The organism is Nesterenkonia sp. K-15-9-6, assembly GCF_052656005.1.
In genome coordinates this window covers 1-108,920 of sequence record NZ_JBQYEY010000013.1, presented here as the reverse complement: position 1 = coordinate 108,920, position 108,920 = coordinate 1, and the positions used below count along the sequence as shown (strand labels likewise).

Below are 108,920 nucleotides of genomic sequence, written 5' to 3'. Positions count from 1 at the left end.
AGGAAGGCCTCTGGACCCGCAAAGGCTGGGCCGGAAGGGGATGACACGCCCGGGCCATACACACATTCTGGCCAATAACCCGAGGTCCTGGTCGGCGCGTGGGTCGTCATGGCTTCGACGCTACGCGGCCGGCATCGGCGCCGTCATCATCCTCAGGACGGACCCTGAAGACAGCTGCCGTGACGACAGAAGTGGCCCCACGTGCACCTGCCAGAGCCCACCTACCCTTGCTACCTTCCGGTCCTGGGGGAGTTCAGCAGGATGACACCACACGTGGGGCCGGGGACCATCGTAGCCCGGAGATCGCCGCCGGCGCCAACCGGGCGCGGCCCTCTGCCGGGCCCTCAGGACATGGATCCGGACTCGATGTGCATTCTGCCCGGATTGTCCGCTATCATGGAGCCTGCCCTCGCGACGCCAGGTGTTCGCACCTGCGGATCGAGCGGTGAAGGAGGATTCGCCTAGCGGCCTATGGCGCACGCTTGGAACGCGTGTTGGGTTCACACCCTCAGGGGTTCAAATCCCCTATCCTCCGCCCTGATGAGAAGGCCCCCGGTCACAGACCGGGGGCCTTCCTACGTCTTCCGAGCGACCCCTTCGGGGCACATCGCCCCAGGCCACCTCGTCACACGCCGACGCCGGCGTCGTGAGGTGCGTTACGCTCATCGAGTCCACACGGGTGCCCCTGCAGGGGCTGAGATCAGGCGATGCACGCCTGGACCGTCGAACCTGACCGGGTCATGCCGGCGTAGGAAGTGAGGGCTCATCATGAGCGATTTCTCTGTGCACACCGCCCCTTCGGCGAACACCACCGCCTCCCCCACGGAGGAGGCTCACCCCGCCCACGAGCGGGCCAGCATCACCGACGGCTCCGGCCTTGAGGTCCCCGTCACCCGGATCCACCTGCACGACTCGCCGGACGGCTCCGCCAATGAGCCGTTCGAGGCCTACCGGACGGCGGGCCCCGGCGGCGACCCGCTGGACGGGCTGCCGCCGTTCCGCGAACCGTGGATCCTCTCCCGGCAGGACTCCGCGGAGTACACCGGCCGGGGGCGTCACCTCGACGACGACGGCCGCTCGGCGGTGCGTCGCGGGGCGGCCAGCGACGAGTGGCGCGGCAGACGTCCCGTGCCGCGCCGCGCCCTTCCGGGGAGGAAGGTCACCCAGATGCACTACGCGCGGCGGGGCGTCATCACCGAGGAGATGCGCTACGCGGCCCTGCGGGAAGGCTGTGACGCGGAGAAGGTGCGCGCCGAGGTGGCGGCCGGGCGGGCCATCATTCCGAACAACATCAACCACCCGGAGTCCGAGCCGATGGTCATCGGACGGGAGTTTCTGGTGAAGATCAACGCCAACATCGGCAATTCGGCGGTCACCAGCTCCATCGCCGAGGAGGTGGACAAGCTGCGGTGGGCCACCCGGTGGGGTGCGGACACCGTCATGGACCTCTCCACCGGAGATGACATCCACACCACCCGAGAATGGATCCTGCGCAACGCCCCGGTGCCCATCGGTACGGTCCCGATCTACCAGGCCTTGGAGAAGGTCGACGGCGACGCCTCGGCCCTCACGTGGGAGGTCTTCCGGGACACCGTGATCGAGCAGTGCGAACAGGGGGTGGACTACATGACCGTCCACGCCGGAGTGCTGCTGCGCCATGTGCCGCTGACCGCCGAGCGCGTCACCGGCATCGTCTCCCGCGGCGGGTCCATCATGGCCGGCTGGTGCCTGGCCCACCACCAGGAGAACTTCCTCTACACGCACTACGACGAGCTGTGCGAGATCTTCGCCGCCTACGACGTCGCGTTCTCCCTGGGCGACGGGCTGCGTCCCGGCTCCATCGCGGACGCCAACGACGAGGCCCAGTTCGCGGAGCTCGACACGCTCGCGGAGCTGACCCGACGGGCCTGGGAGCACGACGTGCAGGTCATGGTGGAGGGCCCGGGCCACATCCCCCTGCACCTGGTGCGAGAGAACGTGGAGCGTCAGCAGGAGCTCTGCCACGGAGCACCGTTCTACACGCTGGGGCCGCTGGTCACCGACATCGCCCCGGGCTATGACCACATCACCAGCGCGATCGGGGCCACCGAGATCGCCCGCTACGGCACCGCCATGCTGTGCTACGTCACCCCGAAGGAGCATCTGGGGCTGCCGAACCGCGAGGACGTCCGGGCCGGGGTGATCACCTACAAGATCGCCGCCCACGCCGCGGACCTGGCCAAAGGACATCCGGCGGCCCAGGCGCGGGACGACGCGCTGTCCAAGGCCCGCTTCGAGTTCCGGTGGAAGGACCAGTTCGCCCTGGCATTGGACCCGGAGACCGCCCAGGCGTTCCACGACGAGACCCTGCCGGCCGAGCCTGCGAAGACCGCCCACTTCTGCTCCATGTGCGGACCGAAGTTCTGCTCCATGCGGATCTCCCAGGACATCCGCGACGAGTTCGGCTCAGCGGAGGACCAGCGCAGGATCGTGGAGCAGGGCATGGCCGCCAAGAGCCGGGAGTTCGCCGCCGCCGGGGGCAGCGTCTACCTGCAGCCGGAGATCCCGGTGGGGCCGCCCGGAGCAGCCGCGGAGTCCTGAGCCGCGCCCCGCTCGACGAGGGCGGGAGCCGCCTCAGCCGTCCGTGACCACGGCCAGGCTGAACCCGTCCCAGCTCTTGGCCCCGACCGTCTGCACGGCGGTGGCCTCCAGGCGAGGGTGCTGACCCTGCAGCGTGAGGAAGCGGCGGATGCCCTGGACGTCCGGGTCCTCGGACTCGGCGTCCAGGACCGCGCCGCCGCGGACCACGTTGTCCCCGATGATGACGCTCCCGGTCCGCACCATCTCCATCACCAGCTCCAGGTAGCGGGGGTTGCCGGCCTTGTCGGCGTCGAGGAAGACCAGGTCGAACGGCGGACGGGCCCCTGAGGCGACCTCGTCCACCAGGCTCAGCAGCGTGTCCTCGGCGGGGCCCACGCGGATGTCCACCGTCTCCCCCACGCCGGCGCCGTCCAGGTTGGCCCGAGCGACGTCGGCGTGGTGGGGCTCCACCTCACAGGTGACCAGGCGCCCCTCGGCGGGCAGGGCTCGGGCCATCCAGAGGGTGGAGAACCCGGCCAGGGTGCCGACCTCCAGCACGTGACGGGCCCCGGAGATGCGCACCATCAGTTCCAGGTGCTTGCCCTGCGCGGCAGAGACCTCGATCGCAGGCAGCCCGCCCTCCTCGGCCCGACGCTGCACCTCGGCGAACTCGGGTCCGGGGCGCGCCACCGTCTGCTCCACGTAGGCGTCGACGGCGGCGGCCGCCGGGGCGCCGACGTCGGGACCGGAGCGAGCCAGTGAGGACGACGGCGTCGGGATCTCAGCCGGGGTGCCGTCAGGAGCGGTGGGGTGCGCATCGGAGGTGTCCATGGTCGTCACCCTAGGTCCCCGTCAGGACGGAGGGAAGGGCACGGATGCCGCCGCCGTCCCCCGCGGTCGAGCCCCGGCACGCACCGTCGACCAGCACGTTCAGGGAACTTCCAGGATCTGGACGGGACGGACCGGTACACTTCCTGCAGTCCTCCCTCCCCGAACCAGGAACCTGCACACACCTATGTCCACACCCAGCAGCCCGATCACGGCGCAGTCCCCCGCGAGCAGCCGCATGCAGTGGATGGACCTGCTCCGCGGCATGGCGGTGATCCTGGTGGTGATCCTCCACGCGGCGTCCATCCCGACGTCGACGGGCTCCGGCATCCGCGAATGGATCCTCACCAACCGGTACCTGGAGCCGTTCCGGATGCCGCTGCTGATGTTCCTGTCCGGCATGCTGCTGCCGCGCTCGCTGGCCAAGCCGCTGCCCCAGTACCTGTGGGGCAAGTATGCGGCCATCGTCTGGCCTGCGGCCGTGTGGATGGTGCTCTACGGGGTGTTCGTCTACCGCAACGGGCCCTTCGAGCTGTCCTACTGGATCACCGGCGACTATCTGTGGTTCCTGCTGGCCCTGATCATCTGCTACACGCTGGCCGCCCTGCTGCAGAAGCTCCCCTTCCTGCTGGTCTCGGCGGCGATGATGGCCGCCGTCGTGCTGGTGGAGGTCCCGTCGGGGCTGCCCCACAAGACCTTGTACTACGGGGCGTTCTTCTTCCTCGGCGCCTGGGCCTGCCGGTACATGGACCGGTGGCTGCGGGCCCCCTGGATGCTGGTGGTGGCCATGGCCGTCGTCGCCGCGGTCTTCTCCCATCTGGGCCGGGAGGACCTGGCGCTGCGGATGGGCACCTGGCAGGCCGCCGGGATCTCGCTGCTGGGCCTGGGCGTGATCCTCTGGCTGGCTCCGCGGCTCCCACGCGGCATGATCTCGGCGTTCTTCGAATGGGCGGGCCGCAGCTCGATCGTGGTCTATGTGGCGCACTTCCCGATCCTGGTGGTCATCCACCGGGTGCTCGCCCGCATGGAGGTCGCTCCGATCTGGCACGTCGGCATCACCACGGTGCTGGGCCTGGCGCTCACGCTGCTGATGGTGTGGCTGCGGCCCTGGACCACGTGGCTCTACGTCTACCCGCGGCAGAAACAGGTGGCGACGAGGCTCAAGGAGCGCGCAGCACGTCAGAAGTCCGCCCCGGCGGCCACTCCGACGCCTGGGGCGACGCCCGACGTCGGCCGCTGAAGCCCTGACCCCGGGCCGCCCGGGGCGGTCCTCCCGGTGTGCCGGCGCCGCCGTGAACGCGCTGGCCGCCTGACCGGCCGAATGCATGTGTCCCACCCAGACGGTAAGGTTCTTCACTGTGAGCACAGCCCTGTACCGCCGGTATCGCCCCGACACGTTCGCCGATGTGATCGGCCAGGAGCACGTCACCGCACCCCTGGTCACGGCACTGGGCAAGGACGCCGTCTCACACGCCTATCTCTTCTCCGGGCCGCGCGGCTGCGGCAAGACCACCTCAGCCCGGATCCTGGCCCGCTGCCTGAACTGTGCGGAGGGCCCCACCGGCACCCCGTGCGGACACTGCGAGTCCTGCCGGGACCTGGCCACCGGCGGTCCGGGATCGCTGGACGTGATCGAGATCGACGCCGCCTCCCACGGCGGTGTCGACGACGCCCGCGATCTGCGGGAGCGGGCCACCTTCGCCCCGGTGCGGGACCGCTACAAGATCTTCATCATCGATGAGGCTCACATGGTCACAGCGGCCGGCTTCAACGCGCTGCTGAAGATCGTGGAGGAGCCGCCGGAGCACATCAAGTTCATCTTCGCCACGACGGAGCCGGACAAGGTCATCGGGACCATCCGCTCCCGCACCCACCACTACCCGTTCCGGCTGGTGCCGCCGGAGCCGCTGCTGGACTATCTGCAGCGGCTCTGCGAGCAGGAGCGGGTGCCGGTGGCGCACGGCGTGCTGCCCCTGGTGATCCGCGCCGGCGGCGGCTCGGTCCGTGACACCCTCTCCGTGCTGGACCAGCTGATCGCCGGATCCACCGAGGCAGGGCTGGACTATGACCGGGCCGTAGCCCTACTGGGCTTCACCCACAGCGCGCTGCTTGACGACGTCGTCGACGCGGTGGCGGGCCTGGACGGCTCCACCGCGTTCTCCGTGGTCGACCGCGTGGTGCAGTCGGGTCAGGACCCTCGACGCTTCGTCGAGGACCTGCTGGAGCGGCTGCGGGATCTGATCATCGTGAAGTCGGTGCCGGACTCGCCCGGGTCGATCCTGCGCGGCGTCCCGGACGACCAGATCCGCCGCATGCAGGCCCAGGCGGGCAAGGTCGGCTCCGCGGAGCTCTCGCGAGCGGCGGACATCACCGCCCAGGCGCTGACCGACATGGTGGGGGCGACCTCACCGCGGCTGCACCTGGAGCTGCTGATGGCCCGGCTGCTGCTGCCGCATGCTGATCAGGGAACCTCCAGCCTGGCCGCGCGGCTCGAGCGTCTGGAGCGGCGCGTGGACTTCGTCTCCGGCTCCGGAACGACCCCTCCCGCCGAGGACCCCACCCAGACCGCGGCCCAGCCGACATCCGCAGCTCCACCTGCCTCTGAGACGGTTCCCGCGCCGACGTCGGCGCCGCCTTCCGGGCAGGCTCCTGCGCCGGCGCCGTCGTCCGTCTCTGAGGCCCCCGCGCAGGCTCCGGCGGCCGAGCCCCTCGCGGCCTCGAACCCTGCTGCCGCCGCTGCACCCGCGGCGGCCTCCGCACCCGCAGCCGACGACGACGGCTGGGCCACCCCCGGCGTCCCGCGCCCAGGAGCTGAGTCCTCCCGCTTCGCGGAGGCGCCGGCAGCGCAGACGATCAGGCCCGAGGGTCCCACCGAGGAGGCTGCCGCTCCGGCAGGCGTGCCCTCGGGTGCTCCCGGAGCCACACCGTCCGCTGAGCCCGCACCCACCGAGGCGGAACCCACCGAGGCGGAACCCACCGAGGCGGGACCCACCGCGCCGGTACCCACCGCGCCCGGTCCTGCCGACTCGGCACCGCCTCACGCGCCGGCCGACCCTGCCGCACCGCAGGGCGCGGCCCCCAGCGGGTCCCGGGCGGAGATGATGCGCCGAGCCTGGCCGGAGATCGTCCAACAGCTGGCCTCCCAGTCGCGACTGCTGTGGATGCTGGTCAAGGACAACGCCTCGGTGGCCGGCTTCGACGGTCAGACCCTCACGATCGCGTTCACCAACGACGGCGCCCGCTCCACCTTCGCGAACCGACGCGGTGACCAGGCCCTCAACGCCGCCATCCAGCAGGTCCTGGGCCTGCAGGTCAGCTTCGACCTCATCACTGGAGGTGCTCCCCCGGCAGCTGGTCAGTCCCCAAAAGGTCCTAGCCGGCCGACGCCGGCACCCTCAGCGCAGCCGGACCCCGCGCCTGCTGGGTCGGACGGCTCGAGCCTGCCTCGTGAGCAGCACCCGCCACAGCCCGGCACCTGGAGCTCCCATGCGCAGACCACGCCGCCGGCGGCAGAAGCCCCCGCACGCCCGGCGCCCGTCGAGGCGGGCCCCGCAAGCCCCACCGGGCACGAATCGGACGGTGCCCCGGCCTGGATGGCCGAGGAGACGCCGGAGCCCTACGACGCCGATCCCGAACCGCCTCAGGCCCCGCCCTCGCCCCACCCGGCGTGGAACGGTCAGCCCAGCGGCGACCCGGCCGGCTCCGCCCTGTCTGCCGACTCCCCCTCGGAGGCCGGTGCGGCCACCGACCCCGTGGAGCTGACCGACCCCACCTATGGGCCCACCACCGCTCGGGTGCCCAGCGTCGAGACAGCGGGAATGGACGCATCCGACTTCGACGTGTCCCGCGCCCAGACTCCCGCTCCGGACCCTCTTCCTGATCCCACTCCGCAGCCCGGGCCACAGTCCGAGCAGTCCCCTGATCCGACCTCCACGGAGGAGTCCGCGACGAAGCCTCGGGTGCCAGTGTTCGCCCGGCCGTCCAGCTCCCGGCCCGGCTCCTCTCGGGCCCCGGCACCCGGTGCTCCCGCCGCGGAGGCGGTGGGCCCAGCCTCGGCGGCCCCGCGCGCGGAACGCAACGGCGCGCCGTCGGGAACCTCACCCGGAGCGTCCGGCCGGATCGCAGCCATCAAGGAGCGGATGGCCAAACGGGCGGCCGGGGCCGAGCCCCCGGGCTGGGACGACGCTCCTCCGCCGCCCGACCCCCTGTACGACCAGGGCCCTCCCCCAGGTGCGGCCCCCGGAGCGGGAGCCGGCCCCCGCAGCGAGGCTGGGCCCGGAGCCGCTCCGGCCCCGGAGATCGAGGACATCCCCAGCGACGACGACATCACCGTGGAGGAGTCCACGGTGTTCGGCCGCAAGGCGATCGAACGCATCCTCGACGGCACCCTGCTCGAGGAGCGTCGGCTGGGCGAGGGCCCCCAGTAGACTGACGCTCATCCGGCCATCTGCGCGTTCCGCCGTCATCGTGCCGCCCGTCCCGTCCCCGTTGAGAAAGGCGCGTCCTGACCGTGTATGAGGGTGCAGTCCAAGACCTGATCGACGAGCTCGGCAGGCTCCCCGGCATCGGGCCCAAGTCAGCCCAGCGCGTGGCCTTCCACATCCTGGAGGCCGACACCGAGGACATGCGTCGGCTCGCGGAGGCGATCGTCTCCGTGAAGGAGAAGGTGAAGTTCTGCCAGATCTGCTTCAACGTCTCCGAGCAGGAGACCTGCCGCATCTGCCAGGACGATCGACGGGACCGCTCCATCATCTGTGTGGTGGAGGAGTCCAAGGACGTCATGGCCATCGAACGGACCCGTTCCTTCCGCGGGCTCTACCATGTGCTCGGCGGCTCCATCAATCCGATCGCCGGCATCGGGCCGGAGCAGCTGCACATCCGCGAGCTGCTGAACCGTCTCTCCGACGACACGGTCCAGGAGGTCATCGTGGCCACGGATCCGAACTTGGAGGGCGAGGCCACTGCCACCTATCTGGTGCGCATGCTGGGCTCACTGGGCATCTCCCTCACCCGGCTGGCCTCGGGCCTGCCGGTCGGGGGCGACCTCGAGTACGCCGACGAGGTCACCCTCGGACGTGCCTTCGAGGGACGCCGCAGCCTCTCCTGACCCCGCCCTGGCGCCCTTGCGGCGAGAACGTTATCCAAGCGTGATGTTTCATTCCGACGAAGACATCACACCTGCTTTCCAGAGGCCATAGGGTCCTGCGCACACCCCCGCCGTCGCGGGAGTCCGTCGACCTGGCACCCATATCGTGATTCTTTTCCTCGGGGCATTCCCCGGGGGCTGGACGGGCGTCACAACTAATCAATCCGGGCAGAAAACAGTTTCCAAATCCTTTAGATGTCACTAGCGTGAGAACGAGTGCGCAGCGCGTGCTCACTCGCATCGACGACGGACACCACAGGATGAGGTACTCACGCATGGCCACCACAACTTCCCTGGCAGTGAAGGCCGGCGCGCTCAGCGCCGCCGCGCTGCTCGCCCTGACCGCCTGCGGCAACGGCGATGACACCGACGACACCACCGGTGACGGCAACGGCGAGGCCGCCGGCGAGGCGCTGACCATCGCGCTGTTCGGCGAAGAGCCCTACTCGTGGATCGATGAGGCGACCGGCGAGCCCACCGGCGCCACCATCGCCGTGGCGGAGGAGATCTTCGGCGAGCGCATGGGCTATGACATCACCATCGAGGAGGAGCCCGAGTGGGGCAACCTCATCCCGGGCCTGAGCGCCGGACACTGGGACGTGGTCTCCGCGGGCATGTCCATCAACGCGGAGCGCTGCGCCGAGGCGGCCTTCGGTGAGCCGGAGCTGGTCTACACCACCGCCCTGCTGGTGGAGGAGGGCAACCCGCACGACGTCCACAACTTCGAGGACCTGGCCGACGCCGACCTTGACGTCATCGCGCTGAGCGGCGCCGTGGAGTCCGGCTACATGGATGAGGTCGGCGTCGATCACGACACCGTGGACTCCGCCGATGACGGCATCGACTTCGTCCAGGGCGGCCGCGCCGACGTCTTCGCCCTGACGGCCATCTCCCTGGAGACCATGGCGGGCGACCAGGACGGCGTGGAGGTCACCGACTCCTTCGCCCACGAGCTCTCCGTGGGCGCCCACGCCTTCCGTCCCGACGACGAGGAGCTGCTCGAGGAGTTCAACGAGCACCTGAGCGACCTCAAGGAGTCCGGCGAGTACCTCGACCTGGTGAGCGAGTTCGGCTTCACCGAGGATGAGATGCCCCCGAGCGACCTGACCGCCCAGCAGCTCTGCGACGAAGACCCTGCCGAGCTGACCGAGCAGTACCTCGAGGACTGAGCCGCTCCGTCCGCTGATCTCTGCGGCCGGTTCCACCCGGAACCGGCCGCAGAGTGTGTCACCGCAGAGCTCTGAGAGGGGCCGATGAACTTCTGGGAAGACTGGCCAGGCTATTTCGAGGTCGTGGTCAACTGGTCCGACCGCCTGCTGGCGGGCCTGTGGACCACGGTGCAGCTGGCGCTCTACGGTGGGCTGCTGGCGTTCGCCGTCGCCGTCGTGCTGGGCCTGGCGGCCGGCAGCCCGAACCTCTGGCTGCGGATCCCTGCGCGGGTGATCATCGAGTTCTTCCGCGGCATCTCCCTGGTGGTCCTGCTGTTCCTGCTGCTGTACGTGCTGCCGCAGATCTGGATGCGCAACCCGGACCTGCCGTTCGAAGGACTGATCCGCAACACGTTCCTGCTGGGCGTGCTCGCCCTGGGCATCAACTACGGCGCCTATGGAGCCGAGGCCGTCCGGGCGTCCCTGACCACCGTGCCCAAGGGCCAGTGGGAGGCGACGACGGCCCTGTCGATGTCCTGGTCGCACAAGATGCGCCGCATCATCTTCCCCCAGGCGTGGGCGCTGATGCTCCCCTCACTGGCGAACCTGTGGATCCACCTGCTCAAGGGCAGCGCGATCGCCTACATCATCCCCTTCGTCAACGATTTCACTGCCGAGCTGAACAACCTGCGTCGTCCCACAGACATCTGGTTCTCCCATGCGTTCATCGGCCTGGTGGTCTATTTCATCCTGGCCCTGATCCTCACTCTGTTCATGCAGGCTCTCGAGGCACGCGCCAAGCACAAGCTCGGCCGCGGCCCCTCCTTGAAGGAGATCCTCTCTCCCAAGCCGCCCACGACAGTCCCGGAGTCCGTGGGCGCAGGTGCTGAGCCCACCGCCGAGAAGTCCGCTGCAGGAGGTGCCCGATGATCCAGCATGTGCTGCGCGCCGCCGACATCGAGGACCCCACTCTGGTCGACGAGGAGGAGGTCCGGGAGAGCCCGTTCTGGGATTGGGAGTTCGCCTTCCACGCCCTGCCGGACATGCTCATGGCCTTCCTGAAGGTCACCCTGGTGGTGACGGTGGTCGGCACCCTCATCGCCGCGGTGCTGGGCCTGGTGATCGCCATTCTGATGCGGGTGCTGCCGCGCCCCCTGGCCTGGGTCGTGAAGTGGATGGCCAACTTCATCCGGATGACCCCGCTGGTGGTCCAGCTGATCTTCATGTTCTGGACCTTCATGTGGCTGGACGGGATGACCATCGGCATCATCGTCTTCGGCGTCCACTACGCCACCTACATGTCGGAGGTGTACCGGGCGGGGATCGAATCCGTCCCCAAGGGTCAGTGGGAGGCGACGACGGCGCTGTCGATGTCCGCGGCACGGACCTGGCGGCGCGTGGTCATCCCTCAGGCGCTGCGCTCCACCGTGCCCTCCCTGGGCAACTATGCGATCTCCATGTTCAAGGACACCCCGTTCCTGATCGTCATCTCGGTGGCGGAGATGGTGACCGTCGCCGGGCAGATCGGCGCCCCCACGTTCCGCTACACCGAGGTCTTCGTGCTGGCAGGCCTGATCTTCCTGGCCGCCAGCTACCCCACTGCCCTTCTGATCAGTCGATTGGAGAAGCGTCTTGCCTACGCCCACTGACCCCTCCCCCGCCGGGGCCACGACGGTCTCCGAGGCCACCACACCGGTCATCGAGTTCCGTGATGTGGAGAAGCGCTTCGGCTCCAATGTGGTGCTCAAGGACCTGAACTTCACGGTCGAGCGCGGGGAGCGGGTGACCCTGATCGGCCCGTCCGGCTCCGGGAAGACCACCATCCTGCGCCTGGTGATGACTCTGGAGGAGCTCACCGACGGCTACATCTTCATCGACGGCGAGCCGCTCACCCATGAGCAGCGCGCGGGACGCCGGGTGCCGGTGTCCAAGAAGCGGCAGAAGCAGCTGCGCACCCGCATCGGCATGGTGTTCCAGCAGTTCAACCTGTTCCCCAACATGACGGTGCTGGAGAACATCATCGAGGCACCCATCCACGTGCTGGGCCGCCCCAAGGCGGAGGCGATCGCCAAGGCCCACGACCTGCTGGAGCAGGTGGGGCTCTCCGACAAGGCCGACGCCCATCCGACGTCACTCTCCGGGGGCCAGCAGCAGCGGGTGGCGATCGCCCGCGCCCTGGCCATGGACCCGGAGATCCTCCTGCTGGACGAGGTCACCTCCGCCCTCGACCCGGAGGTCGTCGGCGAGGTGCTCAACATCCTGCGCCGGGTCGCCGAAACCACCAATGTGACCATGCTGATCGTCACGCACGAGATGGGCTTCGCCCGGGACGTGTCGCACAAGGTCATGATGTTCGACGGCGGACACGTGGTGGAGTCCGGCCCGCCGGAGAAGATCTTCACCGACCCGGATCACGAGCGCACCCAGGCCTTCCTGGGCGCCGTGCTGGGCGACAACTGAATCACACGCAAGCTTCTGTCCGGTCTCGTTCCGGGCCTTCGGGCCCGAGGCAGACACTGGTGGCAGACGCTGTCGGACCCCCTGGTCCGGCAGATACGCCATCCACAGTGTGAGACCGGGCACTGAGCTGTGCCCCGTCGCGGAGCACGCTCATAGAATTGTCCGAAGTCCGCGATGAAACCCTGCACGGGAGTGAGACAACAACCCCATGAGCTTGATCGTCCAGAAATACGGCGGGTCATCCGTGGCCGATGCCGAGAGCATCAAACGCGTGGCCCGGAAGATCGTCGAGACCAAACGCGCCGGCCACCAGGTCGTCGTCGTGGTCTCCGCGATGGGTGACACCACCGACGAGCTGCTCGACCTGGCGGCCGACATCACCGAGGCGCCGCCCTCGCGGGAGATGGACATTCTGCTGTCCTCCGGCGAACGCATGTCCATGGCCCTGCTGGCCATGGCCATCCACCAGCTGGGCGAGTCCGCCCAGTCATTCACCGGCTCCCAGGCCGGGATGATCACCGACGCGATCCACGGCAAGGCCCGCATCATCGAGGTCAACCCGCAGCGCGTCCAGGAGTCCCTCGACGCCGGCCATGTCGGCATCGTCGCGGGCTTCCAGGGCATGAGCCGGGAGTCGAAGGACATCACCACGATGGGCCGCGGCGGCTCGGACACCACGGCCGTGGCCCTGGCCGCCGCACTGAAGGCGGACGTCTGCGAGATCTACACCGACGTCGACGGCGTGTTCACCGCCGACCCGCGCGTGGTCAAGACCGCCCGGAAGATCGATCAGATCTCCAGCGAGGACATGTTGGAGATGGCCGCCGCCGGCTCCAAGGTGCTGCACCTGCGCAGCGTGGAGTATGCCCGCCGCTTCGGCGTGAAGCTGCACGTGCGGTCCTCATTCAGCCAGCTCGAAGGAACCTGGGTCATCCCCGACCCCTCTGACGCCATCGCCCTCCAGGAAGGTGAACCCTTGGAACAGCCCATCATCTCCGGTGTCGCCCATGACAGCTCTGAGGCCAAGTTGACCATCACCGGGGTGCCCGACGTCCCCGGCAAGGCCGCTGAGATCTTCAACCTGATCGCCGAGGCCGGCACCAACATCGACATGATCGTCCAGAACGTCTCCGACGAGACCAAGACGACGAACATCTCCTTCACCCTGCCCGCCGCGGACGGGCAGAAGTCCACCGAGACCCTCACCGCGCACCAGGAGTCCATCGGCTTCGAGCAGCTGGACTACGTGCCGCAGGTCGGCAAGGTCTCCCTGATCGGCGGGGGCATGCGCCACCACCCGGGCGTCTCGGCGAAGTTCTTCACCGCGCTGCGCGACGCCGGCATCAACATCGGACTCATCTCCACCTCCGAGATCCGCGTCTCGGTGATCACCGACATCGAGGACCTCGACAAGGCCGTGCAGGCGATCCACACCGCCTTCGGCCTCGACGCCGAGGAGGAGGCCACGGTCTACGCCGGCACCGGCCGCTGAGACCTCGTTCCCTCGACTCATCCGTCGGCTCCGCGGTGTGGGCCCTTTTCAGCGCTGACAGCGCGTCATAAGGGCCCACACCGCGGAGCCGACGTCGTGCTGGGCGCGGGGGGGGGCGCAGGGTCAGGCCAGTGCCTGCGCGACCTGTTCCCGGCTGAGCTCCCGGTCCGAGTAGATCAGCCGCACGGCCTCGGGGGCCGGATTCCCGGCGTCAGGACCACGGTGCCTCAAGAGCAGGCCAACCTTCTCCGCCACTCGGGCAGAGGCGCGATTGTGCTCCAGGAGGTAGGCGATCACGGGAAGATCTGAGCGCGCCGCTCGGGCCGCCGAGGTCCCGGCGCGGGCCACCCGGGTGGCATAGCCTCGCCCCTGCGCCTCAGCGGCGAACCGGTACCCGAGATTCCAGCAGAATCCGCCGCGGACAGCGCAGCCGCCGTGGCCGAGCATGGCTCCTGACTGAGGGTCACGGACAATCCACGGCCCCAGCCCGTGCTCCTGCCACGAGCGCCGCCAGACACGGATCAGCTCGGCGGTCTGGGACTCGTCGGTGTGGCGGGCGTTCGGAAAGTGCGTCCAGACCCGGGGGTCGGAATAGATGGCGTGGAGCTCGATCAGGTCATCCAGGTCCGGAGGTGCCAGCATCAGGTCAGTGGCAGCAGTCTCGCCTGGAGCCGCCGGCGGAGGTTCAGTGCACATACGGGCACCTTATGATGAGGCCCATCCGTCGACGCGGAACTGAGCCCAGTGCGGCTTGTCGGCCCCCCGGCGTTCCTGCCCTCGGAAACACTCAGGCGGCAGGTGCTCCCCTGCTCGGGGCGCTCCTGCCGCCTGGGCGTTCGGTGCGAGATACAGAGCCGATTCTAGCCGAGGATCCAGCCGGACGTCAGCATCTGCACGGCTTCGGCCCGGTGTCTGGACACCGCCCGAACGCCCGGCCGTGGGCCGCGCCCCCAGGTGCTCAGCGGGACCGGGTATTCTGACACGCGCCCATGAGCACTTCATCCGCCTCCGCCCACGTCTGCGCCACCACGTCCGGGGCTCCCCGCCCGGAGGGTCTTCGCCCCCTGCCTGCTGAGGACCATCACGCACGGGCCCAGGAGCACCAGCGACGTGTCGCCGAGTACACGCAGGGCTTCCTCCAGCGGCGGCATGCCGGACAGAAGCACCCCGTGGAGGACTTCCTGTTCACGTACTACTCCCACTCTCCCGGGCAGCTCTCCCGCTGGCATCCGGGGGCCGGCACGGTGTTGGAAGGCGCTGGCGGCTCCGAGCAGGCGGGGTGGAAGTTCTACACCACCGTCGACGACGGCACCGCGGCCGGCGGGGCGACGGTCGACGTCGTGCGGTTCCGCCACGCACGGGAGTCCATGATCGGCTTCGCCCGCCGGCTGCTGAGCGCGACGGCGGCACGGCCCGCCCAACTGGGCTGCTTCGGTCTGCACGAGTGGGCGATGGTCTACCGGTCGGTGCAGCACGGGCAGCGTCATGATCAGGTGCCGCTGCGCCTGGGGTCCGACGGCACCGATGAGGTGGTGGAGTCCCTGAACATCCGGTGCACCCACTTCGACGCCTTCCGGTTCTACACCCCGTCGGCCCGTCCCCTGAACGCACTGACCCCCACCCGGGAGACCCAGGTGGAGCTGGAGCAGCCGGGCTGCCTGCACGCCAACATGGACCTCTACAAATGGGCGTACAAGCTCATCCCCGCGGTCAGCAGCGATCTGCTGCTGGACTGCTTCGACCTCGCCTGGAGGATCCGTGAGCTGGACATGCGTGCCTCCCCCTATGACCTCGCTGCCTGGGGCTATCAGCCCGTGCGCATCGAGACCCCGCAGGGACGTGCCGACTACGCCCGGGCGCAGAAGGGCTTCGCCGAGGAGGCCCAGGTCCTGCGCGGCCGGATCCTGGGAGCCCTGGACGAGGTGGACGCCCTGGCTGACGCGCGGGCCTGACGCCCTGACTGACGCGCCGCCGTCGCGGGATCCCTGCACGCCGCGGTGAGCCGAACGTCTCAGCACAGAGGAGGAATACCGGGCCGCCACCCAGCGCTGAAGCGCATCAGGTGCACCCGTTCGGAAAGGACCACCGATGCCAGACTCCCGCGCTGTCACCAGCACTCAGATCCAGCTGATCCGCCGCCCCTCCGGCCGCCCGACCCCTGAGGACTTCCGCACGGTCCGCCTCGAGCTGCCGCCGCTGGCCGAGGGCCAGGTGCGGGTGGCCAACGAATTCATCTCCGTGGACCCCTACATGCGCGGCCGGATGAACGACGTGAAGAGCTACGTCCCGCCCTTCGCCCTGAACGAGACCATGACCGGCGGCGCCGTCGGACGCGTGGTGGCCTCCCGATCGGAGTCCCTGCCCGTGGGCACCGCCGTGCTGCATCAGCTGGGGTGGCGCGACATCACCCAGGACGACGCCGAAGCGTTCCGCCCCGTGCAGGAGATCCCGGGGGCGCCGCTGTCCCTCCACGTGGGGATTCTTGGCATGACAGGGTTGACTGCCTATGTGGGACTGACCGCCATCGCCGAGCTGCGCGAGGGGGACACAGTGTTCATCTCCGGCGCGGCAGGAGCCGTGGGCACTGCAGCCGGGCAGATCGCCCGCCTGCTCGGCGCCTCCCGAGTGATCGGCTCCGCCGGCTCTGAGGAGAAGGTGGCGCTGCTGCAGGACAAGTACGGCTATGACGCCGCGTTCGACTACAAGGACGCCCCGGTTCGCGAGCAGCTCCCCCGGCACGCGCCCGACGGGGTGGACGTCTTCTTCGACAACGTCGGCGGCGACCACCTGCAGGCCGCTCTCGATGTGATGAACGACGGCGGCCGCCTGGCCCTGTGCGGGGCGATCTCCCGCTACAACGCCGAGCGACCCGCCCCGGGGCCGGACAACCTGGCGAACATGATCACCCGGGGCCTGCGCATGCAGGGCTTCACCCTGGGCGGCCACCTCCACCACGCCTCCGCGTTCCAGGAGCGGATGGCCGAATGGTTCCCCGCCGGTGAGATCGCCTACGACGAGACGGTCGTCGACGGCATCGAGAACGCGGTGGACGCGTTCCTGGGCATGATGGACGGCGCCAACATCGGCAAGATGGTGGTGCGCACCGCCTGACGGCGGACCAGAGGACCCCCGACGAGATTCGGCCCCGGGACGCGGATCCCGGGGCCGAACGGCGTCCTGCCGTGGGCGGAGCTTGCAGGCATCCGGCTCAGGCGTCGGCGAAGACCCGCTCACACTCCTGGGCCAGCAGGGCACGCATCTGCTCGGCGGTGTGCCGCCCGGCGAAGATCTCGGTGCCGTTCTCGAAGGCCCGGCCCGCGGCGAGCGGACCGGCGTCGACGGCGTCATAGCCGAGGCTGTCGATGAACCCGGCCACCAGCTCCTTGGCGTCGGCGTCGTCCGAGGCCATGCCCAGGGCTCGGCGGTTCGGCGCCCCCGCCGGGTGGGAGTCGACCTCCAGGTCGCCGTAGCCGATGTGGTTCAGTGTCTTGACCAGGCGCACGTCGCCGAAGAACTCGGCGATGACCTCCGAGGTGGAGCGGCTGCCGTCGAACTCGTCCATCAGCCCGTCCACCGGCGCCCAGTAGTTCATGGTGTCGATGACCACGTGGTCCTGCAGCACGGAGGTGTCGATGCTGCGGTACTTGTGCAGCGGCACCGCCACGATGAGCAGATCGGACCCGCGCAGCTGCTGGCGGTCCACAGCGACTGCGCCGGGCACGATGACCTCGGTGAGCAGCCGGATGTCCTCGGCGGGCCGGCCGGTGGCGATCTTCACCGTGTGGCCGGCGCGCACGGCCTGGCGCGAGACGGCGGTGCCCACACGGCCGGCGCCGAGGACTCCGATGGTCAGCGGCTGAGCGGTCATCTGCTGCTCCTGGGGGTCGAGAAGGATCGGGGTGGAAAGTACTTCCGATTTGAAAGAACGGCGCGGCGAGGGGATTTGTTCCCACCGAGCACCGGTCCCGAGATCCGGGACCCGCCCCGACGACACGTCAGACTGCCGACTGCTCCGCCAGCCATTGCTCGAACGTCGTACTCGCGACGACGTCGGGCGCGGCCGGGATGAGGCTGCCGTCGCCGAGCGATGTCAGGCCCACCGGCAGGCGCATGACTCGGCCCACCTGCTGGGCGCGCAGATTGTACTGGGCCGCGGCCCGCGCCATGTCCATCTCCTCGGGGCCACAGACCTCCAGGGTCGACTCCGGCGCTCTGCTCAGCGCCTGGTCTGCCACCACATCGGCGGCCTCGGCGGCGGCCAGGGGACGGGTGACCACGGCCGGAACCACGGCGAGCGGACCCAGCCGGATCTGGTCGAGGAAAGTGGACAGCAGCTCGAACCACTGGGTCGTGCGCACGATCGAGACTCGGCGGGCCGACGACGGCGCACTTCGATAGACCTGCTCCTGGATGGACTTGGCCTGGTAGTAGCCCAGCCAGCGGTTCACCCGCGGCTCCCAGCAGTTCACGATGGACACGCACACGATCCGCGGGAGCTCGCCGCGCCGACTAGTCTCGTCACCCAGCGCGGCGACCACGTTCTCCGCCGCGGTCCGGAAGAACCGCACCGCCGGACCGGAGGTCAGAGACGGCCGATTCAGACAGTCGACGACGACGTCCACGCCGGCCAGTGCCGTCCGCAGCGCCGAGACGTCCAGCACGTCGACCCCGTGCGCCCGACTGATCGGCACGACCTCCTGGTCAGCCTCCTCCAGCCGGGACCGCACCAGGCTCCCCATGACTCCCCCGGCCCCCAGGACGGCGATCCGCTGTGACACTCCGGGCTCCTCCGATTGAGAATGGTGCTCCTCCCACTCTGACGCATCCCTCCTTGTCACAGCGAGCTTCCCCGGCCTGCTCAGCTCACCGCACAGGGGACGCCGTCGAGTTCCACCGCGTGGGGAGCCTGCACCTCTCCGACGGCGAGGAACCCGATCCTGGTGCTGGTCCGCCCCTTTCCGGGATGGCTGCGCGGATCCTCCAGGGCGCGCGCACCTGGCTCAGCGTTCACGCGCACCGTGCCGCCCTCGTGGAGAAGCTCGCCGCCCTGGTGCCGGCGGACCTCCATGTCCCCTGCCACATCCCAGGTGAGCTCCCAGTCGGCCACATCACCGATCCCGAGGTTCTCCAGATCCACGTGGACCGTGGACTGCTGCCCGCCGCCGCGGATGCTGAACTCCACCTGGCAGGCCGCCGCCGGGGCGCTCCACTCAGGCGTTCCGACCCCCATGTCAGCCGCCCAGGAGGCATACCAGGCCAGGGCCGCGTTCCAGTTGATGGTGGTCTCATTGGTGGACCAGGACTCGATGTGGTCGATGTAGCAGGCCTGAGGTGCGCAGCCCGGCAGATGCTCCTGCGCGACAGGGTCCTGGATGCCGGAGTTCGGCCCGCCGGCGAGCTTGCCGTCCGGGAAGGGCGGCAGCCGGTCCGACGAGGCGTACCACCGGCTGTGCATGTTCTGCGAGTAGTGCGTGCCGTAGCCGGTCACATAGGAGGTGTTGATCGCATTGCGGCCCAGGATGTAGTCGATCGACTCCAAGGCGCCGTCGGCGTAGGCCTGGTCTCCGGTGAGGTCGTAGGCGGTGGCGATGATCACCGTGTTGTTGATGACCTGATGGGTGGACCCCCAGTCGTAGTCGCCGGGGTTGTAGGCGTGGCCGAACGGCTCGCCCTGCTGGGTGGCCAGAAAGGAGTCCGCCCCCTCGAGCACTGAGTCGATGACCTCGGCGCGGCCGGGCAGGTGGTTGGGCACGGTGGCCAGGTCCAGCCGGCCTGCTGCGGCGGTGAAGCCCCAGTCGAAGCTGGTGGCGCCCCAGATCTCGCCGTGCTCCCCACCGACGTGGTACGGCGAGTCCAGCACCGCATCGGCGTAGACGTCGTCGCCGGTGGTGAGGAACAGCTGGGCGGCGGCCCAGTAGAACTCGTCGCCCAGCTCGTCGTCGTCATAGGGACCCCCGCCGGGGTTGGGGTCGAGCTCATTGGTGTTCGGAGCCAGGATCTCCGGGTGCTCCCCGGCGGCCCGCCAGGCACGCTCCGCGGCGGCCACGAGGTCGGCGGCGAAGTCGGCGTCGTACTCCTCGTAGAGCCGGGCCCCTTGGGCGGCCGCAGCGGCGAGGTTGAGGGTGGCGGCGGTGGACGGGCGGTGCACGTAGCGCGGCATGGGGTCCTCATGCGGCAAAGTGTCCAGGCCCGTCCAGGCGATGTCGTGGAGCTTGTGGTGGACCAGTCCGCCGGCGTCGAGGTCCTCGCCGTCGATGGTCATCCGCACCCCGTCCTCCACCTGCATGGAGAGCATCCACTCGAGGTTCCAGCGGACCTCGTCGAGGATGCCCGGCACACCGTTGTCCCGCTCAGGGATCACCAGGGTGGAGTCACCCAGCGCACCCTGGTCCACGACGCCGGCATGCAGGCTGCGCTCATAGGCGGACAGCAGCTGGTAGACGGAGATCCCAGAGTTGACCACGTATTTGCCCTGGTCACCGGCGTCGTACCACCCGCCGGAGGCATCGATCATGTAGTCCTCGGGGCAGCGCCACCCCTCGGGCCCATAGTGGTCGTCTGCGCCGAGCTGCGCCTCCCCCTGGTCGTCCACCGCGCCCTCGGGCGGGAGACAGGGCACGGCCACGTCGCCCTGATTGACGTCCTCGCCGCCGAACTCTGAGACATGCCCGGCCGGCCGCTCGTAGTCGGTCTTCAGCAGCTCCCCGTCCACCTCGATGGGCGTGATCTCCTGGCCGGAGCGCTGGGTGTAGTAGATGCCCAGCGAATCCCTACGCAGGCCCTGATACAGATCCTCGGCGATCGTGAAGGGATAGGAGGCCTCGCCGTCCACCTCCAGACGCAGGCCCTCGCCGACGACGTCGACCTCGGTGAAGTCCACGGTGTGCACGTCGAGGCCAGCTGACGGATCATGCCCGCGAGGGGCGCTCTCGCCCTGTGCCAGCACTGCCCCGTCCGCATCGAGGAGCCGCCAGGACAGCGGCTCCTCGGCATCGCTGACCACGGTGGCGTTCTTGGGCCCGTCCGGCAGGTACCCCAGCTGGTTGACCCGCACCAGCGGGCCGGTGTCATGGACGCCGTCATCGCCGATGACCCCCGGCTCCACCGCGTCGACGGACGAAGCGAGAGCCTCCACCGCTTCCGACCCCGGTGGGGAGCCCGCCCCCTGCGCCGGAGCTGCGCCCGTCAGACCGGTGAGCACCAGCCCGAGGGCGGCAGATCCCGCCGTCAGGCCGCGCAGCCGCGGACTGACCTTCTGCAGTGGACGCGCCGCCGGCGTCCGGGGCGTCCCTTCGATGACGTCTGAGGGGGGGATGATGAGTCGCGAGTGACACAGTGACTCCTTTGTGAGAGCGCTTTCACGATGGACTGTCACCGAGCCTAACGCCCTGTGTGACTCATGTCACCCCTTGTGAGGGCCCGTCGGTCGGTCACGCACCGACGCGCACTGGGTCGTGCGCCACAAGGTCCGTCGGCCCACGCGGGCGCCGTCGTCGCACGGCCTGCGGCCTCGCCGCCAGCCGGTAGACTGGGGCGGCAAGCTCGCGGAGCGCCTGGATCTCCGCCGTCGCCAGCACGACGGCGGCACCGGGCGTGAGACGGCACCTGACCACTGCACCCCGGCGGGGCCCAGTGCTGTCCGCGGGCACGTTCACCCGCACACAAGCACAGGAGACCCCATGCCGCGCATCGTCGTCGAGGTCATGCCCAAGCCTGAGATCCTCGACCCGCAGGGCAAGGCCATCGCCTCAGCCCTCCCCCACCTCGGCTTCCAGGACTTCTCCGCAGTCCGCCAGGGGAAGCGCTTCGAGCTGTCCGTGGACGGCGAGGTCACCGACGAGGCCCTCGCCCAGGCCCGCAAGGCCGCCGAGGAGATGCTCTCCAACCCCGTCATCGAGGACGTCGTGGACGTGCGGGTGGAGGACGCCTGACCATGACGGAGACCCCCCTGATCGGCGAGTACAGCTCCTCGCCCGACGGCACCGCGCTGGACGGCGCCCGCATCGGCGTCGTCACCTTCCCCGGCACCCTGGATGACCGCGACGCCGCCCGCGCAGTCCGCCTCGGCGGCGGCACGGCCGTGCCGCTGTGGCACGCCGACGACACGCTGTCCGACGTGGACGCCGTCGTCATCCCCGGCGGATTCTCCTACGGCGACTATCTGCGCGCCGGGGCGATCTCCCGCTTCGCCCCGCTGATGAGCCGCATCACCGAGGCCGCCACAGCCGACTCCGGCTCCCCGCTGCCGGTGCTGGGCATCTGCAACGGGTTCCAGATCCTCACCGAGGCGCACCTGCTGCCGGGCTCGATGATCAAGAACGACCACCTGAAGTTCCGCTGCGCCGACCAGGTGCTGCGCGTGGAGAACACCTCCACCGCGTGGACGAGCCAGTTCACGCAGGACGAGCTCATCACCGTCCCGCTGAAGAACCAGGACGGCCAGTACGTGGCCGACGAGGACACTCTGACCCGGCTCGAGGGCGAAGGCCTGGTGGCCTTCCGCTACGTGGGCTCCAACCCGAACGGCTCGCGGCACGACATCGCCGGCGTCACCAACGCCCGCGGCAACGTGGTCGGCCTCATGCCGCACCCCGAGCACGCGGTGGAGGCCGGATACGGCTCCGACGACTCCACCGGCATGCGCAACGGCACGGACGGCCTGACCGTGTTCACCTCGATCATCTCGTCCCTCGCCGGCTCCCACTCAGAAGGAGGCGCCCTGTGAGCACCGAGTCCACCACTCGCACCGCCCAGGACCAGTCGCAGGACCCGTCCAACGACCAGTCCGGGCACACCCCCGCGTCCGCGTTCAACATCGACACGGTCGAACACGCCGCCGCCACCCCGGAGACCGAGCTCCCCTGGGCCGAACTGGGCCTGAAGGAGGACGAGTACTCCCGCATCCGCGAGATCCTCGGGCGGCGCCCGACGGCGGCGGAGCTGGCCATGTATTCGGTCATGTGGTCCGAGCACTGCTCCTACAAGTCCTCGAAGGTCCACCTGCGCCAGTTCGGCGACAAGGTCACCGAGGAGATGACGAAGGACCTGATGGTCGGCATCGGGGAGAACGCCGGGGTGACGAACCTCGGCGACGGCTGGGCCGTGACCTTCAAGATCGAGTCGCACAACCACCCCTCCTATGTGGAGCCCTACCAGGGTGCGGCCACCGGGATCGGCGGCATCGTCCGCGACATCATCTCCATGGGCGCCCGCCCGGTGGCGGTGATGGACCCGCTGCGCTTCGGCGACATCGACCACCCGGACACCAAGCGCGTGCTGCCGGGCGTGGTCTCCGGCATCGGCGGCTACGGGAACTCCCTGGGCCTGCCCAACATCGGCGGAGAGGTCGTCTTCGACTCCGTGTACCAGCAGAACCCGCTGGTCAACGCCCTGGCCGTGGGCGTGATGCGCCATGAGGACATCCGCCTGGCCAACGCCTCCGGCGTGGGCAACAAGGTGGTGCTCTTCGGCGCACGCACCGGCGGCGACGGGATCGGCGGCGCCTCCGTGCTGGCCTCGGAGTCCTTCGACGACACCAAGCCCTCCAAGCGGCCCGCCGTGCAGGTCGGCGACCCGTTCTCGGAGAAGGTGCTCATCGAGTGCTGCCTGGAGCTGTTCCACGCCGAGCTCGTGGAAGGCATCCAGGACCTGGGGGCGGCGGGGATCTCCTGCGCCACCAGCGAGCTGGCCTCCAACGGTGAGGGCGGCATGCATGTGGAGCTGACCGACGTGCTGCTGCGCGACCCGTCCCTGACCCCGGGCGAGATCCTGATGTCCGAGTCCCAGGAACGCATGATGGCCGTGGTCACCCCGGCCAACGCCGAGGCCTTCGAGAAGGTCATGGCCAAGTGGGGCGTGGAGTACTCCTGGCTGGGCGAGGTCACCGACACCGGTCGGCTGATCATCGAGTGGGACGGCGAGACCATCGTCGACGTCGACCCGCGCACCGTGGCCCACGACGGCCCCGTCTACGAGCGCCCGTACCACCGCCCCTCCTGGCAGGACGAGCTGCAGGCCGACACCTTCCGCGCCTCCGCGCAGGGGGCGGACCTGCCCTCCTCCGGGGAGCAGCTGCGCGAGGCCGTGGTTGAGCTGATGACCAGCCCCAACATGGCCGACACCTCCTGGATCACGGACCAGTACGACCGTTTCGTGGGCGGCAACACCGCCCTCTCCCAGCCGGACGACGCCGGAGTGATCCGTGTGGACGAGACCACCGGCCTCGGCGTCGGGCTCTCCACCGACTGCAACGCCCGGTACGCCTACCTGGACCCCTACACCGGCGCACAGCTGTCCCTGGCGGAGGCCTACCGCAACGTGGCCACCTCGGGTGCGGTGCCGCAGGCCGTCTCGGACTGCCTGAACTTCGGGTCCCCGGAGGACCCGGAGATCATGTGGCAGTTCGCAGAGGCCGTGCGCGGCCTGGCTGACGGCTGCCAGGAGCTGGGCATCCCGGTCACCGGCGGCAACGTCTCCCTGTACAACCAGACGGCGGGCCGGGCCATCCACCCGACCCCCGTGGTGGGTGTGATGGGCCGCTTCGACGACGTCTCCCGCCGCACCCCCTCGGGCTTCGAGCGCTGGGCCGATGGTCAGGCGATCTACCTGCTGGGCGTGAACCGTGATGAGCTGGACGGCTCGGAGTTCGCCCGGATCCGGGGTCACCTGGGCGGTGTGCCCCCGCAGGTGGACCTGACCGCGGAGAAGACCCTGGCCGAGATCCTCATCAACGCCTCCCGAGACGGCATGATCGACGCCGCCCACGACCTCTCCGAGGGCGGTCTGGCGGCCGGACTGGCCGAGATGAGCCTGCGCTTCGGCGTCGGCGCCCGAGTGGCCGTGGACGGAATCTGCGAGCGCGACGGCGTAGACGCCTTCACCGCGCTGTTCAGCGAGTCCCAGGCTCGCGCCGTCGTCGCCCTGCCCCGCTCCGAGGAGGTGCGGTTCACGGACATGACCACGGCCCGTGGATTCGCCGCCCTGCGGATCGGCGTGGTCGACGCCCAGTCCGGCACCCTCGAGGTGGCCGGGCCGTTCGACGGCGGTTCCTTCACCCTCGGACTGGACGAGCTGCGCGAGGCCTGGAGCGCGGTGATCCCCAGCCGCTTCGGCTCGGAGATCTGAGCCTCACACCCCTGCATCGAGTGGCCGCGAATCCCGGCTTCTCCCCTCCCGACACGGCGTGTCACCGGGGAGATGCCGGGATTCGCGGCCACTCGTGTCAGCTCTGCGGGACGATCATCAGCGGTCCTTCCGCGTGGTGCATGATCGCCAAGGACGTGGACCCCAGGAGCATGCCGGTGAATCCACCATGCCCTCGGGTGCCGACGACCGTCAGCGGCGCCGACCGCGTCTCGTCCACCATGACTGCGGCCGCGGCGCCGTCGCGGACTTCGGTCTCCACAGTCACATCGGGGAACGCTGCCCTCACGGCGGCAGCATGCTCGGCCACCGTCTGGGTGAGCTGCTCGCGTGCGGCGCGCCGCTGCTCCTCGAGCGAGACCCAGGCCTCGACGTCCGGGGACACCGGCGCCAGCGCACTGATCAGCCGCACCGGGCAGCGGAGGGCTTGCGCCCAGCGAGCGGCCTCCTCGGCGGCCGCCCGGCTGTGCCCGGACTCGTCCACGCCGACGGCGAGGGCGGCTCCACCTGAGAAGTCCCGCGTGCCATCAGCATCCGGAGGGACGATGATCACCGGACAGTGGGAGCGCGAGGGCAGGCTGGCCGATGTGGATCCCAGCAGCATGCCGGTGAACCCTCCTCGTCCTCGCGTGCCGACGACGATGGCCGAGGCGTTGCTGGAGAGCTCTGCCAGGGCCTGGGGCGCAGGGCCACGCTTCACCATCCCGCGGGCGTCTGCGCGGTCCGCCGCCGCCTCGGCCAGTGCCTGGCGCAGCATGTTCTCGCCTTCATCCTGAATCCCGGCCTCATCGATGACGGGTTGCCCGTAGGAGGCCGCTTGGACTGCGTAGTTGGAGATCGGGTAGGCGAACACCGCAGTGAGGGGCAGTCCTGCGGATGCGGCCAGACTGGCTGCCGTGTGCAGCGCCGCCCTGGCATGCTCGGAGCCGTCGACTCCGACGACGATCCCGTGACGGGTCCCGATGGTGTCCTGTGACGTGGTCTCTGCTCGGTTCTCGGTCATCTCCCACTCCTCTGGTCCGGCGAAGCGGCGACCCACCCCACTGAGCCGAGCATAGGCGCGCGGAGGGCTGTCGCCCAGAGTTGCTGGGTCGCGACCGTTCACAGGTGAGCAGGTTCAGGCCGAGCAGTACCCAGGACGAGCGGATCAGAACTCCTCGTACTCCGCCGGGTCCTGCCCGGCGAGGCGGCCGTCCGGCTTCGCCAACGAGGCGATCCGGGCCATCTGCTCCTCGCTGAGCTCGATGTCGTAGACGTCCAGGTTCTCCCGCTGGCGGGCCGGGTCGGCGGACTTCGGCAGCGGGATGGTGCCCCGCATCAGGTGCCAGCGCAGGATCACCTGCACCGGGCTGCGGCCGAGCTCCTGGGCGATCTCGGTGACCACCGGCTCCTCCTGCAGCTGCGAGTTCCTCCCCACCGGGCTCCAAGCCTCGACGGCGATGCCACGTTCCGTGTTGGCGGCGATCTGGTCGTCTTGCGGGAACCACGGGTGGATCTCGATCTGGTTCACGCTCGGGGTCACCCCGGTCTCCCGATGGAGCCGGTCCAGGTGCTCGGGCAGGAAGTTGCTGACCCCGATGGAACGCAGCAGCCCGCGTTCCCGCAGATCGATCAGCGCCTGCCAGGCTTCCACGTAGACGTCCTGCTTCGGGTTCGGCCAGTGGATGAGGTAGAGGTCGAAGTGGTCGAGGCCGGCCCGGTACAGGGACTCCTCCACCGCCTGCACGGCCTTGTCATAGCGGTGGTACCGGCCCGGGAGCTTGGAGGTCACGCGCAGCTCGTCCCGGTCGATGCCGGAGGCAGTGATCCCAGCCCCCACGGCGCCTTCGTTCTCATAGTTGTAGGCGGTGTCCACAAGCCGGTATCCGGACCGGACGGCGGCGGCGATCGACTCGGCCCCGGCCGAGCCGCGCAGATTGTAGGTCCCGAAACCGAGTTCCGGGAGCGTGGTGCCGTCGCTGAGGGTACGGGCGGGGATGTCGATCTGGTCGGTCATGGTCTCAGACTCCTCCTGACGGGCGGGGATGCAGTGTCGGCGCGAGGGCCGCCGTGCCCATCCTGCCACCCGCTCCCCTGCGGCTGTCACGCCGTCGTGACCGACTCTGCCACCTGGCCTGGAGGCGACGTCGCATCGTGTCATCTCCGTCCGCGGCGACCTGTCATGGTGCACACTGCTAGGTGTTGAACAGTGTTCAAATCGCACCGTCAGGAGACCCTCCCCATGTCCACACTGCAGCAGAGCACCCCGCCCGGATCCCCGACGTCCGGATCCCCGACACCCGGAACCCCGACGCCCGGATCCTCGACCTCGGTGGCCCGGCCGACGACCTCCTCGGTGGCCACCGCCCGCGCGCTGGCCCAGATCGCGGTCTTCGCCGGGCTGATCGCCGCCCTGGGACTGCCCGGGGCGATCCCCGTGATGGGCATGGCGGTCCCGGTCACCGCGCAGACGCTGGGCGTGATGCTCGCCGGGACGGTGCTCGGCCCGTGGCGCGGCGCCGCTGCAGTGCTCGCCTTCGAGGCCCTGGTGGCGCTGGGCCTGCCGCTGTTGGCCGGTGGTCGCGGCGGTCTGGGCGTGTTCTTCGGGCCCAGCGCCGGCTACCTGGCGGGCATGGTGGTCGGCGCCGCCGTCATCGGGCTGATCGTCCACGGGGTGCGGCGCACGGGCCCGGTCCGCCCCACCTGGCTGCGCACGGCGCTGGGCTGCCTGATCGGCGGCATTCCCGTGATCTACACCTTCGGCATTCCTGTGCAGGCCTGGGTGACCGGCCTGGGCCTGGGCGAGACCGCCCTGCTCGCCACGGCGTTCCTGCCCGGGGATCTGCTGAAGGTGATCCTGGCCGTGCTGGTGACCATGACGCTGCGTCGGACCTACCCCCAGGTGTTCGCCCGATGAGCCAGGCAGGCGCGTCTCCCACGCTGCGTCCCCTGCGCGGGAGCGACCACCGGCGTGTGCTGGCTGATGCGCTGGCCGCCCGGGCGGCCGGGGAGGTGCCGCTGGTCGGCGACGAACGCTGGTCCCCGGAGCACTGGGAGACCCTGCTCCGCTCCGTGCAGCGCAGTCCCCTGCCGGCGGGGGCCGCGTGGGCCTCGTTCACCTCCGGCAGCACCGGCCGGCCCCGCGCCATCCTGCGCAGCGCCCGCTCCTGGGAGGTCTCCTTCGCAACGGTGGACGCCACCCTGGGCATCCAGGACGACGACGCCGTGCTCGTCCCCGTCCATCCCGTCTCCTCCATGGCCACCTACGCCGTCGCCCATGCGCATCACCGCGGGCTCCGCTGGTCGACGCCGGCAGGCGCCCGTCTGCGTTCGGCCGACCTGGACGGCCCCACGGTCCTTCACGGCACCCCGGTGCATCTGCAGGAGACGGTCGAGCTGCTGGAGTCCGGTGGGCCGACCACGCTGCGCGCGGCCTTCATCGGTGGTGCTCGGCTCGGCCTCGGCCTCGCGGCCCGGGCCCGCGCCCTGGGGCTGCAGGTGGTCACGTACTTCGGTGCCGCGGAGCTCTCCCTGGTGGCCGTGGACGCCGGAGACGGCCTGCGTCCGGTCCCCGAGGTGGAGGTGGACGTCCGCTCCGGGACCCTGTGGGTGCGCAGCGAGCAGACCGCCCTGGCGGTGCTCGGCGAGGGCGGCTCCTTCCGACGCGACGGCTCTTGGGCCACCGTCGGTGACCGTGCCTTCGTGACCTCCGAGGGGATCCTGACCCTGCAGGGCCGGGTTGACGACGCCATCCTCACCGGCGGCGCCACGGTGGTCCCTGCCGACGTCGAGGCCTGGCTGGAGAGCCTGCCTGCGGTGCGGGCGGCCCTGGTGCTGGGCGAACCGCATCCCCGTCTCGGCCACCTGGTCACCGCCTGCGTGGAGCCCACGCAGGAGGCGGCCCTCGACGCCCGCGTCCTGACCGAGGCCGCGCGGTCCGGGCTGAGCCCGGCCCAGCGGCCCCGGAAGTGGCGGCTGGTGGCCGAGCTTCCGCGCACCCCCAGCGGGAAGGTCCGCCGACTCGGGGCGGACGAGGCGTTCACCCTGTCTCTGGCCGCTGCGCCGGCCATCACGGAGGCCGCGCGGTGAGCGGGGCGACTGGCACAGGTGCTACGGGGTCTGGAGCTGCGGAGGTCGCTGTGGTCTCCGGCCTGCGCACCCCGGTCACAGGCCGCTCCCGGGCCCTGTCCTCCGTGCCGGCGCATCAGGTGGCGGGCAGGGTGGTGGCCGCCGTCGCGGAGTCCGCGGACCGTGCCCCGCAGGCGGTGGTGCTGGGCAACTGCACCGGACCCGGCGGCAACCTCGGCCGGGTGGCGGCACTGGACGCAGGGTTCGGGGAGAGCTGCGTGGGCTGGGGTGTGGACGCCCAATGCGGCTCTGGCCTGGTGGCGGTCATTCAGGCCGCCGACCACGTGCGACGCACCGGAGCTCCCGCAGCCGCCGGCGGGGTGGAGAGCCCCTCCACCGCTCCGGTGCGCATGGTCGACGGTGCTCCCATCCGGCAGGCGCGCTTCGCCCCGGAGGGCTTCGCCGATCCGGACATGACCGCGGCCGCCGATGACCTCGCCGCCGCCTGCGACATCTCGCGGGCGCGACAGGAGGCCTTCGCCCTGCGGAGCCATCGGCTGGCTCTGCAGCACGAGACTCTGCTCCGCCGTGAGCGGATGCCCGGGACGGCGCCCTGGGGGTCGGTGGTCGACGACGGCCCGCGCAGCCTCTCCCCCGGCATGCTGGCCCGCTTCCGCCCGCTGGTGGACTCACCGAGCGCGACGGTCACCCCCGCGACGGCGGCGCGCATCGCCGACGGCGCGGCAGCCGTGATGCTCGTGCCCGCGGATCAGGCATCGGGGCCGCATCTGGTCATCCAAGGCCAGGCGCTGGTCGGTGGGGATCCGGCGCTGCCGGGCCTGGCGGCCGCGCCGGCGGTACGTGCCGTGCTGGCGCAGGCGGGCGCCGTCGTCGCCGATCTCGCCGCGCTGGAGGTGGTGGAGGCCTACGCCTCCCAGGCACTGGCGACCCTCGACGACATGGGCCTCACCGACGGCGCCCAAGTGGTGGACCCCCGGGTCAATGCGGCCGGCGGGGCGCTGGCGCTGGGGCACCCGTGGGGCGCCTCCGGAACGATGGTGCTGGTCCGTCTGCTGCACCGGCTCCTCGAATCCCCGCCCGGCGCGCTCGGGGTGGCGGCCTGCGCGGTGGCGGGCGGAATGGGTGCCGCAATGCTGGTGGAACGGCGGTGACGGTGGCCAGCCTCTGAAGGGAGCGCACCTGAGCCTGCGCTCACCGCAGCCGCGTCAGCCACTCCTCCGCCTCCCGGGGACGGCGGAAGCGCACCACCTGCAGATGCGGAAACTGCTCCTCGAGCGCGGGGATCACTGGCCGCAGTCGCTTCCGGGTTCGGATCCCCCAGCGGATGATGTGGCTCTGGTCGGTGAAGAACCCACTCAGCGGCCCCTCGCGGTTGCCGTTCCACAGCTCCTCCCCGGTCAGCCGGCGGCGCACGGTCCGGCGCACGAGTCTCTGGAACGTGAACCAGGTCGGCCAGTCCAGCCACAGCAGGGTGTCCGCGCGAGCACTGATCAGTGGGCTGACCTCCCCGTACCCGTATTCGATCACCCACCGCTGACCCGCAGTGAAGGAGTCGACATCGTCGGTGAAGCTCTCCCGGGGAACCCAGCCCTCTCCGTGGTAGAGGGAATCGAGCTCCACGCGCGGGCAGTCCAGCATCTCTGCCAGCCGGTCCGCCAGCGTGGTCTTTCCGGCACCGGAGGTCCCCGCGACGGCGATGCGGCGCGGCGTCCAGGTGATCGGGTCCTGCGAAGTCAGCACCGCAGCAGTGTAATCACCCCGGTCGACGGACCGCACCCCCTTCGGCCGGGAGGCATGCCCCCGGAGCGCGCGAACGGCTAGCGTCAGGCCATGACGTATGTGAACACGGGGTCCTTCGTGACCCAGCCGGGTCGGCGCGATGACGTCGTCGCCATCCTGACCCGCCATTCCCCGCAGCTGGCCGCCTCCGGCTGCCGCAGCTATGAAGTCGGCGTGGACGACGCCCAGCCGGACACCGTCTTCGTCGCCGAGATCTGGGACTCCGCCGAGGCCCATGAGCAGTCGCTGCACCTGGAGAGCACCCGAGAGGCCATCGCCGAGGCGATGCCTCTGCTGACCGGGGAGATGACCCAGCAGCACTTCACCTCCGTGGGGTCCCCGCTGCGGGACTGAGACGGCTGTCCTCAGCTGAGCCGCGGAAGCGCCTCCAGCAGATCCCGAGTCGAGACCACCGTGGCGAACTCCCCGTGCAGGTTCGTGGCCGTGGCCCGGACCAGTTCATCGGCGGTGAGCACTCGGCCGTCAGGGCCGACGCGGTCGAAGGTGTGGGTGGCGTCCAGGGCGAAGATCACCCGGCGCCCCAGATTCCCGCCCACCCGGGCCGTGGTCTCGCAGCAGTGGTTGGTGGTGATCCCGCAGACCACGATCGTCGTGATGGCTTCCGCCTGCAGCCAGGCGTCCAGATCCGGTGTTCCGTGGAAGGAGGAGTTCACGGACTTCACCACTTCCAGGGCGGCGGCCCCTTCCACGAACGGCTCCAGCTGGTGGCCCTCCTGGGCGGGGTGCAGCGGCGATCCGGGGTCCGTGGAGGCGTGCCGGACGATCACCACGGGCATCTCCGCGGCCCGCCAGGCCTGGGTCAGGCGCTGGATGTTCTGCTCGCTGTCCGGGGTGTTGCGCCGCCCCCAGTGCGCGGCGTCGCGGAAGCCCTGCTGGACGTCGACGACGATCAGCGCCGTCGCCGGGGTGATGCCGAGGCTCGCAGTCATGTGGCCACCGTACACCGCTTGCTACCCTGACCAGCGTCGGTCCGGATGTCCGGCGGGAAGTGAGGCGACGGATGAGCATGCGCGTGCCGATCGAGCTGCGCTGGGGCGACCAGGACGCCTTCGGGCATGTGAACAACGCCGCGGTCATGCGGATCCTGGAGGAGGCCCGCACCCGCGGCTTCTGGCGCCCCTCGGATCACGACGACGGCGGTTTCCCGCCGCTGACCGCGGAGTCGCCGGTCTGGTCCGTGGTCGCCGAGGTCAGCATCCGGTACCGGCGGCAGATCGACTATCAGACCGCGCCGGTGATCGTGGAGATGAGTATCGCCAAGCTGGCCGGGGCGAGCCTGGACATCGCCTACCGGCTCTTCGCCGACGGTGACACCGAGCCGAGGGTCACCGCCACCACCCGGATCGTCACGGTCGACCGGGACACTGGCCGCCCCTGCCGCCTGCCCGCTGAGATGCGCGAGGCCTTCGCGCAGCACACGGCGTGACGCGGCGCGGCCCGACGTTCCGGTCGGCTGCTGACGATGACTGACGCTCATACCCTCGACGCCGTCCGCGCGTCCTACCGTACCCGCGCCGAGGAGTACATCGCCGCACTCGGGAGCATCACCCAGGCGCACCCCGACGACGTCGCGCTCATCCAGCAGTGGGCCGGGAGCCTTGACGGACCGGTGGTCGACGTCGGGTGTGGGCCCGGACAGTGGACGGATCTCCTCCGGAGCATGGGCGTCGAGGCGTGCGGCGTCGACCCCGTGCCGAAGTTCATTGAGAGCGCGCGGGACACGTATCCCGGCGCACGGTATCGCGTCGGTCGAGCGGAGCGCCTGAGCGTGGACTCCGGCACTCTGGGCGGCGTGCTGGCCTGGTACTCACTCATCCACACCGCCCCTGAGCACATCGGCGCACCCCTGGCCGAGTTCGCCCGATGCCTGCGACCCGGAGGCGATCTTGCGCTGGGATTCTTCACCGGGCCCAGGGTGGAGCCCTTCGACCACGCCGTCACGACCGCCTACTACTGGCCCATAGACACCCTCGCAGCCGAGGTCGAAGCGGCAGGGTTCACGGTGACCCGCACTGCCACGCGCACCGGTTCGGGGCATCGGCCGCACGGCGCGCTGCTCGCCACCCGGTGATCACCGCATGCTGAGACCGTTCTGCACCCTCACATCACGTCTGCACCACACAATCTGGTGGTGCAGACGTGATTCGCGTGTGCAGATCGAGGAGGCGAGTACCCGAGGCGCCCTCACAACGGGTTCAGGGCATCGCCCCCACGGCGCGCTTGTCGCCGCTCGCTGACATCCAGAATTGGCACGTGTCGGAAGCCTATCGCCGCACCCGACTCAGGGAGTCACACGCCTCACAAGTTCTGCTGCTCCGGATTCACCAGGAACATCTGCGGGTAGTCCGCACAACCGACGGCATCGCTCACAGGTGGGTCGAAGTATCCCCCGGACAGCTCCACACCCTCACCGGTGGGCAGAGACGCACCATCCGGCAGAGTGACTCCACCTCCGGGATCTTCCTCGGTCCCCTCGGGAAAGATCACCCCATAGTCAGTGCCATCGTCTGCACCATAGAGACAACCGGCCTCGTCGATGCCGACCTCACCGACGAAGCGGGCCTCCGGGCGTCCGTCATCACCACTGGTATCGGTGGTCAGGAATGTGAACTCCTGGGTCTCGATCTCCTCGATGGAACTCCCCCATGCCTGACAAGCAGCCACAGACAAGCACACTTCTGCCACAATCGCAGCTAGGATCGCCGCCCCACTGCGGTCCATCCGGGCCACTCCTCTCGGAGGACGGGAAGTCGCCCTAGCCGTGGGCGTTGTTTCCTCTCCAACTTTGTCACGGGGCCTGCCATCGGTCACACCCAGACGCGCACCGGCCCGGGGCATCGTCCGCACGGCGCGCTGCTCGCCACCCGGTGATCACCGCATGCTGACACCGTTCTGCACCTACACATCACGTCTGCCCCACGCAATCTGGTAGTGCAGACGTGATTCGAGGGTGCAGATCGAGGAGGAGGGCGTCCGGACCACCCTCAGAACGGGTTCAGCAGCCGGTGCACGAACCGCTGGGTGCGTTCCCGCCGCGGCTGACGCAGGACCTCGCTCGCAGGCCCCTCCTCCACCACGACGCCGCCGTCCATGAAGACCACCTGGTCGGCGACCTCCCGGGCGAAGGCGAGCTCGTGGGTCACCAGCACCATGGTCCAGCCCTCTTCGGCCAGCTCCTTGATCACGGTGAGCACATCACCCACCAGCTCCGGATCCAGAGCGGAGGTGGGCTCGTCGAAGAGCAGCAGCGCTGGCTTCAGCGCCAGGGCGCGGACGATCCCGACCCGCTGCTGCTGACCACCCGAGAGCTGGTGCGGGTACTGGTCACGCTTGTCGGCCAGCCCCACCCGGTCCAGCAGCGCCTCCGCGTCGGCGATCGCCTCCGCCTTGGGCCGCCGCTGCACCTGCACCGGCCCCTCGATGACGTTCTGCAGCACGGTCTTGTGGGGAAAGAGGTTGTAGCTCTGGAAGACCATCGCGCTGCGGAACCGCAGGGACTCCTTCTGCCGCCGACTGGTCCGCGGGGTGAAGGTCACCTCCGGGCCGCCGTCGAAGGTGATGGTGCCGGCGTCGGGACGCTCCAGCCCGTTCAGGCAGCGCAGCACCGTGGTCTTGCCGGACCCGGAGGGTCCGATCAGCGCCAGCACCTTCCCGGCATCGACCTGGAGATCGATGTGCCGCAGGACCTCATGATCCCCGAAGGACTTGTTCAGCCCGGACACGCGCAGCAGCGGGCCACCGGAGACGGCGACGGGAGCGCCGAGCCCCGGAGTCTGAGCTTGCGACATACCTGTCCAACCTCCTCTCAAGCAGATCCTGCCCGGCGGAGAGCACCAGGCAGAACATCCAATAGATGACAGCAGCCTCGATGTAGAGCACCATGAACTGCTGGCTGAACGCCGCGATCTGCTGAGCGACCCGGAACATCTCGGTCACCAGGATCAGCGAGGCCAGGGAGGTGTCCTTCACCAGGGAGATGAACGTGTTGGACAGCGGCGGCACCGAGACCCGCGCGGCCTGGGGCAGGATCAGCCGACGCAGCGTCTGTACGTGCGTCATGCCGATCGTGTACCCGGCCTCCCACTGCCCCTTGGGCACCGAGAGGATCGCGGCACGGATCACCTCGGCCGCATAGCCGCCCACGTTCAGGGTGAATGCGATGACCGCACTGGGCCAGGGGTCCAGGGTCACCCCGATGGACGGCAGCCCGAAGAAGATCACGAACAGCTGGACCAGCAGCGGGGTGCCGCGGATGACGGAGATGTAGGCGCGCGCGAGCCAGGAGACGGGCCGGATGCTGCTGATCCTCATCAGCGCGACCACCAGCGCCAGCACGAGCCCCAGCGAGAAGCTGGCCAGCGTCAGCGGGATCGTGCCGGTCAGCCCACCTTTGAGCATGGGCCAGAACGAGTCGGCCACCAGCTCCCAGTCCAGGTCAGTCAACCACTCCATGACCGCGCGACCTCAGCTCACTGGGAGACGTCGGCGTCGAAGTACTCTTCGCTGATCTCGGTCAGCGTGCCCTCCTCGGCCAGTTCGGCCAGGGCCTCGTCGACGGCCTCCACCAGGGACTCGCTGCCCTGCCGGAAGGTCAGCGCCGCCTGGGACTGGTCCTCGGTCTCGGCCGCGATCGCGATGTTCTCGTTGTCCTCGGTCGCTTGGTAGTCCAGGTAGGTGAGCTTGTCATTGATCGTGGCGTCGACCCGGCCCTGCTCCAGAAGGGTCACCGACTGGGCCCATCCCTCGACGGACTCCACATCGGCCCCCGCCTCGACGGCGACGTCGTACCAGTTGCTCGTCAGCGACTGCGCGGTGGTCTTGCCGTCGAGGTCCTCGAAGCTGGAGATCTCGTCGTTGTCCGCCAGGGTGACGATCACGCCGTTGCTCACCGTGTAGGGCTCGGAGAACAGGTAGGTCTCCAGGCGGTCCTCCGTGATGGAGACCTGGTTGGCGATCACGTCGAAGCGCGCGGACTCCAGCCCGGCGAACATGGCGTCCCACTGGGTCTCCTCGAAGTGGACGTCGACGCCCAGCTTCTCCGCCACCGCGGTGACGACCTCGACGTCGTAGCCGGTCAGCTCACCGGAGCCGCCCTCATGGTAGGAGAACGGCCGGTAGGTGCCCTCGGTGCCGACCGTCAGCACACCGTCCTCCTGCACGTCTTCCAGCGTGAGCCCGGGGGCGGCCTCCTCCTCCGTCTCGTCACCGGTCTCAGCGGTGTCATCGGCGCTGCAGGCCGCCGTGGAGACGAGCAGGGCGGCGGCGGCCGCAGTGGTCAGCAGACGGCGGTGAGTCATGGTTCTCCCCCAGGATATTCGTGACATTGGGTGGGCGGGAGCGCGAGCGACGCCCCGTCCGACGAGCAGGTGAGCGAGCAGACCGGCAGGCAGGTCGCCACAGACAGGTCAGTCGAGAAGCGAACGTAGCACGCCGTTCTGCCGGAAACCGACGCAGATGACGGCAGACGACCTGCCCACCATGGACAACCCGAGGCGCCTCCGGCTGATTCCCCGTCCGCCGCCGAACCGCCGGACAGAGCTCGGCCGTCCCTCAGTCCTCAGCGGACCCGGCCCCTGCAGGACTGACCTCGGCACAGGCGACGACGGCGCGGGGGCGGCCGACCAGCCGCAGCCGACCCTCGGGGCGGATGAGATGCCCCCTCTCCGCGAGGCGACCGTCCGGCAGGGTCACGGCCCCGGAGAGCACGGCCACCCCGACCGTCTCCCCGGGCAGCTCCGCCGGGGCCCCCTCCAGCTGCCGCACATGAACCGCACCACGGGCCTGGGAACGGTCGACCATGAGGTTCAGGGCCTGCTGAGGACCGGCAGACCCCAGCTCGACGGCGACGTCGTCCTCCCCGGCGAAGCTCACCGGCACCCCAGGGTCCACCCGGCGAGCCTGCCCGTGGACGGTCAGGCGGACCGGCCCCGGTGTCACGAGGGTGAACACCCGGTCCACCCCGGCCAACCGGGAGAAGGGACTGCTCTGGGTCAGATCGGCCAGGCTGATCCGCCAGCGGAATCCGGGCCCCTGGTCGGCGCCGCGCAGGGCGGAGACACCGGTGGCGATCTCCCTCGTGGTGCCCAGTCCATTGGCCCACGGCACGGGGCTCAGCTGCTGGGGGTGGATGATCCGGTGCGTCATGGGTCGCCTCGTCCTTCGTCTGCCGCCATGTCGTCCGTCGCGATGTCACTCCGCCGTCCGACGGCGACTGGGCGTCACGATAGCAGCGGCTCAGCGCAGCAGCGCGATCAGCTCCGCACGGTTCCGGGTGCCGGTCTTGCGCAGCAGCTTCGAGATGTGGAACTTCACCGTGTGGTCGCTGATGCCCAGCTCCGCGGCGATCTCAGCATTGCGGGACCCTCGGGCCAGGTGCTGCAGCACCTCGGCCTCACGGGGGCTCAGCTCCCCGAGGTCCTCCATGGGCAGAGGCGCCGGCGCCGGGTCCAGGGGGATGGCGATCGTGACCTCAGTGCCCCATCCCGGCGTGGAGTCCACGTCCATCCGCCCGCTGAAGGCGCTGAGGTGCTCGGCGATCGGCCGCAGCGCGTCATCGTGGGCGCTGAGCTTCCCGTTGCCGTCGTCGCGCAGGTGGATCAGCAGGTGCAGGCCGTCGCAGTCCCAGTGGACGCGCACCCGACGGGCTTCGGAGGAGTCGACGACGGTCAGCACGGCGCTGCGGACGATGGCCCTCGCCGCCTGGGCCACATCGCCGGGCAGCGCCCGGCCGTTGGGCGGCGGCTCCACGAACTCCACGTCTACGCGGCCATGACGCACCAGCGGACGGAGCTCGGCCTTCAGACGCCCGAAGGCTCCAGTGACCGGCTCCAACAGATCAGCCCCTTGGCGGGCGGAGGAGCGCGCCTCCACCAGCGCCGCGGCGGCGATGCCGATCGCGGTCTCCCGCGCGTCCCGATCCGCCAGTCGAGGCGAGCGCAGCGCGGCCAGAATCGTCTCCAGCGTCACCGCCTGACGGTCCGCCAGCTCCGAGACGGAGCGGGCGTGCTGGGACGCATGGCGCCGATCCGCGGGCGCGGGCAGCTCCGCCGCGGCTCGAAGCTCCTCGGGGTGCGAGGCACCGTGGGGCTCCTCAGTCTGTTCGGGGTCCTGCGTCATGCCCCACAGGCTAGCCGACCTGCCCGTCCGGGCAGTCCTGGCCGAACGGGCAGTCTCACTGGACCTTCGAGGGATGGTGCAGGGCCCCACGGGTGGGCAGGATCGTCCCCATGACCGCGAACATCACGCTCACCACGCACGCCACCGTCGGCAGTGCGCTGCAGGAGATCACCGCCGAGCTCGCCCGGAGCTCCGACACCCTGACGCTGGCCGGGCGCACCCTGGAGGACCTCGCCGAGGTCGTCTCGGGCGCTGAGCGGGTCTTCGTCCTGGGCTCGGGCCGCACGAGCCTGGCGCTGAAGATGACGGCGATGCGTCTCATGCACCTCGGGATCACCACCCACGTGGTCGGCGAGACCACCGCCCCGGCGATCCGCGCAGGGGATGTGCTGCTGGTGGCCAGCGGCTCCGGGACCACCCCGGGAGTCCTGCGGGCCGCTGAGAAGGCCCAGAGCCTGGGCGCCACCGTCGCCGCGCTGACGGCCACGCCGGATTCGCCTCTGGCGGGACTCGCCCACGTCACGGTGGCCGTCCCGGCGGCCGCCAAGCTGGATCGCAGCGGAGCCGCCTCGACCCAGTACGCCGGAAGCCTCTTCGAGCAGAGCCTCATGATCCTCGGGGATGCGCTGTTCCACGCCCTGTGGCAGCGCAGCGGGCTGACCGGTGACGACCTCTGGCCGAGCCACGCCAATCTCGAATGACGTCCGCCCCCGACCCACCGTCTCGACCCAACACCCCCAGACTCTGAAGGAGAATCCTCATGAAGATCCAGTTCGCCATGGACACCCTCACCACCGAGCAGGCCCTGGAGTGGGCCGCCGCGGCGGCACCCCACGTCGACATCCTGGAACTCGGCACCCCGCTCATCAAGAGTGAGGGACTCCGCGCGGTCACCGCCGTGAAGGAGGCCCACCCGGACAAGGTCGTCTTCGCCGACCTGAAGACCATGGACGCCGGCGCTCTGGAGGCTGAGATCGCCTTCGCCGCCGGCGCCGACCTCGTCACCGTGCTGGGCACCGCGGATGACAGCACCATCGCCGGCGCCGTCGACGTCGCCCGCCGCCACGGCAAAGGCGTCGTCGTGGACCTGATCGGCGTCAAGGACAAGGCGCACCGGGCCCAGGAGGTCGTGGAGCTCGGGGCCCAGCTCGTCGAGATGCACGCGGGCCTGGACGAGCAGGCCCAGGAAGGCTATTCGCTGGATGACCTCCTCACCGCGGGGCGGGCCTCCGGCGTGCCGTTCTCCGTGGCCGGCGGCGTCAGCGCCTCCACGGTCGCCGACGTGCAGGCCGCGGGCGCGCAGATCGCCGTCGCCGGCGGGGCCATCTACTCGGCCGAGGACATCGGGGCGGCCGCCCAGGCGCTGCGCGCGGCAGTCACCGTCCCCGCCTGATCTCCCCCGACACTCACCTGGGGTCCGGCAGGGAAGCTCTGCTTCCCTGCCGGACCCCAGTAGTCTGTGCCCATGGCAGCCGATGCTCCACCTCCCCTTCCCGCCACCGGTCCGTGGTGGTGCGCGCTGCTGCGCGGCATCGGCCCCGGGAACCCGAACATGCGCAATGAGAAGCTGCGCGGCGTCGTGGAGGACCTCGGCTTCTCTGAGGTCGCCTCGGTGATCTCCAGCGGAAACCTCGTCTTCCGCGCAGAGTCCGAGCACACAGACCGCGGCCTCCCAGAGCACGACGGCGGCGAGCTCGGCTCGGCCGCCCGCGCCGCGGCGGAGGCGCGCATCCAGGCGGCGCTGCAGGATCAGCTCGGCATCACCGGCGGCACCATCCTCCGCAGCCGGGAGGAGTTGGCGGACCTGGTCGCCTCAGCCCCCTTCGGGGACCGCGAACATGCCAGGTCCAGCTATCTGACGGTGACGTTCCTGAAGGATCCCGGAAGGTTCGCAGGTCCTGCGGGCACCGCCGTCGTCGACGCCCTGGGCGAGCCGCCGTCGTCGGCGATCCAGGTGGTGGGCGTCCACGGACCCGCGGCGGCGGTGCTGGCCGTCACCGACACCACCGCCACGAAGTCCCCGGATGTGATGGCCTGGCTGGAGCGCCGCCTGGGCAAGGACATCACCACCCGCACCTGGCGGACCGTGGAGCGCGTCCTGGCGACGATGCCCTGAGCCCACCGAGGCGGGTTCCTCCGACCCCAGCCCTCAGAACGCGGGCAGCAGCGTCTCGCTGTGCTCCTCCACCAGGAACTCGCGCACCTCGTCGGAGGTCATGGCCTCCTGGAGCGCCTGGATCTTCTCGGTCTCGGCGTCCTCGGCACGGGCGACCAGCTGGATGGCGAAGCGCTGGTCCACGGTCTCCTCCAGCAGGACCGCATCCTCCGGAGTGAGGCCCACCCGGGCGATGTAGGTCGGATAGTTGTAGACCAGCGCCACGTCGACCTCCTCGTAGGCCGAGGACAGGTTCAGCAGATCCACCTGCACCCATTCCAGGTCATGAGGGTTCTCCTCGACATCGGCGATCCGCCCCTCGAAGCCCACCCCGTCGGCCAGGCTGATCAGCCCGTGCTCGTCCAGGATGGCCAGGGCGCGTCCCTCGTTGGAGGCGTCATTGGGGATCGCCACCTTCGCGCCGTCGGGGATCTCGGCGACGTCGTCGTAGTCCCGGGAGTAGAAGCCCACCTTGGCGTCGTAGATGGGGGCCAGCGCCTGAAGCTCAGCATCGTGCTCGGCGTTGAACGCCTCCATGTACGGCTCGTGCTGCGCGAAGTTCGCGTCCACCTCGCCGTCGGCCAGCAGACGGTTGTACTGGACGTTGTCGCTGACCTGGACCAGCTCCACGGTCCAGCCGTCCTCTGCGGCGACGTCGGCCGCGACCTCCACGACGTCGGTCATCGGCGACATATGGGAGGCCACCCGGATGGTGGTGTCCTCGCCCTCTGCCGCGGGTGCGCCGTCGGCATCGCCGCAGCCGGTGAGCAGCAGGGCTCCGACGGCCAGCACGACGGCGGGTGCGGCAGCCCCGGTGGACCGCCGGCCCCGACGGCGGGGGCCGCCGATCCGGGCGCTGCGGACGGGGTCACGGTGGTGGTGTCGAGGTGACATGGTCTCCTTCTTCGGGGTGTGAGCGAGGGACAGAGAGTGGACCGCAGTGCGCAGGTCGGCGCAGGCGCGGTCAGCGGGTGCGGCGGTCAACGGATCCGACGATCGAGACGCCGGGAGGTCCAGGTGCCGAGGCCCTGGATGGCCATGACCACCACGATCATGATGAGGATGGTGGCGTACATGACCTCGTACTCGTAGGTCTGGTAGCCGTAGCGGATGGCGAAGTCCCCCACGCCGCCGCCGCCGACCACGCCCATGATGGTGGAGTAGGAGACCATGGAGATCGTCACCGTGGTCAGGCTCAGCACCAATCCGGAGCGGGCCTCCGGGTACAGGAACCGGGTGACCAGCTGGAGCGTGCTCGCCCCCAGGGAGTCGGCCAGCTCCACCGTCTGCCGGGGCACATCCAGCAGGGTCTGCTCCACCCAGCGGGCGTAGAGCGCCACCGCCACGAAGGCGAGCGGCACTGACGCTGCGGTGGTGCCGAAGGAGGTGCCCAGCATCCAGCGGGTGAACGGGATCAGGGCCACCACGAAGAGCAGGAACGGCACCGAGCGGACCACGTTCACATAGCCGTTGAGCAGCGCGTAGATCCCGGCCTGCGGCTGAGGGCCGTTCTTCCGGCTCAGGTACATCCAGGTGCCGATCGGCAGGCCCAGCAGCACCGCCGCGAGCAACGAGTTGCCCAGCATCACGCCGGTCTCGGCGATGGACTGCAGCATCTCTCCGCGGTAGGCGTTCAGGCTGGCGCAGAGCTCGTCCAGACGCCCGAGGGCCCCCTGAGCGGCTGCTTCCTGCCCGCTCATGCGAGGTACCTCTGCGCGCGTTCGGCATAGGAGGAGTACGCCTGACGCGGCGGTGGGGCGACGACGTCGGTGACGGCGGTGAGGCGGCCGCGTTCCAGGACCGCCGCCCGGTCGCAGGAGGCCTTGACGACGTCGAGCTCGTGGCTGACCAGCACGATCGTGGTGCTCAGCTCGCGGCGGACCTGCCCGAGGATGTCCATGACCTCCTCGGTGTGGTGGTCGTCCAAGGCGGAGGTGGGCTCGTCGCAGAGCAGGATTCCCGGGTCCGTGACCAGGGCACGGGCGATCGCGACCCGCTGCTTCTCCCCGCCGCTGAGCAGACTGGGGTGCTGGTGGGCACGGTCCGCCATGTTCACGAAGTCCAGCATCTGCATGACCCTCTCCCGCTCCCTGCGGCGCTGCAGCCGCAGGGGCAGGGCGACATTGTCGAAGGCGGTCTTATTGGCCAGCAGGTTGAACTGCTGGAACACCATGCCGATGCGACGACGCTGCGCCCGCCGGGCGCGAGGGCTGAGCTCCGCCAAGTCCACCCCATCCACCCGGACTCGCCCGGAGGTGGGTGCTTCGAGATGGTTGATCAGCCGCAGCAGGGAGGACTTCCCGGAACCGGACTCCCCGACGACGCCGAACATCTCCTCATCCCGGATGGTGAGGTCGATGCCGCGCAGGGCGTGGACCTCACCCCCGCGCCGACCCGCTCCCCGGCGTCGGTAGCTCTTGGTGACCTGCTGCAGCTCGATCATCCGAGCCTGCTCGTCAGGGTCTGTGCTGAAGCGTCCACGACCCGTCTCAACGCGCCGGGAGGTCGGAGAATTCCACCGCCTCCACCCGCGGCCCAGGGTGACCGCCGGAGACGTCCGCCGCACCGGTGAGCAGCTTCGAGACCGGACACCGCGCGTGGGCGGCCTCCACGTGGGCCCGCGCCTGCTGGGCGCTCATCCCCTCGACGGCGGCCGCCGCCCGAGGCACGAAGCGATACCCCACTCCGGTGCGGTCCCGATGCAGCTCCACCTCCACCCGGACCCTGCTGCGTGCGGCGATCCCGGCCTCGGCGAGCACGATCTCCAGCGTGGCGTTGAGGCAGGTGCTCCAGGCCATGCCGAGCAGCTGCTCCGGATCGGCGCCGGGCCGGGCGCCGTCGGCCGGGGCGGCGTCGAACGGCGAGGCGGTCGGCAGTGAGGGCCCTCCCGTGGCGCGGACGTGCCCAGAGGTGCCGCCGTCGTTGACCACGGACGCCGTGTAGAGGGGCCGGGCGGCGTCGTCAGTGGCCCTGTCGACCCCCGGGGGTCCCGCTGGAGTGCTCATGCACCCATGCTAGGGCGGCGCAGCGCCTGATCGATGCCGCGCGCGGTGACCTCGTCGGTGACCAGGATGTTGAACCAGCCCGCGCGGGCGGCGGCGATGATGCTGGGGACCTTCTGCATGCCCGCCGCCGCGGCGACCCGCGTGGGCACAGCCTTCAGCGTGTCCGCGGGGATGCGGACCATCCGCTCACTGCCGGGGAACGTCACCTCGACGCCGGCCTCGTCGTAGAAGGCCAGGCATACGTCCCCCACCGAGCGGGCCAGTGACGGGTGGTCGCGCGGCACCGATCGCGAGATCGAGGCGCGGGTGGAGGCCGGAGCGCCGACGCCGACCAGCGCCACTTTGGCCGAGCGCCAGTCGTCGACGATCTGCCGATACCCCGGGTCGTCCTGCAGGGCGTCGAGCAGCGCGGCCGACGGCATCGAGGGCGCGAACAGGTAATGCGGGTACCCGCCGGAGGTCACGGTGAAGGCCCGGACCACCTCATTGGTCTGGTGCCAGGCATCCGGCTCCGCCTGGCCGCCCACGGTGGGTGCCACGACGACGCCGCTGAAGTCCCCCAGGGGCTGCTGCGCCAGGGCGTAGGTCGTCTCCCCGGAGGAGATCAGCAGGACGTCGCCGGCGCTGAGCGGCGCCTCGGCGAGCGCATGACGGGTCATCGGCCCGAGGCCGGGACCGAGCCGTCCGGACTGATCGCCGGGGGCCAGATGCACCTCATGCAGTCCCAGGCTGTCGCGCAGCGCACGCCGGAGATCGTCGGAGCCCACGGAGCTGGGGCGATGCACCCGGATCTCCACGATGCCCAGTCGGCGGGCCTCGCCGAGCATGCGGCTGATGGACGGGCGGGACACCTGCAGCTGCTCGGCCACCTGCGCCTGGGTGGCGCCCTGCTCGTAGTACATCTGCGCGGCGCGGTAGAGCCGGTCGAGCTCCTCGAGGCCGGGTTCTCCCTCGCCCGCGGGTCGGGCCGGGGTGGGGTCTCGGTCCACAGGTGTGCCTTCCAGGTCGGTGCAATGGGGACCGCGCGCGGCTCGGCATCCGGGGCAGGAACACCGATGCCCGCTGGTCGACGGGGCTCCCCTCAGGGTATCTCGGCTCACATCACACCCGGTGAACATATGTGCTTGACGTCTGTTCAGGTGACGCTACCATGGTCATCACGTGATCCGCCCCACGTGATCCGTCACTCATCCGCACCGGTCGGACCCACGACGGCGCACCTGCCACCTACGAGGAGCACACCGATGACCACCACCTCAGCCACCGCACACGCCACCTCCCCGGTGGCGGCCACCGCCCCCGGGGCGGAGATCCCCGGCACCATGCGCGCCGTCGTCGTCCACGGCCCGCAGGACTACCGCCTCGAACGCCGCCCGGTCCCCACTCCCGGCCCCGGCGAGCTGCTGCTGCGCACCGACGCCGTCGGCGTCTGCGCCTCGGACCTGAAGTGCTACCACGGCGCCGAGAAGTTCTGGGGCGGCGAGCACAAGCCCGCCTGGGCCGAGACCGACCGCATCCCGGGCCACGAGTTCGTCGGCACCGTCGTCGCCGCGGGCGAGGGCGCCCTGGCCGCCCGCGGCGTGGACTTCGGCGACCGCCTGGCCTGCGAGCAGATCGTCCCCTGCGGCGACTGCTTCTACTGCGGCCGCGGCATCTACTGGATGTGCGAACCCCACGACATGTTCGGATTCAAAGGCTTCGACGGCGCCATGGCCGAGTACGTGCTGGTCCCCGTCCAGGCGCTGACCCACCCGGTGTCCGCCGACCTGCCCGGTCAGTTCGCCGCCTTCTCCGAGCCGCTGTCCTGCGCCATGCACGCCGTGGAGCGCGGGGGCATCCAGTTCGAGGACACCGTAGTCATCGCCGGGGCCGGCCCGATCGGCCTCTCGGCGATCGCCGGGGTGCGGCAGAAGAACCCGCTGCGCATCATCGCCCTGGACATGGTCGAGGAGAAGCTCGCCCTCGCCAGGACCGTCGGCGCCGACGTGACCATCAACATCGCCGAGGAGGACGCCGTCGCGAAGGTCAAGGAGCTGACCGGCGGCTACGGCGCCGACGTCTACATCGAGGCCACCGGCCACCCCTCGGCGGTGGGCCAGGGGCTGAACCTGCTGCGCAAGCTCGGCCGTTTCGTGGAGTACTCCGTCTTCAAGGACAAGGCCGCCGTGGACTGGTCGATCATCTCCGATGACAAGGAACTGGACGTCCTCGGCGCCCACCTGGGCCCGCATTGCTGGCCGGCGGCCATCAAGCTCATCGAGGACGGCGTGCTGCCCATGGAGCAGATCTGCACCCACCAGTACCCGCTCGAGCGCTTCCAGGACGCCCTGGACATGGTGGCCGACTCCTCCGGACAGTCCGTGAAGGTCTCCATCCTGCCCAACGGGCCGATCCCCGTCGGATCCGCCAACAATCTCCAGGACGGTGAAGCATGAGCACCACCGCGACCACCACCCGGGGGCCGCTGCCCGCCGGGCACCCGGACGAGACCCGCCTGGACCGCATGGGCATGCCGCACATGCTCCGCTTCGGGTTCTTCGGCCTGCTGCTGGTGATGACCGGCGTGGGCGTGGAGTCCAACATCCTCGCCCCGCATATGGTGGAGGTCCTCGGCTCCCCCGAGGCCACCGTCTCCGCGATCATCACCGGCCACTCCATCTCGGTGCTGATCGCCTCCTACCTAGGCGGATCCCTCTCCGACCTGTTCGGTCCGCGCCGCATCATGGCCGCCGGCGCGGCGATCTTCATCGTCTTCCAGGTGCTGTTCCTGCTCGCCCTGGCCGCGGGAAGCCTGGAGATGGCCGCCGTCACCTACTTCCTGCGCGGCTTCGGGTTCCCCATGTTCGCCTTCGCGTTCATCGTGTGGGTCAACGTCACCGCCCCGCCGGAGCGGAACTCGACGGCGATCGGCTGGTTCTACGTGATGTACACCGGCGGCCTGCCCACCCTGGGCTCACTGGTCGCCATCGGCGCGATCCCCGCCTTCGGCGGCGGAGGGGCCGGCGGCATCGGCGAGACCGGCGCCATGTGGCTCGCCGGAGGGCTCGTGGCCGCCGGCTTCCTGCTGGCCCACGTCGGCATCCGCGACCCCCGCGGCTCCCAGCGACTCGCGCCCGCCGGGGAGTCGGCCTCCCAGGTGCTCACCGCCGGGATCCGGCTGACCTTCACCAACCGGAGGGTCGCCATGGGCTTCCTGATCCGTCTGATCAACACGGCCCCGCAGTTCGGCATGTTCATCATGCTTCCGGTGGTCATCTCCACCACGCTCGGCTGGGGTCAGTCCCGCTGGCTGGCCATGACCGTGGCGGTCTATGCCACCAACATCCTGGTCAACGCCGTCTTCGGCGCCATCGGCGACCGCTGGGGCTGGCGGCGCACGGTCAAGTGGTTCGGCATCACCGGCTCCGCGATCGGCCTGCTGCTGTGGTGGTACGTGCCGCACCTGGTCCCGGCCGGGTCCACCTGGGGATACATCGTCTCGGTGATCGCCGGTTGTGTGTTCGGCTGCCTGCTGGCCGGCTTCGTACCGATGGGCGCGATCATGCCGGCCCTGGCCCCGGACCACCGTGGCGCGGCGATGGCCATGTACACCACCGCCGCCGGCGGCGCGACGTTCCTCGGCTCCGCCGTGGTCGCGATCGTATTCAACATCGCCAACTGGGTGGGCATGAGCGACTTCGCCCGCAACTCCCTGGTCGTCTGGGTCTTCGTCGGACTCTACGCCTGCGCCTTCGTGATGATCCGGCACCTGAAGGTCCCCCAGGACGAGATCAAGGAGAAGCACGGCAGACTCTTCGGCCGCCGCGAGGTCCCGCTGGCCGACGAGCCCGTGGACCCCGCGCAGCCGCTGCCCGTCGACCCCTCGGACGAGGCCCCGGCGCGCACTGACAGCACCACCGCGACACAGCGCTGAGGGCCGCGACCCCCTGCTGACCGCCACTGCACACGACGACGGCGGCCCGCCGTCCTGAGCCGGGCCGCCGCCGTCTCCCACCACCCCAGGAGCCCCACCGTGACCACCCTGTACAACGACCCCTCCACCTTCATGGAGGACCAGCTCGCCGGCTTCCTCGACGCCTACGCCGACCGGCTGCGCGGCGTCGAGGGCGGCGTGGTCTCCGCCGCGCCGCAGGACAGCCCGGAGGTCGCCGTCGTCGTCGGCGGCGGTTCCGGCCACTACCCGGCCTTCTCCGGACTGGTCGGCCCCGGGCTCGCCCACGGCGCCGTCGTCGGCAATATCTTCACCTCCCCCTCGGCCAGCCGGGCCTGCACGGTCGGCCGCGCCGCAGACGCCGGCCGCGGCGTGATCTTCACCTTCGGCAACTACGCCGGTGACGTCATGAACTTCGGTCTGGCCACCCAGCGTCTGGCCGCTGAGGGCATCGACGCGCGCGTGGTGGTGGTCACCGATGACATCGCCTCCGCGGACGAGCACGAGAAGCGCCGCGGCATCGCCGGGGACTTCACCGTGTTCAAGGTGCTCGGCGCCGCCGCCGCAGAAGGGCTCGACATCGACGCCGTCGAAGCCGCGGGCCAGCACGCCAACGCCATGACCCGCACCCTGGGGGTGGCCTTCTCCGGCTGCACCATGCCCGGATCCGGGGAGCCGCTCTTCGAGGTCCCCGAAGGGCACCTGGGCCTGGGGCTGGGCATCCACGGCGAGCCCGGCATCGAGGACGTGCCCATGCTCAGCGCCGACGAACTCGCCGGGCTGTTCGTGGACCGGGTGCTGGCCGAGGCCCCGGAGGGCGCCGGGCGCCGGGTGGCGGCGATCCTCAACGGACTGGGCACCACCAAGTACGAGGAGCTGTTCCTGGTCTGGGGCCGGGTGTCCGCGCTGCTGCGGGACCGCGGCTATGAGGTGGTCCAGCCCGAGATCGGCGAGCTGGTCACCAGCCTGGACATGGGCGGCTGCTCCCTGACCCTGATGTGGCTGGACGACGACCTCGAACGCTGGTGGACCGCCGATGCGTACACCCCGGCGTTCAAGCGGGTGGCCTCCGCCCTGCCCGTCGGCACTGCCGACCACACCGCCGCAGAGGCGGCACCGGAGGCCGCCGCGACCCCCGCCGCCGGGGAGGCTGGCCGTGCCCTGGCCGGCCAGGTCCGCGCCGTGGTCTCCGATCTGGCCGTGCTGCTGGAGGAGAAGTCCGGCGAGCTGGGCCGCATCGACGCCGTCGCCGGCGACGGCGACCACGGCCGCGGCATGCTGCGCGGCATCACCGCCGCCCAGGCCGCCATCGCTGAGGCCCCCGACCATGCCGGGGCGGCCGCCGTGCTGCGCGCCGGCGGACGCGCCTGGGCCGACGACGCCGGCGGCACCTCCGGGGTGCTGTGGGGCGCGGCCCTGGAGGCCGCCGCCGGGACCCTCGACGACGCCGCCTCCTCCTACGCCGCCGAGGACGCGGTCGCCGCGGTGCAGGCCTTCCAGGACTCCATGCAGCAGCTGGGCCGGGCACAGGTGGGCGACAAGACGCTGCTGGATGCCCTGGTGCCGTTCGTGGACGCCCTGGCCGCCGCCGTCGCCGGTGGTGCCTCGCTGGCCGACGCCTGGTCCTCGGCCAGCGCGGAGGCCGCCAAGGCTGCCGAAGCCACCCAGGACCTCCGCCCGGCGGTGGGCCGCGCGCGTCCGCTGGCGGAGAAGAGCCTCGGCACCCCCGACGCCGGGGCCGTGTCCATGGCGATGATCCTGGGCCGCATCGCCGAACACCTGCGTTGAGCTCCACCCCTGCGCTGGTCCCGGCGCTCCACACCCTGCCCCACACCCTGACCTCATCCGAAAGGCAAGAACCCATGACGAAGAAGCTGCGACTGGTGGTCGGCTGCGACGACGCCGGCTACGACTACAAAGAGGCCCTCAAGGCGGACTTCGAGGCGGACGACCGCGTGGAGTCCGTGGTCGACGTCGGCGTGGACGCCGACGGCCACACCCCCTACCCGCATGTGGCGGTGGACGCCGCCCAGATGGTCGCCGACGGCAAGGCCGACCGCGCGCTGCTGATCTGCGGCACCGGCCTGGGCGTGGCGATCTCCGCGAACAAGGTGCCCGGCATCCGGGCCGTCACCGCCCACGACCCGTTCTCCGTGGAGCGCTCGGTGCTCTCCAACGACGCCCAGGTGCTGTGCATGGGCCAGCGCGTGGTCGGCCAGGAGCTGGCCCGCAAGCTCGCCGCCGACTGGCTGAACTACGAGTTCGACACCTCCAGCGCCTCGGCGGAGAAGGTCGCCGCGATCGCCCGCTACGAGCAGACCGGGAGCTGCGGATGAGGTCGACCGCCGGGGCGCCCGTGCCGGACCGGACCGCACTGTTCGACCTCACCGGGCGGGTCGCCGTCGTCACCGGCGGCGCCTCGGGCCTGGGCGAGGCGATCGCCCACGGCTTCGCCCGGCAGGGCGCGCTGGTGGTGCTGGCCGACCTGGACACCGCGCGCCTCATCCGCACATCCGAGGAGCTGCGCACCGCCCACCCTGAGGCAGGCGGTGTGGACACGCTCCGCCTGGACGTCACCGACGCCGAAGCCGTGGAGCAGGCCTTCGCCGACGTCGTCGCCACGCACGGCTCGCTGGACATCCTGGTCAACTCGGCCGGGATCGTGGCCCTGGACCCGGTGGACGAGGTGCCGGAGCAGAGCTGGGAGAAGGTGCTGCAGGTCAACCTCACCGGCACGTTCCTGGCCTGCCGGGCCGCGGGCACGCACATGAAGGCCGCCGCCTCCGGGCGGATCGTGAACATCGCCTCCCAGGCCGCCCACGTGGCGCTGGAGCACCACGCGGCCTATGGCGCCTCCAAGTCCGGGCTGTTCGGCCTGACTCGGTCCCTGGCCCGCGAGCTGGGGCCTCACGGAGTCACCGCCAACACCATCTCGCCGACCGTGGTGATGACCGAGCTGGGTCGGCAGGCCTGGGACGGGCCGCATGGCGAGGCACACCGGGCGGAGATCCCCACACGGCGCTTCGCCGAGCCCGAGGAGATCGCCGCCGCCGTCGTCTACCTCTCCTCCCAGGAGGCCGCGATGGTCAACGGAGCAGACCTGCGCATCGACGGCGGGTTCACGATCGTCTGACCCTCCCCTGTGCCGTTGGCTCCGCGTTTTGGGCCCTTATGACGACGAATCTCGCTTCATAAGGGCCCAAACCGCAGAAGCAACTGTGGATCAGCAGTGTGTGAGCAGCACCGACCAGCCGGTGCCGGGGATGTCGTCGGGCTCTCCGTCCTGCAGGGAGGCCCGGAGCCCGGCCTGCTCCGCCAGGGCGACGAACCCCGCGTGGGTGTGCCAGTGCAGCAGCCACTCGCGCTCGTCGACCTCGACGTCATGGCCCCGGCGCCGTTCATAGCGCAGCAGGGTCCGCTGGGTGCGGGCGCGGTCGTCGCGCTCCTGGCTGACGAGCGTCAGCCGCAGGACGGCGCCGTCCTCGTCGACGGTCTGGCGCACCTGACCGATCTCCTGCTCCGCGGCGGGCTCGGGGATCCAGAGCGGGACGAGAGCGGCACCCTCGACGACGAGATGCTGCCTGAGGCGACGCAGCGTCTCGACGACGGCGGCATCGTCCGGCAGCAGCAGGATGGTGGGCCCGGCGAGGAAGATGGAGCGGTACTGCCGCGGAAGATCGAGCTCCTCCATGCGCTGCGCGTAGAGCCGCGGCGCCGACCCCTGGATCTCTGCGGCCGCACGGAAGCGGGCCAGCATGTCCAGAGAGGAGTCGACGCCGTCGACGTCGAGCCCCTGCTGCAGCAGCTCCAGCATCGGCTCTCCGTCGCCGCAGCCGAGCTCCAGGGCCGGCTGCCCATGGACGCGGATGAACTCGGCATAGGGGCCGGCGTCGAAGCTCTCGCCCTTCAGCGGGGCGTACATCTCGGCCACCAAGCCGGTGTAGAAATCGGCGGCATGCATGCCCTGCACTGTACTCGCCCCTGATCGCGGTGGCCGACGCCGCACCGCGTCAACTGTCGACACATGCCGGTAGGCTTGACGCCATGTCGAACCCGCGCCTTCCCAAACTGAATCGCATGACGCTGCGCGAGCAGGTCCTCGAGTCGCTCCGGGACGCCATCCTCACCGGGACGTTCCGCCCGGGCGACCACCTGGCCGAGACCGAGCTCGCCGAGAGCTACGGCGTGAGTCGCGGAACCGTCAGAGAGGCCCTGCGCACGCTGCAGCAGGCCGGTCTCGTCACCGGAGACTCCCGGGGCAAGGTGCGGGTGCGCACGCTGGGCGCTGGGGAGATCCGCGAGATCTTCCACGTCCGGGCGGCCCTGGAGACCCTGGCAGCGGAAGAGATCATCGCCCGCGGGGACGCCGCCGCCGTCGCTGCGGAGCTGCGAGCCTTCCTGCCGCCGGCACGGGAGGCCGACGTCGACTACCTGCGGCGACTCGATCTGGACCTCGCCTTCCACCAGCGACTGTGTGAGCTCTCCGACAACTCCACGCTGCTCGAGACCTGGCAGGGCCTGGAGGGTCGGATGCGCGTCGTCATGTTCTCTCCTGGCGAGGGAGATCCGATCGACATCATGAACGAAGACCATCACGCCCCGTTGGTGGACGCCATCGCCGCCGAGGACCCGGTCTCGGTCCGCCATGCCTTCTTCGCCCACATGGACGAAGCCGCCCGGCGCTGGAGCCCCTGAGCCCAGCCGCCGCTCCTGCCGCAGAGGCAGGCTTCCGCCCGACGCTGATGCCGCGCTGGTCAGCTCACGCGGGCCCGCCCTCCCCTGCCGACACCTCTCTCCGCCTCCACCTAGTCAACACTTATTTACCAACTGTTGACAGTTAACTGAAATGGCCGCATGATTGTGAACCAGCACACGTGATGCGTCCCACTGCGAGGCTCACTCCCCAGGCGTCGCGTCACCCTCTCGACCTCCATGCCCAGCTGTGACACGAGGAGGTGTCCCGTGACATCCCATCCCTCCGACCTGCGGGGTCCCGACGCCGCAGGGAACCGGTCAGGACGACGGAAGCTCCCCGGCCTGCTGCGCGCCGGCGCCGTCGTGACCGCCGTCTCCCTGACCGCCGGTCTCGCCTCCTGCGGCGCCGCAGGAGCCACCGACCCGGACGACGAGCGACGGCTCCTTCTCGGCCATGGCGCCGCCCCCGGCAACCCCCGCTCCCTCGCCGCCGAGCACTTCAGCGAGCGCGTGGACGAGGAGACCGACGGGCGCATCGAAGTCCAGGTGCTGGGACAGGAGTCGCTCGGTTCGGACTCGGACATGATGGTCTCGGTCGCCTCCGGCACCCTGGACATGTCCATCAACTCCCAGGGGCCCTTCTCCCCGGTGGTGCCCGAGGTCAACCTGGTGGGTCTTCCGTTCCTCTTCGAGAGCAGCGAGCACGCCTACGAGGTCGTCGACGGCGAGGCCGGCGACCATCTGGCCGCCGAAGCCGAGGAGCGCGGATATCACGTCCTCGCCTGGTGGGACAACGGCATCCGGGACATCACCAACAGCACCCGGCCGATCGAGGACGTCGAGGACCTGCGCGGACTGCAGATCCGCACCCCCGACGATCCGATGACCATCGACATCTTCAACTCCCTGGGCGCCTCACCGACCCCCATGGACTTCGGCGAGCTGTACCTGGGACTGCGCCAAGGTGCGGTGGACGGCCAGGAGAACCCCGTGGTCAACGTCCACTCCTCCTCCCTCCATGAGGTCCAGGAGCACCTGGCGGTCAGCGGCCACAAGTACGAGACCAACCCGTTCGTGATCTCCACCCAGACCTGGGCCACTCTCTCCGAGGAGGACCAGACCCTCCTCACCGAGCTGGCGGAGGAGTCCCGGGACCTGCAGCGAGATCTGATGCTCGAGCAGACCGAGGAGATCTACGCCGAGTACGAGGACATCCTCGAGATCACTCACCCCGACCGCGACGCCCTCCGCGAGGCCACCGACGACGTCTACGAGTCCTGGGAGCAGGAGCACCCCGAGTTCTTCGAGCTGATCACCGAGGCCGCCGAGCAGACTCGCGCCCACCATGAGGAGGAGACGCCGTGAACTCCCGCCCCACCGACCCGTCCCCCCGAAACAGCGAGCGCTTCCTCTCCGAAGAGGACCTCGCCGAGATCGATCGTCCGGACTCGGACATCGTCATCCCCCACGCCGGGGACCCCGTCAATGAGGCCTTCCGCAAGGCCGGCGCGGCCGTCGCGGTGGTCTCCCTGGTGACCGTCTGGGCCCTGTTGCTGGTCGCCGTCGGCCTACGCTACGTGACCGGCTCCTCCATGGACTTCGCCACGGAGCTGCCCGCCTACCTGTATCCGTGGATCATCGCCGGCGGCGTGGTCGTCGCGATGGCCCTGGGCGGACACATCGCCGTGGACTTCGTGCTGACCCGGCTCAGTCCGCGCGGGGAGCAGGCGGCCCAGGTGGGCGTCTGGATCTTCGGCGGTGTGCTGTTCGCTCTGATCACAGTGCTCTCCCTGCGACTGGTGGACCCGCTGATCGCCCAGATCACCCCCATCCTGGGCTGGCCTCGGGTCGGCAGCTTCGCCGCGTTCATGCTGATGTCCGCCTGCCTGGCGGTGCAGAGCTTCGCCCGGGCCTGGTTCATCGCCCGGAGGGGCACCGACGACGCCACGGCGACTGCCGACGGCGCCGACAAGGAGGTCTACGGTGTTTGAGATCCTGCTGGCGATGATCGCCCTGCTGGTGCTGCTGGCGGTGGGCGTGCCCGTGGCCTTCGCCATCCTCGCGGCCACATTGATCGGTCTGCTCGCAGTGGGCGACTTCCCGCTGCACGTGGCCACCCAGGCGTCCTTCCAGCCGACCGGGGACTTCCTGCTGCTGGCCATCCCGTTCTTCATCCTGACTGCGGACCTGCTGGCCAACGGCACGTTGGGTCGTCAGGTCATCGGGCTGGCCACCCGCATCGTGGGGCGTTTCCGCGGCGGCGTAGGCCAGTCCTCCGTGGTGACTTCGCTCGTCTTCTCCGGTGTGTCCGGCTCGGCCGTGGCCGACGCCTCCGGTCTGGGCCGGGTGCTGATCCCCTGGTCCAAGAAGGTCGGCTATCCGGCCTCCTACGCTGCGGCGGTCAACTCCTCCACCTCTATCCTCGGGGTCATCATTCCGCCGTCGATCCCGATGATCCTGTTCGCCGCGACATCCGGGGCCTCGGTGGCCGCCGTCTTCGCCGCCGGCGTGGTGCCCGGGCTGATCCTGGCAGTCGGCATGCTCACGGCCTGCTGGTTCGTCGCCTTCCGGAACGGGTTCCCCCGGGTCCGGGTGAAGCTGACCCCGAAACGCCTGGCCAAGGACCTGCTGCTCGCCCTGCCGGCCATCGTGCTGCCGGTGCTGATGATCCGTCTGGTGCTGCTCTACGGCGTCGCCACCGTCACCGAGGTCTCCGTGCTGGCCGCCCTCTACGCGGTGGTGCTGCGGGTGACGATCTACCGGGACCTCTCGGTGAAGGGCTTCCTGCAGTCGGTCATCTCCACCTCGGCCGCCACTGGCGTGGTGATGCTGCTGATCATGACCTCCTCCGCGTTGAGCTGGCTGCTCACCGTCCAGGCGGTGCCGCAGCGGCTGGCCGGCCTGGTGCTCGACGTCGTCGACGCGCCCTGGCTGATCCTGCTGGCCATGATCCTGCTGCTGCTCCTGGTGGGCATGTTCCTGGACATGTCCCCGGCGATCCTGCTGCTCACCCCGGTGCTGATGCCGCTGGCCGGCCAGATCGGCATGGACCCGGTCCACCTGGGCGTGGTCATGGTCCTGTCCCTGGCGATCGGCCTGTTCACGCCGCCCGTAGGCACCACCTTGTACATCTCCTCCGCCATCGGGGAGGTGAAGGTCGAACAGACGGTGAAGGCGCTGCTGCCCTTCTACGCCGTCGCGATCGTGGTGCTGCTGCTGATCGCATTCATCCCCTCTCTGCTGATCACGCTCTGAGTCGGCGACCGCGCCGCGTCCCGACCTGCCGACCCTCTGACCTGACCCTGAACCTGAGAAAGGACCCTCCCTCGTGAGCCACCACACCACCGCCCCCTCGCCGCAGCGGACTGCCGTGATCACCGGCGCAGCCTCTCCCCGCGGGATCGGCCGCGCGACGGCCCGCCGCTATGCCCAAGAGGGCTGGGCCCTCGCCCTGCTCGATCTCGACGGCGACGGCGCCCGCGCCGCCGCGGCCGAGATCGCCGACGAGGCGGGCGTCCCGGCCCTCGGAGTACCTGTCGACGTCACGGACAAGGCCTCGGTGGTGGCCGCCGCAGAGTCGGTCCGCTCCTCCGATCTGCCGCCGGTGGGCGCCCTGGCCAACATCGCCGGCCTGCCCTCTCCTGTGCCCTTCCTCGAGGTGGACCTGGACCTCTGGCACCGGGTGATCGACGTCAATCTCACCGGCACCTTCCTGGTGACCCAGGCCTTCCTGCCGGACATGCTGGAGCACGGCTACGGCCGCATCGTGACCATGTCCTCGGTCTCCGCCCAGCAGGGCGGCGGGGTCTTCTCCAAGACCCCGTACTCCGCGGCGAAGGCCGGGATCCTGGGGCTGACCCGGTCCCTGGCCCGGGAGGTCGCCGAGCATGGCATCACCGTCAACGCGATCTCCCCGGGTGTGGTGGACACCGACATCCGCGCCGGCGCCACCGACGAGGAGAACGAGGTCCGACTCTCGGAGGCGGTGCCGATGAAGCGCCAGGGCAGCCCGGAGGAGATCGGGGCGCTGGCGGTGTGGCTCTCCGGCACCGAGGCCGGCTACATCACCGGCGGCACCCACAACATCAACGGCGGCGCCTACATTGCCTGAGCCCTCAGCCACCGCACCTGACGCCTCGCGGGTCGGCATCTCAACGATCAGCTTCCGGCAGCGCCCCCTCGAGGAGGCGCTGGGCATCATCGCGTCTCTCGGCGCCACCGAGGTCGACCTCGGGGCGATCCCCGCCGTCGTGGACCACGTGCCGGTGCCCTTCACCGGAGACCCCGCCGCCTATGTGGCGGCCCTGGACCGGCACGGACTCCGGGCCGGGGCGGTGAACGCCGACGTCGGCGACCTCAACGATCCCGCGTTGACGCCGGAGACGCTGACCGAGGTGACCGCCCCTCTGGCTGACCTGGCTGCCGCCGTCGGAGGCACGCTGATCGTGCCCTGCGGGCGGGCTTCCTGGGAGCCTTTTCAGGACGAGGAGTCCGACCTGGCCGTCATGGCGGAGAACCTGCGCCTGCTGGCCGAGATCTGCACCGCGCGCGGCGTGCGCCTTCAGGTGGAGCTGCTTCATCACCTGCGCTACGTCCATTCGGCGGAGCGCGCCCGCAAGGTCCTCGACGCCGTGGGTGAGGAGATCTTCGGGCTGCTGTTCGACGTCTCCCACGTGGTGGCCTCCGACGACGACCCGGTCGGCTGGCTGGCCGAGTGTGCCTCCCGAGTGGAGCGGGTGCACCTGCGCGATGCGATCCCGGGAGACCTGAACCGCGGCATCGGCCGCGGCCAGGCGGACTTCGCCGGCGTCATCGCAGCGCTGGAGACCTCCGGGTTCTCCGGCAGCTACATCCTCGAACTGGAGACCCACGACGTCGCCGAAGCCGACCGCGAGACCGACGCCGCCCGCAGCAGGGCCGAGATCCTCGCCCTGCTGGGGACCTCGCCGAGCGTGACCACACCCTGTCCTGCACTTGATCCCACACAGGAAGGATCATCATGACCACCACACCCGACCCGGCCGTGCGCGCACCGATGCGCGACCGCGGCCTCGACGTGAGAATCAAGTCCGCTCGAGAGTCCGCCTACCACATCCGCATGGGCGTCCTGGAACAGGGCGAGGCCCAGGGCGAGGGCTACGTCGGTCAAGCCCTCGGCGCCGCCGACCTCCTCGCCGTCGCCTACACCGACCAGATGCGCCTGGACCCGGCCGACCCTCAGTGGGAGGACCGCGACCGGTTCCTGCTCTCCATCGGGCACTACGCTCTGGCCGTGTACTCTGCACTGGCCGAGGTCGGCACCATCCCGCGCGAGGAGCTGACCACCTATGCCGCGGACGGCTCCCGCCTGCCGATGTCCGGCATGTCCACCTACACCCCCGGTATGGAGATCTCCGGCGGCTCGCTGGGCCACGGGCTCGGTGTGGCCGTGGGGACAGCTCTCGGGCTGCGCCATCGGGGGAAGGACCGGCCCCTGGTGATCAATCTGCTCTCCGACGGCGAGCTGGATGAGGGGTCCACCTGGGAGGCCGCGATGAGCGCGAACCACTTCCAGGTGGGCAATCTGATCGCTGTGGTGGACATGAACGGCATGCAGGCCGACGGCCGCACCGAGGACGTCCTGCGCAACGAGCCCCAGACGGAGCGCTGGGAGTCCTTCGGATGGCACGCCCAGCGCGTGGACGGCAACGACGTGGCGGCACTCATCCGGGCCTTCGATGCGGCCGCCGACCAGGCCTCCGCCACCGGCCGCCCGCATGTGATCATCGCGGACACTGTGCTCGGCAAGGGAGTCCCGATGCTGGAGAGCCGAGAGAAGCTGCACTTCATGAAGATCGCCGAGGACGAGTGGCCCCTGTGCAAAGACCAACTCACCACCGGCCACCTGTCCGACGAGACGCAGGAGGACCTCCGATGAGCACTGCCCACAGCACCCAGTCAGGCCAGAGCCAGCAGCCCCTGCGCTCGGCGGCGATGATCGCCTCGATCGCCGACCCCGGCGTAGCCACCACCCGGGCACCCTTCGGACACGCGCTCAACGCCCTGGCCGCGGAGGACGAGCGAATCGTCGGCCTGACCGCCGACCTGGGCAAGTACACCGATCTGCACGTCTTCGGACGGGAGAACCCGGACCGGTACTACCAGATGGGTATGGCCGAGCAGCTGATGCTCGGAGCAGCGGCCGGCATGGCCCAGACCGGGCTGGTGCCCTTCGTGACCACCTACTCGGTGTTCGCCACCCGCCGCGCCTATGACTTCCTCTGTCTGGACATCGCCGAGCCGGAGCTCAACGTCAACGTGGCGGCCGCCCTGCCGGGGCTGACCACGGGCTATGGTCCCTCCCACCAGGCCACCGAGGACATCTCGATCCTGCGGGGCATGCCGAACCTGACCATCGTGGACCCGGCCGACGCCGTCGACATCGAGCAGTCCGTCCCCCAGCTGGCCGCCGCTCCCGGCCCCAGCTACACCCGACTGCTGCGCGGAGCCGTGCCGCGGGTGCTTCACGAGTACGACTACAGCTTCGAGCTCGGAAAGGCGAAGCTGGTGCGACCCGGCAATGACGTGCTGCTGATCGCCAGCGGGCTGATGACCATGCGCGCGCTGCTGGCCGCGGAGAAGCTGGCCGCCCACGACGTCGATGTGGCCGTGCTGCACTGCCCCACGATCAAGCCCTTCGACGCCGAGACGGTGCTGGCCGAGATCGACTCACCGCGGCTGACGATCACCTGCGAGAACCACACCGTGGTCGGTGGGCTCTTCGAGTCAGTGGCCGCTGCGCTGGCGCGGAAGCCCGTGGGGAAGCCCGTGCACTCGATCGCGCTGCCGGACGAGTTCCTCGACGCCGGGGCGCTGCCGACCCTGCACGACCGCTACGGGCTCTCCACCGATGCGGTGGTGGCGCGTGTGCTCCAGGAGCTGGACACCCACGGCTGATTCTGCCCCACACGCAGTGATGGTTCCGGAGGAAGGGTCGCTAAACTTCGCTTCAGCGGGTGCATTCAGACCATTCCTCCGGGGCCACCTGCGTCTGGGACCGCTCAGCTGATCCCGTAGGCCAGCAGCGAGCTGGCCCAGTCCTCGATGGCGGGCCAGTCACGGAAGTCCGCGTCCTTCGGGGCCTTCGCGACGGTCAGCTGCAGCTTCTCCAGGAAGCTGATCTTCTCCGCGTCCACCGCTCCCCGGAAGTAGGCGATCTCCCGGTGCGGGTACTGCCGCAGCGTGGCGTACAGCGGCTCCTCCAGACGCGGGCCGCCGCCCACGGCGTAGAGGAACAGCGGCTTGCCGCTGAGCTCGGTGCGGTTGCTGTCCAGGAAGAGCTTCCCCGGCCCGTAGAGCGCCTGCCGGTACACGGGCAGCCCGACGACGACGTGGTCCGCCTCGTACAGCCACGGCCCCGCCTCGGAGACGTCCTTCACATGGGTGGAGACGCCTCGGGCGCTCAGCGTGGTGGCGATCCGCTCACCGATCTCCGCCGTGGAGCCGTGCTTGCTCGCCGTGACGACCAACGTGGTCATGGGGTCATCCACCTTTCCCAGTCCTGAGATGCTCCTCAGAGTCTACTGATTCCGTGCCCCGGGCAGAACGCGGCGACGATGGCGCGCCCGCACGGATCGGACTACCCTCCCCATCAGTGACCCCTCACGGAGACGTCAGCCCCACCGCCTGACGATCCCGCCCAGCCGCCGCCCCCTGCCGAAGGACACCGATGCCGACAGCCGAGTCCGACCCCCGCCCGGTGTCCGCCGACTCGCCCGACTGGCGCCGACGCGACCCCACTCCGGAGGAGCTCCGCCATGACACGCTGATCGCCCTTGCCCTCTTCTGCGGGGCGGTGCTGTCGCTGACGCTGGGCCGCGGACTGGGCTTCTACGAGGAGCCGGCCGGCCCGGTGGTCTCTGTGCTGTGCCTGGCGCTGCTGCACCTGCCGGTCGCGTGGCGCCGGCGCCGCCCGGCCCTTGTCGCCGTCGTCGTGGCCGGAGCCATGATCCTCGCCGGTGAGCTGCGCGTGCCGGAGCTGCTCATCAGCAACATCTCCATCTTCCTGGTCCTCTACACGCTGGGCGCGTGGAGGAACCGGGACCGCTCGGCCCGGATCGCCCGCTGGACCGTGGTGGCCGGGATGGCCGTCTGGCTGCTGGTCTCGTTCATCCGCATCTCCGTGGAGCCGATGTTCGACTCCGACGAACCGCTCGCCCCGGGAGCGCTGACCCCGGCGCTGGCGATGATCCTCTACCAGCTGCTCACCAACCTCCTGTTCTTCGCCGGGGCCATCTGGTTCGGCCACCGGGCCTGGGAGTCCGCCCGGGACCGGGCCCGCGCGGAGGAGCGCGCCGAGCAGCTGAGTGCCGAGCGCGCCGTCGTCGCTCAGCAGGCCGTCGCGCTGGAGCGTCTCCGGCTGGCCCGCGAGCTGCACGATTCGGTGGCCCACCATGTCTCCCTCATGGGCGTGCAGGCCGCCGCCGCCCGGACCGTGCTGCCCGCGGACCCCGCGGAGGCCGAACGGTGCATCCGCCGCGTGGAGGACGCGGCACGACGCTCCGTGGCTGAGCTGCACCATCTGCTGGGCGTGCTGCGCACGCACGACCCCGACGCCGTCTCCAGCACCTTGCGGGCGGAGCACATCCCGGACCTGGTGGAGCAGCTGCGCAGCACCGGCGTCGCGGTGGACCACCAGGTGCACGGTGAACCCCGGACGCTCGAGCCGCTGGCCTCGCTGACCCTGTACCGGGTGGCGCAGGAGGCCCTGACGAATGTGCGCAAGCACGCCGGCCCCGACGCCCGAGCGAGCCTGCGGCTGCGGTGGCGCAGCACCTCCGTGGAGCTCGAGGTCACCGACGACGGCGGCGGCGAACGCCCGAGGACGCGCGCGGCGCAGCTGTCAGGACCGGGTGGGCACGGCCTCCGAGGGATGCGCGAACGGGCCGCCGCCGCCGGGGGCCGCCTGGAGACCGGCCCCTCCCCTGAGGGCGGCTTCATGGTGCGGGTGGAGCTTCCCCTGGACATCGCGGCGGCCGGCGCATCGACCGCCGCTGCCACTGCCGAGGAGAGACTGTGACCTCTCGACACGACATGTCCGCGTCCGCGGCATCCCCGCAGCAGACACCGGGCCCTGCGGTGCCGGGCTCTGCGGTGCCGGGCTCACCCATCCGGGTGCTGCTCGCCGACGACCAGCCGCTGCTGCTCCAGGGGATCGCCACGATCCTCGACGCCCAGCCGGACCTGGCGGTGGTCGGCACCGCCTCCTCGGGCCAGGAGGCGGTGGATGTGGCCGACCGACTCCGCCCGGATGTGGTCTGCATGGACATCGAGATGCCGGGCATGAACGGCATCGAGGCCACAGCCCGGCTGCGCGGTGCAGGCACCGCGGAGGTCATCATGCTGACCACCTTCAACCGTGAGGACTATCTGCTGCGCGCCCTGCAGGCCGGTGCCAGCGGATTCCTGCTGAAGACCGCCTCCCCGGAGCAGCTCGCCGAGGGGATCCGCACGGTCGCCGCCGGTGAGGCGCTGCTGGCCCCGGAGGTCACCCGGTCGCTGATCCGCCGGGCGGTCAGCTCCGGCGACCTCAGCTCCGTCCCCAGCTCCGTCCCCAGCTCCGTCCCCAGCTCCGTCCCCGACGGCGACGGCGCCGACGACCTGGGCGGCCGGAAGTCTCGCACCGGAGCGGCGCCGGACCCCCTGAGCGAACGCGAGGTGGAGGTGCTGAGCCTGGCGGCCCGCGGCCTCTCCAACGCGGAGATCGGCGCCCAGCTGTTCATCGGCGCGGAGACGGTCAAGACGCATATGTCCCGGGTGCTGGCGAAGCTGCACCTGCGCAATCGGGTGGAGGCTGTCGCCTTCGCCTATCAGCACCGGATCGTCACCCCGGACGCAGACCCTGCCTGAGGCTCCGGCCACTCCCGATGCGCCGACCCCGGCAGGATCCCCCGCCAGGTTCCCCCGCGCGGGGGATCCGCCTGTCGGTGCCCCGGCCTAGGCTCGGAGCATGCTCGAACTCGACTCCGTCTGCAGGTCCTATTCCGGACGCCAGGTGCTCCACGACGTCTCCTTCTCCGCCCGGCGCGGGAAGCTCACCGGCTTCGTCGGCGGCAACGGCGCCGGGAAGACCACGACCATGCGCATCGTCCTCGGCGTCCTGGACGCCGACTCCGGCGACGTCCGGCTCGACGGTTCCCCCGTCGCCCCGACGTCGCGCGGCCGGTTCGGCTACATGCCGGAGGAGCGCGGGCTCTACCCCAAGATGCGGGTCGCTGACCAGATCAGCTACCTGGCGCGTCTGCACGGTTTCGACCGTCGCGAGGCCCGACGGCGGGCAGAGGCTCTGCTGGCCCGCCTGGATCTGACCGAGCGTGCCGACGATCCCCTGGAGTCCCTCTCCCTGGGGAATCAGCAGCGGGTGCAGATCGCCGCCGCCCTGATCCACGACCCGGACGTCCTCATCCTCGACGAGCCGTTCTCCGGGCTGGACCCGATGGCGGTCGACGTCGTCCTCTCCGTGCTAACCGAACAGGCGGAGGCCGGCGCCGTCGTGCTGTTCTCCTCCCACCAGCTGGATGTGGTGGAGCGCCTCTGCGACGACCTGGTGATCATCGGTGCCGGCAGGATCCTGGCCACCGGCGGCCGGGAGGAGCTGCGGGAGCGGCACGGGACCCGGCGCTATGAGCTGGTCACGGAGGACGACGCCGGTTGGGTCCGGGACGTCCCCGGCGTCGAGGTGGACGGATCCGCCGCAGGGCGTGCGCTGTTCCGCGCCGACGCCGACACCGCCCAGCAGGTGCTGCACCGCGCCGTCCAGCAGGGGACGGTCCTGCATTTCTCCCCTGTGCTGCCCAGCCTGAGCGAGATCTTCAAGGACGTTGCCGCCCACGCCGACGAGCAGACCGCAGCACGGCCCACAGCACGGCCCACAGCACAGCCCGCCCACCAGCTGGAGAAGGAGAACGCCCGATGAGCAGCCCCGCCCTCGCCTCCCCGGCGCCCCTGAGCATCGGCCAGGCCTCCCTGCTGGTGGCCGAACGCGAGATCATCTCCCAGGTGCGCAGCAAGGCGTTCCTGGTCAGCCAGATCATCACGATCCTGTTCGTCGCCGGCGGCATCGTGGCCATGGGCCTCTTCGGCGGAGGGGACGACGACCCCGAGGTCGCCGTCGTGGACGCCGGTCAGGCAGCGCAGCTGATCCCCTCCGACGGGCTCGAGCAGGTGGGGGCGGACGATATGGCGGCGGCCGAAGAGCTGCTGCGCGGCGGCGACGTCGACGCGATCATCACCGCCGACGCCGACTCTCCGGTGGGCCTGCAGGTGATCGGTCTGGACTCGGAGCCCACGGAGGTCGCCCAGATGCTCTCCGCCGCGCCGAGCCTGGTCACTCTGGAGGGCGAGAACGACGGGACCCTCCGCATGGTGGTGGCGATGCTGTTCGGCCTGGTGTTCATGATGCTGTCCATCACCTCCGGCATGATGATCGTGCAGAACACCATCCAGGAGAAGCAGTCACGGATCGTGGAGATCCTGCTCTCCTCCATCACGGCCCAATCGCTGCTGGCAGGCAAGGTGCTGGGCAACTCGGTGCTGGCCATCGGGCAGGCGGTGGTGATCGCCTCAGCGGCCGCGGCGGCCCTGATGCTCTCCGGTCAGCAGGACGTGCTGGACATGCTCACCGTGCCGATGCTGTGGTTCGTGCTGTTCTTCGTGCCCGGCTTCGTGCTGATCGCCGCCATGTTCGCCGCCGGCGCGGCGCTGGTCTCCCGGCAGGAGGACTCGGGAGCGGTGGTCACGCCGACGATGATGCTGAGCATGATCCCGTACTTCGTGGTCGTGTTCTTCCACGACACCCCGCTGGTCATGACCATCGCGTCCTATGTGCCGTTCAGCGCCCCGGTGGCCATGCCGCTGCGGATGTTCTTCAACGAGGCGATGTGGTTCGAGCCGATCCTCGCCCTGGCGATCCTGCTCACCAGTGCCGTGGTGTTCATGCTCCTCGCCGCCCGGATCTACAGCCGGTCGCTGCTGCGCACCGGGCAGCGGGTCCCCCTCCGAGAGGCCCTGGGCTCAGGCGGATGAACCCGTGGTGTCCTCGCCCGCGTGCTCGGCCTCGTCCTCATCCTCCGGCGGGGCATCCGGATCCACCAGCATCCCAGGTTCGGTCTTGGCGATGATGCGCGTACCCGTGAGGTCCCCGGTGACGTTGCACAGGGTGCGGGCCATGTCCAGGATCGCGTCGATGCCCGCCACCAGCGCCACCGGCGCCATGGGCAGTCCGGCGGCGGTGACGGCCATGGTGAGCATGATGAGCCCGGCGCCGGGGACACCGGCGGTGCCGATGGAGGCCAGCACCCCGACGGCGGCCACAGTGGCCAGCTGAGTCAGGGTCAGCTCCGCCCCGGTGACGTTGGCGATGAACACGGTGGCCGCGCCCACGTAGATGGCGGTGCCGTCCATGTTGATCGTCGCACCCAGCGGCAGGGTGAAGGAGTACACCCCGCGACGCACGCCCAGCCGTTCGGCCGCCTGCGTGGTCACCGGCAGGGTGCCGGACGAGGAGCGGGTCACGAAGCCGGTGAGCATGGGCTCCTTGGCCTCGCGGAAGAACCGGCCCACCGGGGCGCGGAAGAGCAGCAGGATCAGCGCGTAGATCACGATCTGCAGGACGATCCCGCCGTAGACGACGCCGGTCAGGGAGGCCAGCGGCAGCAACGCATCAGCCCCGGTCTCCCCCACCACCACGGCGATCAGCGCGAACACGCCGATGGGCGAGTACTGCAGGACCCCGCGGATGATCAGGAAGACCAGCTCCACACCGCCGTCGACGAAGCGCCGCAGGTGCATGGCCAGCCCGGCGAGGCGGTCGTCGGTGCTGTCCTGCATGAAGGCCAGCGCGACGCCGGCGGCCAGGGCGAAGAACATCACGGCCAGCACCTCCCCCTCGGCCAGGGCGGAGAAGATGTTGTCCGGGACGATGCCGGTGAGCACCTCCGCCAGCGGCGGGGCGGTCTGCTCGTCCACCTCGGCGTCGCCCGGGAGGCTCAGCCCGGCCCCCGGGGAGACCAGCAGGGCGACGCCGATGCCGATGGTCATCGCGAAGGCGGTGGTCACCAGGTAGTAGAGGAAGGCCTTGCCGCCGATGCGGCCCAGCGTCTTCGGGGACACCGAGGCGACGCCGGCCATCAGGGTCAGCAGGATCAGCGGCATCACCAGCATGGTCAGCAGGCGCAGGAAGATGTCACCGAGCGGCTGCACCACCGCGATGGGCGGGCCCACCACCAGGCCCGCGACGACGCCGAGCACCAGCGCGACCCCGAGCTTCCAGATCAGAGGGACGTCCAGGTACCACCGCCACAGGGAACGGCGCGACGCCGTCGGCTCCCCTGCGCCGGTGCGGGACGGTGACGATCCAGCCATGGTCATCTCACTCCTGCCGGGCGGACCTGTGCTGATCCGACCCCCTCGACGACTGTGCAGGATTCAGTGTGACATGGCTGACGTGGGAGGACCCGCAGATCCGGCCGGTGGGGCGCGCAGGTCCCCGTCAGCTCACTTGATGCCGCGCAGGTCCAGCTCCAGAGCGGAAGCGCCCTCGGGCCCGACGGTGACCGGGATGCCCCAGTCCTGCTGGTACAGGTGGCAGGCCGCGTGCATCGGGATCTCCTCGCCGGGGGCGCCGTCGCAGGCGGCCGCGCGGGCGGTGATGTGCAGGACGCCCTCGGAGACGGACGGGTTCAGCCGCAGGGTCCGGCTCAGCCCTTCGGCGCCGCCGGCGCCGTCGAGGATGAGCTCCTCCGGGGAGGAGGAGACCTTCAGCTGGGTGGGGTCGCCCCACCTGTCGTCGAGCTTCTGCCCGGTGGGGGCTTCGAAGCCGATGCTCAGGCTGAACTCCCCCGGTGCGACGTCGGTGGTGGGCCGCTGGGTCTCCCACGCTCCCTCGTCCACGGTGAGGAACTCCTCGGGGATGGCCACGCGCACCAGCTCGTGGGCGTTGGTCTCCACCACCAGCAGGGTCGTGCCGTCCGAGTCCAGCAGCACGTCGGAGGGCTCCTTCAGGCCGCGGGCCACCGTGGAGACGGCGGGGGCCACCGTGGTGCCGTCCGCAGCCCGGTGCTCTCCGCGGTAGCGACGGATCGCCCCGTTGTAGGTGTCGGCCACCAGCACGGAGGAGTCCGGCAGCACGGTCACTCCCAGGGGGTGCTGCAGCCGAGCCTCGGCCGGGTCGCCGTCACGGAAGCCGAAGTCGAACAGCCCCTCCCCCACGACGGTCTCTACCGCGGGTGCCTCAGGGTCCTGGCTGATCCGCAGCACCCGCAGCGAGGAGGTCTCGGAGTCGGCGATCCAGACGTCCCCGGCGGCGTCGGCGGCGAGCCCGGAAGTCTGAGCGAACCAGGACTCATCGGCCGGACCGTCGGTCAGCCCTTCCAGCCCGGTGCCGGCCAGCACCTTCAGCTCGCCGGTGACCGGGTCGAAGGAGAAGATCTGGTGCGTCCCGGCCATCGCCACGATCACCGAGCCGGTCACCGGGGACCACAGGACGTCCCACGGGGAGGACAGCGAGACCTCCCGCGGCGAGGTGCCCAAGCTTCCCACCACGGGGCCCTCGGCCTGCGTGACCCGTTCGGAGTCGATGAGCCGCTGCACTCCGTTGCCGGCCAGCGTGGTGACCTGCCCAGTGGCGACATCGATGCCGCGCAGCCGGTGGTTCACGGTGTCCGCCACGACGACGTCGTAGCCCACCTGCTCGGCCACCTCTGCCGGCAGCACGGTCAGGCCCTGCGGCTCGGTGAAGCGCGCCGTCTCGGCGTCGCCGTCCCGGTGGCCCTTCTCCGGAGAGGCGATTCCGCCGCCGTCGTCATCGGCCGCGCCTCCGCCCCAGCTGCGGACCACGGTCTGCAGGTCGGACTCCACCTCCACGATCCGGTGGTGCCCGGTGTCGGCCACCAGGAAATGCCCCACCGCAGAGGCGTCGTCGCCCAGCGGGCGGGTCACCGGCACGGCCTTGCTCGGGAAGCGCAGAGTGCGGGACACCGGCTCCGGCGGCACATAGGGGCCGTCGCCGCGATGCAGGGTGCCCTTGGCCTCATGCTCGGCCACCAATTCCTCCACCAGGGAGGACAGGCCGGCCACATGGCCCTCACCGGCCAGGTTCGCGGCGATGTAGCCCTCCGGGTCGACGACGACCAGGGTCGGCCAGGCACGGGCCGAGTACGCCTGCCACGTCACCAGATTCGGGTCGTCCAGCACCGGGTGGGCGATCTCGTAGCGCTCCACCGCGGCGGCCAGCGCGTCCGGGTCGGCCTCATGCTCGAACTTCGGGGAATGCACGCCCACGGTGACCAGCACGTCGGAGTGCTGCTCCTCCAGCGGGCGCATCTCATCGAGCACATGCAGGCAGTTGATGCAGCAGAACGTCCAGAAGTCCAGGATCACGATCTTGCCGCGCAGATCCTCGAGGGTGATCTCCTGGCCTCCGGTGTTCAGCCACCCGCGGCCGACCAGCTCGGAGGCCCGCACCCGGTCGGTGCGGCGGATCGTCTGCGTCATGCGTGTGCTCCTTCTGCTCAGTCCCGCCGTGGCGGGGCATCCCTGGGGGTGAGGCCTGCGTCGGACCTGCGAGGATCGCCAGGACGCTCAGTCCGCGAGCGCCTCCGTGGTCGCCGCGGTGACGGCCTCCGCCATGGCGGTGAACTCATCCTCCGCCGCGGCGGGCTCGCCGATGAACGACACCATCACCACGTCATCGCCTGCACGGGTGAACAGGATCTGGGCGCCGATCATTCCATCCTCCTCCGAGTCCGCCAGGCTGCGGGTGCGGGCGTAGCCCACCGTCCCGTCGCCGTCGCCGTCCGCGGGGCGGAGGGTCTCCAGCTCCACGTCGGAGAACTCCAGCGCATAGTCAGCGTCCAACTGGGTCAACTGCACCTGTGGACAGGACTCCACCAGGGAGCGGACATGGTCCATGTGCTCCTGGACGCGAGCGGCGGCCTCGCCGTCGTCGCCGTCGATCTCGGCGATCTCGATGGATCCGGTCCCGGTGAAGGTCTCGGAACCGAAGTCCACCCGGGCGGCGTCGGAGCCGAGCAGCAGCGGCGCCCAGTCCACTGCGGCCAGCGGCTCCTCGCAGGAGGCCGGGTCCACCTCGACGTCGGCCTCCCCTTCGGCCAGGGAACCCTCCATCTGCTGGCGGAACTCCTCCACAGCGGCCTCCGTGTAGAACCCGGCGGAGTCGAAGCCGAACGTGGAGGCCCGCTCCATCCCCGCCTCCGCGGCGGCGATCAGCCGGTCGGATCCCGCCCGGGGACTCTGCTCGCCCTCGGCGGCATCGCCGTCCGAGCCGCAGGAGGTCACCGCCAGTGCGGTGCTCAGCAGCAGCGCCGGCAGCAGTGGGGTGCGGGTGCGGATCATCGGGGAGCGTCCCTCTCTGCCATGCGGGCGAACATCTCGTTGTACTCGTGCAGCTCGGCGTCGCCGGTCCGGTCGGCCTCACGGTCCTCACGGACCATCTCCCGGCGGTCCGCCCGGGACCACTGCACCGCGGCGATGACGGCCAGCAGCATGGTGGGGATCTCGCCGAGCCCCCACATCAGCTCGCCGCCGCGCTGCTGGTCCTCGATGGCGGAGAAGCCCCAGTCGTGACCGATGTTGCCGAACCAGCTGGCCTGGATGAGCGACTCAGACCCGGAGAGCGCGACGGCGATGAACGCGTGGAAGGCCATCGTGGCCAGCAGCATCACCAGCCGGATGGCGTGCGCGGGACGTTTCGGCAGCGGGTCGTGACCCACCATCACCAGGGCGAAGATGTACCCGGTGAGCAGGAAGTGGACGTTCATCAGCTCATGCCCCACGTGGTACTCCAGGGCGTAGCCGAACAGCGGCGTGTAGTAGAACAGCACCAGCGATCCGGCGAAGTTCGCCGCGGCCACCACCGGGTGGGTCACCACCCGGGAGAACCGCGAGTGCACCAGCCACAGGATCCACTCCCGGGCCCCTCGGGTGCCGTCGGTGCGGGGAGCCAGCGCACGCATCGCCAGCGTCACCGGAGAGCCGAGCACCAGGAACATGGGCGCCACCATGGTCAGCGTCATGTGCTGGATCATGTGGCCGGAGAACAGCACCATCCCGTAGACGGCCGGGCCGCCGGAGGTCACCCACAGCAGCACCGCCAGCCCCACCAGGAAGCTGACCGCCCGCATGACGGGCCAGCCGTCGCCGCGGCGTCGCAGCCGCACCGTCGAGTACAGGTACCAGGCGGCCAGGAACACGATGATCGCCACCCACAGCCAGTCGAAGCGCCACTGGCTGAACCACAGGCCCATCGTCGGCTCCGGCGGGAGGTCGTAGCCGGTGAGGATGCGTGCCGGGGTGGCGTCCGGAGGCAGGTCCTCCGAGACCGGCGGGGAGGTGCGCCCCAGGATCGCGCTGACCCCGATGACCGCGGACATGACCGCGATCTCCACCAGGATCAGCTGCCACAGCAGGCCCGTGACGGCCCGGGTGCGGGCCGGATCACCGGCCGGCGGTGCGGACGGCGACGGCGCGCCGGCCCCCTCATGGGCCCCGGCCAGCCGGGGGATGATCCAGCTGCGGTTCATCCATCCGACCACGCCCAGGCCCAGGGTCGCCCCGACCTTCAGCGCGATCATGATCCCATAGGGGGTGGTCAGCAGCTGGTCCAGCGTGGCGATGCGCAGATCGGCGTTGATCACCCCGGAGAACGCGACCGTGGCGATGGCCAGGCCGGCCAGCACCGAGTAGCGGCGCAGCAGAGTCCCGACGATCTCCGGCCCGCCCTGCTCCCGGGCCGTCAGCGCGGCCGCCTGCCGGCGGATCTCCGGGGAGAGCAGCGCCAGGACCACGAGCCCGCCGACCCAGACCACCACACCCAGCAGATGCAGGCCCAGGGAGTTCACCGCCGCTGAGTGGTCGTCTCCGGACCCGGAGTGCCCCACCAGAGCCATCGGGACGATCCCGCCCAGGCCGAGCACCGCCACGAAGAAGAGACCGGCCGGTGAGCGCACCGCGAAGACCAAGGTGGCGAAGACGGCGGCGATGATCACCACCGCCATCCACGCCTGGCCCGTGGCGATCGACTGCACGTAGCCCAGGAAGCCCGCGGAGAAGTTCTCGTCCGCAGACAGCGGCTGGCCGGCCAGCGCCGAATAGGAGAGCACCAGCACGGCGACGGCCGCCACCGTCCACACGACGGAGGCGATGCCGGCGATCTGCAGTGTTCGGGCGTAGAGCGGGTGCTCCCCGGAGGTGGATGAGGCGGAGGTCCCGGCGCGCTCCGCACGGGCCTTCTCCGCGCGCTCCGCACGGGCCTTCTCCGCGCGCTCCGCACGGGCCTTCTCCGCGCGCTCCGCACGACTCTGCCGACTGCGGGGGCCGAGCCGCGCGGGCACCGCCACGACGGCGAGGATCACGGCGGCGACCGCCGTCGCCATGGCCAGGTGGTGGACGAAGCGCGCCACGGGCAGGCCCCACCGGGTCACAGCGCCGGGGTCGGCGATCTGCGAGGGCCGGCCCACCCCGGTGAGCACGCCTGCGAGCGCCACGGCCACCAGGCCGAGGCAGAGGACGGCGCCCACCGCAGGCAGCGCGACGGCGCGCACGGGGACGTCCGCGGTGGGACGGGCGGCGCCTCGGCCGCCTGCGGCAGGCGTCATCGGGGGTCCCTCACTCTCGTGTGTCGTCGCGAGGACGGTCATCGCCCTCGTCCGACCGGTCGTCTCCAGACTGCTCACCGGCGGCCCCGGCAGAGCCGGAGGTGTCGCGCGGCTGGCGCGGCGCCTTCTTCCAGTCCTCCACCTGGGTCATCTTGCGTCGCATGAGCACCACAGCCAGGATCACGACCAGCACACCGCCGAGTGCGAACAGCACCGCGGCCCAGGCGGGGAACTGCCCCTCGGCCGTGGCCGGGTCCTCCTGCGAGGCGGCGTCGGCATCCACCGAACCTGTCTCCCCGGAGTCGGCATCGGCGGCGTCGGTCTCAGCGCCGTCAGTCTCGGCGGCGTCCTCCGGCAGGTCGACCTCGAAGCTGAAGCTGTCCTCCTCGTCGTGCCCGTCGGAGTAGACGACCCGGTAGAGGACCTCGTACTCGCCGTCGGGCAGCTCGCCGTCGAGCTCGGTGCTCATCGACGGACCGTCGACGACGGTCTCGGTCTCCCAGCTCTCGCCGTCGCCGTCGGTCACACGGATCTGGTTGGTGATGTTCTCGCCCTCGGTGAGGCCGTCTCCGGTGAACTCAAGGACGATCTCCTCGGGGCTCTCGGTGAGCACCTCGTCCGCCTCAGGCGTGGCCGAGAGCAGCTCGTCATGGGCCCAGGCGGGCGCGGCGGTGACTGCGGCGAGCCCCAGCGCCGCACCGGCGGCCGTCGCCAGCAGCCGCGGTGCGCGGCCCGCACGACGTCGGGTCCGGTCGGATCGGGGGTGAGCCTCGGGGGCCTCAAGAATGGTGGAAGTGGTCATGGTGTCCTTCTCTGCGTCTCTGGGGGTGGACGTGCTCCCCTGGCCGGTCCGTCGGCCTGGGACGTCCTGTGGGCAGTCCAACCGCATCTGCGTGCTCCCCGTCTCAGAACCGAGGAGGCGGCTCGTCGGTGGAGAGTCTGCTGAAGCGGCCGTCGGGCGCTGCGGCCCTGACCTCGACGTCGTCGTCGACGACATCAGGCCGCTGCCGGGGGCCCCCGCAGAGTGCGCGGACCCCTGCCGGTCCACAGATCCTGCAGCACGCGCACCGTCCGCGGCGGGATCGGACGCGCCCGGCGAACCCCGAAGAGCGCCTCCCGGGGCGTCATGAGCAGACGGACCGGACCCAGCGCCAGCAGATCCGCGAAGGCCCTCAGCAGGGTCTCGCCGCGGTGGAGCAGGGCGATGGTCAGCGCGGCCGCGCCCAGGTGGGCCCCCAGCATCCCCACATCCAGGGTTCCGCCCGAGGACACCACGAGCAGTGTCTGCTCCGGTCCTGGCGCGGCGACCCCCGGCGTGCTCGGCAGCATCGGTGCCTCACCGTGGCCACCATGGCCGCTGTGCGGGCTGACTCTGGCGAGCCTCCCGGCGGCCGAAGCCGGCAGGGCGGAGAAGAGCGCGTGCAGCACCGCCTGGGAGACCAGCACGGAGACGGTCAGCCGGGCCCGCCCGAGCCGCGCCCCGGCCAGCGCGGTGCACAGCGGCAGGCTGACCGCCAGGGCGAGGATCACCACCAGCGCATGCGGACCCTGATGACCGGCGGCCAGGTGGGCGGCGGCGGCGCTGCCGACGGCCGCACCGGAGGCCAGGATGCCGCGGGCCAGGCGTCGCGGACCGCTGAGCCGCGGAGCTGCCGCCATGGTCCACCTCCCTGCCAAGGTCCTTCCGGTCGGATCGACCGCACCGACAACGATTCTACGCGCCGTAGAAGTCAACGGGGACGGTCGTGACGGCGCGGGTCCCGCCCCGTGGACGTGAGACCCGGAGACGACGTCGGCCCTCGACCCGCCGGGAGGCGGGTCGAGGGCCGACGTCATGAGCCTGTGAGGCTGAGGCGGTTCACTTGCCGGAAGCAGCAGCCTTCAGCTTGGAGCCGGCGGTCAGCTTGACCGAGAAGCCCTCGGGGATCTCGATGGTCTCGCCGGTCTGCGGGTTGCGACCGGTGCGAGCGGCGCGCTTGGTGCGCTCCACAGCCAGCCAGCCGGGGATGGTCACCTTCTCGCCAGCGGAGACCTGGGAGGTGAAGACCTCGAAGACCGCGTCCAGCACGCCGTTGACGGCGGCCTGGGAGTTGCCGGACTTCTCTGCGACGGCTGCCACGAGCTCGCTGCGGTTCATAGCCATAGTGTGTCCTCCTGGACTGGTTCGGTGTCAGCCCCCGTTGCCGGGGCTTTCAGAACGGCAACCTACCACGCCGTCACGCCCAAAACCGCATGATTCCGGGCGATTCACAGTGATTTTCCAGCCTCGGTGGCCCGTGTGCAGGTCGCGTCCACCCGGGTCCGGACCCCTGACACCGCCTCCCGCGATGCATCGAACGGCACATGGGGCGGGCCGCAGGAGACCATCCTGTCACTGTGTGACGCGCCGCACGTGGCGTGCGTCGCTGTGGCCGGTATTCTGTGCTCACTGCGCTGTACCCATGGCTGTGGAGCCGTCGGTCCCCCGCGCACACCCAGCAGTTCCGCGCCGAGCAGCGTCGCCCGCCGCGGAGGGTGTGTGCACCGGGGCCCCGGCACGCCCGTCCGCAGAGCTTCTGCCAGGCCGCACAATGGCGTGTGGCCGCAACTGAGAGGAAAGCGACAACGGATGTTCTCCAAGATTCTGGTGGCCAACCGCGGTGAGATCGCCATCCGCGCCCTGCGCGCGGCCAACGAGCTCGGCGCCGGCACGGTCGCCGTCTACCCGCATGAGGACCGCAACTCCTTCCACCGACAGAAGGCCGACGAGGCCTACCGCATCGGCGAGGAAGGCCACCCTGTCCGCGCCTACCTCGACGTCGACGAGATCGTCCGGGTGGCCCGCGAGTCCGGCGCCGACGCCATCTACCCCGGCTACGGCTTCCTGTCGGAGAATCCCCATCTCGCCCGCGCCGCCGAAGAGGCCGGCATCACCTTCGTCGGCCCGCCCGCCGACGTCCTGGAGTCCACCGGGGACAAGATCCGGGCCCTGCGCGCCGCCCGCGAGGCCGGTGTCCCGGTGCTGGAGAGCTCAGACCCCTCCGACGACCCGGAGAAGCTGATCGCCGAGGCCGACGCCATCGGCTTCCCCATCTTCGTCAAGGCCGTCGCCGGCGGCGGCGGCCGGGGCATGCGCCGGGTGGAGACCCGGGAGGAGCTTCCCGACGCCCTGGGCGCGGCCATGCGCGAGGCGGAGACCGCCTTCGGCAACGCCACGGTGTTCCTCGAACAGGCCGTGGTGCGGCCCCGTCATGTGGAGGTGCAGATCCTCGCCGACGGCGAGGGCAACGTGGTGCACCTGTTCGAACGCGACTGCTCCATCCAGCGCCGCCACCAGAAGGTGGTGGAGATCGCCCCGGCCCCCGAGCTCGACGACGAGATCCGCCAGGCGCTGTTCCGCGACGCCGTCGCCTTCGCGAAGGCCATGGGCTACCGCAACGCCGGCACCGTGGAGTTCCTGGTGGACACCGCCGGCGAGCGCGCCGGCCAGCACGTGTTCATCGAGATGAACCCGCGCATCCAGGTGGAGCACACCGTCACCGAGGAGATCACCGACGTCGACCTCGTCACCGCCCAGCTGCGCATCGCGGCCGGGGAGACCCTCGAGGACCTGGGCATCCGGCAGGAGGAGCTGCGGGTGCGCGGCTCCGCGATGCAGTGCCGCATCACCACCGAGGACCCGGCCAACGACTTCCGCCCGGACATCGGCACCGTGACCGTCTACCGCTCCGCCGGCGGCTCCGGCATCCGACTCGACGGCGGCACCGTCTACACCGGCGCCGAGATCAGCCCGCACTTCGACTCCATGCTGGTCAAGCTGACCAGCCGGGGTCGGGATCGGCTGACCGCCATCCGCCGGGCCCGCCGTGCGCTGGCCGAGTTCCGCATCCGCGGGGTGGCCACGAACATCCCGTTCCTGAAGAACGTGCTCGACGACGAGCAGTTCCTCTCCGGGGATCTGGCCACCGACTTCATCGACAAGCACCCGGAGCTCGCCAAGGTCAACCGCTCGAAGGACCGCGGCACCAAGGTGCTGCAGTACCTCGCCGACACCACCGTCAACCAGCCGCACGGTCCGCGGGTGGACGGCATCGACCCGCGCGACAAGCTGCCCCGCTTCCCCGGGGACAAACGGGACGAGCCCGACCGCAGCCCCTTCGACGGGCCGTCGTCGCACCCCCGGCCCGCCGGATGGCGGGACGTCCTGCTGGACAAGGGTCCGGAAGGCTTCGCCCAGGCGCTGCGTGACCAGACCGCCCTGGCCGTCACCGACACCACCTTCCGGGATGCCCACCAGTCCCTGCTGGCCACCCGGGTGCGCACCCGGGATCTGCTGGCCGCCGCCCCGGCACTGTCCCATGTGGTGCCCGGGCTGTTCTCGGTCGAGGCCTGGGGCGGGGCCACCTACGACGTCGCGCTGCGCTTCCTCTCCGAGGACCCCTGGCGGCGGCTGGCCCTGCTGCGGGCGGAGATGCCCAACATCCCCATCCAGATGCTGCTGCGCGGCCGCAACACGGTCGGCTACACGCCCTACCCGCTGGAGGTCACCGACGCGTTCGTCGCCGAGGCCGCCGAGACCGGAGTGGACATCTTCCGGATCTTCGACGCTCTGAACAACGTCGACCAGATCGCCCCCGCGATCGCGGCGGTCCGCAAAACCGGCACCGCCGTGGCGGAGGCCGCGATCTCCTACACCGGCGACCTCTCCGACCCGGCCGAAGACCTCTACACGCTGGACTACTACCTGGGACTGGCCCAGCAGATGGTGGACGCCGGGGCGCACATCCTGGCCATCAAGGACATGGCCGGTCTGCTGCGGCCGGCCGCGGCCCGCACCCTGGTCACCGCCCTGCGCGACCGTTTCGACCTGCCGGTGCATCTGCACACCCATGACACCGCCGGGGGTCAGCTGGCCACTCTGCTGGCCGCCTCCGAGGCCGGGGTCGACGCGGTCGACGTCGCCGCCTCCTCCATGGCCGCCACCACCTCCCAGCCGCCGGCCTCCGCGCTGGTGGCCGCGCTGGAGCACACCGACCGCGACACCGGCCTGGGCCTGGAGGCGGTGGCCTCCCTGGAGCCCTACTGGGAGGCGGTGCGAGCCATCTACAAGCCCTTCGAGTCCGGGCTGCCCAGTCCCACGGGACGCGTCTACCGCCACGAGATCCCCGGCGGTCAGCTCTCGAACCTGCGCCAGCAGGCCATCGCCCTGGGCCTGGGTGAGCGATTCGAGGACATCGAGGACATGTACCACGCCGCAGACCAGATGCTGGGCCGCCTGGTGAAGGTGACGCCCTCGTCGAAGGTGGTCGGCGACCTGGCCCTGCAGCTGGTGGGCATGGGAGTGGACCCCGCCGAGTTCGAGGCGGCGCCGCAGAGCTTCGACCTGCCGGACTCGGTCATCCAGTTCCTGGCGGGACAGCTGGGCGACCCGCCCGGCGGCTGGCCGGAGCCGTTCCGCTCCAAGGCGCTGGAGGGGCGCACCGTCCGGCCGTTGGACGAAGACCTCACCGAGGAGGACCGGGCCGGCCTGGCCGGGGACTCCGCGACGCGCCAGGCCACACTGAACCGGCTGCTGTTCCCGGGCCCGACCCGGGACTACGAGGCCGCCCGGGACGCCTACGGGGACGTGATGGTCCTGCACACCCGGGACTTCCTCTATGGGCTGCGCCGCGGCGAGGAGCACACCATCTCCCTGGGCAAGGGCGTCCGTCTGCTGGTGACCCTGCAGTCCGTCTCCGAGCCGGACGAGAAGGGCCTGCGCACGGTGGTCTGCGCGCTCAACGGCCAACCGCGCCCCCTCGTGGTCCGCGACGACTCCGTGGAGGCCACCGTGCACACCGCGGAGAAGGCCGACGCCTCCGTCCCCGGCCAGGTGGCCGCGCCCTTCGCCGGGGCCGTCTCCCTGCTCGTGGAGGAGGGTCAGACCGTGGACCCGGGACAGAACATCGCCACCATCGAGGCGATGAAGATGGAGGCCGCGATCACCACCCCCGTGGGCGGCACCGTGGCTCGCACGGTGCTCAACGGCGTGCAGCAGGTGGACGGCGGCGACCTCTTGGTGGTGGTCGAGCCCGCCTGAGGGCCGGGCGACGGTCGAGCCGCGCCCTTCCCCATCTCCCCGTCCAGTGGCGGATTCACTGCCGTTCACGCGCCGACTCCGTCGGTCAGCGGCAGTGAATCCGCCGCTCGCCGATTCCGATGCTGGTGGTGGGGAAGGTGTTGAATAGGGAGCATGAACTCTCCGCAGGCCAGCCGTCCGCTCGCCGCCCCTGACCAGGACGCCGCCCGCTCCCTCTGGGAGCAGTACGCGCAGGTCCACCCGGCGGCCGCGTCCGCGAGCCCTGACTTCCTGGTCGATCAGTTCGGTGACCATGCCGAGCTGGCCGACGAGCTGCTGGACCTGGTGCGCTCCGGACGAAAGACCGCCACCGCCAGCCTGCTGGCCGAATACGTCTGGGAGGGCGAGGCCCCACCGGGGATCGGCGCCCACACAGTGTTCTGCGACGGCGACGGCGCCCCTCGGGTGATCGTGCGGACCACCGGCCTCGCGCTGGCAGGATTCACCGACGTCGATGCCGACCACGCCTGGGCCGAGGGCGAGAGCGACCGCAGCCTGGCGCACTGGCGCACCGAACACCGACGCTTCTGGGAGCGTGTCTGCACGTCCGCCGGACGCAGCTTCACCCCCGAGATGGAGGTGCTCATGGAGCGCTTCGAGGTCGTCTGGTCCGATGCCGAGGCGTGAGGATACTCTGGCAGGCATGCCGACCGGATCCACTCCAGCGACGACGCCCGCGCCAGCCCTCGACCTCTCCCCCATCCCCACCGGTCTCCTGGATGACCTGCGCGGCTGGGCCCCCGTCGCGCCGGAGCAGCGCCGCCTCAGGCAGGACTACGTGGACCTGGCGGCGCAGGGCGACGAGCCCTTCCGCCGTCGGCCCCGGTCTGAGCACTTCACTGCCAGCTGCTTCATCTTCGACGAGACGCTCACCCAGGTGCTGCTGTGCTTCCACGGCAAGGGCAGGTTCTGGGTGCAGCTGGGCGGCCACATCGAGGACGGTGACGACTCCGTGTCGGAGGCCGCCTTCCGGGAGGCCGCCGAGGAGAGCGGGCTGACGACCCTGCGACCCCTGCGCCGCACCCCGGTGGACCTCAACGTGCACCCGTTGGGCTCCGGCTTCTCCCACTGCACGGCGCACTGGGACATCGGCTACGCGGCGATCGCCCACCAGGAGGCGCCGATCGTGGTCAGCGAGGAGAGCGAGGACGTCGCCTGGTGGCCGGTGGACCGCCTGCCGAGCGACGCCGCCGACGAGTTCGACATCCGGCTGCGCACCGTGCTCACGGAGCTGCGCGGCTGAGGGCTGCCCTCTGGAGGGCCCTCTCCAGCTCAGCCGCGCGGCATCGCGAGGAAGGCGCGGCCGGCGCCGTCCAGGCGCAGGCAGCCGGAACCGGTGTGGAGAAGCTGCGCCCCGCGAGCGGCGACGCGAGACCCGCCCACCGCAGGGGAGACGCCGAAACTCCCGGCGAGGACGATCAGCACGCTGGGCCCCAGAGTCATGATCTCCGCGTCCCCTGTGACCTCCAGCAGCTCGAAGGGCGTGTGCCCCTGGCCCACCGGCCGGTGGACCATCGCGTGGTCTCCGACTGGGGTCGGATGTCCGATCTGAGGGCGCCCGGGCGTGAGATCCGCAATGCGGAGCAGTTCTGCGACATCGATGTGTTTGCTGGTCAGTCCACCGCGCAGCACATTGTCGCTGGGCCCCATGAGCTCCACCCCGAGACCCTGGACATAGGAGTGCAGGACACCGGCAGGAAGCCACAGGGACTCCCCTGCGCGCAAGGTCAGGTGGTGGAGCATGACGGCGACAGGGATGCCCCGGTCTCCAGGGTGGGTCTCCTGCAGACGGCGGACGAGGTCCCCGTGGACGGGCTGATCGTGCGGCGAGGGGTCGAATGAGTCCACAGCCGCCAGCAGCCCAGGTACGACGCCGGCGGCCTCGTCGGCCGTCAGCAGCCAGGCGACCACCTCGCTCAGGTCCCGCCGGTGCTCAGCGGCCTGGCCGAGGAGATCACGCCACCGCTCGAGCGCCCGGTCGATCTCGGACGACAACAGATCGGCGGGAACTCGAGCGCGGACGGCATCGACGGCAGGGACGAGCTGCATCGGCTCCTGAAAGCCGCAGAGCGCCTGGAAGCCATCCTCCAATGCGACGATCATCTCCGGCTTCGGTCGGGGGTCGCGGTAGTTCCGGTGTGCGGCGTCTCTCGGGATGCCGGCGGCCTCCTCCCGGGCGAAGCCGTCCTCCGCCTCAGCGGCGGAGGGGTGAGCCTGCAGCGAGAGGGGCTTCTCGGCGGCGAGGATCTTCAGGAGGAACTGCAGATGAGATCCTGTGCTCCGCTCCCACTCGTGGGCGTCGTCCCATCGGGAGTCATCGAGGATGCGGCTGGGGGCCTTCGGGTGGGCGCCCAGCCACAGCTCGGCCTCCCGGGCTCCGCCACCCGTACGCCCCAGCAGGGCGGAGATCCTGCCGGGCGCACCCCAGTCGTAGGTCATGCAGCGGCTGTCAATGCTCAACAGCGTCATTCTTGGTCTTCCTGACGTCGCGCCACGGAGATGAGGGCGCGCAACGGGTGGGCCTCCGACAGCCCGGCCATGAGGGCGGAGCCGTCCACACCGTCGACCTCCGGGCTGATGAGTCGCGCTCGCGGCGCCACGTCGACCAGGCGGTCCTGGAACGCGCGGAGAACCGCCGGGGAGGCGAAGACCCCTCCGATGGCGGCCACCTGGGTGGGATCATCCCCCTGCGGCTCCTCCACGCGACGCAGAGCCGTGCCGGCGGTATGGGCGAGCTCGCGGCCGGCCTGCGCGCAGATCTCGGCACAGACGGCGTCCATCTCGGCGAGCCGGGACACCTCTGCGGCGAAGGATGCCACAGTGCTCACCCGCTCCGGGTCGTTCTGCAGCTGCACGTAGGCGCCCTCCAGATCCGGCCAGTATGCAGCGGCGACGTCCGTGAAGGCCGACTGCGGACCGCGTCCGTCGTGGGCGCGCATCGCCGCGTCCAGCGCAGCTCGGCCGATCCAATAGGCGCTGCCGGCATCGCCCATGATGTTGCCCCAGCCATCGACGCGGGCCACCCTGCCCCTTCCCACGCCGAGGGCGACGGTTCCGGTCCCCGCTGCGACGACTGCTCCACGTGAATCGCCCAGTGCACCGAGGGCGGAGGTCACTGAATCATGCGCCAGGCGAACTTCACGAGCCGCGAGACCCCCGGGCAGCTCCAGCAGCACGGCAGCATCCGCATCGCGGGGTGTGAGACCGGTGACCCCGAGGGTGACGACCGCGTTCTCTCCCACGTCACCGAGGGCGTGCGCGATGAGGATGCGCAGCTGCGGCACCAGTGGGCGGTCAGTCTGCACGCCGCCGAGCCGGAATCGCCGCTCGGGCCCGAGGACGTCGCGGATCAGGACCTTGGTGCTGGTCTGCCCGACATCCATGGCGACAAGCGGAGCGTCGGGCACAGCCGCACGGGCCGCCTCGAGCGGACGTCGTCGGGCAATGGACACTGGCTCAGCTCCTCATGGTCGGCGCCCCGACAGGGGGAATCCTCCGCCGGCGAGTTGATGACATCGTAGGACATCATGGAATTGACCACAAGACAGGAAACGTCATGACCGGCAGTTTCTCGGCCTCCACCTCGCCAGCACCTCGTCAAGACCTCAACCGAGCAGGCACTGTCTCACGTGGACTTCACCAAGCCTCTTCTCGCTGGAGCCTCGCATGCCCCCGCGGGTCAGGTTCGGGCCAGTGACTCCGAGAGCTGCGTCAGCGTGTGGACGAGGGGCTCATACGTCGGGGCCATCGGCCGCGAGCGAACCCTGATGGCGGGGACAGGACTGATGCTGGTGGACCATCCTCCACTCGCCGTTCTCTCGACGGAAGACTCGAGTGCCGCGTGACCACTCCTCCGAGAGGGCGCCATCAGGCATCTGCGCCGTCATGCGCTGCAGCCCCCACGCCACCGCCAGGTCATCGCGAGCGACCACGGTCAGCTCTGGCACCGTCCACGTGACCCGCTCAGTCGTCTGTTCGAGACCGGCGCGCCACCTCTCACGGACCGCATGGATCCCGACGTGCTCCAGAGGTGCCTCGTCTTCATAGGAGACGACGCCCGTGGCGATGCGGCTCATGATCCCGTCGAGGTCCTTCGCCTCCGTGTCCGCGGACCAGCCGTCGTGGACCTCACGGAGAACCTGCTCACCGCCGAACCGATCAGCGACATAGGTGAAGGAATGATGCTCGTGCTGCACGCGCCATTCATCCGCACACTTCACCAGCCCGATGGTCAGTCGAAGACGGTGCTCCGGGACGGCATGGAGGTCTTCCGCGCTCCCGCATCTCAGCAGGGCGATCGCGTAGGCCACGTCTGCTCCTGCCACGACATCGAGCTCCGCGATCTCGAAGGTCGCGCCGGACGTGATCCACTTGAAGAAGCCGGGCCAGGTGGCGCGATACTCGCTCAGGCCGCGCACCCCGGATTCGGGCGGCGGAACGTCGAACATCACCACGTCCTCCGCATGCTTGGACAGGACGCCTTCGAGATCTCCGACACGAATGGACTTCGCCCAGTTCTCGATGATTTCGCGGATCTGCTGCTCGTCGGTCATGCCCGTCCTGTTCGTCATGTCAGCTCCTTGTTGCACGGGGTCCTGCACGGGCCGGTCCCCGGCCGACGGGCGTGAATGCGATGACGCCGAGTCGTGCCGACCCATCCATGCCGGACGACCCCTGAGGTGCCGTGGTGGAAGGCGATGCCCGCGTCAGCCCATCGAGGGCGAAGGGCCGTGTCCAGCCGCGCGCCCGCTGCACGCACGCCCCACGGCAGAGTCTGTGAGGATCTCCTGGGTTCCGCACCAGCTGGCGTGTGCAGCTCAGTGTATCGAGCTGCAGGATGAGACTGACCTCGGACGTCGGAGGCAGCGGATGCCGGACTGGACGTGGGAAGAGCCGGTCGTCCTGCCGACCCAGGTGTTGCGGGGCAGACACGACAGGGGCGGGACCACCCGAAGGTGGTCCCGCCCCTGTCAGCGGTCCGGATCAGCCGAGGCTGATCACGGGAGAGTCGTCACCAGGACGACTTGGTGATGCCGGGCAGCTCGCCGTTGTGCGCCATGTTGCGGAAACGGATGCGGGAGATGCCGAACTTCTGGAAGGTGCCGCGCGGACGGCCGTCGATGGAGTCGCGGTTGCGCACTCGGATCGGGCTGGCGTCACGGGGCAGCTTCTGCAGGCCCACGCGGGCGGCCTCGCGCTCCTCGTCGGAAGCGTTCGGGTCCACGAGGGTCTTCTTGAGCTGAGCGCGCTTCTCGGCGTAGCGCTCGACGATGACCTTGCGCTGCTCGTTCTTTGCGATCTTGGACTTCTTGGCCATGATCAGCGCTCCTCTCGGAAGTCGACGTGCTTGCGGACGACCGGGTCGTACTTCTTCAGCACGATGCGGTCGGGGTTGTTACGGCGGTTCTTCCGGGTCACATAGGTGAACCCGGTGCCGGCCGTCGACTTCAGCTTGATGATGGGACGTACGTCCTTGTCCTTGGCCATTAGAGCTTCTCACCCTTCTCAATCAGCTCGGCGACGACGGCGTCGATGCCGCGGGCATCGATGGTCTTGATGCCCTTCACGGACAGGGTCAGCGTGACGTGACGCCCCAGCGAGGGCACCCAGTAACGCTTCTTCTGGATGTTCGGGTCGAACCGACGCTTGGTGCGGCGGTGCGAGTGGGAGATGCTGTGGCCGAACTGCGGCCCCACTCCGGTTACCTGGCAACGTGCTGCCATGATCACTCCTCCAACATAAGTACGAAAATATCTCCGGGCGGAGCCCGCGAGCACACAGTTCTCCCAGGTCAGACCCAGGATGGCCGTGCAGTCGTTGAGCCGAGTCCCGCCACCAGCTATGACACCGTGACTTACGAGGACGGACCAGGCTGGGTGAGATCCAACCGAAGTGCCTTCACATCGTGGACGAAAGACGGTGGTGCTTGTCTTGTGGTGCGCTGGAATCCAGGCTTCACAATCCACCGGGCTGCTTTCCGGAGCCGGGCCCCGTCGTTCCTCCGGGCGAGGACCTGAGCATCTCGGGTCCTGCACCCCTCGGGCACACGTGAGCACAGCACAGCACGGCTTGCGACTGTCCATAGTAGCCCGCCGACGGCGTCACGGCAAAGCGAGGCGTGCAGGATCACATCCCCGGCACACCGCCGATCACGGACCGCCGGCCCGACCTCAGCTCAGCCGCTCCAGCACCATGGCCATGCCCTGGCCGCCGCCCACACACATGGTCTCCAGACCGTACTGCCCGTCGGTGCTGCGCAGGCCGTTGAGCAGGGTCGCGGTGATGCGCGCCCCGGTCATGCCGAAGGGATGCCCCACGGCGATGGCGCCGCCGTGGACGTTGAGCTTCTCCCACGGCACGCCGAGCTCCTTGGCGGAGGGGATGACCTGTGCGGCGAAGGCCTCGTTGATCTCCACCAGGTCGACGTCCTCGATGCTCAGGCCGGCGCGGCCCAGCGCCTGCCGGCTGGCCTCCACCGGGCCGAGCCCCATGATCTCCGGGGACAGCCCGGTCACTCCGGTGGAGACGATCCGCGCCAGCGGCGTGAGGCCGAGCTCACGAGCCTTGACATCGCTCATGATGACCAGCGCGGCCGCACCGTCGTTGAGCGGGCAGGCGTTGCCCGCGGTGACGGTGCCGTCGGGCCGGAACACCGGATCCAGACCGGCGAGCGCCTCGGCGGTGACGCCGGGGCGGGGGCTGTCGTCGGCGTCGACGGTGCCGCCGTCGGGCAGGGTGAGCGGGGTGATCTCCCGGGCGAAGAATCCGTCGGCCACGGCCTTCTCGGCCCGGTTCTGGCTGAGCTGGGCGAACTCGTCTTGCTCGGCGCGGGTCACCCCGGTGTACTGGGCGACGTTCTCGGCGGTGTGCCCCATAGAGATGTAGGCATCAGGCAGGGCGCCGTCCTCGCGCGGGTCGCGCCAGACGGCTCCACCCTCTGCGGCCTTCGCCGTCCGGGCGGCGGCCTCGGCGAATCGAGGGTTCTCGAGCTCGGCGCCGGGGATCCAGTCCGAGGTTCCTGTGGCGAACCGGCTGACGGCCTCGACACCGGCAGACAGGAAGACATCGCCCTCACCGGCCTTGATGGCGTGGAAGGCCATGCGGGTGGTCTGCAGGCTGGAGGAGCAGTACCGGTTGACGGTGGTGCCGGGCAGGTGGTCCATGCCGGCGAGGACGGCGACGATGCGGGCCATGTTGAACCCCTGCTCTCCGCCGGGGAGCCCGCAGCCGAGCATGAGGTCGTCGATGTCACGGGGGTCGAGCTCCGGGACCTGGGCCAGGGCGGCCTGGACCATCTGGGCGGTCATGTCGTCGGCACGCAGGTCCACCAGGGATCCCTTGCGGGCCCTTCCGATGGGCGACCGGGCCACGGACACGATGACAGCTTCAGGCATGATGTGATCTTCCTCTCAGAACGATAGTGACTACACAGTAACATCGCGCGCAGGCATGGCCCCAGCTCGTCCGGCGAGACCGCGCAGCACGTGGCGCACCGCACCCACAGCCGGGGATTCGCACAGACTGCCTCGGGTGCGCAGCACGACCGTGCGCCGCAGCGCCGTCCCGGACAGCTCGACGGCGACCACCTGCGCCGGATCCGCTCGCACCGAGGAGAAGCTCAGCCGCGGCATCACGGTGATCCCCACCCCGGCGGCGACGAGCGCCACCGCGGAGCCGTAGTCCTGGGTCTCGTACTGGAAGCCGGGGGTGAAGCCCGCCGCCGCGCAGGCCTCCAACAGGATCAGCCGACAGGTGCCCAGGGTCAGGTCGTTGTCCACCCAGCGCTCGGCGGCAAGCTCCTCCAAGGCCACGGCCTGCCGGGCCGCGAAAGGGTGATCCACGGGCACGACCGCCACGTAGGGCTCGGTGAGCAGGGGTTCGACGTCGAAACCTGGCCGGGCCGGAAGGTCACGGTGGGCCACGCAGATCTCCACGTCGACGTCGTCGTCACGGCCCTGCGCGGCCTCCCAGAGCCGCAGGTCCAGACGCAGATCGCGGAACTCGCCGGAGAGCGCGGCGACGACGGCCGGGATCCACGTCACCCCGACCGAGGCGATGTGCGAGATCACCAGAGAGCCGGTCCGCCCCTCCCGCAGATCGGCCGCCAGGGCCTCCAGCCGCGCGGCCTGTCCGAGCAGACGATCGGCCTCCTCGGCGAAGCGCCGCGCCACTCCGGTGGGGGCCAGGCCGCGCCCGTTGCGGGTGAAGAGCTCCAGGCCGGTGCCCCTCTGCAGAGCCTGAAGCTGCTGGCTCACCGCCGAGGGCGTGTAGCCCAGACTCTCGGCGGCCGCGTGGACGGAACCGGCGGCGAGCACCGCCCGGAAGGTCCGGAGCCGGGTCAGATCGATCACCTCTGCATCATAAAGCCCTGCTGAACGATCATCCAGAGATGTTCGCTTGTGCTTTCGATTCTCGGAGGGAAGGATCATCCCTATGACCCGCCTGACGAATGCACCGGTGGCACGCGCCGTGGAGTCACCTGCGCCCCGCCCGACCGACACCCTCCAGACTCGGTGGGCCGCACCCGCCGCCGTCGCGACCACCGTGGTGCTGTGGGCCTCCTCCTTCGTGATCGTCCGGTGGGCCGCCCCGGTGTTCTCCCCTGGACCCCTGGCGCTGATCCGACTGGCGGCCGGCGTCGCCGCGCTCACGGTGCTGGTGATCCTGCTGCGTCGGCGGACCCTGAGGATCCCCGGACCGCGTGCGCTGCTGCTGATCGCCCTCTACGGCGTGCTGTGGTTCGCCGCCTACACGGTGGTGCTCAACCATGCGGGCCATCATCTCGACGCCGGCACCATGGCGATGGTCGTGAACCTCTCGCCGGTGCTGGTGGCCGCCGGGGCCGGACTGATCTTCCACGAGGGGTGGCCGCGCTCGCTGTTCGCAGGGATGGCCGTGGCGCTGGTGGGCGTCGCCGTGATCACCCTGGCCGCCGGTGACGGACGAATCTCCCTGCTGGGTGTGGTGCTGGCACTGGTGGCCGCGACCATCTATGCGGTCGCGATGCTGCTGCAGCGGGCCGTCCTCCCGGACGCCGACCCGCTGACCATCGTCTGGCTGGGCTGCGTGGCAGGCACCCTGGCGGTCCTCCCGTTCGCCCGGCAGACCTGGGCCGAGCTGCAGGACGCCCCGGCCACCGCCGTCGGCGGGGCGGCGTTCATGGGAGTGGGGGCCACGGCACTGGGCTTCTGGCTGTGGGCCTTCGCCCAGACCCGGATGCCCACGGGACGGCTGGCCGCCTGCTCCCTCGCCGTTCCGGCGGTGGCGGTGCTGATGTCCGCCGTCGCTCTCGGCGAGGTGCCCACTGTGCTGGCGATCGTCGGAGGGACGACCTGCCTGGCCGGAGTGGCGATCGCTCAACTCGGCCGCCGCTGAAGCCGCCGACCCTCAGCCCTCACCCGCCCGGCGGTCCACTCCTGCCCACGTGAAGAACTGCTCCGCGGCCAGCACCGGCTTGCCGTACTCCTGAGCCTTGCGCGCCTTGCCGGACTGGGTGCCCAGCTCAGCGACCACCAGCACGTCGCAGCGGGTCTTGGTGACGTTGGCGACCGGCGCGAGACCGCAGTCTGCGGCGAGCGCGGTCATCTGGTCGCGGGACCAGAGGCGGCCGTCGGAGGAGACTGCCTCCCCGGTGAAGCAGACCCTGGTCCCGGGCTGCAGCAGGGACCCGAGCGCGGCGGACGAGCCCGACGCCGCAGCCAGCCGCTCGGGGGCCACCAGATGGCGGCCGAGCAGCTGACCCGCCCGCTCCAGTCGTCGCGCCACCTGGTCGGTCAGCTGGGCCCGCGCAGCCGCCGCGGCGAGCTGGTCGGCCACGGTCTGGCGGGCGGCCGCATGCCAGGAGTCGGCGTCGTGATCACCGACGACGGGCTCCTCCCCCAGCAGGATCCCGCCCGCCTGACGGCTGACCTCCAGCAGGGCACCGAGTCCGGGCATCTCCTCGAAGGACGGTGAGGGCGAGCCCGGGTCACGGGTCAGGAGGTGGCCGGCACCCTGCACCGTGTCCTCCGAGGGCTCGAACTCTGTGGCCGTGCGGTCCAATGCCTCAGGGTCCTGCAGCTCGGCCTGCCGCAGGTCCTCCAGGACCGCACGGGCCGCCTCCAGCGCCCGCCGCGGGCGCCGACGGAACAGCGAACCGGAGCCTGACCCGGCCCGGCCCGACTGCGGCCGCGGCGCCTCCGCGCCGAACGGCATGGGCTCCACGTGGCCGAGCCGCTTGAGTTCGAAGTCGATCAGCCCCAACGTGCGGTCGACGTCCTCGGCCACCGGGACATGACCGGCCATCACCGGGGAGAGCACCGTCCAGGCCTCCGCCAGGGTCGGGGCGAGCAGGATGTCCGCCGTGGCGATCCCGTAGGCGGTCCGCGCGTCACCGAGGTCGCGCTGCGGGTTCACCAGAGTGGACAGTGCGGTGCCATCCTCGAAAGCGACGGCGAGCTCGACCGGACGCGGCCGCGACATGCGCCCCTCCTCCCCAATGGTGAGCACCGCGAGCGCGCAGCGCCGCCGACGACCCTCCGCCGAGGAGCCCCCGCGCAGGAAGCGCAGGATCCGCCGATCGGTCTTCATGTCTCGGGGGAACACGGGCCGGGTGAGCACCAGGCCAGACAACGAGGTGACCCGGCTCAACGCCACGTAGAGCTGCCCGTAGGAGAACGTGCCGCCGGAGAGGTCCACCACCAGCCGGTCGGCGGTCTGCCCCTGGCTCTTGTGGACCGTGATCGCCCAGGCGAGCTTGAAGGGCAGCTGACGGTAGGTGCCCACCACCAGGTGGGTCAGCGTCCCGCCGTGGACCTCCGGCCGGGTGATGTCCCAGGTGTGCGGCCCCACCTCGACCACCTGGCCGTCCCGCAGCAGCACGCCGACCCGCGGTTCACCGTCGTCGTCGACCCCCACCTCCATCACATGACCGAGGGTGCCGTTGACCCAGCGGCCCATGGGGTCGTTGGTGAGGAACATGATCTGCGCGCCGACCTTGAAGACCAGCCGCTCCTCCACGGGCCGGTCGAAGCCGTCCTGCTCGCCGCGCAGCACCGCCCGGCAGACGTGCTCCGGCCCGGGGAGCCGCTCCAGACGGCGTCGGTTCCGGGACTCGGCGATCCGGTTGGTGGTGGCCAGGGTCAGCCAGAACTCGCCCTCGGGGGGCTCGAAATCCGGTTCCACATGACGATTGAGGTCCTCGCGGGCGGTGCCGAGCAGCACGCCTTCGCGGATGGCGTTCAGCACTGCGGTGAGCCGATCGTCGCCGAGCTGCCGGAACACGGTGGTCAGTGAGACGGTCGGGAAGTCCTCCGCCCTCCAGCTGTCGGCGGAGAAGAAGTAGGGCGTCTCATAGCGGGTCTCGAAACGGGCGCGCTCGGACTCGGTGACCACCGGAGGCAGCTGGAGCAGGTCGCCCACCAGGACCAGCTGGACCCCGCCCAGCCGCGCACCAGGCCTCGGGCCGAAGCGCTCCAGAGCCGCGACAAGCTGGTCGAAGAGGTCGGCGCGCACCATGGAGGCCTCATCGATGATGAGCGTGTCCAGAGCCTTCAGCGTCCCGGCGAAGCGGCCTGGGTAGTACCGACCGTGACGGACCTCCTCCAGTGTGATCTGCGGAGGGAAGCCGAAGAGTCGGTGAATCGTGTAGCCGCCCACGTTCAGGGCGGCGATGCCGGTGGGGGCGGCGACGACCACGGTGCGGCCGGAGGGGGCGTCGTCGCCGGTCAGGTCCGTCTCACTGGCCCAGTCCTCACCGGAACTGTCAGGCGGCGCGGCCGAGCTCGCCTCGCAGCGCCGCAGAAACTCCCGGATCAGCGTCGACTTGCCGGTGCCCGCCTTGCCGGTGAGGAACATCGACTCCCCCGCCTCGAGCCGGGCGAGAGCGTCGGTGAACTCCTCGGTGAGGACGATGCGCTGGTCCGACATGAGACCTTCCGGAGTGGACGTGGTGGGCTGGGCGGGTGCGGGGCTCCTGCGCTCCGGCGAGTGTACCGCCCCAGCTCTCCCCGAAGATCGTCTCTGGATGAGGGATCGCCGCTCGATGGACGGACGATCTCTCATAGGGACACGATCTGTGGTGGGGTCGGCAGTCCGTGGCCAAGGGCCTCACGCAGGACGAAGCCCGGACCGCGGGGGCGATCCGGGCTTCGCAGATGGTCCAGCGCGCTGAGCTCGTCGCCTCAGCGCCTGGCGCATCAGTGCTCGTCGTAGTGGTCTCCATGCTCGGCATGCCGGTGACCGTCGTGGACATAGTCCACGTGGTCCTCGTGCTGAACAGCCTCGTGGCCGCAGCCCTCGCCGTGCTGGTGCTCCTCAACAGTGTGCTCTGCTGTCTTGTGGTCGCTCATCACTGGCCTTTCCGGCCGTCAGTCGGCCGCTGTCGTGGGGTCTGACTCCTGGACGTGCGCGACGGCGTCATCGACGATGTGAGACACATGGTCGTCTGCCAGCTGGTAGCTCACACTCTGGCCTCGACGATCGGGCGTCACCAGCCCCGCCTGCTTCAGCGACCGCAGGTGCTGGGAGACCAGCGGCTGGGACAGTCCGGTCGCGGTGACCAGCTCCCCCACCGTCCGGGGCGCCTCCCCGAGCAGCCGCAGCAGCCGCAGCCTCGACTCATTGCCGAGCACCTTGAACAGCTGTGCCGCCTCCGAGAGCCCATGATCATCGCGCACACCCCCACTCCATCAGAGATATCAAGACATTGCAATATATTTATTGAGAGGCAGTCTCGATAACCGGGAGGAGCCCGGCTCAGACCGGGCGCCGCGCCAGCAGCTCCGCCAGGTGGATGCCCTCGACGTCGGCGAGGTCGTCGAGCTGGATCCGGCAGGACATGCCGTCGGCCAGGAAGACCGTCTCCCCGGCCGAGTCCGCGAGCGCCTCCCGGACCGCCGGCAGCAGATGCGTCTCGGCCACCGCCACGCTGACCTCGTAGTGGCCAGCCTCCACCCCGAAGTTCCCGGCCAGGCCGCAGCAGCCGGGCACCGCGGTCACCTGGGCGCCGGCCTGCTCCAGCAGCGCCTGGTCTGCGCGCCATCCGATGACGGCGCGCTGATGGCAGTGCGGCTGGGCGATGACCCGTACGCCGCGGAGATCCGGCAGCTCGATCCGGCCCTCGTCCACGAGCCGATGCACCAGCTCCGCGAAGGTCAGCACCCCGTCCGCCACCGTCTGGGCCTCCGGCCGGTCGGAGAGCTGGACCAGGTCGCTGCGCAGCGTCGCCGTGCAGGAGGGCTCCAGCCCGATCACCGGCACGCCGGACTCCACCGGGCCCAGCAGCGCATCCACGGCCTCGTCCAGCAGCCGGCGAGCCTGGTCCAGCTGGCCGGTGGTGATCCACGGCAGCCCGCAGCAGCCCTTGCGCTGCAGCACCCGCACCTCCAGACCCTGGGACCGCAGGAACTCCAGGGCCGCGAGGCCGGACTGCGGGAAGAAATGGTCCGTGAAGGAGTCCGCCCACACCCAGACGTCCGGGGCGGAGCGAGATCCGCCTCCCTGCTCCCGCCGAGCGGCGGCCCGGCGCAGCGTCTGATGCGCGAAGGCCGGGACGGCCCGACGCGGGTCGATGCCGGCGGTCCACTTCGCCACGGCCGCCAACGGCGGGACCTTCATCATCGCGTTGACCAGCGGCGCCATCGGCGAGGCCAGCCGCGCCCAGAACGGCATCCGCCCCAGGATGTAGTGGGACCGAGGACGCACACGCCGACGGCGCCCGGTGCCGTCGGGCCGAGCTTTCTCGCCGACGTCGTAGGTCTGGTACAGCGCCTCGGACTTGTAGGCGGCCATATCCACCCCGGCCGGGCAGTCCGAGGCGCATCCCTTGCAGGACAGGCACAGATCGAGGGCCTCATGCACGGCCGGGTCCGCCAGCCCGTGCACCAGACTGCCATCCAGGGCCTCTTGGAGGATGCGGCCTCGCCCGCGGGTGGAGTCCTTCTCCTCCTTGGTGGCCAGATAGGAGGGGCACATGACCGACGGCGTCGTCGGAGCCACGCACTTGCCCACCCCGGAGCAGCGGTGGACGGCCGCGCCGAGATCGCCGGCGTCGTGGGTGTGCCGCATCCCCGGCCAGGGAAGCTCTCGGGTCGTCTGGGTGGGCCGCAGGTCCTCGGTGTGCGAGGCCGGGTCGGTGATGATGCCCGGGTTGAGCAGGTTCTCCGGGTCGCAGATCCGCTTGGCCCGGGCGAAGAGGTCCAGGGAGGTCTGGTCGTACATGTACGGCAGCAGCTCGGAGCGCACCCGGCCGTCACCGTGCTCCCCGGAGAGCGAGCCGCCGTAGGCGGCCAGGCGCTCGGCGCAGGTGCGCATGAACTCGGCGAACACCCCAGTGCTGCCGGGGTCGCCGTGGGCGAAGGGGAAGTCGATCCGGCAGTGGATGCAGCCGTCCCCGAAGTGCCCGTAGGGGTAGCCCTGCAGGCCGAAGTCGACCATGAGCTCCTCGAACTCGCGCATCCAGGCGCCCAGGTGCTCGGGCGGGACGGCGGCGTCCTCCCAGCCCGAATGGGCCGGGGTGTCCAGGCTGATCCCGGCCAGCCCGGCGCCGTCCTCGCGGATGCGCCACAGGGCGGCAGCCTGGGCGGCGTCGTCGATCAGTGTGGAGTCCACACAGCCGGAGGCGGTCCGGACGGCGGCGACGACGTCGTCGGCGTCCTCCCCAGCGGCCTCCACGAACAGCCAGCTCTGCCCTTCGGGCAGGGGCGGCACCTGCTTGCCCGCCCCGCGGACGAGTGCCACCAACCGGGAGTCCATGCCTTCACAGGCGATGAGCCGCCCCGGAGCCGCGGCCAACAGCTGCGGCACGGCGTCGGCGGCCTCGGCCACCGAGTGGTAGCCCAGCACGATGAGCAGCCTGCGCGGATGGTCGGCCACCAGGTTCACGGTGGCCTCCAGGACGGTGCCCAACGTGCCCTCCGTGCCGACCAGGAAGCGGTCGAGGCGTCCCCGGTTCTCCGGGAGCAGATGTTCCAGCGAGTACCCGCTGACCTGCCGATCGAAACGGCCGAAGTGCGTGCGCACATGGCCCAGGTCCGTCTCCACCAGACGCAGCAGCTGCTCGGCGGTGGAGCCTGACGATGCGACGCCGGCGCCGAAGGTGCCGACCTCTCCGTTGCCGAACAGCACGGTGGCGGCCTCGACGTTGTCCGCGGTGCGTCCGTAGCCCAGCGCCCGGGAGCCGCAGGCGTTGTTGCCGATCATCCCGCCGATCGTGCACCGGGTGTGGGTGGAGGGGTCAGGGCCGAAGCGCAGCCCGTGGCCCGCCGCGGCCCGCTGCAGCCGCGAGTGGACCACTCCGGGCTCCACCCGAGCGGTGCGCGCCTCGGGGTCGATCCCCAGGATGCGGTCCAGGTCCCGGGTGTCGACGACGACCCCGGGGCCCACCGCGTTGCCGGCGATGGAGGTGCCTGCCCCCCGAAGGGTCACCGGCACCCCGGTGGCCCGGGACACCTCATGGACGGCGTGGAGCTCGTCGACGTGCTGGGGACGGGCCACCACCTGGGGCACCACCCGGTACAGGCTGGCATCGGAGGAATACATGCCGCGGGCCAGGGCGGAGTCGTCGACCCGGCTGACCCCGGCACGACGCAGCTCGGCGGCGATCTCGGCGCCGGCGGCCGTGTCACCCGCCCTGGCTGCGGCGCGGGCGTCGGATGGAACAGTCGAGGTCACGTCGTCGTCTCCTTTCGCCGCCTGGGTCCGAACCTACCGGACTGCGGGCCGCTCGGCGGCCGGATCAGTCCTCCCCGGCACGGGCGAAGGCCAGGAACTCCCCGCGGGCGCCGTCCATCCAGATCGACTGACAGGCTTCGGCCATCACGTCCAGCCCGTCCACCACGGTGGCGAACACGTTGCCCGGCACCCACCCCTGGTCCCCGTTGATGAGCAGGTTGTTCCGCCCGTAGAACAGGGCGAGGTCGATGAGCTCCGCGCGATCCCGCACTCCGGCGGAGGCCTCGTAGCCGTAGCCGGGATTGCCGAGGTCGTCAGAGTCGAAGTGGAACCAGCACACGTCACCGGGGATGGGGGTGACGGTGGTGTTCTCCTTGCCCGGGTCCTGCGCGGAGAAGACCGGCAGCAGGGCATAGATCTCATTGCGGGCGTACTTGCCGTGATAGACCTGCCCGTCCAGCGGGAGCGCGTCCCACACCGCCGCACAGGTCCGGGGCGCGACGTCGTCGAGCAGGCGGGCCGTGCAGCTCACGCCCCGGGTGGTCAGAGTCAGGCTGATGTAGCGGGCCATGGTGCTCTTCGCCTCCTTCTGCGGCTCGTACCGGTCCTCGTCTCAGGCCCCCAGGACTGCGGGCTCCACCGGTCGGACGAACCGCTCCCCGGAGGCCTGCTCATAGGCCCGAGCGGCGCGCAGCACGAGGCGGTCCTGGGTCCTGGCCCCGACGATCTGCAGCCCCACCGGCATGCCGTCGGCAGCCACCCCGCAGGGCACCGACGCCGCCGGCTGCTGGGTCATGTTGAACGGGTAGGTGTAGGGGGTCCAGGAGGTCCACAGGTCGGAGGGCCATCCCTCAGGCGCCTGACGGGTCTTGTCGAAGGCCGTGATCGGCATGGTGGGGGTGACCAGCAGGTCGTAGCGCTCATGGAAGGTCCCCATGCGCACGCCCAGGTCCATCCGGGTCGCCGTCGCGCCGAGATAGTCCAGGGCGCTGGCGTCGCCGTACTGCTCGATGCCGGCCCGCAGGCCCGGGTCCACATGGTCCACCGCACCGGGCCCGAAGGCCTCGAGCACCTTGGCGGCGCCCGTGAACCAGAGGATGTGGAAGTCCTCCACAGGGTCTTCGAAGCCGGGGTCGACCTCGTCGACCACCGCGCCGGCGTCCTGGAGCACGCCCACCGCCTCCGTCACGAGCCGCTCCACCTCCGGATCGTTCTCCCCGAATCCGAGGGTCCGCGAGTAGGCGATGCGCAGCCCGGACACTCCGTCCTCGAGCCCGTCGAGGTAGGAGCCGACGGGACGGGGCAGCGCCGCCCAGTCCCGGGGGTCGAAGCCGGCGATGATGTCCATCAGCAGCGCCGCATCGGTGACGGTGCGCGTCATGGGTCCGGCATGGGCCAGGGTCCCGAAGGGCGAGGCCGGGTACATCGGCACCTGCCCGTAGGTGCCCTTCAGCGCGACCGTCCCGGTGAACGAGGCCGGGATGCGCACGGACCCGCCGGCGTCGGTGCCCACAGCCCAGGGTGCCATGCCGGCGCCGACGGCGGCCGAGGCGCCCCCGGAGGAGCCTCCGGCCGTAGTGCTCGGGTCCCAGGGGTTGCCGGTGGCGCCGCAGCTGATGCTGTCCGTCGTGCCCTTCCAGGCGAACTCCGGAGTGGTCGTCTTGCCCACCAGCACGGCGCCGGCCTCCCGCAGCCGCGCCACACAGGGGGCGTCCACGTCCCACGGGCCGTCCTCGCCGATGAGCGTGGAGCCTTTGTACGTCGGCCACCCGCGGGTGAGGAACATGTCCTTGATGGAGGTCGGCACGCCGTCCCCGGGGCCGAGCGTCTCGCCGGTCTGCCAGCGGCGGGCGGAGGCCTCTGCGGACGACCGGGCCGATTCGGGGTCCACGAGCACGAAGGCGTTGAGGGCGTCGTCGTGCCGCGCGATCTGCTCCAGCACCGCCTCGGTGGCGTCCACCGGGGTGAAATCCCCCGCGCGGTAGCCCGCGATGAGCTCGGCGGCGGTGAGCTCCGCCAGGCTGCGCGTGGTCCGAGTCTCCGTCATGGTGACCTCCTAGGTGCCGGTGGTGGGCGGCGTCGTGCCCCGGGCGGACCCGGGGCGGCGTCAGGACTGCGGGCGGGGCACGTACCCCTTGTGCTTGTCGACGACGTTGTGCAGCTCCTCGCCGTCGAGCCAGCGGCGCGCGTTGTCCAGGAACTGCTCGGCGAGCGCGTCGCGCCAGCCGATGACGTCACCGGACATGTGGGCGGAGATCAGCACATCCTTCCGGTCCCACAGCGGAGAGTCCTCCGGCAGCGGCTCCTGCGCGAAGACGTCGAGCGTGGCGAAGCCCAGAGGCCCGGCCTCCAGAGCGTCCACCAGGGCCGCCTCGTCCAGGGTCTCCCCCCGGCCGATGTTGATCAGGTGCGCCCCGTCGGCGACGGCGCCGAGGACCTCCGCGTCCAGCAGGCCGGTGGTCTGCGGGGTCAGCGGTGCGGCGTTGACGATGATGTCGGCCGTGCCGATGTGCGCGACGAGGTCGTCGCTGGCGATCACCGTGCCGAAGTCGGGGTCCTGCTCGCGCGCCGTGCGTCCTGCGGCGAAGACCTCGACGTCGACGGCACGCAGCAGGGCGGCGATCTCCCGGCCGATGGCCCCGGTGCCGATGACCAGGGCGGTGAGCCCTCCGACACGCTGGGTCTCGCGATGCTCCCAGGTCCTGCGCTGCTGACGCCGCAGACTGCCCGGCATGTCCTTGGCCCGGGCCAGCACCGCGCCGAGCACATATTCGGCGATGGGCCGGTCGAAGATGCCCTGAGCATTGGTGACGACGACGTCCGAGTCCGCCAGCTCGTCGAACATGAGCTTGTCCACGCCGGCCGCGGCCACGTGGATCCACTCCAGGGAGTCCGCGGCGTGCCAGGCGTCGGAGACGGCGCGGGAGAAGAAGTCCCACAGGAAGAGCGCGTCGGCCCCGGGCAACGCGTCGGCGAGTTCGCCGGCGGTCGTGGTGCGGATCTCCGCCCGATCCTCCAGCTCGTCCAGCCCTGGGGGCACGGCGTGCGGGACGTCGTCGTCGGGGCACAGGACGGTGATGATCGGCAGGGACTCCGCCATCCGTCACCTCGCTTCCTCCAGCGGCGTGGTGAGCGACGTCCGCGGATCCGTGATCCGGCAGCTTCGCCCAGATGGTCGCGCGGCCCCTCGGGAAGCCGTCTGACGTGGACCTCCGGATGGCCGCAGGGGACTCTCCCCGGGGTCTTCCCGGGGCGGGGCCCGTGCCGCTATGCTAAGGAGACCTCACGAAGATTGTCAACAATCTTGCAGGAGCTGATCGCACCGTCTCAGATTGGAGCGGCCCATGGCGCTCACCCCCTTCTCCGGACGCGGCCGGACGACTCTCACCGATCACCCCGAGCCTCCCGCAGACCCGGCCGCAGTCCCCTCGGATCTGAGCTCGGACCTCCCCCTGGCCGGCGCTCCCGGAATCGCGCCGGGACTCGTCCCGGAGGGCCACCCGCAGCCCGAGGACGCAGGATCGGGCCGGCAGATGCCGGCGGTCGGCGTCGTCGTCCCCTATGACATGGCCCTGGACCGCGAGCTGCGAGCCTTCACCCATGATGAGCGGGGCGCCGAACAGCTGGACCTGCTGTTCACCCGCACCCGGCATGAGTCGCTGGCCGTCACGGTCAAGCAGGCGCGGGCGATCTCCCGCCCGAAGGCCATCGCCGAATGCGTCCGGGCGGTCTCCGCCGTGGTCCCCTCCGGCTATGTCTACGCCTGCACCTCCGGCAGCTTCGTCCGGGGCCTCTCGGGTGAGCGCACCCTGCTGCGCGCCATGGCCGCCGCCGGCGGAGCCCCCAGCTTCACCACCTCAGGCGCCCTGCTGGCCGCGGTGCGCGCCTTGGGCGCCCGCACCATCGCCGCGGCCACCCCGTACGACGACGCCATCACCGCCCAGTTCGCCGCATTCTTCGCCGAAGCGGGGGTCCACCTCATGAGCAGCTCCAATCTGGGGCTGAACGGCCGCATCTGGGAGGTCCCCGCCGAACGGACCTACCAGCTGGTGCGGCAGGCGGGCTCGGACCAGGCGGACGCCGTCGTGGTGTCCTGCACGAACCTGCCCACCGCCTCGGTGCTGGACCAGCTGGAGCAGGATCTGGGAAAGCCGGTGATCTCGGCGAACCAGGCCACCATCTGGACCGTGCTGCGGCACTTCGGACTGCCGTATCGCGGCCCGGGCCACGCGCTGGCCTCACTGGAACCTGCTCCCCCGAGCCTGACGAAGGAGGCGCCATGAGCGACCACCTGCTGGAGACCCACGCGATCACCGACGTCGACGAGTTCGTCGACACGCGACAGCAGATACCGATCCCAGGCCGCCCCGAGAACCCGACGGTGGGGATCCTATATCCGGGCCATGCCGCGGAGGACGACTATCCGGCCTTCGAGGAGGCCTGCGGCGGAGCGGTCCGGCTCCCGGTGACCCACACCACCATCGGGGTGGATGAGCACACCACCCAGGCCCTGCTGGACACCGGGTCGCCCGCCCGGCTCGCCGAGGGGGCCCAGCGCCTGCTGGCCGAGCATCCCGTGGAGGCCCTCATGTGGGCCTGCACCTCGGGCAGCTTCGTCTACGGGTTCGACGGCACCCACGACCAGACCCGGACGCTGGAGCAGGCCGCGGGGGTGCCGACGTCGTCGACCTCGCTGGCCTACCTGCACGCTCTGCAGACCCTGGGAGTGCGCCGGGTCGCCGTGGCGGCGTCCTATCCTGCCGACCTGGCCGAGCACTTCCAGGACCTCCTGGGGCGCGCGGGCGTCGACGTCGTCGCCTTCGCCTCCCACGGGATCTTCACCGCCGCCGAGGTGGGCCTGATGGGCAGGGAGGACGTGGTGGCGATGATCCGCGCCGTCGATGTGCCGCAGGCCGAGGCGATGCTGGTGCCGGACACCGCCATGCACTCGCTGCGGTGGATCCCGGACCTCGAGGAGTCGCTCGGCAAGCCCGTGCTGACCGCCAACCAGGTCACCGTCTGGGAGGGCCTGCGGCTCACCGGACGGCCGATGCCGGTCCTGCCGCAGCTGGGCTGCTTGGGCGACCCGAACGTCTTGGGCGACCCGAACGCCCTGAGCGTCCCGGACCGACCGGCCGCACCCGGAGGGGGCGGGGCCGACGTCAGCGCCGAATCCTGGGGCGACGCCGTCGACTGGCCCGAGGACTGAGGCCCGGCGGTATCATCATTGTCGACAATCCACGGATCCTGTGATCCCCCTCTCACCACACTGGTCTCACCGCACCGCGCACCATCCGACCCTCACCCCGCTGGAGCCACGATGCCCGCCACCGCAGCCCGATCCGCCGGCCGATTCACCCCCGTGAACAAGGAGTCCACGGCGTCGCTGATCACCCGGCAGCTGCGGGAAGGCATCATGGACGGCTCCCTGCCCGCCGGCAGCCAGCTCTCCGAGGCTCGACTCTCGGCGGCCTTCGGGGTCAGCCGCGGCCCCCTGCGTGAGGCCATGCAGCGCCTCGTGCAGGAGGGCCTGCTGCGCGCGGAGCCGAATCGCGGACTCTTCGTCAAGGAGCTCGACGCCGAGGAGATCCGCGATCTCTACGTGGCGCGCACCGCCGTGGAATCGGCGGCGGCGCTGAAGATCGTGCGTGACGCCGCCACGGAGACGACGCCCCGCGCCGTCGCCCTGCTGCGCGCGACCTGCACCGCGATGCGTCGGGCGGCGACCGCCGGGGACCTCAGTGCCCTCTCGGATGCGGACTTCGACTTCCATGAGGAGCTGGTCACCGCCTCCGGCAGCGCTCGGCTGCGCCGGATGCACGAGACGCTCATGGTGGAGACCCGGATGTGCCTCACCGCCCTGGAGGGGACCTACTACGATCCCGAGGACCAGGTGGACGAGCACCGCCGCATCGCCGACGCGATCGCCGACGGCGACGAGGCCGCCGTCCTCCGCGCGATCGACGATCACATGCATCAGGCCCTCGAGCGCCTCATCCGCGGCGGCGAGGCCGACACACGAGGCTGAGCCTCAGCGGCTGAGGTTCTTGAACTGCCGGACCGCCAGCGGCAGGAAGATCAGCATGATCACCGCCGGCCAGATCACGGCACCGGCCACGGCATGGCCGTCGATCCAGTAGGCGGGCTCCAGATGCTGCATCCCCGGGGTCTCGAAGAGCTCGCGGATGGCGGCCGCCGTCGAGGACACCGGGTTCCAGGCCGCGATGGCCCCGAGCCAGCCGGGCATCATCTCCGGCGGGGCGAACACCGAGGAGATGAACCCCAGAGGGAAGGCCACGGCGAACAGCATGCCCGCGGTCTCCGTGTTCCGGATGCACAGCCCCAGGTAGATGCCGACGAAGATCAGTGCGAGGCGCAGCCACAGCAGCAGCGCGAACGCCAGCAGCGTGGCCCCGAGGCTGCCGCCGGCGCGCCACCCGATCAGCAGGGCGACCCCGACGATGACGGCCAGGTCGATCGCCGCGCGGATCACATCCGAGACCGCCCGCCCGGTGACGGGTGCCGAGGAGGCCATGGGCATGGACCGGAAGCGGTCCATGAACCCCTTCTCCTTGTTGTGGGTGACCGCATAGGCGGTGTCCATGAAGCCGAAGGCCATGGTCATGGCGAACATCCCTGGCATGGCGAAGTCCACATACCCCTCCCCCGCGCCCTGCCCGGTCACGTCCATGGCGGAACCGAAGACGTAGACGAACATCAGCACCATCACCACCGGGAAGCCGATCTGCCAGGCGAAGGTGCTGGGCTGGCGCACCAGGTGGGTGAACTCCTGCAGGACGATCGTCCAGCAGTCACGGGCCGCCCAGAGCAGCCCGGCGCCGGGCTGGGCCGTCGGGGCCGTCGCGGAGCCGAGGGAGTGTCTGCCAGTGCGTCCGTTGCGGCGGCCGTCGTGGTGAGTCGTCGTCGTCATCGGGTCTCCTCCTGTGCGGCACCCGTTCGGGAGGTCAGGTGCAGGAATGCCTCATCCAGCGTGGGGCGGCGCAGACCGATGTCGGCGACCTCGATGCCCTGGGCTCTGATCTCCACCGCCACGGTGGTCAGGGCGGCCACGCCGTCGGGCACCGGGACGCTGAGCGTCGCGGCGTCCTCGTCCAGGGCGGGGTCTGCGCCGGTCGCCTGCCGGACGAGCTCGGCCAGCCCGGCCAGGTCGGCGGGATCGACCGCGACGACGTCGAGCCGCTCGTCCCCGATCCGACGCTTGAGCCCGGCCGGTGTGTCCTCGATGATGTTCCGTCCGTGGTCGATCAGGCTGATCCGGTCGCACAGCTTGTCCGCTTCGTCCAGATAGTGCGTGGTCAGCAGAACGGTGGTCCCCTGGGAGGTGAGGTTCCGCACCGCCTCCCACACCTCCCGGCGCCCGGCGGGGTCGAGGCCCGTGGTGGGTTCGTCGAGGAACATCACCTGCGGCGCCAGGATCATCGACGCCGCGAGGTCCAGCCGCCGCCGCATCCCGCCGGAGAACTTCTTGGGAGAGCGACCGGCGGCCTCGGTGAGTCCGAAGATCTCCAGCAGCTCGTCCGCCCGCCGGCGCGCGTCAGCCTTGCTGAGCCGGAACAGTCGACCGAACATCGTCAGGTTCTGCCGGGCGGTCATCAGGTCGTCCACCGCGGTCTGCTGTCCGGTCAGACCGATGCTGCGGCGCACCTCGCGTGGCTGAGCGACGACGTCATGCCCGGCCACCCGGGCCTCGCCGCCGTCGGGATCCGTCAGGGTGGCCAGCACCCGGACCGTGGTCGTCTTTCCCGCCCCGTTGGGGCCGAGCAGCCCGTGCACCGTCCCACGGGGCACAGCCAGGTCGACGCCGTCGAGCGCCACCTTGTCCTTGTATCGCTTCGTAAGACCCACGGTCTCCACGGCGAGCTCCTGTGCCGTCATCCCACGCCACCCCTTCTTCGTACACTGAACGCAACAAATGTAGCGTACGCCGTGCGCAGTCATCAAGGGCGGTTAGGCTGAGGCCACCATGAATGCTGAGAATCCTGTCCGGAAGAGCCTGCAGCTGCTCTGGTACGGCCTGCCGGATCCCAAGAAGGGCCCGAAGCCGACGCTGACGCTGGAGCAGATCGTCCGCACCGCGATCGGCCTTGCCGACTCCGAGGGCCTCGACGCCCTGTCCATGCGGAAGCTGGCCCAGCGGCTCGACGTCGGCACCATGTCCCTCTACCGATACGTCCCCTCCAAGACTGAGCTGCTGAATCTCATGCTGGACGCGGTCAGCGGACCCACGCATCTGCGCCGCACCACCTTCGATGCCGGGTGGCGCGTCGGACTGGAGGGGGTCGGCCACGGCGGACGGCAGCAGTACCTGGCGCACCCGTGGCTGCTGCAGGTCAACTGGACACGGCCCGTGCTGGGACCCAACAGCGTGGCCGACATGGAGCTGATCATGACGGGCCTGAAGGACCTGCCGCTCTCCGACCGGGAGAAGATGCACGTGGTGGTCGCTTTGGACTCCTACGTCACCGGCGCGGTGCGGCAGGAGATCCTCTCCCAGCGCGCCGCCGCGGAGAGCGGCATGACCGATGAGGAGTTCTGGGAGGCCCAGGCACCGTTCCTCTACGAGATCTTCGACACCGGCCGCTACCCCACGATGGCCTCCCTCTCGGAGGACACCTTCGCGGGCACCTGGGAGGAGAGCTTTGACTTCGGCCTGAGGCTGCTGCTCGACGGCATCGAACAGCAGCTCGCCCGGCGGGCGGAGTCGCCCGACACAGCGGACACGCCGTTCTGAACCGGCGGCCCGCCCGCCTGCGTCATCGGAACCGGACTGGCTACTCCGCGGCCTCCGTGCCGCCGGACTGACGGGCGCCCAGCTGCTCGTCCAGCTTCAGCAGTCCCGGGCCGTCGTCTCCGATCAGCCGGATCTTGCCGATCAGCTCGGAGACGGTGGCCTCCTCCTCGAGCTGCTCGTCGATGAAGGAGTTGAGCAGCGGCAGGGCGTCGATGTCACCCTCCTGCTGCGCCAGCCGGTACAGGTTCCGGATCGACTCCGAGACCTTCTGCTCATGCGCGAGCGAGGCCTCGAAGGCCTCCTGCACCGTGCCCGCGGTCGCCGCGACGGCAGGCACCGCCTGGATGCGCGGGTGGGCGTCCCGGTCGGTCATGTGATCGATGAAGCGATTGGCGTGCACGACCTCCTCATCGGCCTGCGCCCGGAACCACGACGCCATACCGGGCAGGTCGAGCATGTCCATCTCGATGGCGAGCTGGCGGTAGACCAGCGAAGCCTCCAGCTCCAGAGTGACCTGGTCGTTGAAGGCCGCCTCGAGCGCGCCGGTGAGCTGTGCCATGGTGAGAACACTCCTCGTCTCGGATCTCTGGCGGCCGCCGGGTGCCGGGGCCGCCTCTGATGCCACTGTAGCCACCGGGAGCCGCGCTGACCACGCAGGAGAGGCAGGCCTCACCTGGAACGATCGGCCCGCCGTCGTCATCGGAGAGCATCGCATCATGCCTGGAAGGACACATGTGACTGCGCCGCGAGCCTCTGGTCAGGGGCTCACCGGCTGACTAGTCTGATCTGCATGGAGTTCAGGTATCTCGGCCACAGCGGCCTCAAGGTCTCATCAGTCACGTACGGCAATTGGATCACCCACGGCTCGCAGGTCGAGAACGACATGGCGACCCAGTGCGTGCACGCCGCGCTCGACGCCGGCATCACCACCTTCGACACTGCGGACGTCTATGCCAACACCGTCGCAGAACAGGTCCTCGGCGACGCGCTGGCCGGCCAGCGCCGCGAATCCCTGGAGATCTTCACGAAGGTCTACTTCCCCACGGGCCCCAAGGGACACAACGACACTGGACTCTCCCGGAAGCACATCATGGAGTCCATCGACGGCTCCCTGAGCCGTCTCGGCACAGACTATGTGGACCTCTACCAGGCTCACCGCTACGACGTCGAGACTCCGCTGGAGGAGACGATGCAGGCGTTCGCCGACATCGTCCGGCAGGGCAAGGCACTCTACATCGGCGTCAGCGAGTGGACGGCGGAGCAGCTGCGCGCCGGCCACGCCCTGGCCAAGGAGCTGGGCTTCCAGCTGATCTCGAACCAGCCGCAGTACAACATGCTCTGGCGCGTCATCGAGTCTGACGTCGTGCCGACCTCCGAGGAGCTGGGCATCTCCCAGATCGTCTGGTCGCCCATCGCCCAGGGCGTACTCACCGGCAAGTACGTACCGGGTCAGCCGTTGCCGGAGGGATCCCGCGCCACCGACGAGCAGGGTGGTGCGCAGTTCATCCAGCGGTATCTGGACGACGAGATCCTGCACGCGGTGCAGAAGCTCAAGCCGATCGCCGACGAGCTCGGGCTCACGCTCGCCCAGCTCTCCATCGCGTGGGTCCTGCAGAACCAGAATGTGGCGTCTGCGCTGGTGGGGGCCTCCCGGCCGGAGCAGATCGCTTCGAACGTCGCCGCCGCCGGGGTCACCCTGGACGGTTCGGTCATGGAGGCCATCGACTCGGTCATCGGGCACCTCGCCCAGGACGACCCGGCGCTGACCACCTCCCCCGAGGCTCGCCTGACCTGACGCTCAGCACCTGAGGCTCAGCGCCCGGGACGATGCCCGGGAAGATCACGGCCACCGTGATCTTCCCGGGCATCTCTGCGTCCCAGAGGGCCGCCCTGCCGGGAGCTCCTCCAGAGGGCACGCCGGGCGCGACGACGTCGGAGAGGCATCGCCCCAGCTCAGACGCCTCAGACTGCGGCAGTGACCAAATCGTTATGGAACTGTGGTGATTCTGCGTAGACTGTGGACCCTGACATCCCATCCCCGGGTGAAAGGTGATCCGGCGTGAGCAACGCAACCGACGTCGGGCGGCATCCCCGCCTGACTGCCGCACTGTGCGGGAGCGCCCTGGCAGGCGTCCTGCTGCTGTGCGGCGCCGGCCCTGCGGCCGCCTCCAGCCAGGAGCCCGAGCCCAGCGAGTCCCAGAACGAGGCCGCCTCCAGTTCCGCCTCCCCCGACGAGGACGAGACGCAGGACGACGCCGGTTCAGACGACGACTCAGGAACCGATTCCGACTCTGACTCCGAGGACGCCGACTCCGAGGACGCCGACTCCGAGGAGGCAGGCGACGAGTCCACGGATGACGAGGCCGACGGGGAGGAGGAAGACGACCGGACCCCGGAGACCGAGGATCCCGAGTCTGAGGACCCCGAGTCCGAGGAACCCGAGTCCGAGGAACCTGAGTCCGAAGCCCCAGAGTCCGAGGATCCTGACGAGCCGGGCGACGAGTCCACGGTCGAGCCGACCGACCCCGGCACGACGCCGGAGCCGGACCCCACGCCCGAGCCCGAGCCCACTCCGGATCCGGGCGAGACGGACGAGGGGACGCCGTCCCCTGAGCCGAGTCCGGACCCGGAGGACCTGCAGGCCACCTGCACCTCGGCCACCGGCTACCCCGGAGAGGTCCTGACCTTCGAAGTCAGTGTCAACGCCTCTGACGCCCGCATCACCTCGGTGAGCTCCGGAATCCGCGGAGGCAGCTCCTGGCATGAGGGCATGACGGTCCACTATCTGCTGGAGCGTGAGGTCTCCTCGATCACCCAGGACACCGTCACCGTGCAGGTGGAGGCCGAGGACGGACGCACCGCCAGCTGCTCAAGCACGTTCACGCTGTACCCGAACGCCGTGGACGAGACTCCCGGGCAGGAGGACAGCCCGGAGAGTGACACCGACCCGACCGCTGACCCCGACCCGACGCAGGAGGTGGACCGCACCAGCGCGCCCAGCCCTGCCGAAGTGCCCTCGGTCCCCGGGGCGCCGTCGGCTCCGGACCCCGCTCCGGAGGGCCGGCCGACGGGCCAGGACAGCGCCGACGAGTCCAGCGAGGGCGAGTCCAGCGAGGACGACGGCGTCGAGGACCGCCCGAGCTTCAGCCCGCGTCCCCTGGTCCCCGGCGCGCCCGATCGCGACCTCAGCGACAGCGCCACCACGCAGCCCTCCGCAGAGGAGACGGGTGCTGGCGAGACGGGAGCGGACGACGAGGACGACGGCGACGGACTGGCTTCGACCGGTGCCGCCCCGCATGCCCTCACCGCCGGAGCACTGGGAGTCGCCGCCCTCGGGGCCGGCTCCCTGGCCGTCTGGACGGCACACCGACGCGGTCAGCTCAGCCGGAGGCACTGAGCGCGGACTGGTCCCACTCGTCCCCGGCAGGATCAGCGGCGGGGTCAGCGGCGGCGGATCGCCCGCCAGGCGGGGGCGTCGACGCTGAATGCACCGGGCCCGGTGAAGACCAGGGCGAGCCCGAGGACGGCGTAGAGCACCATGAACTCCACCGGGTTGCCCAGGAGGAGCAGGAACGGCTCATTCCACCCGTGCACGCTGACGAAGACGGTACCTCGGTCGAGCAGCAGGAACGCCGCCATGCCCGAGAGCAGCGCGAGCACAGCGGCCGCGACCCGCGTCATCAGCCCCAGCGTCAGCAGTGCGCCGCCGATGATCTCTGTGAACACCATGGCAGCCCCGAGATGTTCGGCGAAGGGGACGGCGAGCCCGGCGACATACTCGCTCGAGCCGTCCACACCGAGCCAGGTGGCCTTGCGCAGGCCGCCGACCAGCAGGAGGATGCCCGCCGCGAGGCGGAGCAGGAGAAGACCGAGATCGATGCTGAAGACATTCCGCATGACACCACTCTGACACCTGGTCAGAGCTGATCCGCGGTTCACCACACGTTCGGCGCCGGCTTCCTGCTCGAAGGCAGTGCCGCTGACTCCCGCCACCGGCGCAGCTCCTCGCCGACGTCCAGGTCGGCGGGGGTCTCATGACCGAGGCCGCGGATCTCATCCAGGATCTGCTCGTTGGTCACCGGTCCGGAGCCGGACAGCAGTCGCGCAGCGATATGGGCGCGGACGTAGATCTCGCCGTCGACGACGACGCGCTGCTCGAAGTAGATGCTCTTCTCATCCATGCCGAGCATGCGCGTGTGGATCTCGAAGCGGGTCAGGAAGGTGACCGACTTGCGGAAGGTGATCTGCTCCGCCTGGACCACCGGCGACCACCCGAGCTCACGCATACGCCGCCATAGACCTGCCCGCGCCATGAGGTCGAAGCGGCCGAGGTCGAACAGCGAGAAGTACTGCCCGTTGTTGATGTGCATGGCGATGTCGATGTCCGTGGGCAGCGCGCGCAGCGTGACCGTGGAGGTCTCCCAGGGCGAGAGCGGCGGGCGGCGACGAGCGCGCAGCAGGGTCAGGAGGGTGCGGAAGATCACATGCATGGCATCCAGTCTGCCACAGAACCTACTTATCAGTAATCAGCGGTGTCGGGGTCGCTCGTCCTCGCCGGAGCGCCGTCATCCTGAGCATCCCCTCCAGCTTCATCCCGCGCCTCCTCGTCGGGCGGGCCGTCGGATGGACCGTCGACGGGTCGTGGGGGCTCAGCCGGACGCAGGACGTAGCCCGCACCGCGAACCGTGTGGATCATGCGGGGCATGTCCGCTTCGATCTTCTTCCGCACATACGAGATGTAGAGCTCCACGATGTTCGCCTGGCCGGCGAACTCGTACTCCCACACCTGCTGGAGGATCTCCGTCTTCGGCAGCACCGTGCGGGCGTGACGCATCAGCAGCCGCAGCAGGCGGAACTCGGTGTCGGAGAGGTCGATGTCCTTCTCTCCGCGCCGGACGGTGCGTGCCGCGGTGTCCATCTGCAGGTCTCCCACCACCAGCCGCTCACCTTCGCGACGCTCCGGCAGCCGCCCGGTGAGGAAGTGCAGACGCCGCAGCGACTCCTCGACGTCGATCCGAGACGCCATGTGGTCGTCCACGGGTTCGCACAGCGCCGTCACCGCGGCGAACTCCACGTCGGCGTCGAACCACACCAGGGCCGCGGCGTCCTCCATGAGCCGACGCAGCTCGGGCACGGTCTCTTCCACCCCCGGGATCCGTCGGCTGGACCGGGCGTCCACCACAAGAAGCTGTGGCTGCTCCTCTGTGATGAGGTGCCGGGCCGAGTCCGGGGTGGGCGCGTGGAGCACCTTCACGTCCAGGCCTCTGAGGCGCTGCGTCAGCTCGGAGACCGCCGGAGAGGGGCCGGCGAGGATCAGCACCGGCGAGGAGATATGCGGCTCTGGCGCGTCGGCACCCTCGCGCACGGGGGCCTCCTCGCGCTCTGCCTCCACAGCGTCCTCCGTCCGGCGATCACTCGGCGTGGACGCCGCGCGCATGTCGGCGGCGCCGCGCACGGCGAGATCCAGCGTGTGTCCAGACAGCTAAGATAGCCCACATCTGTGCCGTCCGACACCCTGAAGGAACCGAACGACGAGCGGAACTCCGCCGACATCGTCCCTGGTGAGCGTCGCGTCGGGCGGCGAACGACAGGGGTTTCCGCCATAGTGTCCCTCGCTGTCGGCGCGGCCCTGCTCAGGTGAGCAGGTGGACGAGCGTCCCGATCAGAAAGCTGGACACTGCGAGGCCGGCGAGGCCGAACTCCACCAGGATGCCCAGCCCCATGGCACGCAGCGCGGCAAGGCTGGCCTGCGCGGCAGCCTGCCAGTCACGGTCGCGCCGGATGAACTCGGCGCCGAAGAGTCCCAACGCGAAGCCGAGGAAGAGACCCAACGGAGGCAGCATGACCATCCCGACGAGGGCCGCCACGACGCCGACGAGGATGGGGCCACGGGGAATCCGTTCACGGTGCAGCGCCCGTCCGGTGAGCACCGTGGACGCCGCCCAGCCAGCCGTGGCCAGCACCATGCCGATCACCGCAGCCGTCCAGACCGCAGGCCCTCCCAGCAGCACCGCCCACGCCAGGAGGGTGACGATGATCAGCAGACTGCCCGGCAGCACCGGGAGCACCACTCCGGCCATGGCGACCAGCAGCAGGACGAAGGCCACCCCGGTGGCGACACCTTCCGCGACGAGTCCTTCGAGCATGACTACAGCCTGCCACACGGCGCCGCCGCACCGACCACACTGACGCGTGCGCGACGTGGCCGGAGCCCTCTCCCCCGGAATGACGCGGATCCAGGGACCATGTCGACAGGTGACGCCGGCACTTGGCAGGACCTCACGCCGGGCCATAACCTTGTGAAGCCCGGGGCCACCTCCCCCAGGCCGGCGGACTGCGGCACCAGCGCCCGGATCAGCCGACGACGACGTCGTCCGGTCCACTCCCGCGCCGCACCTCAGCCCGACTCCGCCGCCCAGACCACCAGCGACCGCAGCCTCACAAGGGAGGCGGAGCAAGGAGACCAGATGATCATCGGAGTCCCGACCGAAGTCAAGAACAACGAGTTCCGCGTGGCGCTGACGCCTGCCGGCGCCGTCGACCTCACCCGCCGCGGGCACACCGTGCTGATCCAGGCTGGGGCCGGGGAAGGTTCAGGGTTCTCCGACGAGGACTACCGCGGTGCCGGCGCCGAGCTGGCGCCCGACGTCGACGACGTCTGGGGTCGGGCCGAGCTGGTGCTGAAGGTCAAGGAGCCGCAGCCCGAGGAGTTCCTCCGCATGCGTCAGGGTCAGGTGCTGTTCACGTATCTGCACCTGGCCGCGGAGCCGGCGTGCGCCGCCGCCCTGAAGGAGCGCGGCGTCACCGCCATCGCGTATGAGACCGTCACCGGCCCCACCGGCCTGCCGCTGCTGGCGCCGATGAGCGAGGTGGCCGGGCGCCTCTCGGCACAGGTGGGCGCCTACCACCTGATGCATTCCCAGGGCGGCTCCGGGCTGCTGATCGGTGGCGTGCCCGGCGCACGCCCGGCGAAGGTCGTCGTCATCGGCGGCGGAAAGGCCGGCGAGCAGGCGGCCATCACGGCTCATGGCATGGGCGCGGACGTGACGGTCATCGACCTGAACCTGGACCGCCTGCGCGAGCTCTCTGCCATGTCCGGCCGCGGGCTGACCACTCTGGCCTCGAACACCCTGACCATCGCGGAGGAGGTCGCCGCGGCAGACCTGGTGATCGGCTCGGTGCTCATTCCGGGTGCCTCCGCCCCCAAGCTCGTGACCAAGGACATGGTCTCCCAGATGCGGCCCGGCTCGGTCCTGGTGGACATCGCCATCGACCAGGGCGGCTGCTTCGAGGGCTCCCGCCCCACCACGCACGCCGATCCGACGTTCCCCGTCGGCGAGCAGATCTACTACTGCGTGGCGAACATGCCCGGCGCTGTGCCCCACACCTCCACCGCCGCCCTGACCAACGCCACCCTGCCGTATATCTTCCGCCTGGCGGACAAGGGCTGGAAGCAGGCGCTGGCCGATGATCCGCACCTGGCGGCCGGCCTGAACGTCCACGACGGACGGCTCACCCACGCTCCGGTGGCCCACGCCCTGGGCGAGGAGGCGCTCCCGCTGGAGACCGCCCTGGCCTGAATCTCACCTCTGAGGCACCTCGAGCGGGGTCCCGTCGACGTCGGCGCCATTGTCGCCGACAGATCGTCGGGGCCCCGCTCGAGTCGTTCTGCGGCCGAGGCTGGGGTCGGATCTGACCGTGCGTTTTGGCCGGCTGGTCCCGCTCCTCCGGGATGTGTCAGAGGGTTCCGGAAGACTGAGCAGCACCAGGAGGAGCCGGGGAAGGACCCCCGCGAGAGGGCAGCCGGGACGGGCTCCCCCGCAGGGGCGGCAGAGACGGGCACCCCGGCAGAGACGTCAGAGGAGGTGGATAGCGTGGGAGACATGGAAGACCAGGACGGGGTGAACCAGCACCCAGACCAGCACAGCCAGCACGGCGACGACTCTCGTGCCGATCACGCTGCTGCTGGTTCTGGTGATGCTGGCTCCGTGTTCTGGCCCGCCCGAGCCGCGCACCTGGCCCAAGAACCAGAACTCTCCCACGCCCGAGCACTGATCATCACCACCCGCCAGACCGAAGCCCAAGCCCTCACCGGACTGCTGGACTACCAAGACCGCAGAGCCCGAGAAGCTGACGCCGCCGAACTCGACCATCACACCCGCCGCGCCCTGCGGGAGGCCGCCACCGGTGACACCGCCCACATCCTCGGAGTCAGCGAACAG

At 70.3% G+C, this 108,920-nt stretch carries 103 protein-coding genes, 1 tRNA gene, 1 other RNA gene and 1 riboswitch; of the genes, 53 read left to right on the top strand and 52 right to left on the bottom strand.

What is annotated here, in order from left to right; genetic code table 11:
• Positions 1–187 precede the first annotated feature (187 nt).
• Positions 188–284: signal recognition particle sRNA small type (gene ffs, locus SD455_RS10010), an RNA gene on the bottom strand.
• Between the two features lie 166 nt (positions 285–450).
• On the opposite strand from ffs, the gene SD455_RS10005 reads away from it, so the two are divergent.
• Both SD455_RS10005 and thiC read left to right on the top strand, forming a co-directional pair.
• Positions 451–535 (top strand) — tRNA-Ser (locus tag SD455_RS10005).
• Positions 536–665: 130 nt separating this feature from the next.
• Positions 666–772: riboswitch (TPP riboswitch) on the top strand.
• Positions 769–2,580 carry a phosphomethylpyrimidine synthase ThiC gene (gene thiC / locus SD455_RS10000; protein WP_085437939.1) on the top strand — a complete coding sequence of 604 codons (1,812 nt, stop codon included), beginning with the start codon at positions 769–771 and terminating at the stop codon, positions 2,578–2,580. Its footprint overlaps the riboswitch before it by 4 nt.
• Before the next feature lie 33 nt (positions 2,581–2,613).
• Here thiC and SD455_RS09995 read toward each other — a convergent pair whose 3' ends face one another.
• Positions 2,614–3,390: an O-methyltransferase gene (locus SD455_RS09995; RefSeq protein WP_445508000.1), complete on the bottom strand. Its 777-nt coding sequence runs from the start codon at positions 3,388–3,390 to the stop codon at positions 2,614–2,616.
• Positions 3,391–3,574: 184 nt separating this feature from the next.
• Here SD455_RS09995 and SD455_RS09990 point away from each other — a divergent pair, with 184 nt between their 5' ends.
• The 8 genes from SD455_RS09990 to SD455_RS09955 all read left to right on the top strand — a co-directional run bounded on the left by SD455_RS09990 (position 3,575) and on the right by SD455_RS09955 (position 13,633).
• Positions 3,575–4,627 carry an acyltransferase family protein gene (locus SD455_RS09990; RefSeq protein ID WP_070158916.1) on the top strand — a complete coding sequence of 351 codons (1,053 nt, stop codon included), beginning with the start codon at positions 3,575–3,577 and terminating at the stop codon, positions 4,625–4,627.
• Between the two features lie 118 nt (positions 4,628–4,745).
• On the top strand, positions 4,746–7,814 hold the full coding sequence (locus SD455_RS09985) for a DNA polymerase III subunit gamma and tau (protein WP_445507999.1): 3,069 nt from the start codon (positions 4,746–4,748) through the stop codon (positions 7,812–7,814).
• Positions 7,815–7,897: 83 nt separating this feature from the next.
• A complete protein-coding gene (recR, locus tag SD455_RS09980) occupies positions 7,898–8,494 on the top strand; it encodes a recombination mediator RecR (RefSeq protein ID WP_070159174.1) in 597 nt (198 codons plus the stop codon).
• A gap of 314 nt (positions 8,495–8,808) precedes the next feature.
• Positions 8,809–9,702, top strand: coding sequence for a transporter substrate-binding domain-containing protein (locus tag SD455_RS09975; protein WP_311025357.1), 894 nt, complete (start codon positions 8,809–8,811; stop codon positions 9,700–9,702).
• Positions 9,703–9,786: 84 nt separating this feature from the next.
• Complete coding sequence (locus SD455_RS09970) at positions 9,787–10,611, top strand: amino acid ABC transporter permease (protein ID WP_311025358.1); 825 nt, start codon at positions 9,787–9,789, stop codon at positions 10,609–10,611.
• Positions 10,608–11,330: an ectoine/hydroxyectoine ABC transporter permease subunit EhuD gene (ehuD, locus tag SD455_RS09965; protein WP_083277744.1), complete on the top strand. Its 723-nt coding sequence runs from the start codon at positions 10,608–10,610 to the stop codon at positions 11,328–11,330. Before SD455_RS09970 ends, ehuD begins: the two co-directional genes overlap by 4 nt.
• Positions 11,314–12,141 (top strand): ectoine/hydroxyectoine ABC transporter ATP-binding protein EhuA, encoded by an 828-nt coding sequence (ehuA, locus tag SD455_RS09960; RefSeq protein ID WP_070162044.1) that lies wholly within the window; start codon positions 11,314–11,316, stop codon positions 12,139–12,141. The genes ehuD and ehuA overlap by 17 nt, the downstream gene beginning before the upstream one ends.
• A gap of 208 nt (positions 12,142–12,349) precedes the next feature.
• The gene (locus tag SD455_RS09955; RefSeq protein WP_070162046.1) at positions 12,350–13,633 is read left to right on the top strand and encodes an aspartate kinase; all 1,284 of its coding nucleotides are present in this window, start codon (positions 12,350–12,352) and stop codon (positions 13,631–13,633) included.
• Positions 13,634–13,756: 123 nt separating this feature from the next.
• Here SD455_RS09955 and SD455_RS09950 read toward each other — a convergent pair whose 3' ends face one another.
• A complete protein-coding gene (locus tag SD455_RS09950; protein ID WP_139827821.1) occupies positions 13,757–14,275 on the bottom strand; it encodes a GNAT family N-acetyltransferase in 519 nt (172 codons plus the stop codon).
• Between the two features lie 347 nt (positions 14,276–14,622).
• Between SD455_RS09950 and SD455_RS09945 the strand changes: the two genes are divergently transcribed.
• Both SD455_RS09945 and SD455_RS09940 read left to right on the top strand, forming a co-directional pair.
• Positions 14,623–15,585 (top strand): 3-methyladenine DNA glycosylase, encoded by a 963-nt coding sequence (locus SD455_RS09945; protein ID WP_445507998.1) that lies wholly within the window; start codon positions 14,623–14,625, stop codon positions 15,583–15,585.
• 136 nt (positions 15,586–15,721) lie between these two features.
• A complete protein-coding gene (locus SD455_RS09940) occupies positions 15,722–16,744 on the top strand; it encodes an NADP-dependent oxidoreductase (protein ID WP_070162051.1) in 1,023 nt (340 codons plus the stop codon).
• Between the two features lie 97 nt (positions 16,745–16,841).
• Here SD455_RS09940 and SD455_RS09935 read toward each other — a convergent pair whose 3' ends face one another.
• From SD455_RS09935 to SD455_RS09925, 3 genes are all read right to left on the bottom strand, one after another.
• Positions 16,842–17,501, bottom strand: a complete 660-nt coding sequence (locus tag SD455_RS09935; protein WP_445507997.1) for an NADPH-dependent F420 reductase — start codon at positions 17,499–17,501, stop codon at positions 16,842–16,844.
• A gap of 127 nt (positions 17,502–17,628) precedes the next feature.
• Positions 17,629–18,411, bottom strand: coding sequence for an SDR family oxidoreductase (locus SD455_RS09930; protein WP_083277745.1), 783 nt, complete (start codon positions 18,409–18,411; stop codon positions 17,629–17,631).
• Between the two features lie 80 nt (positions 18,412–18,491).
• On the bottom strand, positions 18,492–20,768 hold the full coding sequence (locus tag SD455_RS09925) for a glycoside hydrolase family 9 protein (protein ID WP_445507996.1): 2,277 nt from the start codon (positions 20,766–20,768) through the stop codon (positions 18,492–18,494).
• 544 nt (positions 20,769–21,312) lie between these two features.
• Here SD455_RS09925 and purS point away from each other — a divergent pair.
• The 3 genes from purS (at position 21,313) to purL (ending at position 24,757) form a co-directional block, all read left to right on the top strand.
• Positions 21,313–21,564: a phosphoribosylformylglycinamidine synthase subunit PurS gene (purS, locus tag SD455_RS09920; protein ID WP_070162059.1), complete on the top strand. Its 252-nt coding sequence runs from the start codon at positions 21,313–21,315 to the stop codon at positions 21,562–21,564.
• Between the two features lie 2 nt (positions 21,565–21,566).
• Entirely contained in the window at positions 21,567–22,358 is a 792-nt protein-coding gene (purQ, locus tag SD455_RS09915) for a phosphoribosylformylglycinamidine synthase subunit PurQ (RefSeq protein WP_085437837.1), read from the top strand.
• 89 nt (positions 22,359–22,447) lie between these two features.
• Complete coding sequence (purL, locus tag SD455_RS09910) at positions 22,448–24,757, top strand: phosphoribosylformylglycinamidine synthase subunit PurL (RefSeq protein WP_445508003.1); 2,310 nt, start codon at positions 22,448–22,450, stop codon at positions 24,755–24,757.
• A gap of 97 nt (positions 24,758–24,854) precedes the next feature.
• Here the strand turns inward: purL and SD455_RS09905 are convergent, their stop codons facing one another.
• A complete protein-coding gene (locus SD455_RS09905) occupies positions 24,855–25,778 on the bottom strand; it encodes a universal stress protein (RefSeq protein WP_070162061.1) in 924 nt (307 codons plus the stop codon).
• 144 nt (positions 25,779–25,922) lie between these two features.
• A complete protein-coding gene (locus tag SD455_RS09900) occupies positions 25,923–26,771 on the bottom strand; it encodes an aldo/keto reductase (protein ID WP_445507995.1) in 849 nt (282 codons plus the stop codon).
• A gap of 225 nt (positions 26,772–26,996) precedes the next feature.
• On the opposite strand from SD455_RS09900, the gene SD455_RS09895 reads away from it, so the two are divergent.
• Genes SD455_RS09895 through SD455_RS09885 form a run of 3 tightly spaced genes read left to right on the top strand, consistent with a single transcriptional unit; the run spans position 26,997 to position 29,994 of the window.
• Positions 26,997–27,671 carry a biotin transporter BioY gene (locus SD455_RS09895; protein ID WP_083277746.1) on the top strand — a complete coding sequence of 225 codons (675 nt, stop codon included), beginning with the start codon at positions 26,997–26,999 and terminating at the stop codon, positions 27,669–27,671.
• Positions 27,668–28,843, top strand: coding sequence for a class I adenylate-forming enzyme family protein (locus SD455_RS09890; protein ID WP_445507994.1), 1,176 nt, complete (start codon positions 27,668–27,670; stop codon positions 28,841–28,843). Before SD455_RS09895 ends, SD455_RS09890 begins: the two co-directional genes overlap by 4 nt.
• Before the next feature lie 50 nt (positions 28,844–28,893).
• On the top strand, positions 28,894–29,994 hold the full coding sequence (locus SD455_RS09885) for a thiolase family protein (RefSeq protein WP_445507993.1): 1,101 nt from the start codon (positions 28,894–28,896) through the stop codon (positions 29,992–29,994).
• A 40-nt stretch (positions 29,995–30,034) separates the two neighbouring features.
• Here the strand turns inward: SD455_RS09885 and SD455_RS09880 are convergent, their stop codons facing one another.
• Positions 30,035–30,583: an AAA family ATPase gene (locus SD455_RS09880; protein WP_070158616.1), complete on the bottom strand. Its 549-nt coding sequence runs from the start codon at positions 30,581–30,583 to the stop codon at positions 30,035–30,037.
• Positions 30,584–30,673: 90 nt separating this feature from the next.
• Here SD455_RS09880 and SD455_RS09875 point away from each other — a divergent pair, with 90 nt between their 5' ends.
• On the top strand, positions 30,674–30,976 hold the full coding sequence (locus SD455_RS09875) for a putative quinol monooxygenase (RefSeq protein WP_070158617.1): 303 nt from the start codon (positions 30,674–30,676) through the stop codon (positions 30,974–30,976).
• Between the two features lie 11 nt (positions 30,977–30,987).
• Here SD455_RS09875 and SD455_RS09870 read toward each other — a convergent pair whose 3' ends face one another.
• Complete coding sequence (locus tag SD455_RS09870) at positions 30,988–31,572, bottom strand: cysteine hydrolase family protein (protein WP_070158618.1); 585 nt, start codon at positions 31,570–31,572, stop codon at positions 30,988–30,990.
• A 77-nt stretch (positions 31,573–31,649) separates the two neighbouring features.
• Between SD455_RS09870 and SD455_RS09865 the strand changes: the two genes are divergently transcribed.
• Together SD455_RS09865 and SD455_RS09860 are read left to right on the top strand one after the other, a co-directional pair.
• Positions 31,650–32,069, top strand: a complete 420-nt coding sequence (locus SD455_RS09865; RefSeq protein ID WP_170922710.1) for an acyl-CoA thioesterase — start codon at positions 31,650–31,652, stop codon at positions 32,067–32,069.
• Between the two features lie 36 nt (positions 32,070–32,105).
• A complete protein-coding gene (locus tag SD455_RS09860; protein ID WP_070158620.1) occupies positions 32,106–32,714 on the top strand; it encodes a class I SAM-dependent methyltransferase in 609 nt (202 codons plus the stop codon).
• Positions 32,715–32,941: 227 nt separating this feature from the next.
• Here SD455_RS09860 and SD455_RS09855 read toward each other — a convergent pair whose 3' ends face one another.
• The 6 genes from SD455_RS09855 to SD455_RS09830 form a co-directional block, all read right to left on the bottom strand.
• Positions 32,942–33,364 carry a hypothetical protein gene (locus SD455_RS09855; RefSeq protein ID WP_445507992.1) on the bottom strand — a complete coding sequence of 141 codons (423 nt, stop codon included), beginning with the start codon at positions 33,362–33,364 and terminating at the stop codon, positions 32,942–32,944.
• Positions 33,365–33,627: 263 nt separating this feature from the next.
• Positions 33,628–34,431 carry an amino acid ABC transporter ATP-binding protein gene (locus tag SD455_RS09850; RefSeq protein ID WP_445507991.1) on the bottom strand — a complete coding sequence of 268 codons (804 nt, stop codon included), beginning with the start codon at positions 34,429–34,431 and terminating at the stop codon, positions 33,628–33,630.
• A complete protein-coding gene (locus tag SD455_RS09845; protein ID WP_445508002.1) occupies positions 34,331–35,077 on the bottom strand; it encodes an amino acid ABC transporter permease in 747 nt (248 codons plus the stop codon). Before SD455_RS09845 ends, SD455_RS09850 begins: the two co-directional genes overlap by 101 nt.
• 35 nt (positions 35,078–35,112) lie before the next feature.
• Positions 35,113–35,940: an amino acid ABC transporter substrate-binding protein gene (locus SD455_RS09840; protein ID WP_445507990.1), complete on the bottom strand. Its 828-nt coding sequence runs from the start codon at positions 35,938–35,940 to the stop codon at positions 35,113–35,115.
• A gap of 253 nt (positions 35,941–36,193) precedes the next feature.
• Complete coding sequence (locus SD455_RS09835; RefSeq protein WP_445507989.1) at positions 36,194–36,787, bottom strand: HutD/Ves family protein; 594 nt, start codon at positions 36,785–36,787, stop codon at positions 36,194–36,196.
• Between the two features lie 90 nt (positions 36,788–36,877).
• A complete protein-coding gene (locus SD455_RS09830) occupies positions 36,878–37,759 on the bottom strand; it encodes a LuxR C-terminal-related transcriptional regulator (RefSeq protein WP_445507988.1) in 882 nt (293 codons plus the stop codon).
• Positions 37,760–37,869: 110 nt separating this feature from the next.
• Between SD455_RS09830 and hxlB the strand changes: the two genes are divergently transcribed.
• The 3 genes from hxlB to SD455_RS09815 all read left to right on the top strand — a co-directional run bounded on the left by hxlB (position 37,870) and on the right by SD455_RS09815 (position 39,875).
• Positions 37,870–38,460: a 6-phospho-3-hexuloisomerase gene (gene hxlB, locus SD455_RS09825; RefSeq protein WP_445507987.1), complete on the top strand. Its 591-nt coding sequence runs from the start codon at positions 37,870–37,872 to the stop codon at positions 38,458–38,460.
• A gap of 59 nt (positions 38,461–38,519) precedes the next feature.
• Complete coding sequence (gene hxlA / locus SD455_RS09820) at positions 38,520–39,152, top strand: 3-hexulose-6-phosphate synthase (protein WP_445507986.1); 633 nt, start codon at positions 38,520–38,522, stop codon at positions 39,150–39,152.
• Positions 39,153–39,224: 72 nt separating this feature from the next.
• Positions 39,225–39,875, top strand: coding sequence for a DUF1697 domain-containing protein (locus SD455_RS09815; RefSeq protein WP_445507985.1), 651 nt, complete (start codon positions 39,225–39,227; stop codon positions 39,873–39,875).
• Between the two features lie 33 nt (positions 39,876–39,908).
• Here SD455_RS09815 and SD455_RS09810 read toward each other — a convergent pair whose 3' ends face one another.
• From SD455_RS09810 to SD455_RS09790, 5 genes are all read right to left on the bottom strand, one after another.
• Complete coding sequence (locus SD455_RS09810) at positions 39,909–40,808, bottom strand: MetQ/NlpA family ABC transporter substrate-binding protein (protein ID WP_445507984.1); 900 nt, start codon at positions 40,806–40,808, stop codon at positions 39,909–39,911.
• Between the two features lie 86 nt (positions 40,809–40,894).
• Complete coding sequence (locus SD455_RS09805; RefSeq protein ID WP_445507983.1) at positions 40,895–41,614, bottom strand: methionine ABC transporter permease; 720 nt, start codon at positions 41,612–41,614, stop codon at positions 40,895–40,897.
• Positions 41,611–42,357, bottom strand: coding sequence for a methionine ABC transporter ATP-binding protein (locus tag SD455_RS09800; RefSeq protein ID WP_445507982.1), 747 nt, complete (start codon positions 42,355–42,357; stop codon positions 41,611–41,613). The genes SD455_RS09805 and SD455_RS09800 overlap by 4 nt, the downstream gene beginning before the upstream one ends.
• Positions 42,358–42,403: 46 nt before the next feature.
• Positions 42,404–42,919 (bottom strand): OsmC family protein, encoded by a 516-nt coding sequence (locus SD455_RS09795; RefSeq protein WP_445507981.1) that lies wholly within the window; start codon positions 42,917–42,919, stop codon positions 42,404–42,406.
• The gene (locus SD455_RS09790) at positions 42,916–43,908 is read right to left on the bottom strand and encodes a sugar-binding transcriptional regulator (RefSeq protein ID WP_445507980.1); all 993 of its coding nucleotides are present in this window, start codon (positions 43,906–43,908) and stop codon (positions 42,916–42,918) included. Before SD455_RS09790 ends, SD455_RS09795 begins: the two co-directional genes overlap by 4 nt.
• 255 nt (positions 43,909–44,163) lie before the next feature.
• On the opposite strand from SD455_RS09790, the gene SD455_RS09785 reads away from it, so the two are divergent.
• The 5 genes from SD455_RS09785 (at position 44,164) to SD455_RS09765 (ending at position 49,983) form a co-directional block, all read left to right on the top strand.
• A complete protein-coding gene (locus tag SD455_RS09785; protein WP_445507979.1) occupies positions 44,164–45,354 on the top strand; it encodes a zinc-binding dehydrogenase in 1,191 nt (396 codons plus the stop codon).
• A complete protein-coding gene (locus SD455_RS09780) occupies positions 45,351–46,832 on the top strand; it encodes an RbtT/DalT/CsbX family MFS transporter (protein ID WP_445507978.1) in 1,482 nt (493 codons plus the stop codon). The genes SD455_RS09785 and SD455_RS09780 overlap by 4 nt, the downstream gene beginning before the upstream one ends.
• Before the next feature lie 99 nt (positions 46,833–46,931).
• Positions 46,932–48,638 carry a dihydroxyacetone kinase family protein gene (locus tag SD455_RS09775; protein ID WP_445507977.1) on the top strand — a complete coding sequence of 569 codons (1,707 nt, stop codon included), beginning with the start codon at positions 46,932–46,934 and terminating at the stop codon, positions 48,636–48,638.
• A gap of 74 nt (positions 48,639–48,712) precedes the next feature.
• Positions 48,713–49,186 carry a ribose-5-phosphate isomerase gene (locus SD455_RS09770; protein ID WP_445507976.1) on the top strand — a complete coding sequence of 158 codons (474 nt, stop codon included), beginning with the start codon at positions 48,713–48,715 and terminating at the stop codon, positions 49,184–49,186.
• A complete protein-coding gene (locus tag SD455_RS09765) occupies positions 49,183–49,983 on the top strand; it encodes a GolD/DthD family dehydrogenase (protein ID WP_445507975.1) in 801 nt (266 codons plus the stop codon). Before SD455_RS09770 ends, SD455_RS09765 begins: the two co-directional genes overlap by 4 nt.
• 90 nt (positions 49,984–50,073) lie before the next feature.
• On the opposite strand, the gene SD455_RS09760 is transcribed toward SD455_RS09765, so the two are convergent.
• On the bottom strand, positions 50,074–50,811 hold the full coding sequence (locus tag SD455_RS09760; RefSeq protein WP_445507974.1) for a class I SAM-dependent methyltransferase: 738 nt from the start codon (positions 50,809–50,811) through the stop codon (positions 50,074–50,076).
• Positions 50,812–50,894: 83 nt separating this feature from the next.
• Between SD455_RS09760 and SD455_RS09755 the strand changes: the two genes are divergently transcribed.
• The 8 genes from SD455_RS09755 to SD455_RS09720 all read left to right on the top strand — a co-directional run bounded on the left by SD455_RS09755 (position 50,895) and on the right by SD455_RS09720 (position 58,481).
• Positions 50,895–51,545: a GntR family transcriptional regulator gene (locus tag SD455_RS09755; RefSeq protein ID WP_445507973.1), complete on the top strand. Its 651-nt coding sequence runs from the start codon at positions 50,895–50,897 to the stop codon at positions 51,543–51,545.
• 267 nt (positions 51,546–51,812) lie between these two features.
• Positions 51,813–52,910 carry a TRAP transporter substrate-binding protein gene (locus SD455_RS09750; protein ID WP_445507972.1) on the top strand — a complete coding sequence of 366 codons (1,098 nt, stop codon included), beginning with the start codon at positions 51,813–51,815 and terminating at the stop codon, positions 52,908–52,910.
• Complete coding sequence (locus SD455_RS09745; protein ID WP_445507971.1) at positions 52,907–53,536, top strand: TRAP transporter small permease; 630 nt, start codon at positions 52,907–52,909, stop codon at positions 53,534–53,536. Before SD455_RS09750 ends, SD455_RS09745 begins: the two co-directional genes overlap by 4 nt.
• Positions 53,529–54,800: a TRAP transporter large permease gene (locus tag SD455_RS09740; protein WP_445507970.1), complete on the top strand. Its 1,272-nt coding sequence runs from the start codon at positions 53,529–53,531 to the stop codon at positions 54,798–54,800. The genes SD455_RS09745 and SD455_RS09740 overlap by 8 nt, the downstream gene beginning before the upstream one ends.
• 73 nt (positions 54,801–54,873) lie before the next feature.
• A complete protein-coding gene (locus SD455_RS09735; RefSeq protein WP_445507969.1) occupies positions 54,874–55,656 on the top strand; it encodes an SDR family NAD(P)-dependent oxidoreductase in 783 nt (260 codons plus the stop codon).
• A complete protein-coding gene (locus SD455_RS09730; protein WP_445507968.1) occupies positions 55,649–56,548 on the top strand; it encodes a sugar phosphate isomerase/epimerase family protein in 900 nt (299 codons plus the stop codon). Before SD455_RS09735 ends, SD455_RS09730 begins: the two co-directional genes overlap by 8 nt.
• Positions 56,549–56,580: 32 nt before the next feature.
• Positions 56,581–57,462: a transketolase gene (locus SD455_RS09725; protein WP_445508001.1), complete on the top strand. Its 882-nt coding sequence runs from the start codon at positions 56,581–56,583 to the stop codon at positions 57,460–57,462.
• Complete coding sequence (locus tag SD455_RS09720) at positions 57,459–58,481, top strand: transketolase family protein (RefSeq protein WP_445507967.1); 1,023 nt, start codon at positions 57,459–57,461, stop codon at positions 58,479–58,481. The genes SD455_RS09725 and SD455_RS09720 overlap by 4 nt, the downstream gene beginning before the upstream one ends.
• Positions 58,482–58,585: 104 nt before the next feature.
• On the opposite strand, the gene SD455_RS09715 is transcribed toward SD455_RS09720, so the two are convergent.
• A complete protein-coding gene (locus tag SD455_RS09715) occupies positions 58,586–59,062 on the bottom strand; it encodes a flavodoxin domain-containing protein (RefSeq protein WP_070162024.1) in 477 nt (158 codons plus the stop codon).
• Between the two features lie 191 nt (positions 59,063–59,253).
• Here SD455_RS09715 and SD455_RS09710 point away from each other — a divergent pair, with 191 nt between their 5' ends.
• The 4 genes from SD455_RS09710 to SD455_RS09695 all read left to right on the top strand — a co-directional run bounded on the left by SD455_RS09710 (position 59,254) and on the right by SD455_RS09695 (position 63,608).
• A complete protein-coding gene (locus tag SD455_RS09710; RefSeq protein WP_445507966.1) occupies positions 59,254–60,603 on the top strand; it encodes a histidine kinase in 1,350 nt (449 codons plus the stop codon).
• Complete coding sequence (locus tag SD455_RS09705; protein WP_445507965.1) at positions 60,600–61,433, top strand: response regulator; 834 nt, start codon at positions 60,600–60,602, stop codon at positions 61,431–61,433. The genes SD455_RS09710 and SD455_RS09705 overlap by 4 nt, the downstream gene beginning before the upstream one ends.
• A 100-nt stretch (positions 61,434–61,533) precedes the next feature.
• Positions 61,534–62,499, top strand: coding sequence for an ABC transporter ATP-binding protein (locus SD455_RS09700; RefSeq protein ID WP_445507964.1), 966 nt, complete (start codon positions 61,534–61,536; stop codon positions 62,497–62,499).
• The gene (locus SD455_RS09695; RefSeq protein ID WP_445507963.1) at positions 62,496–63,608 is read left to right on the top strand and encodes an ABC transporter permease; all 1,113 of its coding nucleotides are present in this window, start codon (positions 62,496–62,498) and stop codon (positions 63,606–63,608) included. Before SD455_RS09700 ends, SD455_RS09695 begins: the two co-directional genes overlap by 4 nt.
• On the opposite strand, the gene SD455_RS09690 is transcribed toward SD455_RS09695, so the two are convergent.
• From SD455_RS09690 to SD455_RS09660, 7 genes are all read right to left on the bottom strand, one after another.
• A complete protein-coding gene (locus tag SD455_RS09690; protein WP_445507962.1) occupies positions 63,597–64,952 on the bottom strand; it encodes a dicarboxylate/amino acid:cation symporter in 1,356 nt (451 codons plus the stop codon). The two genes, SD455_RS09695 and SD455_RS09690, sit on opposite strands and share 12 nt — an antisense overlap.
• A gap of 126 nt (positions 64,953–65,078) precedes the next feature.
• Complete coding sequence (locus SD455_RS09685) at positions 65,079–67,076, bottom strand: NHL domain-containing thioredoxin family protein (RefSeq protein WP_445507961.1); 1,998 nt, start codon at positions 67,074–67,076, stop codon at positions 65,079–65,081.
• 87 nt (positions 67,077–67,163) lie between these two features.
• Positions 67,164–67,937, bottom strand: coding sequence for a hypothetical protein (locus tag SD455_RS09680; RefSeq protein ID WP_445507960.1), 774 nt, complete (start codon positions 67,935–67,937; stop codon positions 67,164–67,166).
• Positions 67,934–70,198 carry a cytochrome c oxidase assembly protein gene (locus SD455_RS09675; RefSeq protein ID WP_445507959.1) on the bottom strand — a complete coding sequence of 755 codons (2,265 nt, stop codon included), beginning with the start codon at positions 70,196–70,198 and terminating at the stop codon, positions 67,934–67,936. Before SD455_RS09675 ends, SD455_RS09680 begins: the two co-directional genes overlap by 4 nt.
• 10 nt (positions 70,199–70,208) lie before the next feature.
• Positions 70,209–71,000, bottom strand: a complete 792-nt coding sequence (locus SD455_RS09670) for a copper resistance CopC family protein (protein WP_445507958.1) — start codon at positions 70,998–71,000, stop codon at positions 70,209–70,211.
• Between the two features lie 194 nt (positions 71,001–71,194).
• Positions 71,195–71,857 (bottom strand): hypothetical protein, encoded by a 663-nt coding sequence (locus SD455_RS09665; protein WP_445507957.1) that lies wholly within the window; start codon positions 71,855–71,857, stop codon positions 71,195–71,197.
• A 199-nt stretch (positions 71,858–72,056) separates the two neighbouring features.
• Complete coding sequence (locus SD455_RS09660) at positions 72,057–72,341, bottom strand: HU family DNA-binding protein (protein WP_070158322.1); 285 nt, start codon at positions 72,339–72,341, stop codon at positions 72,057–72,059.
• A 465-nt stretch (positions 72,342–72,806) separates the two neighbouring features.
• Here SD455_RS09660 and SD455_RS09655 point away from each other — a divergent pair, with 465 nt between their 5' ends.
• From SD455_RS09655 to SD455_RS09645, 3 genes are all read left to right on the top strand, one after another.
• The gene (locus SD455_RS09655; protein WP_445507956.1) at positions 72,807–76,256 is read left to right on the top strand and encodes a pyruvate carboxylase; all 3,450 of its coding nucleotides are present in this window, start codon (positions 72,807–72,809) and stop codon (positions 76,254–76,256) included.
• Between the two features lie 153 nt (positions 76,257–76,409).
• Complete coding sequence (locus SD455_RS09650) at positions 76,410–76,922, top strand: ASCH domain-containing protein (RefSeq protein ID WP_445507955.1); 513 nt, start codon at positions 76,410–76,412, stop codon at positions 76,920–76,922.
• A gap of 16 nt (positions 76,923–76,938) precedes the next feature.
• Positions 76,939–77,538, top strand: a complete 600-nt coding sequence (locus SD455_RS09645) for an NUDIX domain-containing protein (protein WP_445507954.1) — start codon at positions 76,939–76,941, stop codon at positions 77,536–77,538.
• A 29-nt stretch (positions 77,539–77,567) separates the two neighbouring features.
• Here the strand turns inward: SD455_RS09645 and manA are convergent, their stop codons facing one another.
• The 8 genes from manA to SD455_RS09605 all read right to left on the bottom strand — a co-directional run bounded on the left by manA (position 77,568) and on the right by SD455_RS09605 (position 84,646).
• Entirely contained in the window at positions 77,568–78,755 is a 1,188-nt protein-coding gene (gene manA / locus SD455_RS09640; protein WP_445507953.1) for a mannose-6-phosphate isomerase, class I, read from the bottom strand.
• Between the two features lie 5 nt (positions 78,756–78,760).
• Positions 78,761–79,747 carry an N-acetylglucosamine kinase gene (locus tag SD455_RS09635; RefSeq protein ID WP_445507952.1) on the bottom strand — a complete coding sequence of 329 codons (987 nt, stop codon included), beginning with the start codon at positions 79,745–79,747 and terminating at the stop codon, positions 78,761–78,763.
• Between the two features lie 279 nt (positions 79,748–80,026).
• Positions 80,027–80,866: a YybH family protein gene (locus SD455_RS09630; RefSeq protein WP_445507951.1), complete on the bottom strand. Its 840-nt coding sequence runs from the start codon at positions 80,864–80,866 to the stop codon at positions 80,027–80,029.
• Between the two features lie 440 nt (positions 80,867–81,306).
• Positions 81,307–81,612: a 30S ribosomal protein S14 gene (rpsN, locus tag SD455_RS09625; RefSeq protein ID WP_070158325.1), complete on the bottom strand. Its 306-nt coding sequence runs from the start codon at positions 81,610–81,612 to the stop codon at positions 81,307–81,309.
• Between the two features lie 2 nt (positions 81,613–81,614).
• The gene (rpmG, locus tag SD455_RS09620; RefSeq protein ID WP_022872124.1) at positions 81,615–81,782 is read right to left on the bottom strand and encodes a 50S ribosomal protein L33; all 168 of its coding nucleotides are present in this window, start codon (positions 81,780–81,782) and stop codon (positions 81,615–81,617) included.
• Positions 81,782–82,018 (bottom strand): 50S ribosomal protein L28, encoded by a 237-nt coding sequence (gene rpmB / locus SD455_RS09615; RefSeq protein WP_070158326.1) that lies wholly within the window; start codon positions 82,016–82,018, stop codon positions 81,782–81,784. Before rpmB ends, rpmG begins: the two co-directional genes overlap by 1 nt.
• Positions 82,019–82,465: 447 nt before the next feature.
• Positions 82,466–83,689 carry an acetyl-CoA C-acetyltransferase gene (locus tag SD455_RS09610; protein WP_445507950.1) on the bottom strand — a complete coding sequence of 408 codons (1,224 nt, stop codon included), beginning with the start codon at positions 83,687–83,689 and terminating at the stop codon, positions 82,466–82,468.
• Between the two features lie 30 nt (positions 83,690–83,719).
• Positions 83,720–84,646: a LysR family transcriptional regulator gene (locus SD455_RS09605; RefSeq protein ID WP_445507949.1), complete on the bottom strand. Its 927-nt coding sequence runs from the start codon at positions 84,644–84,646 to the stop codon at positions 83,720–83,722.
• Positions 84,647–84,728: 82 nt separating this feature from the next.
• Between SD455_RS09605 and SD455_RS09600 the strand changes: the two genes are divergently transcribed.
• Positions 84,729–85,670: a DMT family transporter gene (locus tag SD455_RS09600; protein WP_445507948.1), complete on the top strand. Its 942-nt coding sequence runs from the start codon at positions 84,729–84,731 to the stop codon at positions 85,668–85,670.
• A gap of 12 nt (positions 85,671–85,682) precedes the next feature.
• Here SD455_RS09600 and SD455_RS09595 read toward each other — a convergent pair whose 3' ends face one another.
• The 7 genes from SD455_RS09595 to SD455_RS09565 all read right to left on the bottom strand — a co-directional run bounded on the left by SD455_RS09595 (position 85,683) and on the right by SD455_RS09565 (position 95,046).
• On the bottom strand, positions 85,683–88,202 hold the full coding sequence (locus tag SD455_RS09595) for an AAA family ATPase (protein WP_445507947.1): 2,520 nt from the start codon (positions 88,200–88,202) through the stop codon (positions 85,683–85,685).
• A 269-nt stretch (positions 88,203–88,471) separates the two neighbouring features.
• A complete protein-coding gene (locus SD455_RS09590) occupies positions 88,472–88,624 on the bottom strand; it encodes a zinc transporter permease (protein ID WP_445507946.1) in 153 nt (50 codons plus the stop codon).
• An 18-nt stretch (positions 88,625–88,642) separates the two neighbouring features.
• Positions 88,643–88,951, bottom strand: coding sequence for an ArsR/SmtB family transcription factor (locus tag SD455_RS09585; protein ID WP_445507945.1), 309 nt, complete (start codon positions 88,949–88,951; stop codon positions 88,643–88,645).
• A gap of 79 nt (positions 88,952–89,030) precedes the next feature.
• Entirely contained in the window at positions 89,031–91,946 is a 2,916-nt protein-coding gene (locus tag SD455_RS09580; protein WP_445507944.1) for an FAD-binding and (Fe-S)-binding domain-containing protein, read from the bottom strand.
• Between the two features lie 64 nt (positions 91,947–92,010).
• Positions 92,011–92,517 (bottom strand): DUF3830 family protein, encoded by a 507-nt coding sequence (locus SD455_RS09575; RefSeq protein WP_344680594.1) that lies wholly within the window; start codon positions 92,515–92,517, stop codon positions 92,011–92,013.
• Positions 92,518–92,559: 42 nt separating this feature from the next.
• The gene (locus tag SD455_RS09570; RefSeq protein WP_445507943.1) at positions 92,560–93,993 is read right to left on the bottom strand and encodes an amidase; all 1,434 of its coding nucleotides are present in this window, start codon (positions 93,991–93,993) and stop codon (positions 92,560–92,562) included.
• Between the two features lie 60 nt (positions 93,994–94,053).
• Positions 94,054–95,046 carry a D-2-hydroxyacid dehydrogenase gene (locus SD455_RS09565; RefSeq protein ID WP_445507942.1) on the bottom strand — a complete coding sequence of 331 codons (993 nt, stop codon included), beginning with the start codon at positions 95,044–95,046 and terminating at the stop codon, positions 94,054–94,056.
• A gap of 244 nt (positions 95,047–95,290) precedes the next feature.
• Between SD455_RS09565 and SD455_RS09560 the strand changes: the two genes are divergently transcribed.
• The 3 genes from SD455_RS09560 (at position 95,291) to SD455_RS09550 (ending at position 97,974) form a co-directional block, all read left to right on the top strand.
• Entirely contained in the window at positions 95,291–96,229 is a 939-nt protein-coding gene (locus SD455_RS09560) for a maleate cis-trans isomerase family protein (RefSeq protein WP_445507941.1), read from the top strand.
• A complete protein-coding gene (locus SD455_RS09555; protein WP_070160972.1) occupies positions 96,226–97,155 on the top strand; it encodes a maleate cis-trans isomerase family protein in 930 nt (309 codons plus the stop codon). Before SD455_RS09560 ends, SD455_RS09555 begins: the two co-directional genes overlap by 4 nt.
• Before the next feature lie 111 nt (positions 97,156–97,266).
• On the top strand, positions 97,267–97,974 hold the full coding sequence (locus SD455_RS09550; protein ID WP_237090113.1) for a GntR family transcriptional regulator: 708 nt from the start codon (positions 97,267–97,269) through the stop codon (positions 97,972–97,974).
• Between the two features lie 3 nt (positions 97,975–97,977).
• Here SD455_RS09550 and SD455_RS09545 read toward each other — a convergent pair whose 3' ends face one another.
• Both SD455_RS09545 and SD455_RS09540 read right to left on the bottom strand, forming a co-directional pair.
• Positions 97,978–98,877: an ABC transporter permease gene (locus tag SD455_RS09545; RefSeq protein ID WP_311025428.1), complete on the bottom strand. Its 900-nt coding sequence runs from the start codon at positions 98,875–98,877 to the stop codon at positions 97,978–97,980.
• Positions 98,874–99,842, bottom strand: a complete 969-nt coding sequence (locus tag SD455_RS09540) for an ATP-binding cassette domain-containing protein (RefSeq protein ID WP_070160970.1) — start codon at positions 99,840–99,842, stop codon at positions 98,874–98,876. The genes SD455_RS09545 and SD455_RS09540 overlap by 4 nt, the downstream gene beginning before the upstream one ends.
• An 88-nt stretch (positions 99,843–99,930) precedes the next feature.
• On the opposite strand from SD455_RS09540, the gene SD455_RS09535 reads away from it, so the two are divergent.
• Positions 99,931–100,698: a TetR/AcrR family transcriptional regulator gene (locus tag SD455_RS09535; protein WP_070160968.1), complete on the top strand. Its 768-nt coding sequence runs from the start codon at positions 99,931–99,933 to the stop codon at positions 100,696–100,698.
• A gap of 40 nt (positions 100,699–100,738) precedes the next feature.
• Here the strand turns inward: SD455_RS09535 and SD455_RS09530 are convergent, their stop codons facing one another.
• Positions 100,739–101,257, bottom strand: coding sequence for a ferritin (locus SD455_RS09530; RefSeq protein ID WP_085437709.1), 519 nt, complete (start codon positions 101,255–101,257; stop codon positions 100,739–100,741).
• Between the two features lie 231 nt (positions 101,258–101,488).
• On the opposite strand from SD455_RS09530, the gene SD455_RS09525 reads away from it, so the two are divergent.
• Positions 101,489–102,493 carry an aldo/keto reductase family protein gene (locus SD455_RS09525; protein ID WP_070160966.1) on the top strand — a complete coding sequence of 335 codons (1,005 nt, stop codon included), beginning with the start codon at positions 101,489–101,491 and terminating at the stop codon, positions 102,491–102,493.
• Positions 102,494–102,757: 264 nt separating this feature from the next.
• On the top strand, positions 102,758–104,095 hold the full coding sequence (locus tag SD455_RS09520; RefSeq protein WP_445507940.1) for a hypothetical protein: 1,338 nt from the start codon (positions 102,758–102,760) through the stop codon (positions 104,093–104,095).
• Positions 104,096–104,139: 44 nt separating this feature from the next.
• Here the strand turns inward: SD455_RS09520 and SD455_RS09515 are convergent, their stop codons facing one another.
• From SD455_RS09515 to SD455_RS09500, 4 genes are all read right to left on the bottom strand, one after another.
• Positions 104,140–104,595 carry a DoxX family protein gene (locus SD455_RS09515; protein WP_139827757.1) on the bottom strand — a complete coding sequence of 152 codons (456 nt, stop codon included), beginning with the start codon at positions 104,593–104,595 and terminating at the stop codon, positions 104,140–104,142.
• Positions 104,596–104,633: 38 nt separating this feature from the next.
• Entirely contained in the window at positions 104,634–105,188 is a 555-nt protein-coding gene (locus SD455_RS09510) for an acyl-CoA thioesterase (RefSeq protein WP_070160960.1), read from the bottom strand.
• 29 nt (positions 105,189–105,217) lie between these two features.
• A complete protein-coding gene (locus SD455_RS09505; protein ID WP_237090114.1) occupies positions 105,218–106,090 on the bottom strand; it encodes a winged helix-turn-helix transcriptional regulator in 873 nt (290 codons plus the stop codon).
• 241 nt (positions 106,091–106,331) lie between these two features.
• Positions 106,332–106,844, bottom strand: coding sequence for a DUF456 domain-containing protein (locus tag SD455_RS09500; RefSeq protein WP_070160956.1), 513 nt, complete (start codon positions 106,842–106,844; stop codon positions 106,332–106,334).
• Positions 106,845–107,165: 321 nt separating this feature from the next.
• On the opposite strand from SD455_RS09500, the gene ald reads away from it, so the two are divergent.
• Both ald and SD455_RS09490 read left to right on the top strand, forming a co-directional pair.
• Positions 107,166–108,278, top strand: a complete 1,113-nt coding sequence (ald, locus tag SD455_RS09495; protein ID WP_445507939.1) for an alanine dehydrogenase — start codon at positions 107,166–107,168, stop codon at positions 108,276–108,278.
• A gap of 303 nt (positions 108,279–108,581) precedes the next feature.
• Positions 108,582–108,920 (top strand): hypothetical protein (locus tag SD455_RS09490; RefSeq protein ID WP_445507938.1); only part of this gene is annotated, 339 nt, incomplete at its 3' end.

Coding starts and splice junctions, on each gene's coding strand:
- SD455_RS09975 (WP_311025357.1), top strand. CDS start 8,809: ATGGCCACCACAACTTCCCTGGCAGTGAAGGCCGGCGCGCTCAGCGCC.
- SD455_RS09595 (WP_445507947.1), bottom strand. CDS start 88,202: ATGTCGGACCAGCGCATCGTCCTCACCGAGGAGTTCACCGACGCTCTC.
- SD455_RS09945 (WP_445507998.1), top strand. CDS start 14,623: ATGAGCACTTCATCCGCCTCCGCCCACGTCTGCGCCACCACGTCCGGG.
- SD455_RS09650 (WP_445507955.1), top strand. CDS start 76,410: ATGAACTCTCCGCAGGCCAGCCGTCCGCTCGCCGCCCCTGACCAGGAC.
- SD455_RS09805 (WP_445507983.1), bottom strand. CDS start 41,614: ATGAGCGGGCAGGAAGCAGCCGCTCAGGGGGCCCTCGGGCGTCTGGAC.
- SD455_RS09680 (WP_445507960.1), bottom strand. CDS start 67,937: ATGATCCGCACCCGCACCCCACTGCTGCCGGCGCTGCTGCTGAGCACC.
- SD455_RS09550 (WP_237090113.1), top strand. CDS start 97,267: ATGCCCGCCACCGCAGCCCGATCCGCCGGCCGATTCACCCCCGTGAAC.
- SD455_RS09970 (WP_311025358.1), top strand. CDS start 9,787: ATGAACTTCTGGGAAGACTGGCCAGGCTATTTCGAGGTCGTGGTCAAC.
- SD455_RS09710 (WP_445507966.1), top strand. CDS start 59,254: ATGCCGACAGCCGAGTCCGACCCCCGCCCGGTGTCCGCCGACTCGCCC.
- hxlB (WP_445507987.1), top strand. CDS start 37,870: ATGACCGCGAACATCACGCTCACCACGCACGCCACCGTCGGCAGTGCG.
- SD455_RS09905 (WP_070162061.1), bottom strand. CDS start 25,778: ATGACCGAGAACCGAGCAGAGACCACGTCACAGGACACCATCGGGACC.
- SD455_RS09590 (WP_445507946.1), bottom strand. CDS start 88,624: ATGAGCGACCACAAGACAGCAGAGCACACTGTTGAGGAGCACCAGCAC.
- SD455_RS09895 (WP_083277746.1), top strand. CDS start 26,997: ATGTCCACACTGCAGCAGAGCACCCCGCCCGGATCCCCGACGTCCGGA.
- rpmG (WP_022872124.1), bottom strand. CDS start 81,782: ATGGCCAAGGACAAGGACGTACGTCCCATCATCAAGCTGAAGTCGACG.
- SD455_RS09565 (WP_445507942.1), bottom strand. CDS start 95,046: ATGGCGGAGTCCCTGCCGATCATCACCGTCCTGTGCCCCGACGACGAC.
- SD455_RS09575 (WP_344680594.1), bottom strand. CDS start 92,517: ATGGCCCGCTACATCAGCCTGACTCTGACCACCCGGGGCGTGAGCTGC.
- SD455_RS09830 (WP_445507988.1), bottom strand. CDS start 37,759: ATGACGCAGGACCCCGAACAGACTGAGGAGCCCCACGGTGCCTCGCAC.
- rpmB (WP_070158326.1), bottom strand. CDS start 82,018: ATGGCAGCACGTTGCCAGGTAACCGGAGTGGGGCCGCAGTTCGGCCAC.
- SD455_RS09665 (WP_445507957.1), bottom strand. CDS start 71,857: ATGGCGGCAGCTCCGCGGCTCAGCGGTCCGCGACGCCTGGCCCGCGGC.
- hxlA (WP_445507986.1), top strand. CDS start 38,520: ATGAAGATCCAGTTCGCCATGGACACCCTCACCACCGAGCAGGCCCTG.
- SD455_RS09995 (WP_445508000.1), bottom strand. CDS start 3,390: ATGGACACCTCCGATGCGCACCCCACCGCTCCTGACGGCACCCCGGCT.
- SD455_RS09765 (WP_445507975.1), top strand. CDS start 49,183: ATGAGGTCGACCGCCGGGGCGCCCGTGCCGGACCGGACCGCACTGTTC.
- SD455_RS09935 (WP_445507997.1), bottom strand. CDS start 17,501: ATGACCGCTCAGCCGCTGACCATCGGAGTCCTCGGCGCCGGCCGTGTG.
- SD455_RS09685 (WP_445507961.1), bottom strand. CDS start 67,076: ATGACGCAGACGATCCGCCGCACCGACCGGGTGCGGGCCTCCGAGCTG.
- SD455_RS09545 (WP_311025428.1), bottom strand. CDS start 98,877: ATGACGACGACGACTCACCACGACGGCCGCCGCAACGGACGCACTGGC.
- SD455_RS09815 (WP_445507985.1), top strand. CDS start 39,225: ATGGCAGCCGATGCTCCACCTCCCCTTCCCGCCACCGGTCCGTGGTGG.
- SD455_RS09695 (WP_445507963.1), top strand. CDS start 62,496: ATGAGCAGCCCCGCCCTCGCCTCCCCGGCGCCCCTGAGCATCGGCCAG.
- SD455_RS09725 (WP_445508001.1), top strand. CDS start 56,581: ATGCGCGACCGCGGCCTCGACGTGAGAATCAAGTCCGCTCGAGAGTCC.
- ald (WP_445507939.1), top strand. CDS start 107,166: ATGATCATCGGAGTCCCGACCGAAGTCAAGAACAACGAGTTCCGCGTG.
- SD455_RS09760 (WP_445507974.1), bottom strand. CDS start 50,811: ATGCATGCCGCCGATTTCTACACCGGCTTGGTGGCCGAGATGTACGCC.
- SD455_RS09655 (WP_445507956.1), top strand. CDS start 72,807: ATGTTCTCCAAGATTCTGGTGGCCAACCGCGGTGAGATCGCCATCCGC.
- SD455_RS09700 (WP_445507964.1), top strand. CDS start 61,534: ATGCTCGAACTCGACTCCGTCTGCAGGTCCTATTCCGGACGCCAGGTG.
- SD455_RS09530 (WP_085437709.1), bottom strand. CDS start 101,257: ATGGCACAGCTCACCGGCGCGCTCGAGGCGGCCTTCAACGACCAGGTC.
- SD455_RS09720 (WP_445507967.1), top strand. CDS start 57,459: ATGAGCACTGCCCACAGCACCCAGTCAGGCCAGAGCCAGCAGCCCCTG.
- SD455_RS09690 (WP_445507962.1), bottom strand. CDS start 64,952: ATGACCATGGCTGGATCGTCACCGTCCCGCACCGGCGCAGGGGAGCCG.
- SD455_RS09660 (WP_070158322.1), bottom strand. CDS start 72,341: ATGGCTATGAACCGCAGCGAGCTCGTGGCAGCCGTCGCAGAGAAGTCC.
- SD455_RS09600 (WP_445507948.1), top strand. CDS start 84,729: ATGACCCGCCTGACGAATGCACCGGTGGCACGCGCCGTGGAGTCACCT.
- SD455_RS09555 (WP_070160972.1), top strand. CDS start 96,226: ATGAGCGACCACCTGCTGGAGACCCACGCGATCACCGACGTCGACGAG.
- SD455_RS09940 (WP_070162051.1), top strand. CDS start 15,722: ATGCCAGACTCCCGCGCTGTCACCAGCACTCAGATCCAGCTGATCCGC.
- SD455_RS09870 (WP_070158618.1), bottom strand. CDS start 31,572: ATGACTGCGAGCCTCGGCATCACCCCGGCGACGGCGCTGATCGTCGTC.
- SD455_RS09645 (WP_445507954.1), top strand. CDS start 76,939: ATGCCGACCGGATCCACTCCAGCGACGACGCCCGCGCCAGCCCTCGAC.
- purQ (WP_085437837.1), top strand. CDS start 21,567: ATGACGGAGACCCCCCTGATCGGCGAGTACAGCTCCTCGCCCGACGGC.
- SD455_RS09865 (WP_170922710.1), top strand. CDS start 31,650: ATGCGCGTGCCGATCGAGCTGCGCTGGGGCGACCAGGACGCCTTCGGG.
- SD455_RS09715 (WP_070162024.1), bottom strand. CDS start 59,062: ATGACCACGTTGGTCGTCACGGCGAGCAAGCACGGCTCCACGGCGGAG.
- SD455_RS09835 (WP_445507989.1), bottom strand. CDS start 36,787: ATGACGCACCGGATCATCCACCCCCAGCAGCTGAGCCCCGTGCCGTGG.
- SD455_RS09670 (WP_445507958.1), bottom strand. CDS start 71,000: ATGACCACTTCCACCATTCTTGAGGCCCCCGAGGCTCACCCCCGATCC.
- SD455_RS09890 (WP_445507994.1), top strand. CDS start 27,668: ATGAGCCAGGCAGGCGCGTCTCCCACGCTGCGTCCCCTGCGCGGGAGC.
- SD455_RS09610 (WP_445507950.1), bottom strand. CDS start 83,689: ATGCCTGAAGCTGTCATCGTGTCCGTGGCCCGGTCGCCCATCGGAAGG.
- SD455_RS09540 (WP_070160970.1), bottom strand. CDS start 99,842: ATGACGGCACAGGAGCTCGCCGTGGAGACCGTGGGTCTTACGAAGCGA.
- rpsN (WP_070158325.1), bottom strand. CDS start 81,612: ATGGCCAAGAAGTCCAAGATCGCAAAGAACGAGCAGCGCAAGGTCATC.
- SD455_RS09780 (WP_445507978.1), top strand. CDS start 45,351: ATGAGCACCACCGCGACCACCACCCGGGGGCCGCTGCCCGCCGGGCAC.
- purS (WP_070162059.1), top strand. CDS start 21,313: ATGCCGCGCATCGTCGTCGAGGTCATGCCCAAGCCTGAGATCCTCGAC.
- thiC (WP_085437939.1), top strand. CDS start 769: ATGAGCGATTTCTCTGTGCACACCGCCCCTTCGGCGAACACCACCGCC.
- SD455_RS09800 (WP_445507982.1), bottom strand. CDS start 42,357: ATGATCGAGCTGCAGCAGGTCACCAAGAGCTACCGACGCCGGGGAGCG.
- SD455_RS09630 (WP_445507951.1), bottom strand. CDS start 80,866: ATGACGAACAGGACGGGCATGACCGACGAGCAGCAGATCCGCGAAATC.
- SD455_RS09860 (WP_070158620.1), top strand. CDS start 32,106: ATGACTGACGCTCATACCCTCGACGCCGTCCGCGCGTCCTACCGTACC.
- SD455_RS09955 (WP_070162046.1), top strand. CDS start 12,350: ATGAGCTTGATCGTCCAGAAATACGGCGGGTCATCCGTGGCCGATGCC.
- SD455_RS09535 (WP_070160968.1), top strand. CDS start 99,931: ATGAATGCTGAGAATCCTGTCCGGAAGAGCCTGCAGCTGCTCTGGTAC.
- SD455_RS09785 (WP_445507979.1), top strand. CDS start 44,164: ATGACCACCACCTCAGCCACCGCACACGCCACCTCCCCGGTGGCGGCC.
- ehuD (WP_083277744.1), top strand. CDS start 10,608: ATGATCCAGCATGTGCTGCGCGCCGCCGACATCGAGGACCCCACTCTG.
- SD455_RS09515 (WP_139827757.1), bottom strand. CDS start 104,595: ATGCGGAATGTCTTCAGCATCGATCTCGGTCTTCTCCTGCTCCGCCTC.
- SD455_RS09570 (WP_445507943.1), bottom strand. CDS start 93,993: ATGACGGAGACTCGGACCACGCGCAGCCTGGCGGAGCTCACCGCCGCC.
- SD455_RS09855 (WP_445507992.1), bottom strand. CDS start 33,364: ATGGACCGCAGTGGGGCGGCGATCCTAGCTGCGATTGTGGCAGAAGTG.
- SD455_RS09850 (WP_445507991.1), bottom strand. CDS start 34,431: ATGTCGCAAGCTCAGACTCCGGGGCTCGGCGCTCCCGTCGCCGTCTCC.
- SD455_RS09840 (WP_445507990.1), bottom strand. CDS start 35,940: ATGACTCACCGCCGTCTGCTGACCACTGCGGCCGCCGCCGCCCTGCTC.
- SD455_RS09795 (WP_445507981.1), bottom strand. CDS start 42,919: ATGAGCACTCCAGCGGGACCCCCGGGGGTCGACAGGGCCACTGACGAC.
- SD455_RS09675 (WP_445507959.1), bottom strand. CDS start 70,198: ATGACGCCTGCCGCAGGCGGCCGAGGCGCCGCCCGTCCCACCGCGGAC.
- SD455_RS09755 (WP_445507973.1), top strand. CDS start 50,895: ATGTCGAACCCGCGCCTTCCCAAACTGAATCGCATGACGCTGCGCGAG.
- SD455_RS09810 (WP_445507984.1), bottom strand. CDS start 40,808: ATGTCACCTCGACACCACCACCGTGACCCCGTCCGCAGCGCCCGGATC.
- SD455_RS09510 (WP_070160960.1), bottom strand. CDS start 105,188: ATGCATGTGATCTTCCGCACCCTCCTGACCCTGCTGCGCGCTCGTCGC.
- SD455_RS09560 (WP_445507941.1), top strand. CDS start 95,291: ATGGCGCTCACCCCCTTCTCCGGACGCGGCCGGACGACTCTCACCGAT.
- SD455_RS09990 (WP_070158916.1), top strand. CDS start 3,575: ATGTCCACACCCAGCAGCCCGATCACGGCGCAGTCCCCCGCGAGCAGC.
- SD455_RS09770 (WP_445507976.1), top strand. CDS start 48,713: ATGACGAAGAAGCTGCGACTGGTGGTCGGCTGCGACGACGCCGGCTAC.
- SD455_RS09950 (WP_139827821.1), bottom strand. CDS start 14,275: ATGCTGGCACCTCCGGACCTGGATGACCTGATCGAGCTCCACGCCATC.
- SD455_RS09525 (WP_070160966.1), top strand. CDS start 101,489: ATGGAGTTCAGGTATCTCGGCCACAGCGGCCTCAAGGTCTCATCAGTC.
- SD455_RS09900 (WP_445507995.1), bottom strand. CDS start 26,771: ATGACCGACCAGATCGACATCCCCGCCCGTACCCTCAGCGACGGCACC.
- SD455_RS09875 (WP_070158617.1), top strand. CDS start 30,674: ATGACGTATGTGAACACGGGGTCCTTCGTGACCCAGCCGGGTCGGCGC.
- SD455_RS09500 (WP_070160956.1), bottom strand. CDS start 106,844: ATGCTCGAAGGACTCGTCGCGGAAGGTGTCGCCACCGGGGTGGCCTTC.